The sequence below is a fragment of the Vibrio sp. AIC-3 genome (assembly GCF_013114515.1).
In the GTDB taxonomy this organism is placed as follows: domain Bacteria; phylum Pseudomonadota; class Gammaproteobacteria; order Enterobacterales; family Vibrionaceae; genus Vibrio; species Vibrio crassostreae_C.
Map to the genome: position 1 here is coordinate 57,672 of NZ_VTXG01000003.1, position 115,343 is coordinate 173,014.

Below are 115,343 nucleotides of genomic sequence, written 5' to 3' on the forward strand. Positions count from 1 at the left end.
GATGTAAAAAAAAGCCCCTTATTATTATGAGATACTTCAAAGTCCCAATATTTATATGGCCGTAGTCTATCATCACATATTTTAGGACGATGTGCTCTTTGAGCTATAATTGCACTACTATTTTCCCTATATCCCGCGATCATTTGCTCGACAAAGTCGTGAGGATAAAGTATGTCATCATCAACGGTTATTAAAATATCATCCGGAAATACCGATAACGAAGGAACTATTTTTTTGTATGATCGAATGTTTTTACAAAATCTAATTTCTAACCCTCTAGACATTTGTCTCTTTAATAGAATGGGGATTGTACTTAGAGTAAACTCATCCTCATCGAGCCATAACACGATTTTGTTTGGTTTATTCGTTTGATAACCTAATGACTCAATAACCAAATGTACATCATGAATTCTCTTATCGTAAGTTGTCAAACTTACAATCAAGTCACTTGAAGTATAATTTTTATCAGTTATCAATGAGTCAACATTAGACATTGCATTTTGCAAAAATCTACTTTCCAAAGATATCAATTTAGAACTATTTTCAAATCCTAAGGAAATACTTCTCCACTTATTTTTAATTTTTTGAACTATTTTAATCACAATAAATACCAAACAACTATATTTTAAATTTACTAAAAGATAGAGAAACCGATGAACTATCAATTTTATTTATGACCTGTTCCCACTTTTCTGATACGCCTTCTATACAAAAAGATTCAGTTGAGTACTTGGCATTTCTTCGTATGCGCTTTAAGGTCTTTGCATCTTTTTGAAAATGCTTTATAACTAGTGTACTAAGAACTTCTAGATTCTTTCCTGTATAACCGTTAAATCCGCTTCGAATATAATCTACTTGTCCTCCTTTATTCAAACTAACAGCAGGGACAAAACAAGCCATCGCCTCTGTAAGAGCTAAACAGAAAGTTTCACTTCCTGTCAAACCAGCTATAGCAAGATCAGATTTGGACAACACATTAATTAGTTCTTTTTTACCAAGTAAACCATGTAATTTAATGCCTGGTTTAGGGTTACCATTACTATCAAAAATAAATTTATCACATTCTCCGTAGTCAGAGTTTTCAATATCATATAGCTTCGATGATCCGAAAATATTAATTATTGCCTCTGGGTATACCTTTTTGACCTCATAAAATAAATCGATCACTTCGGGAAGCCCTTTATTAAGTGACGGAAAACTTAAAAAGGATAGTACCGGGCTTTTATTTTTTCCATGACTTTCTAAATAATCTATTTCTGGAAAATCAATCAAATCCATAGGATTAAATACCCAATCTAAGTACTTTATTGATTTTAAATCCAATCTATTTCGATTATATCTGACGAAAGAACGTAAAAAATGATATCTACTAACAAAAATTATTTGATCTATTTTTTTATCATTAACATTTTGAACTATAGGATTAATATCGATCCAATTGTGAGCCCAGTATAATATTTTCTTTGATGGTAATCTAATTTTTGTAGATTCGAAAATATCTATTGCATGGCCAACAACAATTGTGGCATCATAACACTCTATTTGTAGCTGAGAGATAAAATCATCATGTGATTGCGTATTAAAAAACTTTAATTCACCTTCCAAGGACAGCATCCCATGCTCCAAATTCCCATACACCGATACATCATGCCCAAGTTTAGCTAAACCGCTTGAGACATAAAGTAAAGAGGAAAGTGTCCCAGAACCTCCTTTATCCTTTAGCATTTTTATGCTCTTGATTACTGGGTCAGTACAGTAAAAAGCAATTTTCATCTGCCAAACACCTCTTTTCTGATAAATAACGCTTTAAAAGTTATAACCATTACAGCCTGACATAATAGCGCCAAAGAGAATGCCATTATCTCATGACTTTTGACAAACAGCACACAAATAGATAAGTATATTAAATTAGAAAACACGAGAAACACAAAATCTTTTTTAACCATTCCTAAAGCCATAAATAGTGTATGCAGAACCACAAATGAACTGGCAACTATTTGCGCACTAATATAAACCATACTACTGTATATAAATGAATCGTTTAGACTCAGAAAACTGTTTAAATCAAAGTAAATTATTATTAACCCCAAAAAAAGGCATGTTGGCACCAAAGTAATGCTAGCAAAAAGACTATACTTTATGGAAATGTGATATGCCTCCTTAACTTTACCAGATTCAATCATGGAAGTTAGTAGAGGCAGTACAACTTGACCTATTGGACTAGCTACCAGTCCAATTAAAGCACTACATTTTTTTAAAATATCATATAGTCCGACATAAGTTGTGCCTAAAAAAGTTGTAATTATGATTTTATCTAAATGCGTCACTGGCAAATCAGCTATTACTTTCATATTTACCCAAAGAGAGTACCTTGTAAACCCTATGACTTTAGTATTATTAATAGACATCGTACGTAAAGTAAATCCAGAAACTCTACACGCAATATAAAATTGAACGCAGTTTGTTATAATCCCTATTAATAAAAATATAAAGAGTACACCTTCAGGAGAGAAGGAAAAATAAACTGCAATTAAGACTCCAACAAACCTTAATATACTAAATACCGAAATTAGTTTTGCGTGTAATGAAAACTTGTCATTTAGGCGAAAAACCCCAATAGAAAAGCTAGTCTGGCTAAAAAATATGTATAAGGCTGACATATAGTACAGTTCATTATCAAAGCTGATTTTAAGAAAATCAGCCATATGACCAGCCGTGATTAAGAAAAAAACAGCTCCTATTCCGGCAGATACACTATCTACTACTATACATTTACTAAGAAGTGCATATTTTTTATCTATATATTTATCTTGATACCAGTAGTTAATTAGCGCTTGCCATGTTTGAATATTAAATACTACGTTTACAACTTGTACTAAAGCTAATAAAGCTATATATACGCCATAGCCATCTAGCCCGAGAGAATTTATTAATAGAGGAGCTGAAAAAAAAGTTAAAGCAGCCCCAAGAAAACTGCTTGCAAGTAAGGGAGTCGATTTTCTTAGTATTCGTTTTAGCATTATCAATAAAGCTTACTGTTATAACTGTCTAATTCTGCCTGTTCACCGTGTTGAAAATAGTATGTTTTATCGCTGAAATTTATTGGCCTCTTTCTTCCATAACCAAAAGGTAGTATATCGAAAGTCATATTAAGTTTTATTAATGAGCTCACCACTCTATATATGAATTTTCGCACTTTCGATTTAGATTTATTCTCCAAAAAAATAAACTCAGGCAATATACTGAGAAACGAAGAGCTTGCAATAGCAAACTTCATCTCTGGTGAGATTTCATTATCTCTTTTATTGATTCCGTTGAGTCGCTTTAAAAAATCCCAGATTTGGTCTTTGTGCATAATCATAAAGGATTGTTGCATCGGCTGTGGTGTGCCTCTTCCACAACCAAACATAATTCCCTTATCCATCTTTTCAATTGCCTTCTCTACTATGCCATGACCATAAATAAGCGCATCTTGCTCTATATATACCCAATAATCAACGTCACATAGCAGCGCATATTGCATACCCAGTATATGTGCTCTAGTAACACCGCAAAACTTACCAACATGATTTGTGGAATGTCCTGCATTAATATCGAGACTAATAAACTCAAGCCTTTTGTCTGTTGGGAGGTTGGGGGGAATGGGAGAATTTGAGTCTACGACAAGGATTTTTTCAGGTGAGGTAAACGATGTTACAGCATTATACCATTTTTGAAAAAAATCTTTCTCTCTTATTTGACCGTCCCCAAAACATGTTTCACGATGGTCGTCGGCCTTATCACACCACCACCCTGTTGTAACTACATAAGATGCTTTCAATTTTATGTCTCGACTTTTATATATCTAGGTTAATAAGTGATTTTGGTGAAAATTAGACTACCAGATTCCTCTTGTATCGACTATGAATGCGTCATTCAGCCTAATTTTTTTAAACTGCATATGATCTACCAACATTACATGAATATCTGTTCTAGTTAATGACTCATCAAATGATACCAGTTCAACATTTTCGACATTAATAGATGTTATATTGGGTTCTATTGCTAATACCTTACCTGCATGTTTTTTTGCTATGTTTTTTGTAATATCAAGCGCAGGGCTTTCACGCAAATCGTCAATATCGGGCTTGAATGCTAAACCATAACAAGCAATCGTTACATCTTTTACAGTCTTCGTCGGGTTTGCATTGAGGAAATCAGTGACTGCTACTTTAACTTTATCAATTACCCATTCTGTTTTTTTATCATTCACATCACGCGCCGTTTTGATTAGTTTCGCCAGTTCAGGTGTTTTTGATACGATAAACCAAGGGTCAACGGCGATGCAGTGCCCACCAACTCCAGGTCCAGGCTGTAAAATGTTGATACGAGGGTGGCGATTAGCTAGTGCAATCAACTCCCACACATCGATATCCAACTCATCACAAATCATCGACAGCTCGTTAGCAAAAGCGATCTGCACGTCACGACAACTGTTTTCGGTTAGCTTTGCCATTTCTGCTGTACGTGCATTAGTTATTACACAATCACCCATAACGAACGTTTTATATAGTTCAACACTGCGCTCTGAACAGCGCTTACTCATACCACCAATCACACGGTCATTTTGTACAAGCTCTGTCACCACATGGCCAGGTAAAACTCTTTCAGGACAATGTGCCACATTAACATCTGCACTTTCACCATGAGTTTGTGGGAATGTTAAGTCTGAACGAGCTTCACTCAACCACTCTGCCATTTGCTCGGTAGCACCGACAGGTGATGTAGATTCTAATATCACTAAGTCGCCTTTTTTAAGTACTGGCGCAATGGCTTTTGAAGCAGCTTCGATATAACGCAGGTCAGGCTTGGGAACATCGCCATCATTTTCGATAGGAAGAAATGGTGTCGGTACCGCAATTAAAAAAGCATCGGCAGCCTCTGGAGTCGTAACTGCTTTTAAGTAACCTTGTTGCACAGCGGCGCTTACTAACATATCTAGATCAGGTTCTACGATATGAATCTCACCACGGTTGATGGTATCTACTGCATCCTGATTAACATCCACACCGATTACTTTCTTTTTACGTGATGCAAACATCGCTGCAGTCGGCAGTCCGATGTAACCTAAGCCGACAACTGAAATTGTTTCAAAAGACATTATTATTCCCTAAAGTTTTATTTTGCTAATTCGTTCAAGATTCTTTGGCAAGCTTTACCGTCACCGTATGGGTTGTGGGCAAAACTCATCGCTTGATAAGCGCTTTCATCCGTCAATAACTGATTTAAATTCTCAACGATCATATCAACATCAGTTCCTACTAACTTAACCGTGCCTGCTTCAACCGCTTCTGGTCGCTCGGTCGTATCGCGCATGACCAAGACCGGTTTACCTAGTGAAGGCGCTTCTTCTTGAATGCCACCCGAGTCGGTTAAAATGATGTGCGCGCGACTCATTAAGTAGATAAATGGCAGGTATTGTTGAGGCTCAATAAGATGAATGTTATCAATGTCAGCAAGAATGCGGTTCACAGGTTCACGTACATTTGGATTAAGGTGCATTGGGTACAAGATTTGCGTGTCCGGGTGCGCTTTAGCCGTGATAGCAAGTGACTCACAAATACGCTCAAAACCACCACCAAAACTTTCACGGCGATGGCCCGTCACTAGGATCAGCTTTTTGTTTTCATCCAAAAATGGGAACTGACCAGAAAGCGTCGCGTTCAAATTTTTATCAGAATCAATCTTGTCTTTTACCATCAACAAAGCATCAATAACGGTATTACCCGTTACGGAAATATCTTTCGGATTAAAGTTCTCTTTGAGCAGATTTTCTTGTGACGTTGGCGTTGGTGCAAAGTGATATTTGGTTAACGTGCCAGTTAGACGACGGTTACCTTCTTCTGGCCACGGAGAGTAAATGTTGCCCGTACGAAGGCCTGCTTCTACATGACCGACTGCGATTTGCTCATAATAAGCCGCTAGACTTGCAGCAAATGTTGTTGCAGTATCGCCATGGACTAAAACCACATCAGGTTTGAATTCTTCTAGTACTGGTTTAAGCTCTAACAAAATACGCGCGGTCACTTCGTTCAACGTTTGACCGGCTTTCATTAAATTCAAATCGTAGTCTGGCGTGATTTCAAATAGCTCTAATACTTGGTCAAGCATTTCACGGTGCTGAGCGGTAACACAGCACTTTGCTTCAAAGCGCTCATCGGCCGCTAGCGCATGAACAAGAGGTGCCATTTTGATGGCTTCTGGACGCGTGCCAAAAACCGTGAGGATTTTTTTCTTAGTCATTTTATGAAATTTCCAACCGACAGGTGAAATGAAAAGAGATAATTTTCATAACTTTTAGTCTCAGCATTAAAATTACACTGAGACACTTTTTATTCATTTTGAGACAGTCTATTTTTGACAATCCCTTGTAAAACCTAGATTTTGCTGAATTTTTAAAAACCGCCCCAATAGGCCGCCAAAGCAGCTTTCAACCTTTAGGCTTACCGCATAACTTGCTAGCCAGTCGCATTTGGGTACGCTACCGCCCTTAGGTTTGGCTCCTAAAGGCAATAGTGACAATTTGTTCGCTTTATGCGTTTTTCATACGGTTTTAATTTGCTGCGTATTCTAGCAAAGTAAGTGCATATAAACCAGTTTGAAGTTGACTCCGGCATGACAAACAACTCACCACGCATTCAGCCACCGGGAGCATTGTACGTCTTGCAGGTACTGAGTGCCTATGTGGTAGCGGTTTTCTTGTGCTGCGTCGCAGTAGCGCTTTTCTATATCAATGAAAATATTGCCGTTTCTGTACAGCGAGACGAAGCTTGGGTTGTTGTTTACCGCCAATAACGCTTTAATCTCGGTGCGTGTTAGCCCTTGTGGGTAATGGGTAACAAGCAGTTTCAAGAACTCGCCAATACGCCCTTCCACTCGCGCTATCTCTTTTTCTAAAATGGTGACTTTTTCTTCCGTTGTCAGTTTTTTTAGGCTGATATCGTCCATTTGCCCTCTCCCTAATTCTACTTTTGTTTCTTGACGTTTTTTGTCTGTATTCGCGCTTGGTCTGCCCTAGCCTTTTGGTTTCCTAAGCTTTTCGCTTCCTAAATTATTGGTTTTCAATAGCTTTTAGCTGTGTGAACAAGCGCTTCATCTGTGAAAAATTGAATGGTCACTTTTTAGAATCCGTGCAGGGCGATTTGGATTGAACTAGGGCCTTGATACGTGCTTCGAACGGATTGGTGGTGCTTTTGGCTTGGTAATCCGCTAGGGCCTGAGAGACGGGCGTGGGTTGTTTGTGAACCATGGTCTTGGCTGCCGGTTGGGTTTTAGCTTCCTTGGTCGATGTAGAAGCTGAAGCCCTTGCTGGTTTAGCCGCTTTTGTTTGCTTAGCCGCTCTAGCCTGCTTAAAGACTGGCGATGAGTCTCGCTTCGCTTTGGCTTGGGCGCTTCTTCTTAGCCAGCCATTCACAAAGTGACCAATGTGCTCAAAGGGTTTGCGCTTATCGGGGTTGATGTACAGCCAGGCTTGCATGGCATGCAGTTCTTGCAGCACATCTAACTTTGGGTAGGTTCGCTCTAAGATTTTGTAGAACTCATGATAAATCGGCGCGCTGCCCTCTTTGGTGAGCAGGTGAATCACGACTTCATTCTGTTGGCTTATTGGAGTAGTGGTGGCTTGAGGTGTCGATACCTCATGTTGTTCAGAACCGCTTGGGGGATCAAGAACATCGGTGTCATCCAAGAGGCCGTTTTTCAAGATCAACTCTGTTTTATGTTCTTTATGAAAGATTATGTGTGCCGGATGATCACTCTCCGTGGTGGATCTTGAGTCACCCAGGGGAGTGTCTGAATGGTCGGTTTTCTGCGCATGTTCTGTCTTCTGGGGGTATTCCGACGAAGCTGACGGTAAACCTGTTTGTTCTACATTCGTGTTCTCTTGATTCGCTTGGGCTAGATCGGTCTGCTGAATGTGGCTGTCGCTAGGAAGGCGCAGCTGATATATGTTGCTGCGCTGGCGTCCTGAATCATCAAAGCGCTTTATCCGCTTCACAAAACCTTGTTTTTCGAGCTCGTTAACGTGTCGTTTCACGGTTCTTACCGACACTTCACAATATTGCGCTAAGTAATTTAAGGATGGGAAACACACGCCGCGCGCGTCTGCGTTATCGGCTAATTTCAATAGCACTAACTTGCTTATTGGCGAGCCAGTTTTTAATGGGATGAAAGAAAGAATTAGAGAAACACACATGGTTAACGCTCCTTGTTAATTAGTCATTCGTATAGAAATCCATTGATATACAGAGCATTAACAACACTTTTTGGCGCTTTAGGGGCGAAAGGCCCATGAGATAAGTTGTAAGAAAAGATGTTTGGTTAATCGCCTCGGATAGATATGCAACATCAATCTTATTAAGCAATGGCTTTTCGAAGCACCTCTCACTTTTTTGCGTTCCTCTGTTTTCGTGTTATTCCCGCCAACCCCAATCAAGAATGTTGAAGTACATTGCCCTCCCCATGCAGCAATAAGGTGCTTAATGAAGGCGATAGTTTCTCTTTTTATTTCAGCGTATCAACCCGGTATGGCGAGCATCGAGTGCCGTGCTAACTCCCTCACTCAATCACGTCAGCCGTTATTTTTTAGTGATAGTGATGGGTTTGGCCAAGTACTGAGCTATGAAGTTAACGGTTATAAAGAAAGCCATTTAGAAGGTTGTTATTTTAATGAGGATGAATGCGGTGACGCCCCCAGCTATGACGATATTTGCTGGATGATCAGCCGAGCGCGGCGTGAAGTGCCACTGGGTTATTACGTGATGTATTTACGTTATGTCAGCCACCACTCTGGTTATGCAAAAACCGTAGAAGAAAGTTTGCGACAACACATCGCATTGCACCCTGATTTAAAAGAATCGCTATCAACGTCTTTAATCGCCTATTTACAACAACACGAGGATTTATTTTGTCAAACACTCCACCAGCAACTGATCGAGTTCCAAATCAGCCGTTAGAAGCGTCTGTTTTACAAGAGCGGGCTGACACCAAAGAACGAATTGATTCGGAAGAGCAGGCTAGCAAGATGGAGCTTATCCCTTCGTTAGAGCCTTGTTTACCTTCAGCATCCTATTCATTCAGCCTGGTTTCGGTTTTACTCCGCTTACCTCATTGCCCGCCATATTCCTTTATTACTGTGCATTGCAGCGCCACGCCGCCACAGCAAGATGTAGGCGTAGCCGAGATTCGCCAATGGCATAAAAAGAGAGGCTGGCGCGATGTGGGGTATCACTTTGTTATTCGTCGCAATGGGGATGTCGAACTTGGCAGGCCACTGTCGCAAACCGGTGCGCATGTGAAAGGACACAACAAGGGCAATATTGGGGTTTGTTTGGTCGGTGGCTGTAATGCCGAGCTGCAACCAGAAGATAACTTCACGCTTGCGCAGCGTAAGGCGCTGTTTGGATTGATGGCTGCACTGCAAGAGCAGTTCTTGATTTCAGATGAGAATGTTAAGGGGCATAAAGATTGGGGCGTGAATAAGGCGTGTCCTGTTTTGAAGATAAAAGCTTAAGAGCAGATGCGGGATTCGAAAGGGGAGGCTGGGAGGGGTTGGTTAGGCATTAGCTAGCAACCCCCTCTAACTCCCCCTTTTATTAACACCATCACTCACAATAGTCCGGTGTTCAAGGGGGAGGACCAAAAGCTAAGTCTTCGAATAATTTGAAGAGCAGTTGCGGGATTCGAGTAAGCGAGATGCGAAGAGACTAAAAGCGGATTCCAGATACTTCGTTCCTCGCCTCTAAAGCAACAGAATGGCGGAATGACGGAGTCGTGAGATTATTAACTTAATAAAAGTAGTCGTCATTCCCTACAGTGAGGGACGAACGTGATAGGGAATCTAATTCAACGGATAAATGGCGGAGCAGAGGTCTCGCTAAGGTTGTCGAACCGTAAGGTTATACAGTCAAAGGCTATACATGCGGTCAAAGCCAATCAATAAACCAAGGAGCAGTATGACATTGTTCGGAAGAATATTCGGGAGCCAGTCTTCGATTAGCAAGGGGTTAGATGCACTCACCAACACAGGAGATGCGATGTTTTTTACTGATGAAGAAAAAGCGAAGCACAAGCTGGCACTGCTTAAAGCGTATGAACCTTTTAAGTTGGTACAGCGCTACATTGTGTTGTTGTTCACCATTCCTTATGTGGCACTGCATGTAATGGTGATTCTGGGCTGCATGCACGGCTACGATTGGAAGCCATTAGGGGAAATGACCAATGAAGCGTTTGGTTATCCGGTGTTAGCGGCAATTGGATTGTATTTAACGGGTGGCGTGGTGAAGAAGTAGAAAAGCAGATTCGAGTAGCGGGTAAACGAGATGCGGAGAGATTAAGAGCGAGGAGAAGAAGATGGTTGTTGTGCTTTTAGCTCCTCCCCTTTATCACGACTATTACTTGGCAGAAAATATCAATATAAGGGGAGGCTGGGAGGGGTTGATTAGGCATCGCTAGCAACCCCCTCTAACTCCCCCTTCTATTAACACCATCACTCACAATAGTCCGGTGTTCAAGGGGGAGAACCAAAAGCTAAGTCTTCGAATAATTTGAAGATTGGATAAAGAATAGATACGGGTGGCGGGTAGACGGGATTCGAAGAGCTAAAAGAGCAGATTCGAGCAGCGGGTAAACGAGTAACAAGAGATGAAGAACGGATTCGAGTGGCGCTTTTCGTATCTCGCCACTCGCATCTCGTTACTGCTCTTTAACTTTATTTCTTGTCGCTCGAATACGCATAGTTGTAATAACCGTAGCCGTAAGAGCTTGATGCTTTCTTCTCGATGGCGTTGAAGATAACGCCTTTCACTTCGATACCTGATTGTTCGAAACGGTTACGAGCCACTTCTATCTCTTTAATGGTGTTTTGACCGTAACGCGCCACCATTAATGTGGTGCCAGCGAAGGCGCCGACAATGCTTGGGTCGGTTACCGCCAGTACAGGTGGGGTATCGACAATCACCAAATCATACTCTTTTGATGCCCATTCCATTAGTTCTGCAAAGCGTGGGTGCATCAGCAGCTCTGATGGGTTCGGTGGCACTTGGCCGCGAGTAATAATATCTAGGTTCTCTACCGGTGTGGTTTTCACTGATTGAGCGAACTCTTGCTTGCCGCTCAGCACATCAGAAAGGCCGTTGTCCCATTTCACACCAAAGCTTTGTTGTAGGTAACCTTTACGCATATCGGCATCAATCAACAATACTTTCTGACCTGTTTTTGCGGCTACTGCGGCAAAGTTAGTCGAGATGAATGATTTACCAATGCCTGGCGCAGGGCCAGAGATCATCAAGATGTTATTTTTCGCTTCTAGCATTGCGAAGTGCAAGCTGGTACGAAGGCCACGCAGCGCTTCAATCGAAAGATCGGCAGGGTTCGATTCAGCAAGTAGTGCTTGAGTCCCCTTGGTCTGCTGTTTCTTCGATTTAAAGCGGTTGGTTAGTTCAATCTGTAAATCAGATTTTGGTACCGCTGCGTAAACAGGCAGGCCGATTTGTTCAATTTGGTCTGGGCTTTCCACACCACGGTGGAACGCTGCTTTTACTAACACAAACGCGACACTTAGCATGCCACCCAATAGCGTTGCTAACACAACAATCAGCGGCTTCTTAGGTTTAACGGCGCGAGCATAAGCTTGAGCGTCATCTAAGATACGAACGTTACCGACCGTACCGGCTTTAATAATGCTTAGCTCTTGAACCTTGTTTAGTAACTGGATGTAGATCTGTTGGTTTACTTCAACATCACGTGTCATACGCAGTACTTCACGTTGTGTTTTCGGCAGCTTTTGCACTTGCTTGTTTAAGCGCTCTTTCTCACCCATCAGCGTTTTACGCTTATCAAGCAGAGCTTTATATGCCGGGTGATCTTTAGTGAAACGTTGGCTGATTTCACTCTCTTTAAACGTCAGTTCATTCAATTGCGCTTCAAGCTCTACCATTACCTTCAGGGTTGATTGTGCTTCTAAGCCCAAGTCGATCGATTCGTTCTTTTGGCGGTAATTATTTAGTACGTCTTCATAACCAGTTAGCTCAGATTTAATGCCCGGAAGGTGGCTTTCTAAGAACTGTAGGCTCTTCTCTGCTTCTGCTGAATTGCGCTTCACGTTTTGTAAGAAGTAGATCTGGCTAATGTGATTGAGGATTTCAGAAATCTGTTGCTTGTTTTCACCTTCAAAGCTTAGCTTCAGAATACCGGTTTGCTTACCTTGCTCAGACAAAGACAAAGAAGCTTTCAACCATTCGATCGCTTCTAGTCGGCTACGTTGACTAATAGAGAATTCAAAATCGTTATGTGATTCAAAACCTGCCACAAACAAGCTGTAGTCGTCTGCTGTTGCTAGCTCACCCACTTTGCCTTTTAGGATAACGCGCTCATCGTCGCGAACTAATTGGTAAGTGCCCTGCTCGGCATCTAGGATCTGGATCGTGTGCCCGTAGTCGCTCGCATAGCTTGGCATGTTGAAACGGCTAACCGCAATGTGGTTGATGTCGCCAGTTAAGCGTGCAAAGCCTTTGCCGACGATTGGCGCATAGTTAGGTGAGGTCACAGTCGTTAAGTTAAACTTATCAACCGTTTCACCCAAAATCATACGAGATTTGATGATCTCGACTTCGGTTGTAGCTGAAGATTCTTGAGAGAACAATTCACCCATATCACCAACCATAGAAGAGATGCCACCAGAGCTTTTCTCTTCAATTTGGATCAGGGCATCCGCTTTGTATATCGGCGTCGAAAGCAAAGCAAACGCAATACCAAACACAGCAAAAACGAATGTGGTGAGCATGATTAGCCATTTAGCATCTAATAAGATGCCAAGCAGTTTTCCTAAATCTATCTCATCAGAGTTATCTGTATGCGATTGCTGAGAGGGTTGTGTTGTCATTTGTTTGCTACTTCCTAAAGTATTGCTATTTAAGAGACTATATACGCTCCGCGTACTTCTCTTTTATATTATTCCGTTGGTGGCTTTGCCATGCCTACATTTAGAGCATGACATTTAAAAAGCTGTCTATTTAAAACCTACTGCATCTAAAATCTATTGCATTTAAACCTACAGTTTTTTTGCCCAAGCTTGCGCCGCTTCGTCAATCAGCTTATAAGCGTGTTCAAACGCCTCACGACTTTGACGATAAGGGTCAGGAATGTCTTTCTGGCCAATCCACTGACCAAACAGCATCGTTTTTCCGCGAGCCTCCGGCGATATTTGAGTAAGCGCTTCTAAATGGCCCTTCTCCATCACCAAGATCAAGTCATACTGAGCACAAAGCTGTGGCGTAACTTGCTGAGACTGATGGTTTTCAACATCAACCCCATTTTCAGCGGCGATTAAAATGGCAGTGTCGTCTGCAGGCTTACCAATTAAACGGCTTTTCTCAGCAGCGATACCGGCAGAGGCCACTTCTTTGTTGGGCAGCAAGTTTTGTAAAACTCGCTCTCCAGTCGGGGAACGACAAATGTTGCCCACGCATACGACTAAAATTTTATTAAACATAATGGTCTCTAATTGTATTGGGCTTATAAGCTGGGTTTACTTTTAGATGTAAAAATCAGGTTACACGCACAATGCAACCTGATGATTAATTAGGGTTTATTACAAACCAGGGCTTATTACCAATTACGAACGCGCAACATACCTTCGGTTAGGTCGTTGAAGCCTGAAATGGTTGGTACAAGCTGACCGATTACACGGTTCCAGCGGCTGATTGGCGCTGCCGTTACGTAAACAATATCATAAGGCTTTAAATCAAACTCGGTGCCAATCACTAAAGCTGATGCATCTTCCATATTGAGTTGGTAGATGTCTGCCATGCGTTCTGATTTATCATCAGAAGTTCGGATCACAAACACACCCGTTGCATCTGCCGTCAGCTGGTTAATACCACCTACGTTGCTGAGTGCTTCGGTTAGGCTCATCCCAACGCGATCAATCTTAAGTAGTTGAGGATCGTTCACTTCACCCATCACGAACACTTTCTGGTTGTCATTACGCGGTACGTGAACAATATCACCGGCTTGAAGTAAGCGGTTTTGAGTTAAGTCACCACGTTGCATCAAACCATAAAGCGAGATGTTTTCTTCCACGCCATTACGGGTTAATGAAACATTGCGCCAATCTGCATCTTCAGACAAACCACCAGAGCGGTTCACTGCATCGAGTAAAGTTAATGGAATATTAGTAATCGGCTGTTGGCCAGGTTTTGAAACCTCACCCGTAATGTAGGTTTTCTTAGAACGGAAAGCCGCTACGTTTACATCAACTTGAGGGCTTTCGATGTATTTAGCCAAACGTTCCGCTATATCAGAACGAATTTCACGAACCGTTTTTCCTGCAACTTCTACTGTACCAATGTACGGGTAGAAGATGGTGCCGTCTGCATGGACCCAGTTACCCGCTTCGGTACTACTACGGTAAGAGCCCGCTGGAATGGTCAGTTCAGGGTGATCCCAGATCGTAATATTTAAGATATCGCCCACACCGACTTTGTATTCATACTTTGCGATGTCTACGTCGAGTTCAGGGTTGGCTTGTGACACCGACAATGTACCCGTTTGGTAAGTCGATACTGATTGAGCTGTCAGTGGGTAAAGGTTAACCACATCAGAGATATCAGATTCTTGCTGTTCCTCTGAAGGCTGAATCACATTCTTGTTGCCAGTAGAAAGGTGAGTTCCTGGAGTAGTACACCCTGCAAGCAATACAGGAAGGAGCGCTAAAAGGAGACGATTTTTATTAATCTTCATGTTAACCAAGTCATAGAAACGGAATGTGTCGTGATATCCCAAAGGACACCCAAAGAAGTTAGAACAAACAATTTTATCAGCTACGCAGTATTTAATAGAGTTAAGGAGGGCTATTACTGTGATATCGCTCCCACTTAATATCAAAGATAGGAACGCTACCGCCCTTTGATATTCCGCGACATCACACTGCGTAGTTAATCTGCCCCTATCAATATGGAATTTGAATAGGCGTATTTTGTCTAAGGCGTAGCAAAAAAGTGCGCTTGCATACGGTTAGTTTAATCCGTAAGCATTATCCACAAATTGTGGTTATTATCAACCTAGTTGAATGGTTTAGGAGCAGATACGGGATGCGAGTGAACGAGTGGCGAAGAGCTAAAGAGCAAGAGCAAGAACAAGAACAAGAACAAGAGCAAAAAAAGAGCCAACACATGAGGTGTTGGCTCTTTATTTTAGATGTTACGCTGAATTATTTTACTGCTTCTAAGTATTTTAGGTAAGCATTGCGTAAGCGCTGTCGGTTTTCATGGTAGTAGCTTACACCGATGCGGTTACGGTTGAAGTACTGCCTTTCAATATTGTGTTGTAAGCCAGTATCAACACCTAAACCTGTGCCTAAATTGTTGTGAGTTTCACCAACGCGAGTTTGAAGTGCATATACAAACTGGTCGATACCACGTAATTGAACGTAGTTAGGGCTCATATCTCGCCATAGTGTCAGCGGGATTGCGATAGAAAGTGTCACAAAATCTTCGGCTTCACTGCTTCCTACTGCTTTTGTGGTTTGGTATGACGCATCAACTCTTACGTCACCTAACCAATGACTGGTGGTCACGCGTACCCCTTCATCGCCTTTCCAGAATTGACCGGCTTGCACTTTACCTTGCCAGTTCCAGTCCGGTCTTGAGTAGGTGTAGTGGCCAATCATAGGGGTCGCATCTAAGATGGCTTTCCCTCTTGAGTCGTACTTATCTTGAGCAGAAAAGTTGGCGAATTCGGAACCCAGAATATGTCGGCCGCTATTGCTCGCATACTGTGTTTCATTCAAAAAGCCCAGGAAGTTTCCGTAAACTTGCCCAAATGAGAATTGAGTGGTGAGATTGTAAGGCAGCTGGAATGCTTGATGGAAAAGAACCCTATCCACTTCATTCTCAAACGCGTCGTCACCCCAAATTTCACCCTCTTCAAAGTCATCACTCTCTGCCAGTGGCATTACGTGTCGAACATCCAACGCAGCACCTTTCCACAAAGGTGTGTAAAGGTTAGTAGCCAGCGCTAAAGAGTAATCAAATACACCGTATTCTGTCGCCGTGTTGTGATACAAAGCAGGAGACACAATCACCTGTGTGCGGCCGAAACCAGAACGAGTAACCTCTTCACCAAAATTCGCTTTGGCGTAGCTCTTTTTAACATCAGAGGTACGAACAAGAAGTGTTTTGCAAGGCTCACCTGTTTTTACAAACTCACGGTAACATGGTGCGCTCGTGATCACTTCCATCATCGGCATATCGTTAACCAAGTTAAACAAACGAATGTTTTGCTGTTGGTAATTCTTAACGCCAAGGTCTTGAAGCATGCCCTCTCCCACGTAAGAAGAGATGATACCTAAAGCCACACCAACACCATCCACTTGGTTACGATTATAACGGCGGTTTTCTAACGCGACGTTTAAACCAATATCGTCCGCAGAGATTCTCACATTAAGAAAACCTTCATCGACCAAGGCTTTTTTAAGCTGAACCAGACCGGCGAATTTATGATGCGCCTGTTCTACTGCGATCTTATCTTCTAGGGTTAACTCATTAACTCGGCGAGACTCGGAAAAGCCCATTAAAGGGGTTGATGCTGCTACCGACCAAATATCTATATCGGCATTACCACTGGTGTAAAACTGGTATTGAAAAGATAACTGCGTATCCAGTGGTAAATAATGTTCTGGTGTAAACACCTTAAGGCCAGCATTAAATTGGTGAGAATCATGCTCTGCAATAAGCTGAACAAAGTCCAGAGGCTGATACTCTAAGCTAGCGAATGGCCCGTTTAAAACGCCATGGCTGACTTCTGACTTGCCGTAACCCGCACTAAACCTTGCTGGTACAAAATCAGGCTCAAAATCAGCAACAGCATAGAAGGTTTCGAAGTTGCTGGCAGCACCACCTAAATCTTGAACACCTACTGCCAGATCAAACCCAGTCCAATCTTTAACGAACGGGAGCTGGTACTTAAACGATGCAGACAGGTCACGAATGCCGTTCCCACAGTCTGGGTTATAGTTCGGTACATTAGGATAAAGATGGCAATCGTAGGTTTTGGTAACAATTCGCCCTGCCGCTTCAAATCCTTCAAACAGACCAACACTAAACAAAATATTGTCTAGCTCGCTGGTTTTTCCTTTGTACGGTACACCTTGACCATAGAGGTAAGAGATATCGCCCGTATCCATCACTTGAGCATTGGGCACGATGATCGCACCAGTGTAGCTTTGAGACGACATTAAGTTATCGACAGCGTAGGCATTAGGAGCAATAACTAATGCACTGACGGATGCAATGAGCGCTGCGTTTCTAGAGTGGCTGAGTATTTTCATTGGTATGCAATAGGTTATAACAGTATTCGCAAGTGGCTATGTTTAATAGCGACTATGTTTGATTGTAACTATGTTAATAGTAACAGCAGTAAAAAAGGCACCGATTGGTGCCTTTTATTATCAATCTTTAAATTAGCCGCCAGTACCACCGCCGTTACCGCCACCACCAGTACCACCAGTACCACCAGTACCACCAGTACCGCCAGTTGGTGGCTTAGTGCCTTCATCTGGGTCAGGCACAGGTTCAGATGGTTTTTCTGCTGAAGGTGGAATTGTCACAGGGGCACTTGGGTCAGCCACGACATCTTTAATAAAGTCAGGGTCTGTAGTTAGATCCAAGTAGATGTCATCGCCGCCCGGAGCTGTAGGGTAGTCAGGGTAGCTAGTGATAACTTCTTCTGTAATTGCGACCGCTGCGTCAGATATCTCAGTTACTGATGCGCCAGGACTTACTACAAGTACGTCGGATAGTACCGCTGCTGTTGCTGACACTAGGCTAGCTTCAGATGCAGGAAGGTCTGCAATAACTTCGTCGGTACGACGCAAGAAATCTGCCACACTGCTAATGCTACCATTGTTCAACAAGTCACCAAGGCCAAGAGCCGTTAGAACTTGAATACCCGTTGCTTCGCTATAAGGTGCGCCATCTAGCTCTTTCTCAATCAAAGTTGAGATTGGAGAAGATGTCACAAGATCATCGTAGTTCGCTAAGCCTTTAGGGAACTTGTAGCTTACCTTGCTCATGTCTTTGCCGTTAGACACATCAACCGCACCAGCCGTTGCATTGTAAGCAAACGAACAAGTTTCAGGGTAGTTAAGAACCGTAAGCTCTGTGACTTCAGAAACACCATGGAAGTTTGTTTCTTCTAGAGAACCCTTTGTGCCATCATCACAGCTGAATGTACCTTTCATACCCATTACTGCAGGGTCGAATGCCATAATATTACGGTACGCTTGCTCAGGCGGCACGCTGTTGTTGTTGTCACTGCCACAACCACCAAGGATTGCACCAACGACTGATAACGCTAAAATTTTATATTTCACAATTTATCCCTACAAATGATTAAAAGCTATGAGACAAGGCAACATTAAACGAGTCGATATCGACACCACCAATATCTTGATATAGCTGGTATTCAATACCAACCTTCATCGCTGATGTAATCGAGTATTCAGTACCAAAAGCAATCGTTGGAGTCACACCAGAATCGTCAGACTCAACACCTGGACCGTTTGCATTCCAGTCATAAATGGCGATGCCACCTTTTGCGTATAGCGCTAAGCTGTCCGTTACATTTCCAGAGGCTTTAAGAACCACATCAAAGCTGCTTGCTTCGTAGCTGCCACCTGCAATGTCTTTAAGATCATACTCGCCAAGGTAGTTATAACCACCTTCGATGGCCAGTGTATCTACGATATGATAACCAACAAACAGACCGTAAGATGTGTCTGAGTCATCAATAGCCGTGCGGCTCTCAACTAATGGTGCAAAGTTATCGGCCGTTACATTACCGACTTTAGCGCCCACGTATAAATTTTCAGCTCCAACAGCTGTTGCTGATAGCAACAACAAAGGAGAAACCCTAGCTAACCACTGCATTTTCATATAATTATATCTTCCATATTTCAAACTGAACTGAGGCTGATTTTCCTAGCAAATCTAAGCGATAGTCTAATCAGTTTTTGTATGAAAGCCTAAAAATCAGACACTCATACACGCCATTCCGTACCAAAGCTACTGACACAATTGAACAATATTGCATGCTGGAGCTAGAAGCTACAAACAGCTCAATACTGTACTTTTGAATTTCGCCAGATTTATCAATGTTGTTTAACAAGCACAAAGAACTTGAGAGTAGCTTGCTTAAACTATTACAAGCGAGCAGTTAGCATAATCTTTTCGTATGACACTACAAAAATGGTACTCACAAGGAATCAACACAAAAAGATTACTGCGTTGCTTTCAATATCCAACTAAGACCACCTAATCAATGATAGATAGCCTGAAAAGGAATTACTCTGATTAAACAACTAATTGAACAACATGATAGGTAATAACCGCTATCAAGTAAATGTATAATTAGTAAACGCACCACAACGATTCAAAAAAAACGTCAGAGTTGCGTCAGAGAGAGGTGAAAGATAAGAAAGAAGGCAAATTAAACGCGGTCGCCCGAACCTTTACCTAATACTGTTTGAATGATGTATTGGAAGTACAATTTAGTATTCAACGTGTTAATCATGCGTTGATCCCACTCGGCTAGTTTCTTAGGCGTAGACATATCAATGTCGTTAATCTGCGCCAAACCAGTAACACCAGGCCTAACAGCAAGGACACCTCTTGATTCTCTCTCATCGATGAGTTCCTGTTGGTTAAACAGACATGGTCTTGGACCAACTAAACTCATTTCACCTTTAAGTACGTTGTATAACTGAGGCAGTTCATCAAGCTTGGTTTTACGCAGGAATCCACCGAGCTTAGTCACTGAACTCGCTCCAACTAAATGGGTCGCAACAGATTTGGTTTCGACAGGCATGGTTCTGAATTTGACCAAGGTAAATGGTTTTTTGTTGCGCCCTACTCGGGTTTGAAAAAAGACAGGCGACCCCGTGTCAAAGTAACCAAGGATACAAATAATGAGAAATGCTGGCCAAAGGAACAGCAAACCAAAGAAAGCAAAAACAAAATCGAACAAACGAATCAAAATATGTGTCCTATCAAATTCGGATTGAAAACGTGGGGGCACTATAAGCACCACTAATCAATAAAGGATACCTGAAAAATTTATGGACAAGAAAGCCATAAACTACCTAAAACGCATCAATGCGACTTCAAGTAAGCTTCTACGGTTCTTTTGATCCCTTGTTCAAAACTTACAGGGGGGTTCCATCCCAATATCTCTTTCGTCAAACCTATATCCACTTGGAGGTTGCCGCATATTCTTTGCGCTATGTGCTGTCTATTTAAAACTGACGATCCAGCTTGTATCCAAGACATTGGGATTGGAATTAATCGCGGTGATTTCCCCATAGCATGAGCGATGGTTTGCATCAATTGAGTTGTCGATACATCATGATTATCAGAAGCTAAGAACGTATGTCCGGGAGCTGAGGGGTGTTGACAACACGTCAGTATCAAGCTGCAGAGATTCTCTAGATAAACCAAACTTCTTTGGTTTTTTATAGCACCAAACGGTAATGGAATACCTTTATCAATCATACGCATCATAGATAAGAAGTTGGCTTTAACTCCCGGTCCATAAACTAAAGGCGGCCTAATGATAACCACTTCTAAACCAGTCTCTTTTGACAGCTGATTCAACTCGACTTCGGCTTCATACTTACTCAAGCCGTAAGGGTCTTGAGGGATATTACTTAGGTCAGGCTGAAATGGTGAGCCCGGCTCAGTAAATTCGCCATTAACTTTAATAGAGCTGACGAATACAAACCTTTTAACCCCGGCTTCAACGGCTTGCTTTGCAAGGTTCAACGTCCCAAGAGTGTTTATCTCTCGGTACGCAGCTTGGGCATCTAGCTCACTCTCATTCATTTGATGCACTCGAGCAGCGCAATGAACCACACAATCGACACCTTCGAATGCACCAGACCAATCGGTAGAACCGTCAATGGAAGGGATAACCAAGCTATTAGTTAGTGGCTCTATTTGCTTACGCACAACCGAAGTGACATTCCAGTCACGCTCTCTAGCCAACTCAACAACTCGAGAACCGACAAAGCCAGTGCTACCAGTAACCAAAATTTTCATAATGCAGAAGCCTAAAATCGAACAAATAACAAACAGAATTAACAGTAAAACTACTGGGGGACACATAACAATCAATTACAGGTAGCTTACCGCACTCAACGACATTAAAATACAATCTAAAAACTATAACTATCAAACTTAAGAAGCTCAGTGGCTCGCTAAGGAACACCATGATCAGACCAATACATATATTGCTTAATGCCAAACGCAAGAACAAGCGTTTCATCAGTATTGGCTATGATATTTTCGCTATCGTGATTTCACTCTATTTAGCCATTGCCTTAAGGCTTGGAAATGCATTTTTTGCAGTCGAAATAGAGGAGCTAATAACTCTTTTTATTACTGTTTCAATCACAATTTATAGCTTCGTTAAATTAGGAATGTACCGAGCGGTCTTACGCTATATGATGCTACCAGCCGTTGGCAACATTTTCTTTGGGGTTATAATATCGACCCTAGCTTTAATAATGAGTGGCTTTTTTTTCCACTCATTCATACCTAGAAGTGTTCCGTTTATATATGCTGGTTTAGCAACCCTGACGTTAGGTGGCCCCAGAATACTAATCCGTTCGATCTATTATCACTGGTTTAAACGCCAAAAACCCAATGTATTTATTTATGGCGCAGGGGCTACAGGCCGCGACTTAACGTATGCTCTCATTCAGGGTGATGAGTACAATCCAGTAGTATTACTTGATGATGACCCGACAAAGTCAGGTCAAATATTATTTGGACTTAAAGTCCATCACCCAAGCGATTTCGAGCACCTTCAATCATTATATCAACCCGTAAAGCTGCTTTTAGCTATTAATGGGATTAATAAAGGTGAGCGCTTGAGGTTGGTTGAAAAGTTATCACACTGGCCAATCGCAGTGCAATCTGTACCATCAGTCGAAGATATTGCCGCAGGAAAAGCGACAGCAACTGACGTAAAAGATCTTGATGTTGCAGATTTACTTGGGAGAGCAGCAGTTGACCCGGACAAGCAACTTTTGGCACAAAATATTTTCAATAAGAGTGTTATGGTTACTGGCGCAGGGGGCTCTATTGGATCTGAGTTATGTCGTCAAATAATGTCACAAAAACCTAAAACACTCGTATTGTTTGAGCTAAATGAATACAACCTTTACAAAATCGATCAAGAGTTAAACTCAACAAAAATCAACTTAAAAAGCGAGACTCAAATCGTCGCGGCTCTTGGATCCGTCCAGAGACAGAATCGGTTAGAAAAGCTGATGACCGCTCACGGAGTTGAAACGGTTTATCACGCTGCTGCTTATAAACACGTCCCTTTAGTTGAAGATAATATTGTTGAAGGTGTTCGTAACAATGTGTTTGGAACACTTGCTTGCGCTGAAGCTGCAATCCAAACAGGTGTGAAGAACTTTACTCTCATTTCGACAGATAAAGCAGTAAGACCAACTAACGTGATGGGCGCAACCAAACGCATGGCTGAGTTGGTTCTTCAAGCATTGGCCGATAAGCAAAATACCACCACTTTCACAATGGTACGCTTTGGTAATGTTTTGGGCTCTTCTGGGTCTGTTGTTCCACTGTTTAAAAAGCAAATAAAATGTGGCGGCCCTGTAACCGTAACTCATCCAGATATCATTCGCTACTTTATGCTTATACCTGAGGCAGCTCAGCTGGTTATCCAAGCTGGTGCCATGGGTCACAACGGACAAGTATTTGTTCTTGATATGGGTGAACCCGTCAAGATTCTAGACCTTGCAAAACGCATGATTCATTTGATGGGTATGCAAGAGCATGTCGAGGGCGATTCTCAAGAAGGCGATATATCTATAAAGTTCACAGGATTACGTCCAGGAGAAAAACTTTATGAAGAGCTTTTGATTGGAGATAATGTGGAAGGAAGCGGCCATCAAAAAATCATGACGGCCAAAGAACAGATGCTAACTTGGAATGAGATGCAGCCTCTTTTGGAACAACTCGATGGGTGTTGTCATAACTTTGATGAAGAATGCATTATGACGATTCTATTAAATGCACCAACTGGTTATAAACCCAACTCTAACGACCAGCACTAATACTAATCTCTTCATAAACCTTGAGAGTTTTTTCAAAAACCATTTCTTGAGAAAACTCTTCTTCAACTTTTTTACGCCCTTGAACGCCAAAATCAAGCGTTTTTTCATCACTCTCCAGTAAGATGCGTAAACAGCTAGCGAGTGATATAACATCCCCAGGCTTCGCCAATAAACCATTAACGTTATGTGATACTATTTCGCGACAGCCGACAACATCTGTCGTGATTACCGCTCTTTGGCAAGAAGCTGCCTCGATCAAAATACGAGGTACCCCCTCACCATAAGTCGTAGGTAAACACACTATATCGTTTTCTTTTATTAGCTTAGGCATATCTTGCACGTTGCCTAACCAATTGATATCTCGGGAACTTGCCCAAGCCTTCACTTGGCTTAGAGGTATAGCAGAAGAAACATCGTTATCAATAATTCCTGCAATATTGAGCGTGAAACTCAACCCTTGCTTTTCTAGCTCATGCTTTGCTCGAACTAGACACTCCAACCCCTTTTCTTTTAAAAGCCTTGCACCAAACAAAACGTTTTTATTTAAGGGAGCTAATGAAGGGGAAAAACGAGCCAAATCAATTCCAGCCCCCTTGATCACGCGACCATTTTGATATTTTAAAATACCGAGCTCACCAAATAACTCAAAGTCTTCGTTATTCTCAAAAACAAAGCGAGAGCTTGAGGAGGATATAAAGCGATATAGATTAGCAATTATAAGTTTTAATAATTTGAACTTCATAGCATTAGAACTAAACACAGCCCCTAAGCCAGTAACACTGTAAACAATTGGTTTTTGGTAAAAAAATCTATTTAGTAAACCAGTATATATATTAGGCTTGATTGTTACACAATGTATTAAGTCAGGTTCAATACCATCTAGTATTTTTTTAAGCCTATAAGTACTAGTTATCTCTCGAAAAAAATTTACACTTTTTCTTTTGACAGATAATTGATGGCAAGTAAAGCCTTTAGAAACTAATTCGTTCTTGATAGCATCATTTGAAAAACTGCTAACAATATGTATATCAAAACCTAAGGAATTAAAATACTCTGCCCGCTCTAACCAATGAAGTCGGAAATACCAGTCAACATTTATTACATATAATATCTTCTTACTCATAACTCGCCATAAAAAAAACACTAGTTAAAGTTAACCAGGTAACATTTGAAGTAAAAATAGAGTTAAGGGAGAACCTTAGTTCTCCCTTAATGTCATACCTAATTCACTACCAACAAACTAACATATATTCGTAGATTAAATCTTTTTCTGGCTGTAGGTGAACCAGCTTAAATTGATAGTCTAAGTCCAATTCCTTTACGAATCTCTTACAATCAAAGATTTGCTCTGGCTGAAGCCAGAGGTGGTAGACAGATATCAGTAATACAGGTTTATTTTTCCTAATAGTAGCCTCAGCTCCTTTCAGGGCATTTAATTCAAAACCTTCCACATCAAACTTAATTAAGCCAACATCACCATTTTCGTATTCAGAGCTAACAAGTGCATCAATACTAACTGATTCGACCTTAATACTGCCTTCAGAGCCACCTTCAACAATACACGAACCGACACCATCATCACCAACCTTTCTCATTGAAAGTGTTTCTACTGTCTCGCCGACAGCAATATTACGAGGTTCAATAACATCCCCCAAATATTGCTCATTTCGTTCAAGGTTCCTTTTTAGACAATTATAGTTATCAAGCATTGGCTCAATTGCAACGACCTTTTCAAAACCAAAACCTGCAAACATAATAGCTGTATCACCTACCCATGCCCCACAGTCTAAAGCCAACTTACCTTTAAATGTCTCTGGAATTGAGTCAGGAAGATACTTAATACCTGACTTAAAATAATTCGTAGCCAACGTTATTGGTAATTCGGCTAGATCTAAATGAGCATAGTCAAGCTCTTGCTTATTCATAATAACTTCGAGGTTAGAAAGAATAAGCCTATCTTCATCGGTAAACAAAGTCGTTGAAAGAGGGAGCTTGAGCTCTAAGCCTTGATGTTCAAAGTAAGGTAATATTTCGTAAAGCCCAAACAGCTTTCTTTCATTAAGAAGGCTAAACTCATCGAGCCCCTCTCTAAATTCATCTCTGAGCATCGAAATTCGCTTCTCATTAGCTCGAATATAGTAGTGAAACTGATTTGTTGGTGCGACCATCAAAGTAACGCTAGGGTCAGACCTCTTACTATCGTAAAGATCTCGCTGTGAAATGAGATCAGAAACCCTGTCTATTTGTGTTGAAAGGTGGCCATATTCAAGTTCGTTGATACGCGATACCAACTTACCAGAATTCTTAGTGATAACGGAGTTTAATGATGAACTCAAGGTAGCAACAACCGGGTCAACAATAAGTTTATTACATATCAAACGTGCCTTCTCGACTAATTTACGTCGTATTGAAGCTGTCTTTTGTTTAACAGCAACTGTTTTTTCCGATATGAGGCTCTTATACAGAGGTAACACGTGATTATAATAATAGTCGTTGGTATCTGGAGAAAACGATGCGTTATCAACGTCAAAGCCGTCTAATTTAGCCTCATCGAAAACTGAATTCGCCTTGGCCAAATACTGCTTCAGACCTTGGTCCTTGAGTCGCGAAGCATGGAAGACCAAATCAAACATATGATGAAAATAGAAAGCCTGTACGAAAGTAGGAAAGCGACCACTTTCTACTAGGAACCTTTTAATTACGTCATAATTACCAAATGAAATTAGAGCCTTATCAGAACTCGCACTTGATGAACCTTCATTTAAAACACGATAGTTATATACTGGAACATCTAGAAGCGTTATTTCATCGACAATAGAATATGCAATAAACTTAAATGGCATATCCTGATAAGATGCACCTGGACTTTCATAAAATCTTATTAAATTCTCTTCTAAAAAGTCGCGCTTATATAATCCAGTCCAAATAGAAGATTCTAAAAGGAATAACTCTACAGATTCACTTGGTACTACTCGACCAATATTATTTTCATCAAAATTAGTTAAGTGCTTAAGAGATTGAGTGTTCAGAACTCTGTCATTTTGTATACGATTAAAGGTAGCTTTAACGATAGGATTAGGTACAAGTTGATAAGCTTCTACAAGGCGCTCGAACATGTCTAACTCGATCCAATCATCAGTCTCGACAATTGCAATAAAGTCTCCGGTAGCAATACTTAACCCAGAGTTAATTGCCGCTCCATAGCCAGCATTTTCTTTGTGAATAGCTATAACACGATTATCCGCACCAGCATAATCATCAATAATTTCATGGCAGGAATCTGGACTCCCATCATTCACAATAATAACTTCAAGATTTTGATGACTTTGAGCTAAGACACTGTCTAAACACTGTGGTAATGTATCTTCTCCTGCATAAACGGGAAGAATCACTGATATTTTGTATTCCATACTATTCATAACTCTTGAGAACTGCCTTTAATGTTGACTCTAGATCGTATCTATCATTGAATGCTTCAAAAACTCTTTGACTGTCTTTTGCCATAGAGGTCAGACTACTTTTATCTAGTAGAGATATAAATTCAGCACACTCATCTGCCGACTCTAATTGGTGATAGCTTTTTGAAGTTTGAATACCTTCCATACCTGCTTTAGTTGACACTAATGGAGCCCCAAAAGATAACGCCTCTAAACATTTAACTTTCATCCCAGACAACAACTCATCAGGGTTTACTATGAGATCACATGATGCATAAAATTCTTCCAAACTCTCGCAAAAGCCCAAGACCTTTACAAATTTTGGTAACTCTAGTTCATCTAAAGCACCACATATAGTGCCCGTCACATTCAATCTTATATTGTGCTCCCTTCTAGATAAGCTCTCTATCAGGTTCTTTATCGCAACAACATTCGGGTAATGTCCTGACGCCATAAAGCCAACAACAAGCTGAGAACCTCCTTGAGGCGTATAATCTAAGAAGTTCTTTGGTATCATAGGGGGTTGCACAATCACGTTTGAAGATGTTGTGTCTCGGAAGTACTCACCCTCAGCCTCTTGAATCGCTATAATGTAATCAGATCGAGAAAGCCCAATTGATTCTTCACTTTGTGAAGTCGAAAAATAGAATTTATCTTCAGCAACACCTATATTACTCATTCGGGAATTTCGGTTTGCGAATACATCATGCGTATCTAACATAATAACTGCATCTTTATTTACCGCAGTTGAAAGTTTAGAAAGGAAAACATAATTGATCATCGCAACATCAAATTGATTAGTAGCAGAGAGCGCGCCCACAAACTGCATTGCTCTGTCATCGACCCAATCATCAATACCGTTACCATCTGCGATTACTTGTTGGTTAACATCTCGCTTAAGTTGACCAAATTTACCACCTATAGCTTTTAAATTATAAGTATAATCCCATAAGTCATTATTTGAATCCCAAGGAGAATCATTATAAATCACAGTATGTATTGAATAGCCTAATTTCTTCAAGGCTCTTATTTTAGAGTCGCAATTTTTACCAACAGCGTCAGAGCCATAAAATGGCATGACTACTAATGCATTTTTTTTAGAGTGAGACTTAATTATTTTAGGTAGTACCGTTGTGTCTTCAGGCAGTTTCTCTACGATATTAAGTGCTTTTTTTAATAATCGCCTAAAGTAATATGAATTCACTAGTTTAACAAACAGCCCCCATACCCGTCTTCCGACTCTAGTGTGATAACATTTAACAAAGAACAGCTTAATTCGATTCAAAACAAGACCTTTTTATAATGGAATAGAGAGTAAGTTTGGGTATATATCATATTTAGTGTAATGTTTTAGTTCAATCTCGTGACCAGTTTCGACCATGTATACTTTTGACAAACCAAATTTAATCCCAGCTAATACATCGCTTTCTTTATCACCAATCATTATAGATTCGTTCAAATCAACATCATATTTAGTCGATGCCAATTCTAACATGCCAGTGTTAGGTTTTCTGCAACGACACCCAAAACTAAATTCAGCGACAGAACCTTCTTTATGGTGAGGACAATATAAGATATCCAAAACCTCTATTCCATGTTTAGATAATTCTTCCTGGTACCACTTTGTAAGAATTTCATAGTCATGAACGGTATAGTATCCTCTTGCAATACCAGCTTGGTTCGTCACAATAATGATTTGAAAACCATGCTCAATCAACCGCTTCATACCTGAAATACAGTTCTCAGTAAATTCAAAATCCTCTATTCTGTAGAGATAATTAATTTCTCGATTAATTACACCGTCGCGATCTAGAAAGGCAATTTTCATTTGAATTTCTCGCACGCTTTATGATAATCCTCAGGAATACCTATATCAATAAAATATGTTTTACTTGTATAAGCCTTAAATACTCCATTAAAACCTGGTAAAAAGTCCGTTTCAAATGAGAATTTATTTTTCGAGTAATTTTCGATAATATTTTTATCGAGAAGATAAATTCCACTATTGATAATTCCGTTCCCGCCAGGCCCTTTCTCAACCATTGCTAACACATTATTATCACGGTCTAGCTTGAGACTTCCATACCGACTTACGTCATTGACCTCTACACCAGAAATTAGCAATTGAACATTTTTAGAGCTATTAATAAACGCGTTATAATCAAGCTCGCAATACGTATCACCATTTAAAACTATAAACTGTTCACTTTTCACTTTACTGGTTGCAAGTTTTATAGCACCGCCAGTACCAAGCGGTTCATCTTCAACTATAAAATCTACATCACAACTAACTGGATTATCTTTCTGCACTTGATCAATGATGTAGTTAGCTTTGTAGGAGAGTGACAGAATGATTCTTCTTACACCTTGTTCCTCTAAGTACTTCATTAGTCGATAAAGAAATGGTTGCCCAGAGATATCCACCATTGGCTTAGGTAACTCGCCACTAATTGTTTTCAAGCGGGTTCCAAACCCTCCAGCTAAGATAACTACATCATGCATAAACTTACTCTTCCGTTTTAAATATAACTTCTTCAACAATCGCACAGATCATATGACCGATACATATATGACACTCTTGTATGTAAGGAGTCACGGTAGAAGGTACGTTAATAGAGTAGTCAACCATATCCTTTAACTTACCGCTTTCGCCACACAATGCAACGCTTGTCACACCTAAATCTTTAGTTAGATTCATAGCATTAATTATATTTTCAGAGTTTCCTGAGGTACTAATCCCAATAAAGATATCCCCGCTTCGGCTCTGTGCTTGTAATTGTCGAGCAAAAAGTTTATCGAATCCGTAATCATTACCAATTGCCGTCAGCATAGATGTATCCGTTGTTAAAGCTAAAGCAGGCAAACCAGGTCGATCAAAAAAGAATCTACTCACAAATTCAGCGGCGATATGTTGCGCATCAGCAGCACTACCACCATTACCTGCTATAATAACCTTATTACCGTTACGATATGCTTCGATAATTAAATCTGCAACTTTAGAAACTTGAGCTAATACTTCATTTGAAGAAATTAACTTTTGTTTAACTGAAATACTCTTGTTTAAATAGCTATGGATGTATTCTAGATTGTCCACGAATATGCTCCCTCTTCGACAAATTGGAATTTATATACTTGACCACCAAATTGCTCAAGCTTACGTTCTACTATATTTTTCTTTTCTGGCTGAACAAATATCATCATAAAGCCACCACCACCTGCTCCAGACACTTTCATTGACTTGGCACCGATATTGAATATTTCATTTTCAATATCTTGGATCATAGGGTTCGTTATTGAAGATGACGTTTTTTTCTTACTTTCCCATGCATCAAGAAAATCAGCAGCCATCGCATCAATATCTGATTTCAACAAATGCTCTTTAATTCTGTAAGCAGATTGCTTTACACTATGCATAGCTTCAAGCTTAGAGTCTTTGTCCTCCTCTAAAGACTTGATTTGGTCATCTATAATTTTAGCAGAGTCACGAGATGTTCCTGTAAAATAGAGTATTAAAGATGATTCAAGTTCATTCACAATATAGCGGCGAATTCTCAATGGGTTCACCACTACATGATTCTTAGCATAGAACTCCATGAAGTTAAAACCACCAAACGTTGCTGCATACTGGTCTTGTTTTCCACCAGAAAGGGAACAATCAACTCGTTCGATACTAAAGGCCAACTGAGCTAAGTCGTACTCACCTAAAGGCAATGAGTATAAATGAGTAAGCCCTTGAAGCATTGAAACAACGACGGTTGAAGATGAACCAAGACCACTGCCTGCAGGAGCATCTGAGTGAGTAATAATTCTCAATGGCTTTAACTCTCCACCGAAGTAGTCATTCATAACTCGAAGATATACAGCGCGGTGAAGCTTGAGTTTACCTTCTAACCCAAACTCATTTTGACTCAAGTCTATCTCTTCGCTAATCCCTAAATCAACAGCTTCAAAATAGACTTTATTGCCTTCAATTTCATCATCGGCATATGCATATGCGTACATATTAATGGTCGCATTGAGTACGCATCCGCCATATGTGTCACTGTAGGGCGACACATCAGTCCCCCCTCCGGCAATTCCAAGGCGTAAAGGCGCTTTGCTTCTAACTTTCATTAATATTTTTTCCTAACGATTTAAAGGAATACGACCAGAAGAGATTTCATCACGCCAATGCTGTAATAAATCTTTGAACATATCTGATGTAGCAATTTCCGGCTTCCAATCAATAAAATTTCTGATCTTAGTGTTGTCGAACATCTGATAATCGGCATCAATAGGACGTAAACGATCTGTATCTGTTACAACTTCTATATCATTGCGAGTACTAAAACCTAATAATATTTCAATAACTTCAGGAAGCTTAAATGCCTCTTCACCTGCAATATTGAATGCCTCACCACAAGGCACGTTGCCCTTTTCGCTCTCGAGAGCAAGAAGGTAATACGCTCTAACCGCATCTCTAGCATCTTGGAATGTCCTAACACTTGCAAGATTACCAAGCTTTAATTTGGGTTCTTGATAGCCTGCTTCGATAAGAGCAATTTGCTTTGCAACAGTACTTTCAAAGAATACATCACTTCGTCTCGGACCTGTATGAGTCCCCATACGCGTCACAAAGGTCTTAATGCCATATGCTTCGCCGTAAAACTGACCAAGGTAGTCTGTTCCAATTTTACTGATACTATATGGACTAGCGCCATGAAATTGTGATTCCTCATTCAAAGCTTCACCAACTTTTGCTCGACCATATACTTCACTAGATGAACAAACATGTACCACGGGATTGTAGCCGTCTGCTGCTTTTAACTTGCGAACACATTCAAGTAAGTTAGCCGTACCGATAATATTGGTCTGTAGAGTCTCAATAGGGATATCAAAAGAAGTCCTAGGAAAGGACTGCGCTGCTAAATGAAAAATAAAACTAGGACGCTTTGAATCGATTAGCTCATAAAGAGATGCAAAGTCATTTAAGTCAGCGTACTCAACAGAAACACGCTCTTTAGCATTGATCTTTTCTGTCAGTTGATAAATGTTATCCATTGGCTCCTGCCAACGCATCATTCCAACGACGTCGTAATCTGTTTCATTCAAAAGATAGTCGGCAAGCTGTGAGCCTACTTGTCCAGTAAAACCGGTAATCAGAACGTTTTTCATTTTTAATTGTACTCCTTGATAGATTCTTTATACGATTTTGCAGGTCTCTTTAAAATCGCATCTAAATATTTACTTTCAGTATTTATTCTCTTAGGTCTACCTTTCCAAAAGCTAACTGGAGCTTCCGTAAAAGAATAGGTCAAATTTGGATGTTTTTGGTCCGCTAATTCTTTCACTATATCCTGTCGACTTACAAGTTGATGACCGGAAAAATTTACAGTTCTGGTTTCTATGTCATTCCAGTTTACAATGATATTTTTTATACCCAATAACACGTCATCAAGCGAAATAACGTTGCGTTCAAATCCGTCAAAGACATCAAGGTTTTTTCCTAATTCTGCATGCTCAGCTACCATCAGAGAAAACTTATCATCTTTGGCTAAAACATATGAAAATCGAACAACAAAGAAATTCTCATTACCTTTAAAACTCTCTTCAACTTGAGATTTCATCTTCCCATATTGACCAAACGGTTTCGTTTCTGAGTCATCAAAACAAAGTTTATTAGCAGACCCAAACACAGCATCACTTGACGAAAATATGACTTTTACGCCTTTGACAATAAGCTTGTCGATGAGAAGAATCGTATTAGTTACATTAATATTATAAGCTTGATCGAAATTCTTTTCACACAAGTCAGGGGAGGATATAGCCGCAAGAAAAACAACGACATCATCTTTTTGGACTCTAGAAAGTAAATCATCAAATTTGTTGCTAGATAGGTCTAAAGACACATCACAGTTAGTTCTTCCGACGGTAAACTTATTAGAAAAATCTAATTTTTTGTATAAAGAATCTCCAACAAAACCTGAAGATCCAAATATATAAACATTATTTTCAAAATTCATAAAAACCTAACTAGAAAGTTAATAAATAAACCAAATATTATAACTCAATTTTCTCTCTTCGAAGGGGGTAATAATACCTTCCCTTTTAAATATTTATATAATCTAACATCAACCAAAGATGCATAAATATATGATATAAAAATTGATATCGAAACGAACATTAAAATTGCTGTATATGGGGATTCTTTCCCCTGATACATTATCCCTGTTATCAAAAGTGGAAAATGAAGTAGATACAACGGAAAACTAATATAGCCTAAAAACTGAAAAATATTACTACTCATCATTTTTTTTATTGGGGAACGCTCACCTAAGAAATCTACTCCCATTAATGGTATGAACGATAAAATAAAGAAGTAATCTGCTCTATTTGAATGTGCTGGTTGATAGTAAATACCTAGCATACAAACAAAAAATGAGACCCACATAAAAATTTCTATATGCTTGTATGATGTGAAATATTTCTTTGATGAGAAAAGTGTATAGCACGCAGATCCAAGGAGCATTGAAGATACAGCATAAATAAAGTTGTATAAACCGTAAAAACCACTACTTCCAAGACCTGTTTCTGAATTCCAGGCTAGAAGTGAAAACAGTAGTAATGCAACTATAAACCTTACTAATATACTCATTTTAACGAATATGAGTGGGATTAAAAGTGAGGCCCATAACTCTATACTAATACTCCATGCCGGACCATTAATTACATAAAAGTCGCTATCAAAAACACCATGAATTAAAGAGAAGTTTTTAATCCATAGCCAGACACTAAAGACATCTTCAGGGGGAAGATAACCTCCTGTTTTTGCATTGAAAGCGTAGATACAAAGCATAGCCGTTGTTGATATAAATACCAGTGGCCACAACCGCAAAATGCGAGTAATAAAATAACTAGAAAACTTTTCTTCTTTACCATGCGCATGAGTTAAAACAAAGCCTGATATCATAAAGAAAAATACTACACTTAAGTGCGATCCTTTAAAAGGTACATCGTTGGTCCAATTTGAAACTGCATTAAATGCATGATTTAGCAAAACAGTAAAAGCGAATAGCCCTCGAAATCCATCGATAGCAGAAAATCTTTGTATGTTCATTGTAATATATTCATTATAAGGTAGATTATATTGTACGAATAGAAAATGTTATGGCTTGATTAAAATTGTCATCGATTGCGAGAATATATTCTACATTATAATATATTCTCATCCAAACACGACTTTCTTCAATAACTAGGTGACTCACTTGAGAATCATCGAGGCTTGATCTAAATAATAATGATTTCATTCCCTCTAAAAAAAACTGTACATCTGCATATTCTTTCGATAGGTTAACATCACCTATTTTCAGATCAACTATGTATGGGTTTTCATATTTATTAAACTCCAATCCATAACTGGTTAGCTTCATCATCATGTTATATTTAATATACACAGAATCGCTGCTACCTTCAGCTATAACAACTCCATCCTCGATACATACCAACCTATCAGAAAGTAATCGCAATTGAGCTTCATCATGGGAAACTATTATCACAGTGGTATTAGATTTTATTTTTTCCTTAATACTGCTTTGAGCCTTTTCTGCAAATGTCACATCACCAACACCAAGAACCTCATCAATAAGTAACACCTCTGGAGTTGTATACATAGCAATAGAAAAGCCTAACCTTGCTAGCATACCCGATGAATAATTCTTAATCGGCTTTTCATAAAACTCTTTTAGCTCTGAATATTCTTTTATATCATCAATAAGATTCTTAATATGTGATAATCTATGTCCAAGCAACATTCCACTAATTATAGTATTTTGCCTTCCTGATAAATTAGGATCAAAGCCAGCTTGTAGTGCCATTAATGAAACGCTTTGTGTGTTAATATGAATATTACCACCATCAGGTTTAATAATTCCAGCCAAGATTCTTAGTAATGTTGACTTTCCCGCACCATTACGGCCAATGATGCCTAATGTCTCACCTTTAAATACATCAAATGTAATATCTTTTAAGGCTGTGTGTTGATCATAAGAAAAAAGACTAGTTCTTTCCTTATAGATAACACTAACGTTTTTTAATTCTATGGCTTTATCAATAGTCATTTTTGTACTACTCTCGGCAAGATATATTCTAGTTTTTTAAAAGCGAATAAACATACCGAAATAATAGTTAAAGACAATATGATTACATATAACAACAGGTCCAAATTAGGAACTGTTTTGTACATTAATACATCGCGATATGAACTTAACATAACCGCCATTGGGTTTACGAAAAAGATCTTTGACTCCATTGCAGGTATATCTCTATAGTTAAAGAAAATACCAGAACAGAACATCATTATTTGCAATCCTGTTTCAATCACAAAGGAAAAATCCCGAACAAATGGAACTATTAATGAGACGGCTAATGAGAACGCTACTATAAGTAATAATTGAATTAAAACTATAGGAATAAACCAAAGCAAGACTGAGTTGTATTCATAACCATAAATTAGTAAAAATACGAAAAGCAATAGAAACACTAGGATTTGTTTTATTGCATCTTGTAATATGAAAGTTAAAGGAAAGAATATCTTAGGTACATGTACCTGACTCATCAGGTACTTACCTTGTATAATGCTTCCCTGAGCGTGACTCACGCTACGCCCAAACCATATCCAAGGAATCAATCCAGTTAGCAAAAAAGGGACATAATCAGGCCCACCTTGCTTAAGCAAAAAAGAAAAAACTAAATAGTAAATAGCCATTTGCAATAGTGGCTCAATAATCCACCATGCATAACTAAGGTAATTGATCGAAGCTTCTGACTTTAAATTAAGCTTGGCTTTTATCCATACTAGCTCTAAAGTTCTAAAGGGCATGCGGCTCATAACGAGTTTCTCTTAAATAATGCTTTAAAAAACACATTCAATTTCATTTTTTTAGCAAAGATGGAAAAGTAATAAATATGAACTAATAACGGATAAATACCGAAAATACCATTAATTTCACGATTAAACCTCCTACTATTCTTTAGAATATAAGAAAGTCGAAATTCATCAAATTCTCTACCGATATCATCCACATCATGAGTTACAATTAATTTATCTTGATAGTAGCCATTTAAGCTCATTTTTTTGGACAGTCTATGAGTAAATGTCAGATCATCGAAATAAAGAAAGTAGTCAGTTGGTATTAACGATGAGTATTTGAAAATTCCGTCATTGTAGATTGTTAACCCAATAAAACTAGCGGCTTCAATTGAACCACTTATCTCACCAAAGTTTCGACGATTTATCAAAAATTTTAGACTTTTCTTTATTGAACTAGGTACAAAGTTCATCGGTCTATTCATATTTAGTCTAATTTTATTCTTATTGATAACTTGAGGAGCTAAATAAGCATAATTACTCCCAAGGTTCTTATAAGAACTTTTGATTTCATCTAAAAAATCTTCACCAAAAAAGGCATCATCATCTAAAAACGTAATGACAAACTTATCATATTTTTTTTCTAGGTGCTCAAGACCAGTAAAAAAGCCAAATGAAGCCCCTTTATTCTGATCAAGCTTAATTACACTAATTCTAGAATCCTTTTCTGAAAATTCGTCTAAAATATCCCGTGTTAACGATGATGAATTATTATCAACAACAACTATTTCGTCCAAAGAGGTGCGTAATAGTTGTTGGATCGAGTCTTGCAACTTTTGAGTCCGATTATAGGACACAATCACAACTGTAAATATCATATTCCGCTTTTTAGACAATAATTTTCGAAGCACTCAATCGCTTCCTTAATACATACATCCATATCAAGATAACGATAAGTCGCTAGCCGGCCAACAAAAGTTATATTCTTTTCTTTTTTCGAGCGTGCTTCATATAAATTCCAAACATCATCTCCCGATACGTGTCGAACTGGGTAATATGGAATGTCACCATCCTCACACTTTTTGCTGTACTCTTTATACATGACACTTTTTTCATGCTTTTCCCACGGAGTGAAGTATTTATGTTCCGTAATTCGAGTAAATGGGACATTTTCATCACAGTAAGACATTACAGCACAACCCTGGTAATCATCTTCACTATAAAATTTTTCGAACTTTAAAGTTCGATATTCTAGTCTACCAAATTCGTAGTTATAAAAGTGATCTATAGCTCCTGAGAAAAATACATGTTCATAGCCCTCTTCATCTATGAGTTTATCCACATCTTCTTTAACTAACTTAACATTTAACACCAACTCAATATTAGGATGATTTAGCATATTCTCAAAAATAGCAGTATAACCATCTCTTGGAATACCTTGGTATTGATGTGAAAAGTAGTTATCATTGTAATCAAACCGGACAGGCAAACGCTTCAATACAGATGCAGGAATATCTGTAGGATCCATCCCCCACTGTTTTTTTGGATAGCCGTAGAAAAAAGTTTTATATAAATCATCACCAACAAATTTTACAGCTTGCTCTTCAAATGACTTCGGTGCCTGGATACTCTGGTCACCTTTCGACTCAATTAATTGCTTAGCTTCTGTGGGAGAGAGAGCAGCTCCATAAAACTGATTTATCGTGTGAAGATTTACAGGTAGTGAGTATACCTTTCCGTTAGCAGTTGCCTTCACTCTTGTTATGTAAGGTTCAAAATCTCCCCACTTGTTAACAAAATCCCAAACCATTTTATTATCTGTATGAAAAATATGTGGCCCGTAGACGTGGACATTTATGTTAGTTTTTTCATCCCTCTTATCGAAGCAGTTACCGCCAATATGTGCTCTATCATCTACTACTTTTACCTTCACTCCCTTTTCGGCGAGCAACCTTGCGATTGTAAGTCCACTAAAACCTGAACCAATGATTAGTATTTTTTTCATTTTTTCTTCAACTTATGAAATTTAATTAGTTTTTCAATGCCACATGCGAGGCTAACACTAGCCTGCCAATCTAGCTCTTGCTTAGCCCTACTCACGTCTAACTTAACACTATTTTCAATATCAATAGATTGGTCACCCAGCTTTTTTTCTACACTGGTACTCATTTTTTGCTCAATCATATTGATAAGTTCAGTTAGTGAGGTCGGAACTCCCGAACCTATATTAAAAGCCTTTTGTTGTCCCTTATATTCAATCACCTTTATAAAAGCATCTGTAAGATCACCAATATAAACATAATCTCGCTTATTTTTTAGCGAACCAACTATCGTCAATGGTAATCCCTTCGATACCCTATTTAAGAATATAGGTATAACTCCTTGGTTCCCCTCTAAGTTTTGCTCTTCACCATAAGGGTTTGAGATCCTGAGGGATACCGCCTGCTTGTCATACTTTTGCGCAAGATAATTCAAATAAACTTCTGTAGTAGCCTTATTCACCCCATATGAAATGTTCGGGTTGTATCCATCGCTTTCGTGAAACACTTTATCCGACTGTCCGTAAACCGTTCCGCCTGATGATGCAAATATGATTTTTTCGCAGCCACTCTCATAAAGACTTCTAAATAAGCGAGTATTCGCCAACATGTTGTCTAACAGATCTTTATCTAAGTCCGTTTCTGACGCTGATGGAAACATTGTCGTCGCTAAATGTATAGCCGTCTTTACATTGTTTGAATCTATAATTCTGCTCAGTTGCCCTTTATCGATAGCGACTTCAAGGTAACTAAGCTCAAGCCACTTGAAATTCTTACTTAACTCAGGCAAAGAATCAGGTTTCCCTACAACATCTAAGGCAACTGTTGGTATATTGTTATCTAGTAATTTGCGAATCAACGCTTTACCAACAAATCCGGCGCCACCAGTAATTAACACTCCGTTATGTTGTGATTCCATTAGTCACCTTTAGCTAGATTAATGATGTATCTACCGTAGTCGTTTTTACTCATAGGAGTAGCATTCTTGATTGCTTCTTCCTTAGATAGCCATCCATTTCGTAAAGCAATTTCCTCAAGGCAAGCCACTTTCAATCCTTGAACATGTTCAATTGTTTGTACAAAAGAAGACGCTTCATGAAGGCTCTCATGTGTACCGGTATCTAGCCACGCAAAACCGCGACCTAGTAGCTCAACGTTCAATGAGCCATCGTTTAGGTACATCTCATTAAGGGTCGTTATTTCTAGCTCACCACGCTCAGATGGCTTCACTTGCTTTGCCATTTCAACCACACGGTTATCGTAAAAATATAAGCCTGTAACTGCATAATTTGATTTTGGCGTTGCTGGCTTTTCTTCAATAGATACCGCTTTCATGTTTTCATCAAACTCAACAACACCAAAACGCTCCGGATCTTTCACTTGATAACCGAAAACCGTTGCTCCAGATTCTCTTGATGCCGCATTTTGTAAGGTTTGTGAAAATGACTGACCGTAGAAAATATTATCTCCAAGGACTAAACACACACTGTCATCACCAATAAACTCTTCACCAATGATGAAAGCTTGAGCCAACCCGTCAGGGCTTGGTTGAATTGCATATTCAAGGTTAATACCAAAATCAGAGCCATCACCTAACAAACGCTTGAAACCCGCATTATCTTCCGGCGTAGTGATAATCAAAATATCTTTAATACCAGCGAGCATTAATGTAGAAATCGGGTAAAACACCATTGGCTTGTCATAAATCGGCAACAGTTGTTTCGACACGCCACGTGTAAGTGGATATAAACGTGTTCCTGAACCACCTGCTAATACAATACCTTTCATTATTTATCTCCTGCCATGACACCTAGACGCTCACGTTGATAACTACCATCTTGTACGTTTTGACACCACTTGGCATTGTCTAGGTACCATTGAACTGTCTTACGAAGACCTGTCTCAAACGTCTCCTCTGGCGTCCAACCCAATTCACGTTGCATCTTAGATGAGTCAATGGCATAGCGACGGTCATGACCAGGACGATCTTGAACATACGTTATTTGCTCTGCGTATTTGCTCCCTTTTGGTACTAGAGCGTCAAGGATTTCACAAATCGTGTTCACAACTTCAATGTTTTTCTTTTCGTTATGGCCACCAATATTGTAAGTCTCGCCGACTTTACCTTCGGTAACTACTTTGTAGAGCGCTCGAGCATGGTCTTCTACGAACAACCAGTCACGAATCTGGTCACCTTTACCGTAGATAGGAAGGTCTTTTCCTTCTAGAGCATTCAAGATGACAAGTGGGATCAATTTTTCAGGGAAGTGGTATGGGCCATAGTTGTTTGAGCAATTAGTGACGATAGTTGGCAGGCCGTAAGTACGCAACCATGCACGCACTAAATGGTCACTTGATGCTTTTGAGGCAGAGTAAGGGCTAGATGGCTCATAAGATGTCGTTTCCAAGAACATTGGTAGCTCAGCACCTTCTGGAACCTCATCTGGGTGAGGCAGGTCACCATAAACTTCATCAGTAGAGATATGATGAAAGCGAAAATCTGTTTTTACATGATCTTCAAGATTATTCCAGTATTCGCGCGTGGCTTCTAGTAGCGTGTATGTACCAACTATATTCGTCTCAATAAATGCTGCAGGCCCAGTGATAGAACGGTCAACATGCGATTCAGCGGCTAAGTGCATTACCGCATCCGGTTTGTGCTCAGCGAACACTCGGTCAAGATCTGAACGCTTGCAAATATCCACTTGCTCAAATGCGTAACGTTCGCTCGAGTCCACTTCGATAAGAGATTCTAAATTACCTGCGTAAGTCAGCTTATCAACGTTTATTACGCTGTCAGATGTATTATTTATAATGTGACGTATAACTGCTGAGCCGATAAAACCAGCGCCACCGGTGACTAATATCTTCACAAAAACTCCTAAAATAAAGCTTTAAAACCAAAAAACCTAACACGCACGAGTAATATCCGTTAGGCACGCTACCGCCCATTGGTCACAAAGCGAAACCACACTACGCATTCAAAGTTAAAAATGTAAATATCTCCATTATCTATGTATCAACGAATATAATCAAAAAAAAATCTAGTTGTGTGCGTGATGAAGCTAACGCTATGTACACCAAACCCAAAATCTCGCTATACTCCTGACCTATAGTTTTTCGCCCAATAACGAATAAGAGTTCAAGATATGCAAGAGTTAGTTCCATTTGTTCAAGAGAATATGATTTTAGCCATCGTATGGATCGGCTTGGTTGTTGCCATCATTGCGAACGTAATCAAGACATCAAACGCAGCATACAAAGAGATCACGGCTGCGCAAACCACACACATGATTAACCGTGAAAACGGTGTTGTGGTTGATATTCGTACTAAGGATGAGTTCAAGAAAGGCCATATTACTGACGCAGTTCACATTTTACCGTCAGATATCAAAGCAAATAACTTTGGTAGCCTTGAAAGTCACAAAGCAGACCCAATCATCGTAGTATGCAAGACGGGTCAAACCGCTCAAGAAAGCGCGAACTTGCTGGTTAAAGCAGGTTTCGAAAACGTAAGCGTGCTGAAAAGCGGCTTAGTGGCTTGGAGCGAAGCTAACCTTCCTTTGGTTAAAGGTAAGAAATAAGCTGACCGAGTAAAACGATATTACTTTAGGGCTTTGTTCGACTGATATGATGAACAGAGCCTAATTATAAATTTTTAAGGACAAGAAAATGGCTGAAGCAGCACAACAAGACGCACAACAGAACTTCGCAATCCAACGTATTTTCCTAAAAGACGTCTCTTTCGAAGCGCCAAACTCTCCAGATATGTTTCAAAAAGAGTGGAACCCAGATGTAAAACTGGACCTAGACACTCAAAGCCGTGAGCTTGGCGAAGGTGTTTACGAAGTTATCCTACGTCTAACTGTTACTGTTAAGAATGCAGAAGACACAGCGTTCCTTTGTGAAGTTCAACAAGGCGGTATTTTCTCTGCAAGCGAAATGGAAGCTGGCCAACTGGCACATTGCCTAGGTGCATTCTGCCCGAACATCCTGTTCCCATACGCGCGTGAAACAATTTCTAGCCTAGTGGTTAAAGGTACGTTCCCACAATTGAACCTAGCTCCAGTAAACTTTGATGCTTTGTTCATGAACTACCTACAAAACCAAGCTCAACAAGCTGAAGGCGAACAAGCTTAAGTCTCAATATAGTCTTAACGCTTAGCGATTAAATGACCAATAAATAACTAATAAACGAACGGCCAACAAACGGCTATTTCTATTAGAAGATTGCCTTTTATTCGATAGCTAGTTTTTGTGAAATAATTAGTTTTAAATGCACATCGCAGCTTCTGCGATGTGCATTTTTTATTTACACTGTACTTTGGTAGAGCGCTTTTTCTTCTTAGTAAAGGGTTTCTCCAAAACTCTTCGATTTCCCTCATTATTTTTAGGTGGAAGCATGACAGACACAACTCGCCCGACTAACACGGCAGACGCTTACGGTAAAGACAGCGCTTACGGCAAAGATATCGCCATGACAGTGATAGGCGCCGGTTCTTACGGAACCTCTTTAGCGATATCTCTAGCGCGTAACGGTGCCAATGTTGTTCTTTGGGGGCACGACCCTGTTCATATGGCTCGTCTTGAATCTGAGCGAGCTAATCATGAGTTCCTACCAAATATAGAATTCCCAGAAAGCCTGATCATTGAATCAGACTTAGAAAAAGCAGTGACTTCAAGCCGAGACCTTTTACTTGTAGTCCCGAGCCACGTATTCGGCGTTGTGCTTAATAGCGTTAAACCTTACTTAGCCTCAGACTCTCGCATCTGTTGGGCGACCAAAGGCTTAGAGCCAGAGACCGGCCGCCTGCTTAAAGATGTCGCGCATGATGTGCTGGGTGATGGTTACTCGTTAGCGGTTCTATCAGGACCGACCTTCGCCAAAGAGTTAGCGATGGGCATGCCAACGGCTATCTCTGTAGCTTCACCTGATGAAGTTTTCCTAGAAGAGCTCCAAGAAAAAATCCACTGCGGCAAAACATTCCGCGTGTATGCAAACTCAGATTTCATTGGTATGCAACTTGGCGGCGCAGTGAAGAATGTTATCGCAATTGGCGCAGGCATGTCGGATGGTATTGGCTTTGGTGCCAATGCACGTACCGCACTTATCACTCGCGGCTTAGCTGAAATGAGTCGCTTGGGCGCAGCACTTGGTGCCCAGCCAGAAACCTTCATGGGCATGGCTGGATTAGGCGACCTAGTACTAACCTGTACTGATAACCAATCACGCAACCGTCGCTTTGGTTTGGCACTTGGCGCAGGCAAAGATGTAGATACCGCACAAGAAGAAATTGGCCAAGTCGTTGAAGGTTATCGCAACACCAAAGAAGTTTGGTTATTATCAGAACGCATGGGCGTTGAGATGCCAATCGTTGAACAAATTTATCAAGTGCTGTATCAAGGGAAAGACGCACACTTAGCAGCACAAGATTTGCTTGCTCGAGACAAGAAGTCAGAGCGATAACATCGCTTATTAAGTCGTGGGATAAAATAGATAAGATGGATGGTAAAATGAAACACTGTGAACAACAAAAAGTTTGGCAATGCATTGTGAAGGAAGCTCGACAGCAGTCAGAGCAAGAACCTATGCTTGCGAGTTTTTACCATGCCACCATTATCAACCACGAAAGCTTAGGCGCTGCATTAAGTTATATCCTAGCCAATAAGCTAAAGACGGCTTCAATGCCCGCAATGGCGGTGCGTGAGGTGGTTGAACAAGCATTCAAGCAAGATCAATCGATTATTGATGCGGCTGCTTGTGATATCTGTGCGACGGTAAATCGAGATCCTGCGGTCGAGATGTACTCGATGCCTCTGCTTTATCTGAAAGGCTACCACGCTTTGCAAGGTTACCGAGTGGCTAACTGGCTATGGAAGCAAGGGCGTATTGCACTTGCTACTTACCTACAGAACCAAATTTCGGTTGCTTGCCAAGTGGATATTCACCCAGCCGCTCGTATCGGTAAAGCGATCATGCTCGACCACGCGACCGGTATCGTGATTGGTGAAACAGCCGTAGTTGAAAATGATGTATCTATCCTTCAAGACGTGACTTTAGGTGGTACGGGTAAAGAAGGTGGCGATCGTCACCCTAAAATCCGAGAAGGTGTAATGATCGGTGCCGGCGCTAAAATACTTGGCAATATTGAAGTGGGTGAAGGCGCGAAAATTGGTTCTTGCTCAGTGGTTCTTCAAGCCGTTCCGCCTCATACGACTGTCGCTGGTGTTCCTGCAAAAATTGTTGGAAAGCCGAAAACTGATAAGCCATCTTTAGACATGGATCAGGGGTTTAACGGTCGCTCTCAGAACTTCATCCATGGTGATGGGATTTAAGAGCAGATTCGGGATCCGACGAATAGCCGATAGCCGAGATGCGAAAAGACTCGCAGCAGATGCTGATTATTAATAAGAGCAAAATGACGATAATGATGAAACCCGTTCAATCAATGAGCACTGTTCTTTTGATATCTGCCAGCCTTGGTGTTGCTCTTTTGTCTTCATCATCATTTGCTGCATCTCAAGGTGAACTGAAAGGCGTATCAAGCGAAATCTCTCGTCAACAGAAAGCGCTCTCTTCCCAGCAAAAGAAACTCGATAGCCTACAGGCAAACCTCAAGAAGCAGGAGCTGTCCATCGCTTCACTTGAAAAAGCGATTCTAGACAGTAAAAAGCAGCTCAATACTGCTAATGCTAATATTGCTAATTTAGACACAAAGATTAAAGCGCTCACTGCACAGAAAAAAGTCCAGACAGACAAGTTAGAGCAGCTCATTCAGACTTACTACATGACGAGTCGAGCTAAGGCTTCTTCTCACATTCTCAACATCGGTGTAGAAGAAGATCGCATCAGTCATTATTACCAGCACCTTGCCAAAGCTCGCTCCGCAACCATTAAAACGATTGAACAGACGCAACTTGAATTAGAAGAAAGCCACAAACAGCGTCAACTTGAGCAAGAACAGATAGCAACACTGCTAAAACAGCAAACCACCAAGCGCGATACGTTAGCCAAAACTCAAACGCAGCGTAAGAAAACGGTTGGCAGCATCAAGAAAAACATCTCGGGTGACAAGAATTACCTAGCAGAGCTTCAGCGAAATGAAACACGCCTCAAAGCTGAAATAGCGAAAGCAGAAAAAGCGGCTCGAGAACGACGTAATGCAGTCCCGATGGATGGCCTAGCAAAACGTAAAGGTAAGCTGCCTTGGCCGATCAAAGATAAAGTTCTACATAACTACGGTTCACGTCAAACGGGGCAAATTAACTGGAAAGGCATGGTGATAAACGCCAAGTACGGTCAGCAGGTAAAATCGGTTTACTCTGGCACGGTGGTATTTGCCGAGTATCTGCGTGGCTATGGATTAGTGGTGCTACTTGACCACGGTAAAGGTGATATGACGCTCTACGGCTTTAACCAAGCACTTTTAAAGAAAGAAGGTGACAAGGTTAAAGCTGGCGAAGCGATTGCGCTTGCTGGTGACACTGGCGGCCAAACGCGCCCTTCACTGTACTTTGAGATTCGCAGAAACAGCCAAGCCCAAAACCCGAAGAGTTGGTTAGTTCGATAAAGAGCAGATACGGGATGCGAGTATCTTTCTTCGAATCCCGTATACCGCTTACTCGTCTCTTTCTATTTAGAGTTCAACGCCCTTACACCATCTTCTAATAATGTCAGCTGTTCAAAACCTTGCGCGGTCGCAATTGGTTTAACGGTCGCTATCATCTGCAGCATTCCTTGATGAACGACTTGCTCGGTAATTTGGGCTTTTGGAGACATCGCAGACTGATACGCCAACCAACCCGATGCGATCAAGTGAAGAGAAGTGACCATCGATTTCATTTCCGTATCCGTTGCTTTGAGCAGGTTCAACTCAACGAAGGCTCGCATGATATCGACAAGATTCGTTTGCAGCTTTTCTTGTACGGCCATGTAATCAAGGTGGAGTTTTTCATCACGTGACAATATTTCAGGGAGGTTTGCGTAGAAAAATCGGTACTTCCACATCAGTGTGAAGATAGAGTCTAAGTAGGTCTTTAGTAGCGTCAGGCTTTCTTGCTGGCCTTGAATCGGCGTGAACCTTTCAAGCAACTCTGTTGAATAGAGAGTAAAGATGTCACGGACAATTTCTTGCTTGTTGCGGAAGTGGTAGTAAAGGTTACCAGGGCTAATCTCGATATGCTCAGCAATATGATTGGTCGTAATACTACGCTCACCGTGCTCATTAAAAAGCTCTAGAGCAGCGTAAACAATCTTGTCACGTGTTTTCATTAGTTATTAGTATCCCTATCCGTTTAGAGGTTCAGTATATCGCCACTAAACGGATAGATCGAGCTGTTAACATCTGGTCTAATTAGCATTAGCTAAAATAGAGCCGAATCAATCACTGCCAAACAGATCTCGTGTGTAAACCTTGTCTGCTACGTCTGCGATCTCTTCTACCATTCGATTAGAAACAATCACATCGGACACCGCTTTGAACTCAGCAAGATCAGAATAGACTTTCGAGTTAAAGAAGTGCTCTTCTTTCAATACCGGTTCAAACACAACAACTTCGATACCTTTAGCTTTCAAGCGCTTCATGATCCCTTGAATTGAAGAAGCACGGAAGTTGTCCGAGCCTGCCTTCATGATCAAGCGATAGATGCCGACCACTTTAGGAGAACGCTTGATGATTGAATCCGCAATAAAATCTTTGCGGGTACGGTTAGCATCAACAATGGCACCGACAATGTTGTTTGGTACATCTTGGTAGTTCGCTAATAGCTGTTTGGTATCTTTGGGTAAGCAGTAGCCACCGTAGCCAAACGAAGGGTTGTTGTAGTGACTGCCAATTCGAGGGTCTAAGCCAACACCTTCGATGATCTGACGAGAATCCAAGCCATGCGCTTCCGCGTAAGAATCAAGCTCATTGAAATAAGAAACTCGCATCGCTAGGTAGGTATTTGAGAACAGTTTTACTGCTTCTGCTTCTGTTGAGTTAGTAAACAAAACATCGATGCTTTCTTTTTCTGCGCCTTCAACCAGCAGATTCGCAAACACTTTAGCGCGTTCCGAACACTCACCAACGATAATACGTGATGGGTGTAGGTTATCGTACAGGGCTTTGCCTTCGCGTAAAAACTCAGGTGAGAACATAACGTTTTCACAGTTCAGTTCTTGCTTAACACGCTCAGTATAACCAACAGGGACCGTTGATTTGATCACCATAACAGCATTTGGATTGATATCCATGACGTCTTTAATGACCGATTCTACAGAGCTGGTATCAAAGTAATTATTTTTTGGATCATAATCGGTTGGTGTAGCAATGATGACAAACTCAGCATCTTTGTAAGCCGCTTTATCTGTTGTCGCCCTGAAATTCAGCGCCTTATTTGATAGAAAGTGCTCAATCTCATTATCTACAATCGGTGACTGCTTATTATTCAGCATTGTCACTTTTTCATCGATGATATCTACCGCGACTACTTCATGATGTTGTGCTAACAGCATTGCGTTTGATAGACCCACATACCCAGTACCGGCTACTGCAATCTTCATGATAATACCTATAGTTTTGAGTAATTAACTCAACATAATTTATAACTTAGCTTGCCGTATCATACTCTGGTTGGGGAATTATTCCACTAGCCCGCTTTATCCATTCCTTGCTATACTCGTGACAGTTTTGTATTCAAAAGAGTTAGAAATTATGATTATCGTAACTGGTGGTGCTGGCATGATTGGCAGCAATATTGTTAAGGCGCTTAATGAAGCGGGCCACAACGATATTCTAGTCGTCGACAACTTAAAAGATGGTAAGAAATTTAAGAACCTTGTAGACCTAGACATCACGGATTACATGGATCGTGATGACTTCCTAACTCAAGTCATGGCCGGTGATGATTTTGGTCATATTGAAGCTGTTTTCCATGAAGGAGCATGCTCTGCTACCACTGAGTGGGATGGCAAATACATGATGCTCAACAACTATGAATACTCAAAAGAGCTACTTCATTACTGTGTTGAACGTGAAATTCCTTTCTTGTATGCCTCTTCAGCTGCAACTTACGGTGAAACCGACACTTTCATTGAAGAACGAGAGTACGAAGGTGCATTGAATGTCTACGGCTATTCAAAACAACAATTTGATAACTACGTTCGCCGCTTAACCGCGGATGCAGCAGCACACAACGAAAAGCTTTCGCAAATCGTAGGGTTTCGTTACTTCAATGTTTATGGTCCACGCGAGCAACACAAAGGCAGCATGGCCTCTGTCGCTTTCCACCTAAACAACCAAATGAATTCCGGTGAAAACCCGAAATTGTTCGCAGGTAGCGAAACCTTTAAGCGTGATTTTGTGTATGTAGGTGATGTTGCGGCTGTAAACTTGTGGTTCTTAGAAAATGGGGTATCTGGCCTCTTTAACCTAGGTACTGGCAATGCTGAGTCGTTTGAAGAAGTCGCCAAGGCAGTTATCAAGCACCATGGTAAAGGCGAAATCGAAACGATTCCTTTCCCTGAGCATTTAAAAGGTGCTTACCAAGAATTCACTCAAGCAGACCTAACGAAGCTTCGCGGTACAGGTTGCGATATCGAGTTTAAAGCAGTAGCCGATGGCGTTGCTGAGTACATGAAGATCGTAAACGCTTAACGGTATATTTCAGATTAGGACCAATAATACACCCTACTTTTAGCGTGTATTATTGGGAATGTCTAACGAATATAATCATTCCCAGAGTGACCGATATTAAGTTAACTCTCTGATTTAAATAATGTAGTGAATGAATGACCACACAACGCAATGATTTTGATCCAAAAGCTTACAATCCTGAGTTTGAATGGGGTTTTCTAGCACCTAAATACTGGGGAACTTGGATTGCTGTTTTGTTATCGTCTTTAGTCTGCTTCTTACCTAATAGCATTCGTTTAGCATTAGCTAAGTTTATGGCTAAGCAAGCTGTAAAAATTAAGAATAAGGCTAACCGCCGGGCTAGAGTGAACCTTGAGATGTGTTTCCCTGAGCAATCAATCGAAGAGCGCGAAGAAACTCTCTATCAGTCATACGTTACTTCCATCTCATTTTTGATGGGATTTGCTTCACTGACACTCAAGAGTAAAACTTGGCTAGAGAATAACACTGCGATAAACGGCCTGAGCAATCTAACCGATATTACAGACAGTGGCGAGAATGTGATCTTGCTAGTGCCACACACATGGGCTATCGATATCCCAGCGGTATTATTAGCTTCACGCAATTTACCTGTATCTGCGATGGCGAAAGCACAAAAAAACAAACTCAGTGACTGGCTAATGCACCGACAACGCGTGCAATACGGCGGTCGTGTTTATGATCGCAGTGGTGGTATCAAACCTTTCATCAAGTCGGTACGTGATGGGTACCTGGGTTACTACCTCCCTGATGAAGATCTTGGCCGTGAGCACAGTGTCTTCGTTGACTTTTTCGCGACTCAAAAAGCAACTATCTCAGGCCTTGGTCGCCTATCAAAACTGAGTAAAGCTAAAATTGTGCCCTTGTTTGCTCAATACGATAGCAGTACAGGCCAATACACCTTGGACTTCTACCCTGCTCTACCCTTCCCAACAGGAGGCGAAGAGGAGGACGCGCGTATGATGAACCAATGTATTGAAAATTACGTGAGCAAAAACCCAGAGCAATATATGTGGATCTTAAGGCTGCTTAAGACTCGCCCGGATAGCAATGTAAACCCTTATAAAAAGTAACCGCCATAAAATGTCTTCAACTCACTTTTCTCACACAAAAGCAGTACCTTTTTTTGCTGCTTGCTTTCCTGTTATATGCATTGCTTATGGCTCGGGATACAACTACTCAAGTATTCTCTTACTGCTCGCTTGTATTGCTAGCTTATTTATTAATAAGAATAAACCTCAATTAAGCTCTGAGGAAAAGCTGTTTATCTATACTCTCTGTTATTATTTCGCCACCTTTTTCGTATTAAAGCTTATCCATGGTGAGAAGTGGAGCTTTATAGACAAGCCGAGTAGAGCGCTGCTCACTATTCCTATTTTTATTGCACTACTGCGCTACCCACCATCATGGAGGAGCCTCGCTGTCGGGATAAATATAGCCTCAATTTGTTCAGCTGTAGTTGCCCTATACTTTTTACAAAATTATCCCGAACTAAGAGCATTTGATGGGCGTATTCCTAACCTTTGGTTTGAAGGTTACATGCAGATTCAGACGGGTGGCATGGTCACCACATTTGCTATGTCTAGTCTAGCTATAGCGTTATTGGAAATCAAAAAGAAGAACTATCTATTCTCCATCATGTCTTTGATTGCATTCGCCTTGGCATCTTGGGCCAGTTTGCAATCTGAAAGTCGAGGCTCTTGGTTACTCGTTCCCGTTGCTACGCTTGTAATTATCCACTACAAGTTCAACTTGTTCCGTATCAAAGTTATCCTATTAACTCTTGTTTCGATATCACTTGCAATTGCTACTCTTAGTACTAACGATACTGTTACCTCTCGAGTCAATGAAGCTATCAGTGATTACAGCCAGTACAACTCGAGTACCAATGCCTTTACCTCAGTGGGGATTCGACTCAACTTATGGAAAAGTGCATCAATCACTTTTTTAGAAAACCCTTTAGTGGGTGCTGGCATTGATGGAAGACTCGAAAAAAGAAAATCATTAGGTGATGCTGGTATTATAGATAAGCAAGTATCTCGAATGACTTATCATGAGCATAATCAATTTCTAGAGGCCGCCTCTGTTAGTGGACTTATAGGATTAAGCGCTTTGGGATCCATATTCTTAGTACCATTTTTTCTTTTCTTTAAGGTATTGGGCAGCTCATCATCTTGTCAGAACTCTAAGAACTTTAGCCTGCTTGGAATAGTCAGCATCATACTTATGATCGGTTACTGTCTTACACAAGCTTTCTTCAATCATAACTCTGGGACAATTTTTTATCTGGTTTGGACTAGCATCTTACTCTCAGCATCGATGAAAAAGGAAAGTAATATTTCATGAATAACAAGTTTATATTTATGATTAGCATCGCAATATTGATAAATCAGTAAAAAGCATCTACTAATGTACCAGTACGGGAGTAAGTAAACGGATATTACTCCCCTCTTCTTGTACAAGATATAAATTATGACTAATCTACTGAAATGGTTAATTCTCCATAAATCTAAGATAGATTAAGTCGGTGGTATATTCCTGCTATACGTTCCGCTAAAAACTTACCATCAAGAGGAACTATATAATGTTCTCTATGGTCCAGCATTTTGTCCATATTATCAGCTAAGTGACTTTCTCTTGATACTACCACATTATTTCCCCCAATTATTTCACTAATACCACCAGAACAATCCGTCGTAAGTATAGGCTTTTCAAGGGCTATTGCCTCTATTAATACCGTAGGCAAACCCTCGAAATCAGAGGTCAGCACTAAGCCTTTAGAATGCTTTAAATAAGGGTATGGGTTCGCTAAAAAACCTTTAAAAATAACACGTTCTTCAAGACCTAGGGCTTTAACTTGTTGCTGAGCTTTCTCTAACAGGCCACCATTTCCAAGTAAGACAAGCTTGACTGATGTGTTAGTCATTTTTGAGAATGCATCAATTAAACGGTCATGTCGCTTAGCTCGATTGAATCGTCCAATGTGAACAAGATAGTCACCTAAACTATCCACATCAACAGGTTCATCAGCTAAATCTTTAAGTTCTGCTAACTCTGTTGGGTTATAAATAACAGTATTTGAAAATTTAGACTCAAATGATGATTCATACTCACATTTTGAAGCTTCGGAAACAAAGATCAACGGATGATTTTTATACGTAGTATTGATTTTTCTTTGTATTTGTTTCTTTTTAATCCAACTCTTGCCTCTTAAAAACGCAGAAGAATATGAGCTATGTATCACATGATGAGTTTTTAAAGTACTTTCAGACATTATTTTGTCAGCAAGTAACATGTTACTCAGTACCAATGCATCTTTTGAGATTTTCTTAGTGACATATGCATCTATGGATTTTGCCACATTTTTCTTATATGAAAGACGTCTTAAACCCTTTTTAGATACGTTACAAAAATCACTAACGAAGTGTACTCTATACCCTGCAATATCGTGTTCAACAGCTTTTTCTATAGAGACAATATGACACTCATAGTCTTGATATTTTTCCATCGCCTTATAAAGGTTAAGAACAAACTTCTCTGCTCCACCTCCCCGCAAAGCTGATATCACAAAAACCATTTTTTTCATCAAAACATTGCCTCTAAGCGTTTATTTAAGTCTAAAAGACTTTCTTTCCATTTATTATAAATCTCAGCCTGAATCTCAGCTTCATCATCCGCTATCAAAGTCATTCTACGGCAAAAACCTTCAAATCCCATGCCAGCACTAGAGTACACCGATAGGACTACTGGTGAGCTTGTAGAACCAAACACCAACAACTCCAATGGGACTTTGCTTTTTATAAACTTTGAATCTGGAAACGCACTTTTATACTTATCTTCATTTTCTCTAGGGTGTACTTTAAAAGCATATGTACAGTTTTGATCTTCAAGGTACTCCGCCATCTTACGATAAATGTCTATATCCTTTCCTGACTCGTTCATGCCAGAGATAGAAATAGGTTGAGTTGCAATGATTACATCAGGGATCACTACGTTTGAATTATCCAACTTAAAAATTGAATACAAGAATGTGTTGACGTTATTAGGAACGATGAAGTCTATACGTTGTACTTTGCTTGCAATTTTACTAGGAGCCAATTCAGGGGTTAGTAAATGGATAAATTTACAGCGTCTATCATCTCCAATATAACGTCGACCTTTTTTATTACAAAAAAAACGGTCAGTGAAACTTAGCTCAGTGCCTGTATAATTCGACAACCCGTCTTCTATAACTTCATAAAAGGGGAAAGCTAAACGTATTAGTCTTGAAAGGCGGTTACGATCATTAAATAAAAACAAACGAGTATTTTCGGTTGTGAATGGCTCACTTAATATTTCACTTTCATATAGCTTATTATCGGTTCTCTTTTTGAAAAAATCATTTTGATAATTAGCAACAGCAAAGCATTTATGAATAATTCCCATACCACCACTATATATTTCTTCAAGAAGTTTTTTTCTCTCAATAAACTTCACAGTAATGGTACTGGGTAAGATAGACAAATCGAAGCTTTCAGGATCAAGTCCCTGTTGATCCGTAACAACTATGATTCTACTTTTCTGCTCTATCTCATTTAATGATTTCAATAAAGCAAATAGAAAGTGTCGTAATGTAGAACACAAATACAGGTTCATCATTATTTACTCAACAATCTATCAAAAAATTCCAAATGCTTCTTCACTGTCACTCGTGAGCTAAAGCTTTCATCTAGGCGCTTCTTAGCCGCTTCACTCATGGCTGTGCACTTGGCCTTGTCTTGTGCGAGCTTGTCCATAGCATCGCCCAACGCTTTAGCGTCACCAGTTGGGACAATATAACCCGTCTCGCCATCTACAACGAGTTCAGGGGCTCCACCAGTAGTCGTAACTACAGAAGTAGTGCCATTGGCCATTGCTTCAACAATAGTGCGTGGTAGCCCTTCTCCGCTAATCGATGGCTGAACTTGAAAGTCAGCCATACACATGATTGAAGGGATGTCAGTACGATGACCAATGTAGTGAATACGCTCACTCATAGGACTTGCTTTCATCTCATCAAAATGAGTCTCATAGCCGCTGCCCGCTAAGATCAAATGGAAGTTCGGTGCAGTAATGTATTTGGTCGCCTCAAGTAAAACAGAGATGCCCTTACTTGGCCTTACATGCGCTGCAGTAATCGCGACGACATCATCTTCATTCAAGCCAAATTCAGATCGCTCAGTTGGTGGTACTTTATACCAATCCAATTCATGCCCTTTGTATATGGTAACAACGTTATCTTTGTTCTTCCAAACGCGCTTCACCACATCTTGTCGAACCGCTTCTGAAACACAGACTATGCCATCTACTCGAGGGTGAAGCTGAGTTAGGTAAGCACTTGGGTCATGTCGATACAATCCACCAGTAGTGCCTCGATAAACGACTAATTTAACGTTGAAACCAATACACGCAAATGCTGCATTGGGGATTGTCTTAGAGTTAAAAGCATAGCAGATGTCGTAACTGTGCGTTTTTAACTCGTGACGGATCTTTTTAATGGTATCAAAACAAATTTTACGTTTCGGATAGCCATCTACTACTCGGATACCGTGCTCTTCTAGCTTCGATACGTGCTCAGATTCTCCCTGAGTCATTATCGTCACTTGATGCCCTTGACGAGCTAGTTCGATAAAAATCGCAGCTTCTGGACGCAAACTATTCCATGCATGTAAGTAAGATGCACAAACTAAAATCTTCATCTATCGGTCCCTATTTAGCTTGGTCTGTTGAACGGTCTTCTGAGCGATTTTCAAGAATCCACAAGCCGACATATTTATTGAAATTCACCTGAGCGTAAGTCATAGCCATAATGAAACCGACACTACCATCCATAAAGCCACGACGGATAATATAGACTAAGAAGAACGTCCATATCGCTCGTAGTAGAGCGAGGAATAGGCCATGTGATTTCTTGCCTTTACGATGGTACTTTTGCGAGCCGAGCCAGGCGTACTGCGCTGCTTTATCTAGGCCGTGGCCATAGTCACGATGGGTGTAATGAAGAAGAAATCCCTTCAATATCCCTGTAGAGCCTTGCTCCGGAACGACGGTCTCGTGAACCTCGTCTAACGTATATCGAGAGCCTTCTCTCTTAAACAGTCTTAATACTGCACGAGCACTGCGGCCATGTTTTAGAGTCGTGCCATAAAGAGTCACTCCCCAAGGAAGTTTATAAGCAGTATGTTTAATTTGATCTTGTTTTAATAATTCAACAAGAGCCTTGCTCATTTCAGGGTCTAAAGCCTCATCTGCATCGATTGATAACACCCAATCACATGTCGCTTTATCTAGCGCTCTTTGCTTTTGCTTACCAAAGCCCGGCCAATCGGTGATGGTCACGTTGTCTGTGTATTTTTGACATATCTCAACGGTTGTGTCCGTTGATCCGCTGTCTAACACAATTAGCTCATCGGCAATATCAACCACAGATTTTAGGCAAGTTTCAATTCGGTCTTCTTCATTCTTGGTAATAACAATGACAGACAGGGTATGTTTTCTCATTATTCAGCCCTAGAATTTCCAATAGTTTAATGATTTACGGATTTTAAAGTTACGAATCCAATTTTTTGGCTTGTTATCTTGCCAGCCGCTTTCTAGCACATCAGTAATAGCACTCAGAACTCTCGCTGAGGATTGCCCATCTAAATATGGTGTTATTGACGGGCCGTAATGAGCGATAGCGTTATCTCTTTCTTCATTAGGTAGCATTGCTTGCTTAATTGCTGACTCTAATTGCTCGGCTTTAGTAATGTTAATAAAGCTTGCTTGAGGGTCTCGATTATTTACCGTGACAACAGGCTTATTGAGCAACAAGAATTCCTGAAATATCGATGAGTTGTCACACACCATAACATCAGCACGATGCTGCATTTCAATCACTCGATCATTGTCGAAGAACAGAAGGTTGTCCCCTTCCAACGCCTGGTATTTTTCTCGTGTCTCTTGCTTCATTTTAGGATGCAATGTGACTAACCATTGCCACTGGCTCAGTTTGCTTAGGCGCTTAAGCTCTTCATAAACCAATTCAGCACACGATAAGCTTGGCGAAAAGGTAGAAGCGAATAGAATTTGCGGTCTTTCAAAATGCTTGTCACTGGTTTGATAATTAAACAAGCTATCGAGCTTCAGCCACCCGGTCTCTTTAACTTGAAAATAGCCGCGCTGCTTAGCTAGCGGCTCAAGCGAGCTTGTTCTTTCATGGCCTTCGGTGCAATACAAATCAAATAGACCACGTTCAGGGTATAAGTTCCCACGTTTGCTCTCGTTCAAACCATGAAATACTTGTACCTTCAACCCTGGAATAAACGCTGGAACACGATCGCCGGGCACTAGAACGGCAGAAGGATTAAAGGCAATAGCTTCTGTCAAAGAGACGCTCTGCTCTTGATCCAGTAAAAGATGTTCAGAAGCGTCTTCACCAACAAGCAACCACTTAACCTCATGGCCGAGTTGCTTCGCGTAATCATAGAATGGGCGAAGAATAGCAAATGAATAATTTTGCTCGACGTAGAGCAAGAAACGATAGGTTTGATAGGTTTGCATAAGCGATGAGATAAAATTCACCATGTCCGTTTGAAAGCGCAACTAAGCATTTAATTATAACGCTCTTTACTTTCGAGATTGAAGAAAATACTCTTCTGAATATTGATTTTGCCTTCTGGTGTCACTGTTCTTATGCTTATACGACTTATCTATACTCTCATATTGTCATTAGCTTCTCCGCTACTGCTGTATGGGCTTTATAAGAGCAAACCTGGAAAGCCAAGTTTTGGTCAGCGTTGGAAAGAACATTTCGGGATCACACCGCAAACTCAAGGTAAGAATCCTATCTGGATTCACGCAGTATCGGTTGGTGAATCGATTGCCGCCGTACCGATCATAAAGCAACTGAAGCGACGCAATCCAAACCAAGCCATTATCGTTACCACCACAACCAGCACGGGTGCAGAGCAGATAGAAAAACTCGGTGATTTGGTCGAACATCGCTACATGCCGATTGATTTTTCTTGGTGTGTACGAGGCTTCCTTAAATCAGTAAAACCAAAGCAAATGTTGATTATGGAAACAGAGCTTTGGCCAAACACGTTACATTGCGTCGCGAAAGCTGGGATTCCTATTTCAGTACTCAACGCTCGCCTATCTGAGCGCTCGTGCCAGCGCTATGCTAAATTCCAATCCGTCTTTAACCTTCTAGCGAAAAACCTTTCTCAAGTACTCTGCCAATACCCAAGTGATGCTGAGCGTTTTATACGATTAGGGTTAGATAAAGCATCGGTGCATGTGACTGGGTCGATCAAGTTTGATATTGAAGTTTCAGCTGAACAAGTATCAAAAGGCAAAGCGTTACGTGAACAAATTGGCTTTGAACGCTGTGTGTGGATAGCAGCCAGCACTCATCAAGGCGAAGATGAAATTATCTTAGACGCTCATAAACAGCTCCTTAAAGACAATCCAAATACCTTGCTGATGATTGTGCCTCGTCACCCTGAACGATTCAGCCAAGTGACGGAACTGGCTAAACAGCAAGAATTCAACACCATCACTCGAACAAGTCAACAACCTATCGCCTCTGATGTTGAAGTGTATATTGCTGATACGATGGGAGAAATGTTGACCTTACTCGGTGGTGCTGATGTGTGTTTTATGGGAGGAAGCCTTGTAGGCGATAAGGTAGGTGGCCACAATCTTCTAGAACCAGCAGCTCTACAGCTACCCTTACTGAATGGCCCTAGCTACTTTAATTTTAGCGAGATCACCGACAAGCTACTGGAAGCCAATGCCGTGGTTATTTGTCAAGATAGCCAAGATATCGCAGGCCAACTCCAACAACTGTTCAAACAATCAGAACTGCGTAAAACTAAAGGCTTAGCGGCTTATCAAGTAGTTGAACAGAACCGAGGGGCGTTGAATAAAACCTTGGCATACATTCTTAGCTAATGGCCTTCTTAGCTAGTCACCACTCTTAACTAACAGCAACTAACCTTGGTAGCCTTGCAATAACGGTTCCCAATCCTGCTCTTGCCATTGAATCTGGCGCTTGTTCACTTCTTTTAAGAACGAGCGCTTTAAGCGATTCAAGTTGTCTTCTTTCCAGTCATCACCCGCTTGATGACCACACTTATCAAAGTCAATAATCCACACGTTTTGTGAAGTATCAAGCAAGATATTATGAATGTTGAGATCGGTATGATTAACCCCAGCATCGTGCATCTTGCGTACCTCTTGCCCAATTCGACGATAAACATCCGCATCTATCGGGCCATTGACCAAGACATCAACCAAATCTTTGGCATTGGGAATTCGTTCAGACATTAAGTCCGCTCGATAAAGTAGTCCGCTTTTAATGGCTCTAGCAGCAATGGGCTTCGGTACATTCACACCTGCGTTTGCCAATGCCTTGAGAACATTAAGCTCCATCGCACAGCGCGTGCTTTCCCAATCAGAGAAGCGATATTGGTCTTCGACTAGCTTCCCAAACAATCCGCCACGGCGATAATGGCGCAATGCGGCCTGTATTCCATCAAGCTGAATGAACCATGTGGTACCGCGTCCTTGAGCACTGCCTGAAATGGCGTCTTGTTGCTGCCAATATTCAGCCTCAAAAATCTGAGCGATATCGTCCTCTGGTACCTGAGCCAAAAGTTCAGGGTCGTACCAAATTGTTTGGTTCTTGGTGCTAATCGTTTCCATCTATGAGGCCTTTGGGTCGCTTTTCGTCATTGCTATTTTACAACTAATGCGAGTATCTGCATAATTCTGATGTTATTCACTTTTTTCGGGCACTTTATGTCACTGTTCTCAACTGCACCTCAATCTCTTTGCATACTTCGCCTCTCCGCGATTGGCGATGTTTGTCATGCTATTTCTGTGGTTCAAGCCATCCAGAAGCAGTGGCCTGAAACGAAAATCACTTGGATAACGGGCAAAATAGAAGCCATGCTGATCGGCGATCTACCCGGTATTGAGGTGATTGTTTTCGATAAGAAACAAGGCTTCAAAGGAATGCGTGAATTATGGCGTCAGCTATCTGATCGTAAATTTGATGCACTTCTGCATATGCAAGCCGCACTCAGAGCCAGCGTGCTATCTTGGGGGATAAAGGCGAAGTGCAAAGTGGGATTTGGCAAAAACCGTACTCGTGAAATGCAGTCACTCTTTACCAACCACCATCTACCTATTTCAGATAAGTTTCATGTGTTGGATAACTTTGCCGAATTTGCTCGCTACATTGGTGCCCCCTTCGATAAGCCTCAATGGGATATCCCTTTAACACCTGAAGATGAACAACTCGCAATTAGCACCATGGCAGACAAGCCGACCTTGGTTATCTCCCCAGCTGCAAGCAAAGATTCACGCAATTGGTTAACTGAGCGATATGCAGCTATTGCTGATTATGCTGTCGAACAAGGCATGCAAGTGGTGTTATGTGGTTCTCCGGCACCAAGAGAAGTTAACCTTGGTAGCGACATCGAAAAATTATGCCAGTCGCCAGTAACCAACTTGATTGGCAAAACGAACTTGAAGCAACTGACTGCCGTACTGAAACATGCAACGGTTGTATTGGCACCTGATACTGGCCCAGCCCACTTGGCAACTACGCAGTCAACGCCTGTAATCGGCTTGTACGCGCACAGCGATCCTCGTAGAACAGGACCTTACAACGATCTCGATATCGTAGTGAGTGTTTATCAACAGCACGTAGAAGCACAACAAGGTAAACCAGTCGCAGACCTTCCATGGGGAACCCGTGCTAAAGGCGATGACCTGATGAAAGACATCACACTCGATATGGTAAAGCAGCAACTCGATAAGGCCTTAAACTCTAGTAAAGCACCGAATTCGAACACTACATTAAGCAAGGACAGCTAAAATGAGCACACACGTTATTTATCCAGGAACTTTTGATCCGGTGACCAATGGCCACCTTGATATCATTGTTCGTGCCGCTAGCATGTTTGACCATATCACTGTTGGAGTAGCAGCGAGCCCAAGTAAAAAAACCATGTTTGAGTTAGATGAACGTGTAGAGTTGTTACGTGATGCGGTGTCTCACTTACCTAACGTATCTGTAGAGGGATTCTCAGGGTTACTAGTCGACTTTGCTAAACAGCAGCAAGCAAACGTATTAGTACGTGGTCTAAGAACAACCATGGACTTTGAGTACGAGTTTGGTCTCACTAGCATGTATCGTAAGCTCCTACCTGGCCTTGAAAGCGTATTTCTGACCCCTTCAGAAGAGTATGCTTTCCTCTCTTCAACCATTGTTCGTGAAGTCGCTATACATGGAGGAGACATAAGTCAGTTTGTGCCACAGAAAGTTGCAGATGAGATCAAACTGAAAACAGTGAAATAACCCTGCATTCAAAAACAAAAATAGCGCTCATTGAGCGCTATTTTTTATGACTGAAATTTGGGTTTTACAGTGAGTAGTAAGCCTTATACCAATCCGCAAATGCTTTGGCGCCTTCTTGGATTTTAACTTGAGGCTTATAGCCTACTGCTTCAAACAGATCTTCAGTATCGGCGTAAGTCGCGTACACATCACCAGGTTGTATTGGCATGAAGTTCTTCTTCGCTTCGATGCCTAAAGCCGTTTCCAATGCTTCAACGTAATCCATCAATTTAACTGGGCTACCATGACCTATGTTGAACACACGGTATGGTGCAGAGCTGGTCGCCGGTGATCCTTGCTCTACCGTCCAATCTGGCTGTTTTGCTGGAATTCGATCTTGTACACGAATAATGCCTTCAACGATATCATCGATATAAGTGAAGTCACGCATCATGTCGCCGTTGTTATAAATGTCGATTTCTTTGCCCGCTACGATTAGATTCGCAAACTTGAACATCGCCATATCAGGGCGACTCCAAGGGCCGTAAACCGTAAAGAAGCGAAGACCTGTCGTTGGTACGTCGTATAAATGAGAATAGGTATGCGCCATCAACTCATTCGACTTCTTAGTCGCGGCGTACAGTGAAATCGGGTGATCAACACTGTCTGCTGTATGGAATGGCATTTTTTGATTCAAGCCATAAACGGAACTCGATGAAGCATAAACGAGGTGTTCAACCTTATTATGGCGACAACCTTCAAGAATAGCTAAGTGACCGACAAGGTTGCTATCGGCATACGCCATTGGGTTATCAATTGAGTAACGAACGCCAGCTTGCGCTGCTAAATGAATCACACGGTCAAATTTTTGCTCAGCAAACAGCTTCGCCATGCCCTCTCTATCAGCAAGATCCAGCTCAATAAAGGTCAGGTTTTCATGTTCGATACGTTTAAGGCGGTCATGCTTTAAAGAGACTTCGTAGTAGTCATTCAAGTTATCAATACCGACAACCTCATGGCCTGCTGCGCATAGTCGCTCTGACACTGCAGAGCCAATAAAACCAGCAACGCCAGTTACTAAATATTTCATTCTACTATTCTCAATTCATATAATTAGTACAATTGTAGTCACTCGCTAGCCTATCGACTAGCAATAAAAAGTGAACACGAGTTCAGATTTTCTATACTTGGCACTCTTCGCAATAAAACGTATTGCGCTGTCCGATTTTTAGCTCTTGAATCAATGCTTCGCAGCTTGGACACTTTTCACCTGCTTTACCATACACTTGCAGCTCTTGTGCGAAGTAGCCTGGTTTACCATCAGCCTGAGAAAAATCTTTCAGCGTAGTACCACCTTGCTTGATAGCCGTTGCGAGTACTTGTTTAATCTCATCGGTTAACAAGATCCATTCGGCTTTGGTCACTTTGTTTGCCGATCGTAACGGGTGGATTTTTGCAGAGAACAAGGCTTCGTTAGCGTAGATATTCCCGACACCCACCACCACTTTGTTGTCCATGATGAACTGCTTGACGGCCACTTTACGCTTTTCTGCTTTCTCAGCAATGTAGTCAGCGTTGAAGTCATCGGTTAGTGGTTCAGGGCCAGAACCGAGCAACACAGGGTGTGTTTCGTCGGGAGCAGACCACAGCCAAGCGCCAAAACGACGTGGATCGTTGTAGCGTAGTACTTTTCCATTAGTGAGCTTAAGATCCACGTGATCGTGCTTTGCTGCTGGGAAGTCAGCATCTAATACGCGTAGTGAGCCAGACATACCAAGGTGAACAATGGCAGTGCCAGTATCCGTTTCAATCAATAGGTACTTTGCACGGCGCGAGATAGAGCGAATCACCTGCCCTTCTAATGCTTTTAACTCTTGTGGGATATCCCAACGCAGCTTAGGCGTGCGAAAAGTAAGGGTTTTAATGGTCTCGCCAACTAAATGAGGCGAGATCCCCATACGGCTTACTTCGACTTCGGGTAATTCAGGCATAGTTAGTCGTCCGATTTAGAGGAGTGGTTAGCGTTAAAGCTTGGAAACAGGTAGCTCTCTTCAATAGACACCGCCAACCACTGATCATTCCAGTTTTTTAACAACCAGAACTCAGGCAATTGATAATAGGTAATACGCTGGGGCTCTTCTTGGTCTTGATACCATACTTCGATGGTGTGTGGTGTATTTAACCGAGGCGTAAGGTCTGTGTAGGTCTGTGAGTCGACTTCCGTGCCCACAAGCTCTTTCCAACGTTGTGACAGCTCTTGTGCATTGGTGGCTTGAGGAAAGTCAGTATCTTCGAACTGGTAAACCCATTGATTATCTTGTTGAATGACAGACCACTTAGCAAAGTGTAACGCTTGAAGCTTTGCTGTTGGGTTCAGGAGATAAGGATAAGGGCTATCAACCTGCGGTTCAGGCTCGATAAGGTACGCTTTGATCAATGTTGGAAGGTTTAACACGCCAATAAAAGCGATCACACTGAACATGAGTATGTTGTTCCACCGGCGTCCACGATATCTCATCTGATTCTGCTCATCTAACCTATTGAACATTCAGTATATCGTGAAAGTGGCAATACTTTCTATGTTGTACAGATTTCTATCTATCAGAGGCTATATCAAGCAAGAATAATTGAGTTCCTCAAATTTTAGATATAAAAAAACCCAGCGATTAAACTGGGTTTTTCAATTCTTTCTTCTACTGAAGAAGAGCAAAAAAAGCATCAATTACTTGATTTTAGCTTCTTTGTACATAACGTGCTGGCGAACTACTGGATCAAACTTTTTGATCTCAAATTTGCCTGGCATGTTACGCTTGTTCTTATCAGTTGTGTAGAAGTGACCAGTACCTGCAGAAGATACTAGACGAATTTTCTCACGAATGCCTTTAGCCATTGCTTAATTCCTCTTAAACGTTTTCGCCACGTGCACGGATATCAACAAGAACAGCATCGATGCCTTTCTTATCAATGATACGCATGCCTTTAGCAGTTAGACGTAGTTTAACAAAACGTTTTTCGCTCTCTACCCAGAAACGATGAGTTTGTAGGTTCGGCAGAAAACGGCGCTTAGTAGCATTGCGTGCGTGTGAACGGTTGTTACCCGTTACTGGACGCTTACCAGTTACTTGGCATACTCGGGACATGAATGTCTTCTCCAATCGTTTCAGCTCGATATCAACCTTGGTGGCCGAACCTCTCTATCAATTAAAATAGAAGGTAAAAACCGTTATGGAAAATCCATACAAGGCTATCAAAGGTCGCGCATTATACTAACTTGACACGCATTGCTCAAGACCCGAACAGATCCTTTTTACGGATTTCGTGATCTTTTTTTGTGCAGCGCAGCTTGCTTGAGTAATCAGAGCTGATTTTAGGTCTAAAAATGTGGCCGGAATAATAGCAGATTTAACGCAACTAACAACCTAAAATGTGATTCAAATCCATCCACGCTCTGCAAAAGAGACAACTTCGCCATCTCCAACGACAAAATGGTCGAGAACTCGGATGTCCACCAGCGCTAATGCGTCGGTCAATCGGCGTGTAATCCTCCTATCCGCTTGGCTGGGCTCCGCGACACCCGAAGGATGGTTATGAGCCAAGATTAATGCCGCCGCATTGTGATGAAGTGCCCGTTTAACCACTTCCCGTGGGTAAACCGATGCGGCATCGATGGTTCCTTCAAACATAACTTCGTCTTTGATTACCCTATTTTGGTTATCGAGGAACAATATATAGAAGGCTTCTCGCTGGCGATCACGCAACATGCTCGAAAGATAAAGCTTAGTATGACTAGGGCTAGTGAGTGCATCTCCGCGAGATAACGTCTCTGCTAGATAGCGCTGTGTCATCTCTAACACAGCCTGTAATTGAGCATACTTGGCCTGCCCCATCCCTTTATGGGCACAAAATTCTTCCTGCGTTGCTGAAAAAAGGTGACGGAGCGAGCCAAAGTCTTTGATCAACTTATCAGCGAGTTCCAACACGTTCATTCCTTGTGTCCCTGTTCGCAGAAATATCGCGAGCAGTTCCGCATCACTCAAAGAATCAGGCCCTCGACTCAATAACTTTTCTCTCGGCATCGATTCGGCAGGCATTTTATCTATTGGCATATAAAAGCTAATCACTAGTAATGAACACGACCCACCACCTTAATGAGATCGTAACCGGAGATCCTTCGATAGAGATAAAAGGAAACGAGTCACTAGCAAAACCGTGTAATTGATAAGTTTGATAACACCAACTTGATGAGCGTCAAATCTGTTCTAATTCTGCTTCTAGGCACTAATCCTTTGTTCTGATATCGTAAGTCCCAGAGAAATTAAGGAACAGAATCATGCAAACATTGGTTAATCAACTGGATAACGCTGACCTACAAGGCCTAGCTGGGAAAAAAATCCTACTTGGCATTAGTGGTGGTATCGCTGCGTATAAATGTGCCGAACTGACTCGACGCTTAATTGAGCGTGGAGCACAAGTACAAGTCGTGATGACAAATGCAGCCAAGGAGTTCATCACTCCTCTCACCATGCAAGCCGTCTCTGGAAGGCCAGTGTCTGATAGTTTGCTTGATCCTGCTGCTGAGGCTTCCATGGGGCACATCGAGCTCGCAAAGTGGGCTGACTTGGTATTACTAGCACCAGCAACCGCAGACCTGATTGCTCGCATGACAGCTGGCATGGGTAACGACCTACTGACGACTTTGGTTTTAGCAACCGATGCGCCAGTTGCGGTATCTCCAGCAATGAACCAGCAAATGTACAGCCACCCTGCCACTCAAGAGAACATCGCAACTCTAAAGCGTCGTGGTTGTGAAATTTGGGGGCCAGCAGCTGGCGAGCAAGCGTGTGGTGATGTCGGTATGGGGCGTATGCTAGAGCCAATGCAGATCGTACATCGTTGTGAAGACTTCTTCCAACCTAAGCCGCTTACTGGCCGTTCTGTGCTTATTACTGCAGGGCCGACTCGTGAAGCCATCGACCCTGTGCGTTACATTACTAACCACAGCTCAGGCAAGATGGGTTATGCACTGGCTGAAGCGGCCGCTAAACAAGGCGCAACAGTGACTCTAATCAGTGGCCCTGTTTCATTAGCGACGCCAAACAAGGTTAATCGTATCGATGTCGACAGCGCTCAACAGATGTTTGATGCGGTTACTGCTAACGCTTCTCAACACGATATTTTCATCAGCTGCGCCGCGGTTGCCGATTACCGCCCTGAGACCATCGCAGACCAAAAGCTTAAAAAGGTCGACGGTAAAGACGACATGACCATTCAAATGGTTAAGAATCCAGATATCGTCGCTTCTGTCGCTTCAATGACGGAAGGACGCCCATTTACTGTCGGCTTCGCAGCGGAAACTCAAGATGTTGAGAAGTACGCACGCGGTAAACTGGAAAGAAAGAACCTCGATATGATCTGCGCCAACGACGTCTCAGTCGAAGGGCAAGGCTTCAATAGCAATAGCAATGAGCTGCACCTTTATTGGAAAGGCGGCGATAAATCTCTGCCACTGGAAAGCAAAGACACACTTGGTTTCCAGATCCTCGCTCAGATCCAACAGCTTATTGATGCATAAACGCACAAATTTGCTCTGACAATCTGCTGACACCTCTCGATTCTGTTGACCTAGGGCTTACAAAACTAGGAAACAGAATTGAATGGTGTTTATAATCCTTCTTCACTCAATCCTCATCTTTAGGAAAGGAAGTAAATAGATGGCTGGTACTCGAAAATCAAACCGTCGTGAAGAAATCCTACAAGCTCTCGCACAAATGTTGGAATCGACCGAAGGTGCTTCTCGTATCACAACGGTAAAGTTGGCCAAGCAAGTTGGTGTTTCTGAAGCTGCGTTATACCGCCACTTCCCAAGCAAAGCCCGCATGTTTGAAGGCCTGATCGAGTTCATTGAAGAAGCGTTGATGTCTCGAATCAACCGTATTCTGGATGAAGAGAAAGACACGCTAGAGCGCATACGCCTAGTACTACAACTTATCTTAGTTTTCTCAGAACGTAACCCAGGCCTGACTCGAATTTTATCTGGTCATGCTCTAATGTTTGAAAATGAACGCCTGCGTGATCGCATCAACCAACTTTTCGAACGCATTGAGACGCAACTTCGCCAGATCCTGCGTGAAAGAAAGCTTCGTGAAGGGAAATCATTCCCGGTTGATGAGAAAATCTTAGCCGCTCAACTGCTCGGTCAAGTTGAAGGCAGCTTGAATCGATTTGTTCGCTCAGACTTCAAATATCAACCAACAGAAAACTTTGATGCTTATTGGGCACTGCTAAGCGCTCAGATTAAGTAGCAATCAAATTAAGTGGCAATCAAATCTTAAGTGATGGTTATGACGACGAAAACTTCTTCAGCAAACGGCACAGCACAACACGTGATTACTAAGCCGCCTTTTACTCTAGCTCTACTTCACCCTAAATATTGGGGTGTATGGTTTGGTTTTGGGTTATTGGCGCTTATTGTTAACGTTCTCCCTTATCGCCTCTTACTGCTGTTAGGCCGATCGTTAGGCTCTTTGGGTGCTCGCTATGGTAAAAAACGCGTCGCGGTAGCAACACGTAACTTGGAGCTCGCCTTCCCAGACAAGCCAGCAGATGAAGTCGCGGCAATGGTCAGTGAGAACTTTAAGAACACAGGTATGGCACTCATCGAAACCGGCATTACCTGGTTCTGGCCAACGTGGCGTTTCAAGCGAATCCTAGTAGATAAAGACACCCAAACACTGCGTACACATAAAGCCAACGGTAAAGGTGTTCTTCTATGCTGTGTGCATGCCTTAAATCTAGAGATCACTGCGCGAGCAATGGCTGTATTAGGTATTTCTGGTTTAGGTGTTTATCGCCCGCACAACAATCCGGCTTATGAATTCATTCAATACCGTGGTCGTACTCAAAACGGCAACCGCCTGATTCACCGTAAAGACGTGAAGCGTATGATTCGAATCCTGCGTCAGGGTGAGATCCTTTTCTACCTACCGGATCATGATTACGGTCGTAACAAGTCTGTGTTTGTGCCTTTCTTCGCTGTAGAAGATGCATGTACTACAACAGGCACTAGTATTCTGGCTTATACGAGCCGATGCGCACTTGTTCCGGGTTCTGGTTTTAGAAATGCCGATGGCAAGTATGAGATCATGGCCGATGAATCGATCGAAGATGACTATCCACAGAAAGATGAGAAAGCGGCTGCCGCCTACATGAACCGCTACCTTGAGAAGATTATCTTAAGAGCACCAGAACAGTGGATGTGGCTGCACAAGCGCTTTAAGACCATGGAAGACCCAGAAGTGGAGCGCGGCATTCGTTATAAATAATGAATACTGAATACTGAACCAAAAGAAAAGGGGCTGATGAATCATCAGCCCCTTGTGCATTCTATAGTCTAATTACGAGTAGTATTAGATGCCGTATTGAGCACGGTACGCTTTTACTGACTCTAGATGTGCTGCGTCTGTGCCTTTCTCTTCAAGGAAAGTCACCAAGTCAGTCAGGCTAACGATTGAGATAATCGCACAACCGAAGTCACGCTCAACTTCTTGAATCGCAGACAGTTCGCCTTTGCCCTTCTCTTGACGGTCGATAGCAACAAGCACGCCCGCTAAATCAGCGCCATTTGCTTGGATGATTTCCATCGACTCACGAATCGCAGTACCTGCAGTGATCACGTCGTCCACTAACATGATGCGACCTTCAAGCGCGCTACCGACAAGGTTGCCACCTTCACCGTGGTTTTTCGCTTCTTTACGGTTGAAGCAGTAAGGCGTGTCTACATCGTGGTGATCCGCTAGTGCAACCGCTGTCGTCGTTGCAATTGGGATACCTTTGTATGCAGGACCAAATAGTACATCAAACTCAATGCCAGAATCAGCCAATGCTGCTGCGTAGAAGCGACCTAAGCGCGCTAGGTCACGACCTGTATTAAACAATCCAGCATTGAAGAAGTAAGGGCTCTTGCGGCCAGACTTTAAAGTAAACTCACCAAACTTAAGTACTTCTTTCTCTAGTGCAAATTCAATAAATTCACGTTGATATGCTTTCATGCTCATCCTCTATGTTTACTCAATAAAACTTAACTTACGCCCTGTACCACCCTTTCAGGTTTTACAGACAAAAAAATAGCCCCCAAATTGGGAGCTATTAAAAATGACTAGTCGGCCAACGCAGCTTTCTGCGCTTCGACGATATCGGCAATGCCCTTATTAGCCAGGGCTAAAAGCTGCATCAGCTCTTCGTGGCTGAACGGTTCGCCTTCTGCGGTACCTTGAATCTCAATCATCTTACCGTCTTCCGTCATTACAACGTTCATGTCGGTATCGGCTGCTGAGTCTTCAACGTACTCAAGGTCACACAGTGCTTGTGCACCAACGATGCCCACTGAAACTGCCGCTACGTGGCCTTTCATTGGGTTCTTTTTCAGTTTGCCGCTTGCTAGTAGGCTGTTGATAGCATCAGCCATTGCAACGCTTGCACCTGAGATAGAAGCAGTACGAGTACCGCCGTCTGCTTGGATAACATCACAATCGACAGTGATCATAATTTCACCCATTACTTTCAGGTCAACAACAGCACGTAGGCTACGAGCGATCAGACGTTGGATTTCCATCGTACGACCACCTTGCTTGCCGCTCGCCGCTTCACGACGGTTACGAGTGTGCGTTGCACGTGGCAGCATGCCGTATTCAGCCGTTACCCAACCCTTTCCTTGGCCTTTTAACCAACGCGGTACGTTTTCTTCTACCGTCGCATTACATAGAACTTTAGTGTTGCCGAACTCAACTAATACAGAACCTTCAGCATAAGCTGTGTAGTTACGAGTAATTTTAATTGGACGAATTTGATCTACAGCGCGGTCATTTGGACGCATTGGTATCTACCTTATTAACAGTCTGAAGTGATTTACTATCGAAAGAGTGCATCACCTAAGAAAGGGGTGAGACAGTTTTGATTGGGGCAAGATTATATAGCAGTTTATCGTGCAAATCTATTTACCGTTCAAAGCTATTTACCACGAAAGGCTATTTACAGTGAAAAGCGACAGGCTTCGAGAGCACACCATATCGTGATACTATGCGTGCGCGTTATTTTCAGAATGATAAAAGACAGGAAAATTCGATGATTTATAGTATGACCGCGTACGCACGCAAAGAAGTAAAAGGCGATTGGGGCAGCGCAGTATGGGAAATCCGTAGTGTAAACCAACGCTACCTAGAAACTTACTTCCGTATGCCTGAACAGTTCCGTGGTTTAGAGCCAATCTTGCGTGAGCGTTTCCGTAAGCGTCTTGCACGCGGTAAGGTTGAATGTAACCTACGCTTTGAAGCAAACCCTGCTGCAAAGGGCGAACTAAGCATTAACGAAGGTTTGGCTCAGCAAGTAATCAATGCTGCGAACCAAGTAATGACGATGACAGGTGAAGACAGCCGTTTGAACCCATTCCAAGTCATGAATTGGCCTGGTGTGATGGAAACGCCAGAGCAAGACATGGATGCCATCAACAAAGACCTACTTGAAGCATTCAACGATGCTATCGCAGAGTTCATTGATGCTCGTGCTCGTGAAGGTGAGAACATGAAGGCGCTAATCGTACAGCGCTTAGATGCAATCACTGAAGAAGTAGTGAAAGTTCGTGCACGCATGCCTGAGATCCTAGAGTGGCAACGTGAGCGTCTTCTTACCAAATTTGAAGATGCGAAAATCGAACTTGAAGGTTCTCGTGTTGAGCAAGAGCTTATCCTGCTAGCGCAGAAGTCAGACGTAGCAGAAGAGCTAGACCGTCTAGATTCTCATGTGAAAGAAGCGAATGCAGTACTGAAGAAAGGCGGCGCTTGTGGCCGTAAGCTAGACTTCATGATGCAAGAGTTCAACCGTGAGTCAAACACGCTAGCGTCTAAGTCTATCAGCACAGACATCACAGCATCAGGCGTAGAGCTTAAGGTTCTTATCGAACAGATGCGTGAGCAAATTCAGAATATTGAATAACAGTTTGTCAGTAACACGCTGAATAGCCATTAACTGAATCAGTGTTGATTAACTAACAGTGTTGATTAGATCAAGATAAGCTCCTAGTTTTAGGGGCTTTTTTTGTGGATACAATAATGCCAATCACCGTAAGTAAATGAGCAAAAATCGGAGATCAGAGAGTTGAACCGGAAAAGTAACTTAGAACGAAGTATAGATTGTGGATTGCGATAAGGGGGTAACGAAGTAGTGGGTATAACGAAATAATGGGATAACGAGAGTAAAAAGGTATTAAGGGTATTTCAGAGGGAAATAAAAATTTCTAAACAGGAGATAAGAAGTTAAAGCAGAAGAGGTATAGAAAGTGAAGATTAAGCTGGGAAAGTGACGCAAGTTGCTGTTGCAACCTGCGCCGACTTAAAATCTTATAGAGCTACAACGTTTGCAGCTTGAAGACCTTTTTGGCCTTGCTCTACTTCGAAAGACACTTGTTGGCCTTCTTTAAGAGTCTTGAAACCTTCAGAAGCGATTGCACGGAAGTGTACGAATACGTCAGCGCCGCCGTTGTCTTGAGTTAGGAAACCGAAACCTTTCTCTTCGTTAAACCATTTTACTACGCCGTTTGTTTTGTTAGACATGATGTGTCCCTTATATAAAAATAAAAAATTAATCGCCAAAAGTGCGATGCGCTGAAAGCTTGAATTATTTAATGTATCTATGAAGCCAAGGGAAACACTGAGAATAACAATGAAGCAATACTAAGGGTTTTACTTTACAACTGATGTTTCATTTAATAACTCTGAAAACAGAGCGAGGCCATTCTTGGTGATCTGGGTCGGGTTGTAAAGCTTTATTTGAAAATAATTGATGTTTTTTTGTTCGGTTGGCTTGAATTCAAGCCCAGCTAGGTCGCCGGGCTTGATTTGTAAGACTTTGATCTCAAAAAATTTACTCGTCCGGCTGCTTAGTTCTGAGATCGACATATGGCCAGTAATGGTGACCGACTCGAATCAACAGAGTTGCTGCTGCTAAGATAAATGCCGCTAAAGATAACCAAACGATCAATACCGCATCGAGTTCTTTCATGCCCAAAGTGATGTAACGAGCAATCGCCATCATCGCGATATAGATTGGGTATCGCACTGGGATCTTACCGTTCATCACAAACTGCTGAACCATCGCCAACACTTCTAAATAGATAAACATCAGCAGAATGTCGGTCAATTGCACTCGGCGTTCAGCGAAGACATGCATGAACTCTTCGACCATCGCAAACAAGGTCGCGAGCGTGATCGCCACCAGCAATACCGCTTCCATAATGTGGAATACTTTTAAAAACGGCTTACTAAAAGATTTAGGTAAGTGAGAAGGCATAGTCACTCTTCAAAAAATAATTAATCCAGTCTCTACAATAGCATGCATCAATATAAGTCGCGTACTGTCAAAGCACCGACTTTAGGCTAACGCCATCAACTCATCGGTAACCAACATTAAGAAGCAACGGTAAAAAGCAACAAATACAAAAATGGCCCCGCATTCACTGCAGAGCCATCTGTTTGTCTTTTACTTAGCGACTTCTTAGTGACTAATTAGCCTTAAAGCAGAATCAGGTAAGTTAAGAACACCACACACAGTCCGTAGATAAGCGGGTGTACTTCTTTGCGCTTACCTGCCACAACCATTGTGAATGCGTAGCTGATGAAGCCCATCGCCATACCGTTCGCTGGAGAGAAGCTTAGCACTGTGAACATGATGGTAAAGAAGGCTGCAATGCGTGACTCTTTCTTTTCCCAGTTGATCTGACCAAGACGACCTACCATGTAGATGCCGACTACTACCATCGCCGGTGCAACCATTGCAGCCGAGAAGATAGAGAAGATTGGGTATAGGAATAGCGAGATTAGGAACAGACCAGCCACCATGACTGCTGCCAAACCCGTTTTTGCACCTTGAGAAGAAGCGATGCCAGACTCAGAGAAAGCAGTGATCGATGTGGTACCAAGAATTGAACCAATCACAGTACCGCCCGCATCTGCTACTAGAGCCGATTTCGCGTTTGGCACCTTGCCGTCTTTATCGATGATACCCGCATCACGGCCAACGCCGACAATGGTGCTCAAGCCATCAAAGAAATCGACAATCAAGAAGATAAGTACGATGAACAGTAGGTCGAACATTTTCTCTGGCGTGAAAGCAGAGAAATCAAAGATAGCGCCGAAGCTGCCTGCCATGCTTGGTGGCATAGCAATGAACTGCTCTGGGATTGGTGCGTTTGAAGTGCCCATGAAGACGTCAGCAAGAATCGTCAACACGATAGCAGAAACGAATGAGATGAACGTTGCTAGCTTGATGTCACGAACCATACAACCCAGTGCAATGAAGATGCTCACGTAAGCGATGATCACTTTTGGATCAGAAATGTCGCCTAAGCCTACCAATACGAATGGGTTAGAAACGATGATGCCCGCATTCTTAAGACCTAAGAAAGCAATGAACAGTCCGAGAGACACGGTAATCGCCAACTTCAAATCTTCAGGAATCGATTCAATCATCGATTTACGAATATTGGTCAATGAGAACGCAAGGTACAAAATACCAGATAGGAAGATACCGAACAGCGCTTCATTCCAAAGCACGGCAACAGATCCACTTAACAGCAGACCTTTGAAAAAGCCGTTCATACTCATGCCCGGCGCTAGCATTACAGGGTAGTTGCCCCAAATGCCCATAATTAGGGTTGCGATTGCCGCAGACAGAGCCGTTGCAGTAAACACGGCACCTTTGTCCATGCCTGGAATATCACCCAAAATTGCTGGGTTAACCGCCAGAATGTAACTCATCGCCAAGAAAGTAATGAAACCCGCATACAGCTCAGTGCCAATCGTGGTTTTTCTTTCAGTGATTTTAAACATCGAATCAAGCGAGCCAGAGGTGTTCTGGGCTTTCAGGGTGGAATCGGTACTCACAACAAAACCTTTGCAATAAATTAAGAATTTGGTGATTCAAATGCTGTGAGAATAGAGAGGTCTCTACACTAAAAACTGTAGTCACCAAGGTAGGCTCGGTAGTAGAAACATCTAGACCTTTTTACTAGACATATACAGCATTTAATCGTTTGCGCGGATTGTAAGGATTGAGATTAAAACTTCAACAAATTTTGTCCAGATCACATAAAAAAGTACCGATGACGAGTCATTACATTTATACAAAGATCTTTGAGAAGATCATTTGCTGATAAATAACGATCAAGCCAGTTGTTCTCAATCATCTAAATATGCTACTCTTCGCCTCCATTTTTCTGACCTAATTTTCACCAGTTGCTTCTATTAGTTTTACTCGTTATCTCTTTATAGACGTAACCAACGGCACAATTAGTAGATGCGCCATCGGAACAAAAATTAGAGTCAGTGCTATCTTTTAAAGTGTAGGTTTATTGCCTTCACTCAATCCAACCAACAGTGGAAATATACAGATGGGCAAAGGTACTCTTTACATCGTATCTGCACCTAGTGGCGCAGGTAAGTCGAGCTTGATCTCAGCAATGCTAGAAACCAATCCAACCTACGCAATGAAGGTATCTGTTTCACACACCACTCGCGGTATGCGCCCTGGTGAAGAAAATGGTGTTCACTACCACTTCGTAGAGAAGCATCATTTTGAAGACCTTATTACTAAAGGTGAATTCCTAGAGTACGCTGAAGTGTTCGGCAACTACTACGGTACTTCACGCGTTTGGATTGAAGAAAACCTAAACCGCGGTATCGATGTATTCCTAGATATCGACTGGCAAGGTGCTCGTCAGATCCGTGAACAAATGCCTCAAGCGAAGAGTGTATTCATTCTTCCACCATCAAATGGTGAACTAGAGCGTCGTTTGAATGTTCGCGGTCAAGACAGCGACGAAGTTATTGCGAAACGCATGAGCGAAGCAAAATCAGAGATTTCTCACTATGCAGAATATGATTATGTGATCGTGAATGACGACTTTGATGCAGCCCTAATGGACTTCAGAGCTATCATTCGTGCGGAACGCTTAAAAGAAGATAAGCAAGCAGCGAAATACAGCGGCATGCTTACTGCTTTATTAGCGGAATAATCTAGATCCCCTAGATTTTCTATTGAGATAAGTATACGGTGATCTAGAAAGTATCTAGTTAAACTTGTATACTTTCTCGTCATCAAAAATTTATTAGTTAATTACTATTTGGAGTCCTCATGGCACGCGTAACTGTTCAAGACGCTGTTGAAAAAGTTGGCAACCGTTTCGACCTAGTTCTTATTGCGGCTCGCCGCGCACGTCAAATGCAAACTGGCGGTAAAGATTCACTAGTGCCTGAAGAAAACGATAAGCCAACGGTTATCGCTCTTCGCGAAATCGAAGAAGGTCTTATCACTAAAGACGTACTAGATGCTCGTGAACGTCAAGAGCAACAAGAGCAAGAAGCGGCTGAACTTGCAGCAGTAAGCAGCATCGCTCACACTCGTTAGCTCATATTCGCAAAAAGCGTCATTCGAACTAATTAACCTTCCGGGCCTTTAATTTGTATCTATTCGATAGCCTCAAAGACGTTGCCCAAGAATACCTAACAGAGCCTCAAATTGAGGCTCTGCGTCAATCTTATGTGGTAGCGAGAGACGCCCATGAAGGGCAAACCCGCTCAAGCGGTGAACCATACATTATCCACCCTGTAGCTGTTTCAAGAATCCTGGCAGAAATGCGTCTGGATATCGAAACCCTGCAAGCTGCTCTGCTTCATGATGTCATCGAAGACTGTGATGTCACTAAAGAAGATCTAGAGGAAAAATTTGGCAATACCGTTGCTGAATTGGTTGATGGTGTATCTAAGCTGGATAAGCTTAAATTTCGTGATCGCAAAGAAGCGCAAGCAGAGAACTTCCGCAAGATGGTTCTCGCCATGGTGCAAGACATCCGCGTTATCTTGATCAAATTAGCTGACCGTACTCACAACATGCGCACGCTTGGGGCACTTCGTCCTGACAAAAAGCGTCGTATTGCTCGTGAAACCCTAGAGATTTATTCTCCACTAGCTCACCGTCTTGGTATTCATAACATCAAGACCGAACTAGAAGAGCTGGGCTTTGAAGCCCTCTATCCTAACCGTTATCGCGTACTTAAAAACGTCGTGAAAGCTGCGCGTGGTAACCGTAAGGAAATGATCCAACGTATCCATAGTGAAATTGAAGGCCGCCTTGAAGAGGTCCGTTTGCCTGCTCGCGTACTTGGTCGTGAAAAAAACCTGTTCTCCATCTACAACAAGATGAAAACTAAAGAGCAGCGCTTCCACACCATTATGGACATCTACGCTTTCCGCGTGGTGGTTGATACCCCAGATACTTGTTATCGCGTACTTGGTCAGGCTCACAGCCTGTACAAGCCTCGCCCTGGCCGCATGAAAGATTACATTGCGGTACCAAAAGCCAACGGCTACCAATCTCTGCACACGTCAATGATCGGCCCTCACGGGGTGCCAGTTGAGGTTCAGATCCGTACTGAAGATATGGATCAAATGGCAGACAAAGGTGTCGCAGCGCACTGGTCTTACAAAGGCAACGGCTCACGCAGCAGTAATGGCACAACCGCACAGGTTAAAGCACAACGTTGGATGCAGAGCTTACTTGAGCTGCAACAAAGCGCGGGTAACTCATTCGAATTCATTGAAAACGTTAAGTCTGATCTGTTCCCAGATGAGATCTTCGTGTTCACGCCGAAGGGTCGCATTGTCGAACTTCCGGCAGGCGCAACAGCGGTCGATTTTGCTTACGCGGTACATACCGATGTCGGCAACATGTGTGTAGGTGCTCGTGTAGACATGAACCCTTACCCACTCAGCAAATCACTGAAGAACGGTCAAACCATTGAGATCATCAGTGCTCCGGGCGCACGTCCGAATGCAGCATGGCTCAACTACGTGGTGACATCACGTGCGCGTACTAAGATCCGTCAGGTTCTGAAGACTATGCGCCGCGAAGAGTCGATTACCTTAGGTCGTCGTCTACTGAACCACGCACTTGGCGAACACTCGATTGGTGATATCGGCCAAGAGAACGTTGAACATGTATTGTCTGATCTTCGTCTCGACAGTATTGAAGACTTGCTAGCGTCAATTGGTCTTGGTGAGCTGATGAGTATCGTGATTGCTCGTCGCCTACTAGGTGATGCTGACGAACTGACTGAAGTAGAAAACAACAGCGACACGCCTAGGAAGAAACTTCCAATTCGTGGTGCTGAAGGTCTACTACTGACGTTCGCTAACTGTTGTCACCCAATTCCAGATGATCACATCATTGCCCATGTATCGCCAGGTCGTGGCCTTGTGGTTCACCGCGAAACGTGTCCAAACGTTCGTGGTTACCAGAAAGAACCAGACAAATACATGGCGGTTGAATGGTCTGACGATTACGACCAAGAGTTCACCGCTGAACTTCAGGTTGATCTGCAGAACCACCAAGGTGCACTGGCTGAGTTAACTAACGTTATCTCAAAAACAGGCTCTAACATTCACGGTATTTCAACCGAAGAACGTGATGGACGCCTGTACACAGTGACTATCTTGCTGACGACCAAAGATCGTATTCACCTTGCAAGTATTATGAAAAAGCTACGTGTGATGCCACACGCACTGAAAGTAAGACGTCGTAAGAACTGATCAAAGTAAAGATGAGGGATTCGAGATGGCGAGATGCGAAGAGCAAAAAACTTCGTGACTCACCATCTTGGCTCCACATCTTTTTTAATCTTTTCGTATCTCGTTTACTCGTACCCCGTATCTGCTCTTCATTCCTTCGTGTCTCGTTTACCCGCATCCCGCATCTGCTCCTAATCTGCTCTTTCGCTTTATCCTGTACAAAAATCCAGTAAAATGCTTGAATAGATTATCTCTCTTACGTTTATGAGCCTTGTTATGTCACAGCTTTTATCTGCTATCCCTCTCAACTCTTTATCTGGAGTCGGCGCTAAAGTCGCAGAGAAACTAGAGAAGGTTGGGCTTAACAATGTACAAGACCTGCTATTTCACCTGCCTTTGCGCTATGAAGATCGAACGCGTATCTATCCAATCGTAAAACTGCATGCTGGTTTATGGGCAGCAGTGCAAGGCAAGGTAATGCACATCGATACCATTTTCGGTAAACGTAAGATGCTCGCAGTAAAGATCAGTGATGGTAATGGCACTATTACACTGCGTTTTTTCAACTTCACTGCAGGCATGAAGAATAACTTTGCCGAAGGCAAACAAGTGCATGCTTATGGTGAGATCAAGCGCGGTAATATGGGGCTTGAGATCGTCCACCCTGACTACAAATTCTTTGCGCCGAGGCAACAGCCAGACGTTGAAGCCAATCTGACTCCGGTGTACCCAACCACCGAAGGGCTAAGACAAGTCACGCTGCGTAATCTTACCGATCAAGCCTTAGAGCTAATCGACAAGGCCGCAGTTAACGAGCTTCTCCCATCAGGTTTATACGACCACCAAATTACCCTCGCACAAGCACTGCATACCATTCACAGGCCGCCCCCGGGCATTGACCTAGAGCTGTTTGATGAAGGCAAGCACCCTGCGCAACTGCGCCTAATTATGGAAGAGTTACTGGCTCAAAACCTGTCTATGTTGTCTGTTCGTAGCAAAGGGCAGCAAGACAAGGCAATGCCTTTTCCTCCAGTAAACACCCTTAAAGATAAGCTACTGGCTCAGCTGCCGTTTTCACCAACCAATGCCCAAGCACGAGTGACCAAAGAGATCGAAGCTGACTTGGAAAAGCCGCATCCTATGATGCGTTTAGTGCAAGGTGATGTGGGCTCTGGTAAAACCTTAGTCGCTGCACTGGCGGCGGTTCGCGCATTGGAACACGGTCAACAAGTAGCACTTATGGCACCCACTGAACTACTCGCAGAACAACACGCGATTAACTTTGCCAACTGGTTTGAGGCAATGGGTATTCAAGTTGGATGGCTAGCAGGTAAGCTCAAAGGCAAAGCTCGTGAAACTGAACTAACACGTATTGCCAGTGGCGAAGCGCAAATGGTGGTCGGTACTCATGCCCTGTTCCAAGAGCATGTCGAGTTCAAAAACCTTGGTTTAGTGATCATTGATGAGCAACACCGATTTGGTGTCCACCAGCGATTAGAGCTACGTGAGAAAGGCGCAAAGCAAGGCTACTACCCCCATCAGTTGGTCATGACCGCTACCCCAATCCCACGAACGTTAGCAATGACGGCCTATGCCGACCTCGAAACTTCGATTATTGATGAACTGCCACCGGGACGAACCCCAATTCAAACCGTGGCAATTCCTGATACCAAGCGCGATGACATTGTTGAACGTGTGAAAAATGCGTGTCTCAATGAAGGCAAACAAGCCTACTGGGTATGTACGCTGATTGATGAATCGGAAGTACTGGAAGCTCAAGCTGCAGCTGATACAGCAGAAGAGCTACAACGCAAACTGCCTGACGTAAAAATTGGTTTAGTCCATGGCCGTATGAAACCCGCCGAGAAACAAGCGGTGATGCGAGAGTTCAAAGAGAACAAGCTGCATCTATTGGTTGCGACAACCGTGATTGAAGTGGGTGTGGATGTTCCGAATTCGAGCTTAATGATCATCGAGAACCCAGAACGTCTTGGCCTAGCGCAACTGCACCAACTGCGTGGCCGTGTCGGCCGAGGTTCGGTCGCAAGTCATTGTGTATTGTTGTATCACTCTCCGCTGTCTAAAACCGCTCAGAAACGCCTAGGTGTGCTACGTGAAAGTAACGATGGCTTTGTGATTGCACAGCGCGACTTAGAAATCCGTGGCCCCGGTGAATTGCTCGGTACCAAACAAACTGGCTTGGCTGATTTCAAGATCGCCGATCTAATTCGTGACCAACGTTTGATACCTGAAGTGCAGCGTATTGCGCGTCATATTCACGATAGCTACCCAGACAATGCTAAGGCGATCATCAACCGTTGGTTGGGTGAACGCGATGTTTACTCTAAGGCGTAGTTAACACTAAGGCATAGTTAACACTGAGACCGTATTCAAACGTAAAAAAGGCTTCCTCAAGGAAGCCTTTTTAGTGTGCGTTACTTTCATCATCAAAGTCCATGGTTAGCAATTCGTCATCCTCGGAGAGGGAAGAATGACCGAGTCGGGGATCTCTTAACCGTTCCCCGAACCGAACTTATCGTCATCAAACGGACCGATGATAACTAGGGCTTAACCGGGAAACTGATCTGCGCTTTTAAGCCACCTTCACTGCGGTTATTGACCACAACAGCACCTTGATGCTGGCTAACGATACGTTTCACAATTGCTAAGCCCAAGCCCGTTCCTTCGCTACCACGAGCCGTGTCACCACGCGTGAAAGGTTCAAACAGCTTTCCGATCTGGTCTTGTGGAATACCCGGCCCGTTATCTTCTACCGTCACCCAAGCAAGCTTGTTATCCGCCGTCATACCAGTTGATACCTTGACCCAACCATTACCGTAACGCAGCGCATTCACCACCAAGTTGCTCACAGCACGCTTCATCGCGATCGGATTACCTAGCGCTGGCTTCATCGATTCTGGAATATCGGTTTCAATCTGAACCTCGTAGCCACCCTCAGAGCTCGATACCTCACGAGCAATATCATCGACAAACACTGCTTGGAATGAATCTCGGTCGACAGGCTTTAGGTAATCCATGAACTGGCTGATGATTTCATTACACTCTTCGGTATCACTGATAATCCCCTCAGCTAAGTAGGCATCCTCTGGTGACATCATCTCAGTCGCTAAGCGAATACGCGTTAACGGAGTACGTAAATCATGGCTGATACCCGCCATCAACAAGGCGCGGTCTTCTTCTAGCTCTTGGATGCCTTTCGACATCTGGTTAAAGGCTCGAGTTACCGAGCGAATCTCTTGTGCGCCTTGAACTGGCAATGGCGGTGGAATATCACCTCGCCCGACACCTTGCGCCGCTTTCTCTAGCGCTATCAACGGACGGTTTTGCAATCGGATAAACAGCCAACCACCTGCGACAATCAACAGCGCCATGATCAGACTGTTACGAAACAGTGGTGCAAAATCCTCTTCTTGCAGCTCTGATAACGGAATACGAATTAAAGAGTTGGGTAACTGCGCAATGTCCATCCAAAGCACATAGCTCTCTTTACCCAAGATCAGCCGCACTTCAGTTTCAGAACCCAGCTCCTTGGTCATCTCCTCACTCATCAGGTCGATTGCGACCGCATGGTAATACTCACCCGCCGCTTCGCTGCCCTTGGCGTGAACGGTTACCCCGAGCTGTTCAAGCACACGCTGACGCAATGGCGCATCGATCTCGATATCACTGCCTTGGTCCAATACCAGGTTTAGCTCGTGAGCCAAAATCTTATTAAACTGCTGCAAACTTGGCATCAACGCATAGTTAAACACCGCGTAATAAGAAAAAATTTGGCTAGCGACCAATAGCGTTAAGAAAAGCACTATCGACTGAGTAAAGGAGCTACGTATACGCATGGGGTACCCGAATAAAGAAAGTGTTATATGACTATAACTCTAAACCATTGTGCTGAATAGAAAACGGGCCATCGCATATTAATGAGATGACCCGTAAGATTCACAGAATCGATAAAGCTACTGTAGAGCTTATTAAGCTGAATTACACAGCTTTGCCATCTGGAACGAATACATAACCCAAGCCCCACACCGTTTGGATGTAGCGAGGTTTGCTTGGATCTTCTTCAACTAGACGACGCAGACGTGAAATCTGAACATCGATAGAACGTTCCATTGCTGAATACTCACGGCCACGAGCCATGTTCATCAGCTTATCGCGAGACATTGGCTCACGAGCATTCGTTACCAAGGACTTAAGAACCGCAAATTCACCCGAAGTAAGCGGCATTGGCTCTTCACCGCGGAACATTTCGCGAGTACCTAGGTTCAAACGGAATTCACCAAATTCAACCACAGACTCTTCTGTACTTGGTGCGCCCGGCGCTTCAATGACTTGGCGACGCAGTACCGCTTTAATACGAGCAAGCAGTTCACGTGGGTTAAATGGTTTTGGCAGGTAATCATCAGCACCCACTTCCAAGCCCACAATGCGATCCACTTCATCACCCTTTGCTGTAAGCATCAGGATTGGTAGCGAGTTGTTTGCGTTTCGTAAACGACGACAGATCGATAGACCATCTTCGCCCGGCAACATTAAATCCAATACCATCAAGTGAAAATTTTCACGGGTTAACAGGCGGTCCATCTGCTCACTGTTTGCCACGCTACGCACTTGAAAGCCCTGCTCTGACAGATAGCGTTCTAACAGTGCACGTAAACGAGCATCGTCATCGACCACTAAAATTTTGTAGTTTTCTTGCATGTAATGGTTCCACCTATTAAAGCTTAAACCTAAGGTTAAGCATTCTTGGTAAATTGTATATTGGTATAAGACATTAAAAATGTAACATTATTGGAGAAAAAGTCGCCTAAATAATTGTTAACGTATGTTGCCTTTCTATATATTCTATCTTAGATCATCATTTCATTAAGTCAGATTTATGAAAACCAAACTTATCACCCGAGAAGGTTATAACAAACTCAAAGCAGAACATGACCACTTATGGCACGAGAAGCGTCCAGAGATCACCAAAATAGTCACTTGGGCTGCAAGCCTAGGAGATCGTTCAGAAAACGCAGATTACACCTTCAATAAGCGTTTGCTTCGTCAGATTGATCGCCGAGTGCGTTTCTTAAGAAAGTTCCTACCTGATGTCACGATCGTGGATTACTCACCTCAACAAGAAGGTAAGGTCTTTTTCGGTGCTTGGGTCGAAATTGAGAATGATGATGGGGAAATTAAGAAGTTTCGAATTGTCGGCCCAGAAGAGATCTACGGCGATGCTAAAGGCTATATATCTATCGACTCACCAATGGCTAGAGCTCTGCTCAAGAAAGAAGTGGATGATGAGTTTACGGTAAAAACACCAGAAGGCGACAAAGAGTGGTTCATTAACTCAATTTGCTACGCAGACAACGAATAACCAAACCTAATAAACACCTAGCGATGAGCTGAGTGTTCAAGCAAACCCAAACTCCAGATAAAAGAAAACCCCGCAAGGCTTTCGCCTAGCGGGGTTAAGTCTCTATCGCAGCAATCCGGCTACTGTTTATCTCTTCGAGATAAGGTGCTCCCTGCATCTTTCCTTGATAGTGGCTAAATCCTTTAACCAATTTCCTTTTTGTTCATCGCCATCCTAGCGGTGTCCATTCTAGCCTGTCATCCTGACTGGCGAATCTCATCCAGAGATTATCACTTCCTTGCTGACCACTCATCCTAAGTAATCAAATCTTCATCCTGAAGATACCTAGTCCATTAGGCTTTTTCCTGTTCCTGCCAACTCCCTGTCGACAAGTTAAATATTACGGCAAATGGCCGTGTTTCCTAGATAGTCTTAAAAAACATTTCAGGTGAGAAATACGCCCACAAACACACAATCAAATAAAATCAGCAACTTAGTGTAACATCAAGACGATTTCATCGGTCTAAAGCGACTTAGTCTCACATCACTTGTAAGAGATCTCGCACAAAGCGGGTATCAGAAACGGAAATTCGACTTCTGACAGGATAATTACACAGCCAAAGCTAGAAAAAGCGTACGCTCACCCCCATGTATTTGTCATGATATTAAATAAGAGATTCATCGGATGAGCCAAGCTATCTGTCGACTGATCGCTGAAGAACTGAATGTCCGTTCTGAGCAAGTCACTGCCGCAGTAAACCTAATTGACGACGGTAACACCGTTCCCTTTATTGCCCGCTACCGTAAAGAAGTTACGGGTGGCTTAGACGATACCCAACTACGTAACCTTGATAGCCGCCTTTCTTATCTTCGTGAGCTAGACGATCGTCGCCAAACGATTCTTAAGTCGATTCAAGACCAAGGAAAACTCACGCCAGAACTCGAGCGTGATATCACTCAAGCAGACAGCAAGACTCGCCTAGAAGATTTATACCTACCATACAAACCAAAGCGCCGTACCAAAGGTCAGATCGCGATTGAAGCGGGCTTAGAGCCACTTGCCGATACGTTATGGAATGAACCACAGCACGATCCGGAAACGGAAGCCGCTAACTTCATCAGCAACGATAAAGGCATTGCCGATACCAAAGCTGCACTCGATGGCGCTCGTGCGATCATCATGGAGCGCATTGCGGAAGATGCGAACTTGCTTGAAAAGATTCGCCAACACCTAAACCGCAACGCAGAGCTAGTCGCTCGTGTAGTGACAGGTAAAGAGCAAGAAGGCGAGAAGTTCAAAGACTACTTCGAGCACAACGAAACACTCAGCAAAGTGCCGTCTCACCGTGCACTTGCCATGCTGCGTGGCCGCAATGAAGGCTTCCTAACACTGGCGATGAATGCCGATCCTGAGCAAGAAGAAGGTGTACGTGGTTCATACTGTGAGAACATTATCTCTGATCACTACGGCATTACTCTGAGCAGTGCTCCTGCGGACGCGTGGCGTAAGCAAGTGATCAGCTGGGCATGGCGCATTAAGGTTTCTATGCACATGGAAACTGAATTGATGGGCGCAATGAAAGAGCGTGCAGAGATCGAAGCGATTGAAGTATTCGCAACCAACCTAAAAGACCTACTCATGGCAGCGCCGGCTGGACCTCGTGCAACCTTGGGCTTGGATCCGGGTTTACGTACCGGTTCGAAAATCGCGGTGGTAGATTCAACCGGTAAAGTTCTGGCGACAGAAACCATTTACCCTCACCCGCCTCAAAAACAATACGACAAATCTGCGCACGTTGTTGAGCAAATGGTTCGTAAATACAATGTTGATTTAATTGCGATTGGTAACGGTACGGCTTCACGCGAAACCGACAGCTTTGTGGCTGACGTAATTAAACGCGGCAACCTAAAAGCGCAAAAGATCATTGTTAGCGAAGCGGGCGCATCGGTGTATTCCGCGTCTGAACTAGCTGCAAAAGAGTTCCCGAACATGGATGTATCAATTCGTGGTGCGGTGTCTATTGCTCGTCGTCTGCAAGATCCACTGGCAGAACTGGTGAAGATTGACCCTAAATCGATCGGTGTGGGCCAATACCAACACGATGTGAGCCAAACCATGCTTGCTAAGCGCCTAGATGCGATTGTCGAAGACTGTGTAAACGCAGTTGGTGTTGATGTGAATACCGCATCTGCCGCGCTACTGACTCGTGTTGCTGGCCTGTCTAGCACCATCGCTCAGAACATCGTGGACTTCCGTGATGAAAATGGTCGTTTTGAAGCACGTACTACACTGAAAAAAGTCGCACGCTTGGGGCCAAAAGCCTTTGAACAGTGTGCCGGCTTCCTACGTATTATGGATGGCAAAAACCCACTGGATGCATCATCGGTTCACCCAGAAGCTTACCCAGTAGTGAAAAGCATCGCTGAGAAAAACCACAAAGACATCAAATCTCTGGTGGGTAACACAGACTTCTTACGCGGTTTACACGCCATCGATTACACCAATGAGAACTTCGGTGTACCAACGGTAAGCGACATCATTAAAGAGCTCGATAAACCGGGACGCGACCCTCGCCCTGAGTTCAAGACTGCAACCTTCGCAGATGGCGTAAACAGCGTTTCAGACCTAGAACCAGGCATGATTCTAGAAGGTGTGGTATCGAACGTGGCTAACTTTGGTGCCTTCGTTGATGTTGGTGTTCACCAAGATGGCTTAGTTCATATTTCAGCGCTGACCGATCGCTTTGTCTCTGACCCACGTGAAGTGGTTAAAGCGGGCGACATCGTGAAAGTGAAGGTGATGGAAGTGGATGTTCAGCGTAAACGTATTGCACTGAGCATGCGTATGAAGGACGAGCCTGGACAAGACAACCGTGCTCAACGTTCAAGTGCACCTCGTACACAAAACCGCTCGAATCAAAACTCGCAAGGTGGCCAACGCCGTCGTGAAGAGCCGCAACAAAACGCTGCAATGGGTGGAGCATTCGCTGCCGCTTTTGCTAAAGCGAAAAAGTAATCCGTTAGCTCACCTAAAAAACGGATTAGCTTAAAAACAGAAAACCTGCATCCCTTAGGGTATGCAGGTTTTTTTATTATGTGTTCAAAAAAGACATCGAAGCTTGGTTGACTCGTAAACTTTTGATTTATAAGACCACCAGCATCTCTGATGGAGCATGAGGCGCAACAGCATGACCATAATGATACTTTATGACCTTACGTCGTTTCTCCATCTGTCCTTCCTGAATCGCCGCATCTAAAACATGCTTTGGCAGGCGGAAACGCATGGTATAACCTTTGCCTTGATCAGCACTGTATGTTTTCAGTGCCAATAAGCTGAACAGCCGATCAAAAGGGTCTTGTGGCTCTTCTTGGCTAACCGAATTGGCCTCTGACTCGTTCTCCATTTCATAACCTGGATGGTCTGAAGGATCCCAAGCCGACTGCTGCCTTCGTTTATCGTCTGATTTTACCTTACGCTCTGCATTGGTTCTCGCCAATGCTACTGCGGGAGCAATAGGTTCTCGGACTCTATTATCACGCGCAACTTGCTCTGTTTGCACATTAACGGACGGGGCGATTAGTGGCACACTCACTGCAGTTGCAGGTGACACAATCATCGCGAACTCTCCTCAAGAATCGCCCATCAATATTGCTATAACGCTGTTGTACTGTGAGTCAGCACAACAGGCATAGCCCAACTTAGCGCAATCAGCTCAGGAGAGAGTTAGGTCTGAGTATCAAGCAACACGTTGGTGTTATACCAATCGTAGTAAATAACTGATCATCCTAGCTTGTTAAAATGCTCGATAACGGCGTTAAATTTTTTGATTGTAGAATAACTACTTATCGAAACTACTTGTCAAAAAAAAGCTGCCTTGTTCTCAAGCCTTTTACCTACGCTATTTTTGAACACTTACTGTGATTGGTATTAGCTTATATATCGACCAAGCCGGATATATATTTAGCAATTATTTTTGTGCGAAGCTGACAAGCTCACTGCAAAAGGCATCCGCTTCGGTCATAAATGGTGCATGCGAAGACTGGGTAAATATGTATTGCTCGGTATGAGGCAAGGCTGTGCCTAAGTCTTTCGCAACCTTGATTGGCACCAATCCATCTAATCGACCATACAAGCGTAGCATTGGTACTGAAATCTCAGGCAGTTGTTCACGCAGATCGACATCCGACAGCATCTTTAATCCTGCCAATAATGAGTCAGGGTTCGGCAACGGGCGAGACAGCACCGCTTGCTTGAGTTGTTTTACATCTTGCCTTGCTGAAGGGCTGCCCATGGCTTGCAATGCCATAAAGCGTTCGATGGTGGTTTGGAAATCTTCAACCAGTTGCTCGGTGAATGCGCTTAATACGTTGGGCTGAATGCCTCGCCATAACACGGGCTCTTTTGCAGCGGCGAATTTGGGAGAACTGGCGACAGTCACCAGCTTGCTCACGTAATCTGAGTGATGGAGAGCCATGTGCGTTGCGACCAAGCCTCCAAGTGACCAACCCACCCAAATCGCTTGCTTTGGTGCTTCGGCCAAAAGCTGCTGAGCAATCTCTTCAAGATCTTGAGCGTGGCAGTGCGCGCTGTGTCCATACCCTGGTAAATCGACAACATGCACTCGAAAATCAGCTTGTAATTCATTAACGGTTTGTTGCCATACCGCACCGTTCATTCCCCAGCCGTGAACCAGTACTAAATCAGGCCCTTGCCCAGAAACATGCCAATATAACGCGTCACTCATTCTCAATATTCCCTACTTTTTCCATCAGCGATAATCCGCGCTTTTCAGTATGGTGAGCAAAAGGAACACCATAACCCAAAAGCATCACGAGCTATGTTATCCGATTGGCTACAAAAACACACACCACGTCTGGTCACACCTCAATGCCACCTGTGCAAACTTGATAAACTGCCCAGTGATACACATCCTCGATGGTGCAATTCTTGTATCAAACTCTTTCAGCCAGTACCACGCTGCCAACGATGTGGTTTAAAAACACTGCTCACAGTAGAGCAGTGCGGACAGTGCTTATCTCAACCTCCACCTTGGCATCGCCTCTACTGTGTCGGCGATTACACCTTCCCTACAGCAGGTTACATTCAGCAAATGAAGTACGCTGATAAGTTTTGGTTTGCACGTGATCTATCTAAGCTATTGGCATCACGTATCGAATATCCTGCTCCGCTGATCACCAGCGTGCCGCTGCATTGGCGTCGATATACTCATCGCGGCTTTAATCAAAGTAAGCTGCTAGCCGACTACACGGCTCAAGAGCTTGGCGTTGAAAGTGATGTGCTCTTTCGTCGAATTCGCTCAACGGCTTCCCAGCAGGGGCTGACTAAATCCGCACGATTACACAATCTAAAGAGCGCTTTTGCGCTGCGAAAACAAGACGTTCAAGGAACTATCCCCTCTCACGTCGCGATAATTGATGATGTTGTAACCACCGGCAGTACTGTGTATCAATTATGCCAATTACTACTTGAAGTGGACGTTAAAAGGATTGATATTTACTGCATCTGCCGCACTCCTGAGCCCTCTGGATAAAAGCTGTGAATCACTACTTGTACAGCAATCCAACAAAAAAGGGCTGAATTACAAATCTGACAGGAGTAGAATGGCGCTAATAACCTACAAATCTACTCAGGTATTCGTCGTGTCAAATATTACTATTACAGAAACAGCTCAAACTCATTTTGCCAATCTGCTGTCACAGCAGCCTGAAGGTACAAACATTCGTGTGTTCGTGGTAAACCCGGGTACACAAAACGCAGAGTGTGGTGTTTCTTACTGCCCAACAGATGCTATCGAAGCGTCTGACACAGAGCTTAAATTCGAAGCTTTCTCTGCATACGTAGATGAGCTAAGCCTACCGTTCCTAGATGAAGCTGAAATTGACTTCGTTACTGACAAAATGGGCTCTCAGCTAACGCTTAAAGCACCAAACGCTAAGATGCGTAAAGTCGCAGACGATGCACCACTTCTAGAACGTGTTGAATACGCAATTCAAACACAAGTTAACCCACAACTTGCTGGTCACGGCGGTCACGTTAGCTTGGTAGAAATCACTGAAGACGGCGCAGCTATTGTAGCATTCGGTGGTGGTTGTAACGGTTGTTCTATGGTTGATGTAACGCTAAAAGAAGGCATCGAGAAAGAACTTCTTCAACAGTTTGAAGGTGAACTGACTGCTGTTCGTGATGCAACTGAGCACGATCGTGGTGAGCACTCTTACTACTAATCACTGATTTAGTGTTAGTTGTTATTTGAAAGGTTGATGCGCAAGCATCAACCTTTTTTGTTATGTGGATAAGCAAGTTAGGACTATCGCGTTCTCTCTATACTCTTTTGCTATACAACCATATTTTCACCTAGTTACCATCTTGAGTAAGGTATTCAAGTGATCGTAATCGATTCCTGCTTCAATAATTTTCGGATATGAAAACTCGGATCTAGGAACTCAAGGTCATTTCCCCTATATTAGAATGACTTTATAAGAAAGAATTCCAATGAGCTAAGGAGCGAGCGCAATGACGAAAAGGACCAAGCCAGAGATTTTGGCTAAACAAACTGTCGCTCAATCAAGACTATTCTCTATCGAGTCTCTCGACTTACGCTTTTCAAACGGCGAAGAGCGCACTTACGAACGCATGAAGCCCAGCGGGCGCAACGCAGTGATGATGGTTCCTATTACTGAGCAAGGCGATATTCTATTAGTACGTGAATATGCAGCGGGAACTGAACGCTACGAACTTGGCTTTCCAAAAGGGCTGATTGATCCAGGTGAGCAGCCAAACGAAGCCGCCGTTCGCGAACTCAAAGAAGAGATAGGCTTCGGTGCCAACAAGCTTACTCCGCTGAAGGAAGTGATCCTTGCACCCTCTTACTTCTCTAGCAAAATGACGCTGTTTATTGCAGAAGACCTCTACCCAGAAAAGCTAGAAGGTGATGAGCCAGAGCCTCTCGATATTGTGCGCTGGCCACTTGCTCAAGCCGAAGAACTGTTAACACATCTCGATTTCTGTGAGGCTCGGAGTATTACAGCCCTGCTTTTAAGCCTTCGTGTATTAAACAATAACTAGAACATTCAGGCTCGCTCTAAGAGTAAGAGAACATTTATGCCAATAACAAAAGATTTGTCTCACCTCCTACCCTCTGTCATTGAGATTGCTCGCTCTGCTGGTCAACTCATCTTAGAGATCTACGAGAAAAAGGATTACGAAGAGTTCATTAAGAGTGATGACACTCCAGTAACCAGTGCCGATCTTGCAGCACATAAGCTGATATTAAAAAAACTCAGTGAATTGACGCCTGATATTCCCGTATTATCCGAAGAAGACGCCGACATCAGCCTAGAGCAACGCTCTCAATGGGATCGCTACTGGTTAGTTGACCCACTGGACGGCACCCAGGAGTTCATCGCACGAAGTGGTGATTTCGCGACAATTATCGCCCTAATCGAGCATAACAAGCCAGTGATGGGCGTGGTATACGCACCCGTTTCAGGTGTGAGCTATTACGCTTACAGTGGCAAAGGCGCTTGGAAGATCCCAGACCTTAATGACAGCGTGAAAATCAAAACGCATCGTCACGAGCTGCCAAACCAGTCAATCGCCATGGCGATCAGCCGTCGCCAGGACATCAATCGCATCACTAGCCGTATGAGCTCAGCATGGAATTATGATTTGGTTCCTCTAGGCTCAGCAGCGCTTAAGGCCTGTTTAGTCGCAGAAGGCGCTGTGGATTGTTATCTGCGCCTTGGACCAACCGGAGAGTGGGATACCGCCGCAACGCAGTGCATTGTTGAAGAAGCTGGCGGACGTATTTTAAGTACTCAACTAGAACCGCTTTCGTACAATGAAAGAGAAACGCTAGAAAACCCGAACTTCATTGTACTCGGTGATGCAGATTTACCGTGGGTAGAAATTTTGCAAGGCAAAGACTAGGCGAGTTTGCTCCCTTTAACTGTCAGATATCCTCTAGATTCTCAGAACAAACAAAACGGGCACCTCAGTGAGGTGCCCGTTTTTTATATCTCGTAGTTTAGTGACCCTTAGCCGTTTAGCTAAAAACGACCTTGATAAGTAAACTGGTACTTACCTTGGCTATCAGGATTACCCAACCATTTAAGCTGATTTTGCATCGTTGGCGGGAATTCAACACCCGGTTTAAACCACGCTGCAGATGTGTAGCGCTGGTTAGATGTTAGACTCGCTGAGAACTCACTGTCTACTTGAGTGCTCTTCTGAACGCCTTTGGCTGCAATTGTACTGTCTTCACAGGTTATGTCCGCAATCACAGGACCAAGGTCTAACGAACCAACAGGTGAATCGACTGCAGCACCAGACCAAGCCACAGTACCTTCACCAGACTGACACCAAGGTTGAGCATGAACCGCATGCTTGATCGTCAACTCAACCTTTCCACCAATTGAAACCGGGACTGGAATGGCTAGGGCGTATTTCATCACGTTCATAGCAGGCATTGAGGCCACTAAGTTCTCTGCATACGCGCCACTCATGCTGTACCCGACACGCCCTTTACCTGACAAGTTCATGTCGCTGTTACGACCAAAACGAACCGCCAGTTCTGCTTTGGCTTGGAAGAGTTTAGAGAACTGAAAGTCCCACTGTACTGAACCGTAATTAACACGCTGCCAGGCGATATTATTGGCGCTGCCCTGCCAAACCGTTCCTTCAACACCTTCAATATTCAAGCCACGCACAGCCGGTGCATGTTTGAGTACAAAAGAGGCCGGTAGATGCAGCAACAGACTAACCGAGAAAAAGACAATAAAGATGCCGCCAAAAAGTAAACCTAACTTCAAAGATAAACCGCGTTTCACATTAACCTCGTTTAAACTGTAGTCGGTTGACCTCAATAACCCCTGGGTTATCGGAGCGATCAATGTCCATAAACTCAACTTCGACACCCTGCTTCTCTTTCAAGTATGTCAGCCAATCTAAGAACTGATTAAAAGGCACAGGTTTCACCCAGACTTGCAGCATCTCGCCACGCGGCTGAACTCGAATTAATTCAATCTTGAAACGACGCATAGAAGCTGGCACAGATTGGTTTAAAGGTTGGCTAGCAACAATCCCACCACTTCCTCGCAGCTCCACCACTTCGTTGGCTTTATTGGTTACCCAAGTCAGCAGTTGCTTCTCACTTTGAATACGGGTCTGCGCAAGTTCAGCTCGCTGACTGAGTGGCTGGATTAGCCCCCAATAAACGACACCGACCACCAATAAAATTGAGCAACCAATCACTAATCGTTGCTCTCTTTGACTTATTGAAGTCCACCACGCTTGGAGTGGCTCAATCATATTTCTCATCACTGATCTCCTTACGCAGTTTATTGACGGGGTTTAAGGGTAAAGCTACCAAATACGGCATCACCATTACGATTCAATGGCCCTTGCTCAACGGTAAACTTCTCTTCAAGTTTCACTCGCGCAGTCTCGAAATATTGGAAGTCAGTACTTTTCGCTTCCAATCTCACCTCTGAGCGGTTGCCGTCGTAGCGAATACTATTCACTTCGATGGCTTTCACTTGTCCTAAAGTTTCTGGCAGTAACGCTAGCCATCCAAGTAAGGAATCACCATCACCCGAGCCACCATACTTCTTAGCTTCGTCGTTCATCTGGCGCTTAAGGTAGCTGACCGTCGGAATACGTTGCTTGCCCGGAAGTACGCTTCTAAAAATACGTTCACTCTCCGTTCGGTACGCTTCGGCTTGTGCTTCGTACTGCTGAACCTTTAAGGCTTGCTGAGTGACGATCACCGCCACCAGCAAACAAGCAGCAATCGCTACTTTCTGCCATACACGCCAATATTTACTGAATGAAGATTTGGTTTTAAAGGTGCCAGTCAGTAAATTTACTCCGCTGATGATCGCTTGTTGGCTCAGCAAAGACATCACCAATTCCGCAGGCTTTGCTTGCCAATTCGCGCCGCTTTGCTGTTGAACGTCATCACTTGGCAGTGCGGTGTAGCTAAAAATCGTTGGTGATTGCTCTTCGTCATCTAAGGCAACCCAATCGCTTTGTAAGAACATCGCTAGCCACGCCTCATTGATCGACACTGCTTGATAGTTGCTTTGACGCAATAACCAATGTTGGTCGATCTGCAGCGCACTGATGCCCTGATCTTCTAAAGGCAACGCTAAGGTATCAGGCAATACTTTACGAAAGATAATGTTCGCTTCGCGGAAAGTATCCAGCGCCTGCTTAAGCCAATCACGTTCCACACCACACACTGTCGCGTGCGTTGCGTCTTTCTCTAAAATAGTCAGGTGTAAGTCTTCGATATCTTGTGCGACTTCGTCTTCTAATAAAAACGGCAGCATAGAATCGAACTGGCGAGCAGCACCTTTCGGGATCTCAACACGCTTAATTAAGCATTCATTTCCCGGCAATAAAGCGATACAGCTGCGCTTTTCAGCGTAAGGCGTTAACTCATCCAGCTGCTCCCAGCTAGACAGTTCGCCACTTGCTATCACTTCTTGTTGGCTTGTCGACCAAACTAACCACTGCACAGGGCTTTGTGGTTCGCTACTCAGTCGAACGGTCAGAAACTCGCTCACTGATTCCTCCAAAACGACGGCGTACTACCGTCACTGTTTCTCGATTACTACTATAGAAAAGCGTCCGTATACGTACACGTGACTGCTCAACTAATACCTCTGCATCTAGCTCAAAATAGGCGCTATCTACAGTTAAATATGCTTTCGCTTTTTTGCTGACTTCGGCACTCACACCCACAATAGCAGACTCAGCCATAAACGCATCCACCGTATCCCAACCATCGAATGGGCGTTTGTCTATCAGCTGTTTGGCATCCGATTCACTTAAGCCGGGGGCAAACATCGCTTCCAATAACGGCGCCTGCTTTTCCGTAAGAGTATTCACATTCAAACGGAAATCGTCGCTCGGCAGAGCACAAACAAAGGGGCGAACCTTATTCATCACCTCACCAGTGACTTGATAAACCGAGCGTAGCTCGGACTCATCGGCCATTAAGCCATTCGCTGCCAAATAAGATGGCTTCATCGCCTCATAAGTACTGTCTTCGACACCTGCTGAAGAGGTGGTTCGGGTATCACTATCAACAAATTCCCAGCTTGAATGTGCGATAACCTCGGCCTGATAAGGCTCAATATCTTGGTTTTCCAACAAGGTTTGCCAAACCGTAATTAAATAAGGTGTTTGGTTACTTGAAGTCGTCGCCACACCAGCCAACGCATTGAGATTAAAACATGCCTGAGCATCAACAATACGGCCTTTAACTTGACCATAATCCAACGGGTATACCTGTTCTTCTAACGCCCATGGTTGACTCAAGTTGACGGTATCACTGTCTTTGTAGCTTTGCCTAATGCCGTCTTGCACCAGCGCTTCGACACCAATGCTGTACCAGTAAGCCTGTTGGTAATTCAGTTGATTGCCCACGCGCTTAAATTGAGTAAACAGGCGTTCCGACATACTGCCTGCGATGGTTGCCATTATCGCCAGTAGCATCAGGATAATGATCAGCGCAACACCTCGCTGCTTGCGCCCCATGGCAGACCTTGTCAGTGCAAACTTATTAGTTCGATGAGTCATTATTCCCCTCATTACTACTTGAAGAGTCACTGTTTGAAGAATCATCGGCCTGATCTAGCGTGCCACCAGGGGTGAGATAAATACGCTCTATCTCACCATAATCTTTCAAGGTTAGCTTTAACCTTACCGCTTTCGGTAGCGATTTGTCGGCTTGCCACTCTTTCCCCCAGCGGCTTCCGTCATAAAACTCGAATTCTAAGCTTTCAACATCATCAAGCAAAGGCGTAATCACACCTTCTTGTCCTGCAGGAGTATCGGGGTAGCGCCACCACACACGCTCAAGCGTTTCTTCTTTAATGCGGTAACCCACTTTGGTGACTTCTCCGCGAGGAAACTGCTGCTGTGGGTTATGCCAGCCAAGGCGAGTAAACATGATGCCAACGCTGTCGGAATCCAGTAAATACTCTTTAATTAAGATCAGCTTAGATGATGCTTCTTCACCGTTGGTACGAAATTGTCGCACCGCCATCTGGCGAAAATCATTATCTAAAATGACTAAGCTACGTTGCAGTTGATTTAAACGAGCACTGCGCTCGATTGAAAGCTCGTTGCTGCGCTGAACCTGATTTACTACCTGATAAGCCGCCATGCTTAACGTGGCAAAGATAGCGATCGAGACCAAAACCTCAATTAAGGTAAAGCCTCTCCCTTTCGAAGATAGTCCTTGTTGACGAGGCACACGCTTATTGGCGGACATGCTCTTACTTAGCGACTTGCTCTGAGCTAACGACACGCTTTTACTTGACCACATAGCTGCGCACCGTGACCACTGGAGAAGCTTGTTTACTGGTTGCCACACTCACATCAAACGCCTTTAATAAATCATCGCTAGTATCGATTGGCGTGACCTTCCAAAACCACTCTCTCTCGGCCAACTCTTGTGTGCCCTGCGCTTTTTTTAGCTTCTCAGGATGCAGCATCACCAAAGCCATTTGATTATCAACGACCATCGCCGCGAAGGTTTTTTCTTCTAGATAACTGAGGGTATTGATGTGCTGAGTAACAGCACGAATCACGCTGATCGCCGCGGTCGCAAAGATAGCGAGCGCAACTAATACCTCAAGCAGCGTCATTCCTCGAGAACCAAGGGGCATACCACGAAAACGATAAGGAGAACGGTTATTCCTCTTCATCTTCTTCTCCCGGTTCTAGCAGTCGAATCACACCATTGTCCAATACTCGAATACGCCAACCATCTTGTATGGTGTCTCCGGTATTTGGATAAAACGACAATACAAATGGCGTCATTTCAGCACTCGACAAGATGTAGATCTGTGGTGGTTTCGGCTTCTTTTCCTCTTCAAGATCAGCAAACATATCTTCATCAAACAAGCTTCCTGGGTTGAACAACCGATCATCGTCTTCCCATGCGCCACCACCTAGAGTCAGTGACAAGGCGAGTTCTTCCGGTAGTTCAGTTAAAGAGGGGATTTTTTCAAAATCGACTTCTTGCCAGCCTTCAGACTTAAGCGCCATCAGTACATAGGTCGATTTCTTTTCATCAACTCGAACGCCAAAATCTAAGCCGCTCAAAATAGCCTCTTCATTGAGTAATTGAACTCGCTGATAAAAGCTTTGAGCGTATTTTTTAGCAACATCTTTGCTATTGGTAGGAATGGTCGCGATCACCGCAACCGCCGTTACTGACAGTAGTACCAACACCAAGAGAATCTCAATCAAGGTGAAACCTGGCTGTGTTTGCTTAGTTTTCACCTTTAGACTCCATCTGTTTACGTCCTACCATCAATAACGTATCAAGCATCAATAACGAATCAAACAATAAGCTGAAGCTTATTGGAAATCCTGCATGTTCCAGTTGCCGATATCCGCCGCAATACCTTCACCACCTTCTTGGCCATCAGCACCAAGAGTGAAAATATCAATAGTGCCGTTATCACCAGGGCTTAGGTATTGGTACTCGTTACCCCATGGGTCGTTTGGCAGACGCTTGATGTAGCCACCGTCGCGGTAGTTACGAGGCTCTGGGCTGCTTGGCTTAGAAACCAATGCATCAAGACCTTGATCCGTTGTTGGGTAAACGCTGTTATCCAGTTTGTACATATCTAGCGCGTTCTCTAGCGCCACAATATCAGTGATGGCTTTTTGTTGGTCAGCCTTCTCTTTGTTACCCAATAGGTTAGGTACAACAAAGCTCGCCAATACGCCAAGGATAACCACAACAACCATCACTTCTAATAGGGTAAAGCCTGATTGTTTCTTCATTCTGTTTTTCATTATTTTCTCCAAATTACAGACAGCGAGTTGAAGGTAATAATGTCCTTCTTCTCGTTAATCCAAAAACTAACGTCTTATGAGCAGTTGATTAACCACTCATCAAATTATTCATTTCAAGCATCGGCATCAGAGTCGCCATCACAATGAACAGCACTAAGCCTGCCATCAAAGCGATAAGTGCTGGCGTAAAGATACCTAACGCGATATTCACGGTCGATTCAAAGCTTTGATCCTGGTTATCTGCCGCTCTTGTTAGCATTTGCTCTAACTGACCACTCTGCTCACCACTGGCGATCATATGCAGCATCATTGGAGGGAAGAGTTTGGTTTGATCGAGCGCTTTACGCAGGCTTGCCCCTTCTCTAACACTGTCTGACGCCTGCAGTACTTGTTGCTTCACATGGTGATTCGACATTACATCAACCGCAACCTTCATCCCCTCAAGGATAGGAATCGCACTCGAGGTACAGATAGAGAGTGTTCGTGCAAAACGAGAGGTATTAATTCCTTTCGCGATCTTGCCGATCAGTGGAATGCTTAATAGCTTGCGATCCCAACTCATGCGAACACCCGGCTTTTTCAGAGCGGTCTTAATCAACACAATCACACCGATGATCGACAACAGTAATTGGATGCCCCAATTCTGGATAAATTCACTCGATGCCAATAAAAATTGTGTCGATTGAGGAAGTTCTTGGCCCATTTGGATAATCGGTTCAACGATCTTAGGTACCACGGTTGCCAGCAGGAACGAAACAATCGTCACCGCAAACACCACCAGCACCACAGGGTAGATCATCGCTTGCAGCAACTTAGAGCGCATCTTCTGACGGTTTTCTGCGTAATCAGCCAGTCGCTCCAATACCGCATCTAAGTGACCCGATTTCTCACCAGCCGCGACCATGGCTCTAAACAGTTCATCAAAGATATGTGGGTAATCAGCCAAGCTATCGGCTAGCGAATAACCTTCCGTTACCTTCGAACGAACCGCCAGTAACATGGTTCGAATACGTGGCTTTTCAGATTGCTCCGCCACGGCTTTCAAGCACTCTTCTAGCGGCATGCCTGATTGCACCAAGGTGGAAATTTGGCGAGTAATCAAAGCAAGGTCTGGCGTGCTGATACCACGCTTAAAGCTGGTCGAAGGCTGTGCACCTTTCGTCGTTTTAGCTTTAGCTTCGGTCATCTCAACCGGCATCAAGCCTTGTTCTTTGATTCTTTGGCGAGCCTGACGAGCGTTATCCGCTTCAATCGAGCCTTTTTTACTTTTGCCTTTGGCATCCAGTGCTTTGTATTCAAATGCCGCCATACTAGACTTCCTTGGTCACTCGCATCACTTCTTCTAGGGACGTTACCCCTTTCAGAACTTTGCTCAAGCCATCATCTCGAATACTTGGTGTTGTGCCACGAATTGCTTTCTCAATCGCCTGTTCACCAGCCTCACTGTGAATCAGCTCTTGTACCGAATCGTCAATCATCAATAGCTCATGAATACCAGTACGGCCTCGATAGCCTTTGTGACTGCAGCTTTCACACCCTTTGGCATGGTAAAGCGTTAGGCTGTCTTTCTTCTTCAACCCAAACAGTTTTTTCTGTTCTTTATCCGCTTCGTAAGGTTCTTTACAGTCGTTACACAGGGTGCGAACCAAGCGCTGAGCCAAAACACCCAGCAGCGAAGAAGAGATCAAGAAGGGTTCGATGCCCATATCACGCAGACGCGTAATTGCACCGATTGCCGTATTGGTGTGAAGGGTCGACATCACTAAGTGACCGGTCAAAGAGGCTTGAACAGCGATCTCTGCGGTCTCTAAGTCACGTATCTCACCAATCATTACCACATCGGGATCTTGACGAAGAATCGCACGTAAACCACGCGCAAAGGTCATATCAACCTTAGGGTTCACTTGTGTTTGACCAATGCCATCGATATCGAATTCGATCGGGTCTTCAACGGTTAAAATGTTTCGTTCATTGCTGTTGAGTTCTTGCAGGCCTGCGTACAGGGTCGTCGATTTACCTGAACCTGTCGGGCCGGTCACCAAGATAATGCCGTGTGGGCGCTGAATCAGCTTACGGAAGTTTTCATGGTTTTCTGCTGTCATACCTAAACTGTGCAAGTCTAGACGAGTGGCGTTTTTGTCCAACAGACGCATTACCACACGCTCACCGTGCGAAGAAGGCATGGTTGAAACACGAACATCAACCGCTCGGCCACCAATACGCAAAGAAATACGACCATCTTGTGGCACGCGTTTTTCCGCAATATCCAATTTAGCCATAACCTTTACACGTGACACGAGCAGCGGAGCCAGTTTACGGCTCGGCGCCAACACATCACGTAACACACCATCAATACGGAAACGGATCGACAGTGATTTCTCAAAGGTTTCGATGTGTATATCCGAAGCACCCTCTTTGATCGCCTCACCCAGCATCGCATTGATTAACTTGATGATTGGTGCATCATCTTCTGATTCAAGTAAGTCTTCGTCTTGAGGCAGTTCTTCCGCTAGTGAGAAGAAATCATCACTATCAGCACCAATGTCTTCCATGAGCTGACGAGCTTCCGACGAGTCACGCTGATAAGCATCGGTCAGTTTTTTATCAAACTCATCGAGAGTAATCGCTTGTGGCGTGAAACCATTTTTCACAACACGACTCACTTCAATGATCGCCGCCGATTTCAGTGGCTCAACATAATAAAGTATCGGTGCGCGCTCTGGATGTTGATACTCCAACACCATCTTATAGCGATTCGCAAAGCTAAACGGCAAGCGCTGATAAGTACGTGCCGCCCCTACCAATTCAGCCATTATTCTGTTTCCATCTGATCAATGAAGGCTTGAAGTTCAGCCGGGTAATTCATGCTTTCGCCAAATTTAGGCAATACCGGGATGTTATCGTCTGCCATTAATTTCAGTCCTTGCTCAGCCTTGTACAACTGCTCAGCACGGATGAAGTTGTATTTACGCTGCGTGATACCATCGGCTGTCATACCATCACGAATAATGGTTGGTTTGATGAAGACCATTAGGTTCTTTTTCTCAACCTGAGTACTGGTTGATTTGAACAGGTGTCCTAGAACAGGGATATCGCCCAAGAACGGCACCTTAGATTCACTTTCCAGCGCTCGCTCATCAATCAAGCCACCCAGCACCAACATTTGTCCGTCTTGAACAATCACAGACGTGTTCAGTTGACGCTTAGCAAAACGAACATCAACTGCACCATTGGCGCCCAATACGTTAGAGACTTCTTGTTCTATTTGCAGCTGAACCGAGTCACCTTCGTTGATTTGTGGCACCACTTTAAGCTTGATACCCACTTCTTTACGTTCAACCGTTTGGAATGGGTTGTCGTTGCTTGAACCTGCGGTAGAACCGGTTAGAACAGGCACTTCCTCACCCACAATGAATGAAGCCTCGCCATTGTCCATAACCGTGATACTTGGAGAAGATAGGATGTTTGAGTTTGAGTCGGTCGCAACCGCGCTGATCAACGCTGTCCAATCACCCATAACAACACTCATTGCGGCGCCATTAACGCCAGAAAGAGCAGATGCTAATGTTGAATAGTCACCTTCTTCAGTGGTGGTTTCGTTTCGTAGGAATTTTCCGTCAGAGTCATAAACAGCGGTGGTTGTAGTAGAATCTTTAGCTTCTTCTAGACCCACCATCACACCACCAATCGATGCACCAGTATTGCTGTACTGAATCATAGCGCCCGTTTCTAGGTTGCCCCATTGCACACCAAGGTTAACGCCATCGCCTTCTGCCATTTCAACGATCAAGGCTTCAATCAATACCTGAGCACGACGAATATCCAGCTGTGCGATCACGTCTTGCAGAGCGTTCATGATGTCAGGCTGCGCGGTAATAACTAGAGAGTTAGTATCACTGTGTGCAGAGATCATCACTTGGTTACGCTGCGATGAGCTGCCTTTGGTTGATGACTGCTTCTCTGATTGTAGGTTGTCCGACACGCCTTTCAGCACATCGACCAAATCTTCGGCTTTTGCGTATTTAAGATAGATAACTTGGTTGTTACCCTTGGTTGCCATTTCAACATCAAGCTGCTCGATAAGCTTTCTTAGACGACTACGTACCTTTGGGTCACCGGAAATAAGGATTGCGTTGGTGCGCTCATCGGCAACCAATTTAGGCTGTAGGAATGCAGGTGTGTTTTTAGCATCGGTGGTTTTACTCAAAGCATCAACAATACGAACCATTTCTGCCGCCGATGCATTCTTTAGCTCAACGACTTCAATCTCTTTATCACCCGCTTGGTCAACACGCTTGATGATTTCTGCTAAACGGTTCACTACCGCCGCACGACCGGTAATCAAGATGATATTGGCAGGATCGTAGTGCACAACGTTACCCGCACCGGCATTATCGTTCAATTGACGAAGCAAAGGAGAAAGTTCACGAACCGAGACATTACGAACCGTCACAACACGCGTGACTACACTGTCGCCTGTGATCGAATCACGATCACCAACAACGGGAATTGCTGAGGTTTTAGAATCTTTGGCTTTGATGATCTTAAGAACACCCGAGTCCATTTCAACGACTGCGTAGCCATACACCTCTAGTACGTTTAAGAAGAAGCTGTAATATTGCTCTTCATTCAATACGTCGTAGCTGCGTACATCGATTTTTCCGCGCACCGATGGATCAACGATGATGGTCTTCTCTAGGTTACGACCAACAATATTAATAAACTCTTGAATGTCAGTGCCTTTAAAGCTGGCACTAAAATCACTCGCGATGGCTGCGGGTGTGCAGATCAAGCTTCCTGCCAATAACCATGCACTTTTCTTAAACCAATGCTTCACGTACTTCTCCTACACTTTCGTCCTTCGTTAGACGCAAAGTTTTAAAATTCAATAAACACTTCATGTTGTTGACCATCTCTCTCGACCACCAGATTTAGCTCTGTTAGTTCTGAGATGGAACGGAATATGTTGCCCATAGCAGCAGGGTCTGTCAGGTCTTGTCCATTTAACTGAGTGGCAATATCTCCGTTTTGGAGCCCAACAGAGTTAAAAAGTTCTGAATCTTTGCCCGGGCTCACACGATAACCGATCACTTTATCGTCACGCTTCACCTGAGACAGTCGAACATATTGGAAGATTTGTTGCGGATCTTTCATTATCTTCGCTTTAATTTCATCAAGCTTCTCTTCTGCTGAAGCCGGATTATTACCACGAACCGAAGAAGAGCTACGAGGTGGCGCAGGCGCTGATACAGCCAAACGCTTGTACTCAATACCTTCAAGCATCAAGGTTTCGTCTCGTCCTGAGTTATCAATGATAACGCGGTCGATTAATACCGCTTTTAACTTGGCTCGAGTGCCTTCAATCTCTTCATTAATTCCGTAGGTCGCTTGCGTGCCGCGATTGGCGATCACCGCTAAGCTCAGTTTTGGATTCGAGCTCGCGACTGCACCCACTAAAACGAGGTTTAATCGCGTCTTAGGCGCATCTTGGATAACTTGCTGTTCAACCACAGCGGGCGTGCTTGGGTTGTAAGCACCAAACATGTTGCTCTGCTGCAAAGAAGAGATATCAAGGGTCGATTGAGGTGCTGAAGACGATGAAGCCGTTGCTGTCCAAGGCGCGATAGTTTGCTCAGCAGGTTCGATAAACCATGCAAGCTGCCCTAAGATCCATGCGGAAGCTGCAATCAATACACAACAGGTCGCTAAGCTTAGTCTCTGCTGAAGTACAAATCCATTCTCTAATAAGCGGCTCAACATAGGAGAATTCCCTACGCGATTTTTGAGCTCTAAAAAGTTCACTTTCCTAGTCCCTTTTCATGACGACAAACGCTGCAAATCATTAAACTTTCAGCTTTTTTATTCATTCGTTCGATACCAAGCTTATTTAAGCAATAAGATCCTGAACTATATCATAGCAAATCGATAAATCGGCATAACATGGCTATTTTGTATTATGACTTGAAAAAAATGCCAACCGCCTCCACTTTAAGCTTCTACTTAATGTGATAAGCATCATCAAAAACATGTTGCGCACTGTTCGTTACAGTTAAACCGCATTCATTTCTCACTTAATAAGGCACAGCCCTATATGAAAACTGCTAATGAAGCTGTCAGACTCGATAAATGGTTGTGGGCAGCTCGTTTTTACAAAACCCGGTCTATTGCTCGCAACATGGTCGATGGTGGCAAAGTCCACTATAATGGTCAGCGCAGCAAGCCAAGTAAAATTGTCGAACTTGGGGCTGTGATTACACTGCGCCAAGGTAATGAAGAAAAGACGGTAACGATCGAGAAAATCTCAGCCCATCGTGGTGGAGCCCCGATCGCTCAAACCCTCTATGAAGAAACCACCGAAAGCTTGGCAAAAAGAGAAGAGTTTGCACAACAGCGCAAGCTAAATGCTCATAGCCCAGCACCAGAACGTCGCCCAGATAAAAAGCAACGTCGTGACATCATCAAGTTCAAGACTCAATAAGCTAGAAGGAATAGCCAAATGGCAGACCCAATGTCTACAAGTAATGTTTTAAATCGCTACCTATTTGAAGACCTATCAGTACGTGGTGAATTGGTACAGATGGACGAAGCGTACCAACAGATTATTTCTAGCAAGGAATACCCAGCGCCAGTTCAAAAGCTACTGGGTGAGCTATTGGTTTCAACGACGCTATTAACAGCGACCCTAAAGTTTGAAGGCTCTATTACCATGCAATTGCAAGGTGATGGCCCAGTATCTCTAGTTGTTATCAATGGCGATCACGACCAAAAGATCCGCGGTGTCGCTCGCTTTGAAGGCGAGATTGCTGATGATGCAGGCCTACACGACCTAATGGGTAAAGGCCACCTAGTGATCACCATCGATCCTAAGAAAGGTGAACGTTACCAAGGTATCGTTGGTCTTGAAGGTGACACGCTTGCCCAAGTACTTGAAGGCTACTTCGCTAACTCTGAACAGCTTAAGACTCGTCTATGGCTGCGCACTGGCGAGCATGAAGGCAAAGCACACGCTGCAGGTATGTTGCTACAAGTGATGCCAGACGGCACTGGTTCGCCAGATGACTTCGAGCACCTAGAGCAACTAACAGACACCGTTAAAAACGAAGAGCTATTTTCTCTAGAAGCGAACGAATTGCTTTACCGCCTGTACAACCAAGAAAAAGTACAACTGTTCACACCACAACCAGTTCAGTTCTTCTGTGGGTGCTCTCGCGAAAGAAGTGGCGCTGCTATCATTACCGTTGCTCAAGAAGAGATCTACGACATCCTAAGCACCGAAGGAAGCGTTGGTCTTCACTGCGATTACTGTGGCACAAACTACTCGTTCGACAAGAACGATGTTGATGCTCTGTACGCAGAAGCAGCAGATAAAGGCAGCAATACGGTTCATTAATTTACGGCGTACCAAAAACACGTAATTTACCCCAAAAAGGTCAGCGCTAAGCTGGCCTTTTTTGTGATCAAAATAGCGCAAACTCCGTAACATCTCGTAATAAAATCACCGCTTAATTTTAATCAATTAATAATGTTCTCGCCCCTAGCGCAAAGGTTTGCGTACAGGATAGACTAGTTAGGCCAATATGTGACGAGACACTTAAAACCTCATGGTTAATATGGATATTTTTTGAGCTGTATCCCTGTTTCCCCCGAGTCTCGTTGCTAGCATGGTGAGCAGATAACAATAAAAAATTAATACAAAATCCCTACAAAATATCCTACAAGGAGCACCTATGACCGTTATGGAACATACTAAGGCTGCACAAATTGATCTAACTAAGCACGGACTGACTGGCGTTACTGAAGTTCTTCGTAATCCTAGCTACGAGCAGTTATTCGTTGAAGAAACACTGCCAGGTTTGGAAGGCTACGAAAAAGGCGTAGTAACGGAACTAGGCTCGGTTGCAGTTGACACTGGTATCTTTACTGGCCGCTCACCAAAAGATAAGTACATTGTTAAAGATGACACGACCCGCGATACCATGTGGTGGTCAGATCAAGGCAAAAATGACAACAAACCGATTACAACTGAAGTATGGAATGAGCTGAAAGAGCTTGTGACAACTCAACTATCTGGCAAGCGCCTGTTTGTCATCGACGGTTATTGTGGTGCTAACCCTGATACGCGCTTAAGCGTGCGTATTATCACTGAAGTAGCGTGGCAAGCGCACTTCGTTAAGAACATGTTCATTCGTCCAACTGACGAAGAGCTAGCAACGTTCGAACCTGATTTCGTGGTAATGAACGGTGCTAAAACAACTAACCCTAACTGGGAAAAGCAGGGTCTAAACTCTGAAAACTTCGTTGCTTTCAACCTAACAGAGCGCGTTCAAATCATCGGTGGTACTTGGTACGGCGGTGAGATGAAGAAAGGCATGTTCGCAATGATGAACTACCTGCTTCCTCTGCAAGGCATTGCTTCAATGCACTGTAGTGCAAACGTCGGCGAGAAAGGCGATGTAGCCATCTTCTTCGGTCTATCTGGTACAGGTAAAACTACGCTTTCAACCGATCCTAAGCGTGAGCTAATCGGTGATGATGAGCACGGTTGGGATGACGATGGTATCTTCAACTTCGAAGGTGGTTGTTACGCGAAGACGATTCGTCTATCTAAAGAAGCAGAACCTGAAATCTACAATGCAATCCGTCGTGATGCACTACTAGAAAACGTAACAGTTCGTGGTGATGGTTCTATCGATTTTGATGACGGTTCAAAAACTGAGAACACTCGTGTTTCTTACCCGATTCACCACATCGATAACATCGTTAAACCAGTATCAAAAGCCGGTCACGCTCAAAAGGTTATCTTCCTGACTGCTGATGCATTCGGTGTACTGCCACCCGTTTCTAAACTGACTCCAGAGCAAACGAAGTACCACTTCCTATCTGGCTTCACTGCAAAACTAGCGGGCACTGAGCGTGGTATTACTGAGCCAACGCCAACGTTCTCTGCTGCATTTGGTGCGGCATTCTTAACTCTCCACCCAACTCAGTACGCTGAAGTGCTTGTGAAGCGTATGGAAGCAGCTGGCGCTGAAGCTTACCTAGTGAACACAGGTTGGAACGGTACTGGTAAACGTATCTCTATCCAAGATACGCGAGGCATCATCGACGCTATCCTAGATGGCTCAATCGACAACGCTGAAACTAAGGTTATCCCTATGTTTAACCTAGAAGTGCCACTAGCGCTGCACGATGTTGACCCAGCGATCCTTGACCCACGCGATACGTACACTGACCCTCTACAATGGGAAAGCAAAGCGAAAGATCTAGCCGAGCGCTTCATCAACAACTTTGATAAGTACACAGACAACGCTGAAGGTAAGTCACTGGTTGCAGCTGGTCCTCAACTGGACTAATCCAACCATCTGCTCGGGCTTAGCCAAAAGCAAACGCCCAATTTAAAATGATATTTTTGTAGCAAGCCCCTCTTTTGAGGGGCTTTTTTGTTGATGCTTGACCCTTTTTGTTCCACTCTGTTTTAAGACTATTGAAATTTAAGGCTTTCAGGGAATGAAAAAGGTATTCATGGTGTTCGGCATTGTGTTGGCTATCGCCGTTGCAACTATCGCAGCGCTGCTATTAAGCCTGCAGACCCAATACCGTGCGGATGTTGCCAACTTTTTTATCAAACATACGATTGAACAACCTGTATTCATTGAAGATGTTGAGTATCAGGCGCCTTATCACATCACCTTAATGGGCATTACCCAAAGCCAACCAGAAAAGCAAACACCTCTGTATATCGACAAGATCGATCTTTGGTTCAGCCCCAGCTCGATGACAGAGGCCAAACTGGTCTTTGAATCTGTTTTGATCAGCGGCCTACAATTAGAGGCAGACGATCTAAAAACACTGACTTCTTTATTTACCCAACCAAACATCAAGCTCCACCAGCTGGCCATCAACAATCTCGACTTTTCGACGCCAGAGTTTAATGCGCGAGGCATCGACCTACAGATCTCCGCCCCAACGTGGAACAACGATAACTCGCTGCTACCTTATGGAAAAACCCAACTCTCTGCCTCACAACTGTATTGGCAAGGTGAGGCATTCGATAATCTGTTGATTGACCTAGACTTAAAACCTAGCGACAGCACCCTTTATGGTGCTTCGTTTGACTGGCGTGGCGCCAAGATTTCTGGGCAAGCTGAACAATATCAACAAGATTGGTCGTTGGTGAATGTGACCGTCGATGGCTTACGACTCAATCAGAAACAGACCCAAAACCTACTAAGCAAAGAGTGGGATGTTGCAGGTATTCAGATCAATCACATCAATAGCTTAGATATTCTGCGTAGCGACGTAGAGTGGCAAGATGGCCACCTCGCTGCCTTTGATGCCTCATTAGAAAATATCCAACTGCCTTTTGAAATCTGGAAACAACAGAAAGCCATTTTTTCTCTACAGGCAGAAGGAGTGACCATTGATGATGACATGTTCATCGAGCCAAGCCTAAAGCTCAACCTAGAAGCAAACCGGATTCTGATTGAGGATTTCTATACTCAATTCCTGCAGGGCACTGTTCAGCTCAATGGCGAAGTCGCCCCTAGCAGCATTCAATTGGCGCAGCTCGACCTGCAAGGCATCAAGTGGATTACCGAAAACCAAGATAGCCCTCTACCGGCCGCTCACCTATTGCCTTGGCTCACACAGCTCCAGAACGTCGAGATTAGCCGACTTAATATAGAACGCAGTCAACTCATCCAACTCGCACAACAACCTTACTGGCAGGTCTCTGGATTACATGTCGAGGGGCATCAAGTTCAACTGCTGCAAGATAGAAAACTGGGCTTATGGCAAGGGAAGCTGATGGCGAGCGCCAATGATGCCAGCTACCAAAATATTCTCAGCGCACAGCCTGTGGTTGAGATGAATAGCGAACAAGGAAAATGGACGCTGACTCGTCTGTTTGCACCACTCAGGAATGGCTACATTGAAGCCAATGCAACGCTCGATTTTAACCAAATCAGCAAGCCATGGAGCTTAGATATTTCTGCCGATGGGTTACCCATTGCGCCTATGCTGCAGCGACTTGAATTACCACTCGATGCAACCGGCTATGGCGAGTTTGAACTTCAAGCCGCAGGTTTATATGGCGACTCACTGATGCTCGGTTACTCAACCACAGGGCAACTCACTGGCAGCGTTCGCCAGGGTGTGATGACCTTTAATGACAAGCTTTCTGAAACATCGACTGATAACGTATTCGAGATCCCAGAGCTCAATGCCAATTTTGACCGTGGACGCTTCACTCTCGAACCGATGCACATTATTGGTGCATCGGCAGCAGAGCAAGGCGAACAAAGGATTCAAACGCTCAATGGTGAGGTTTCTGGAGAGCTCGACTTGCTTAAAGCCGAGCAACACACCCTATCGATTACCCTATCGGACACATGCCATCAAATCTCAGGCAAGCTCACCCAAGCGGAGTATTCGGAGATTAACGACTGCCAACAAAAAAGCGCCACTCCTCAGGAGTAGCGCTTTCAATCAATAATTCTATCTATCATCAAGCGAGCGTGAAGTTATTCACTCGCCTTGCTATCCGTCGATAGTATTTTCTTATAATCAGGGATCAGCATATAGGTACCGGTAAACTCTACCGCTTCCACATCGCCGCTGTGAATGGTCACGTGAATGATGATACGTGCCTTTCTGCCTGACGCGAGGCGGTCTAAATCACCACTGATACCGTCTAACGAAGTAGAGGCAACAGGATTTTGCTCAACCGGATGACGATAACGAATATTACTGTCTGCCAATACGATATCACCGGTCAGGCCACGCTCTTTCATCAGTAACCACGTCATACCCCAACCCGTTAAAGTCGCAAGCGTAAAGGCGGAGCCTGCAAACATGGTGTTATGCGGGTTCAAATTAGGATTCAGTTGAGCACTACACTCAAATTGGTAACCTGTATATTGGTTAATCTTGATGCCCATCTTGTCACTGATCGGGATCTGATGTTCCCAGCGCTGCTGCAGCTCATTACACCATTCAGGTTTGCGCAGTACATCCGCCATTGGGTCAAGGTGCTTAACCATTTGTTGGTGACGCACTGGGCCACGTTGGTCGTTAATCTCACCGCGACGTTCAAATTCATTCTTCTCATAGAATGAGATCGCATCTTCACGTGCATTACACACCAAGCGCTTAGCGCCCTCTTGACGCGCTAATGACTCTAGCGCAACCAAGATCAGTGAGCCCATGCCTTTGCTTCGGCGAGAGTTCTTCACCGCCATGTAGCGGATCTGACCTTCTAGATCTGGGGTGATATACAGACGACCAATCGCCATCGGGCGACCACGGCCATCAACAATCATACGATGGTGACTCATTGGGTCATATTCATCGCGCTCTGAACCTACCGGCATTCGCCAAGGTTCACGGAGCATCTGCCAACGAAAATGGTAATACTTGTTTAGCTGATTTTCGGTGGTCGGTGTTATGAGTTTAAACATGCTTATTCCTTTAAGCCTAAACCTGCAGCCAAAATGTTACTGGGCCATCATTAACCAAAGACACTTTCATGTCGGCTGCGAAGCGGCCACGTTCCGTTGGCAACACTGATTCACATTGGTCAGAGAAATAGTTGTAAAGACGCTCTGCATCTTCTGGGTGAGCACCACGAGAAAACCCTGCTCGTGTCCCTTTCTTGGTATCGGCTGGCAGAGTGAATTGAGACACCACTAATACCTTACCTTCTACCTGTTTCACGTTGAGGTTCATTTTATCGTCTTCATCTCCAAAGACACGATAAGTAGTTACTCGTTCCATCAAACGCTTGGCTTTGGCTTCGTCATCACCTTTTTCTACGCCTAACAAAACCAATAAGCCTTGCTCAATCTCACCAACTACTTCGCCATCAACACGGACGGCAGCTTCACTTACTCTCTGGATCAGTGCTATCACTGTTGTTTCCTTGCTCTGTGATTTTGTCTTTATCCGACGAGTGTACCATTTCTTTCGAGTCACTCCACTGTTCCTGCTCACCCAATGCGGCCGTCACCTCAGCCCCCACCAGCACGATCAACCAGCACAAATACACCCAAACAAACAGAATAGGAATTGCCGCTAATGCGCCATAAATCAACTGGTAAGAAGGGAATTGCGTAATGTAGGCTGCAAAGCCTTTCTTACTGAGTTCGAACAACAGAGCCGCAACCAGAGAGCCCGCTGCTGCATGAGAAAAGTGTATCTTTTTGTTGGGAACCAGCAGGTACAGACCGAAGAACGCAAAGAAAGAGAGAATCAAAGGAAGTTTGCGAATCACGGTATTAAAGGCACCAGACACCACCTCATTTTGCAATAAGCTCAATGATGTCACGTAAGACGTTGCAGCAATACTCGCACCGACCAAGATAGGTCCAAGCGTGAGCACCATCCAGTACATAGAAAAAGACAGCACCGCACGTCGCTTTTCCGTTACTCGCCAGATGTAGTTTAGGTTCTTATCAATATTCGAGATCAGCATCAGCGCTGCAATGAATAAGAACACACTACCTACCGCCGTCATCTTGCCGGTATTGGCAACGAACTCTAACAAAGCACCGTGCACCGCATCTCCTGATGCTGGAACAAAGTTGGTAATGACGAAATTTTGAATCACCACGCCAACATCAGCAAAGACTGAGAATGACGACAAGATAGAGAGCAAAACCGTCAACATCGGCACAATTGAGAGCAAGGTAATGTACGCCAAGTACCCCGCATTCACGTTGACTCTATCATGCGTCATGCGCGCCAAAAGATAGCGAGAAAACTGAATACTGAGTGTGGCGACCTTTTTTATCTTCAACTTGTAACTCCCTGGTAACTCGTTCATAGTCCTAATTATTATTCCGTTATATTAATCACAGTAAGTAAATGTTCAAAAATAGCGTAGGAAAAAGGCTTGAGAACAAGGAAGCCCTTCTCGGCAAAGAATAGTTTCGATAAGTAGTCATTCTACAATCAAAAATTCTAACGCCGTTATCGAGCATTTTAACAAGCTAGATTGAGCAGTTATTTACTACGATTGATATTATTTAACTATAGGAAACTAGGATGCCTTATTTAATAGTTATAGTCCTCTCTATTTTTACTCTTACTGGATGCCAATCCGCTTATTACTCCGCAATGGAGCAAGTGGGTTACCACAAACGTGACATTATGGTCGACAGAGTAGAAGACGCGAAAGAGTCTCAGCAGGATGCTCAGGAAGAATTTACCAGCGCACTTGAAGCCTTGAGTAGCCTGACTAACTTCAGTGGTGGCGACCTTGAAGACATGTACAACAAGATTAATGATAAATACCAAGACAGCGAGAAAGCCGCACAAAATGTCAGTGACCGCATTGCTGCGATTGAAGATGTGTCCGATGCGCTATTTGAAGAGTGGCAGGGTGAGTTAGATCTCTACACCAGTGATTCACTGCGTCGTTCAAGTGAGAAAAAGCTGCGTGAAACCAAATCGTCTTACCAAACCATGCTATCAGCAATGAAAAGAGCTGAGAAGAAAATGGATCCGGTACTGAACACTCTTCGCGACAACACGCTTTATCTCAAGCACAACCTCAATGCGAGCGCTGTCGGCTCGCTGCAAGGTGAGTTTATGAGCTTAGAAAAAGACATCGCCTACGCAATAGAACAGATGAATGCTGCGATCGCCGAATCGGATAAGTTCCTTGCTCAACTAAACCAGAAATAACGCCCGTAGGCACAAATAAAGATAAGCCCGTATGAACCCAATCATTATTACTGGCGGCCCTGGCGCCGGAAAAACCACATTGATCAATGCTTTGGGTGATGCGGGTTACCCCACCTTCGCTGAGTCCTCTCGCCAGTTAATCGAACAGCAGAGTCAACTTGAGAACGGTATCTTACCTTGGTTAGACCTTCCAGGCTTTGCTCGCCTATGTTTAACCGTCATGAGCGAACACAAAGACCAAGCCAGTCAGCATCCTGTTGCCTTTCTCGATCGCGCCATTCCAGATATCTGTGGCTACTTGGCTCAGGCGAAACTAGAGATAAACACAACCTACCGAGAAGCGAGCCAAGGTTATCACCCCCAAGTGTTGTTCTGTCGCCCTGAGGCTTCAATTTATGTACAAGATGATGTGAGACCTTATCCGTTTGAGGAGGCGTTAGAGATTCACCACGCGTTAGAAAGAGTCTACCAAGAACTTGGTTATGAGGTGGTTGAAGTGCCGTTTATGCCAGTCGAAGAACGGCTTCAATTCGTTGAGCGTTACTTAGGTATCAAAAGCTAGATCCCCAACTCGGTCGTTCCTCCCTCTTAAGGATGACGAAATCTCGTTTAACCGTATCTAAACAAACTAAAAAACAAAAGCCCCGAGCAGCTAGGCTACTCGGGGCTTTCTTACTTATTCTAAAACGTATTGCTTGTTAGCTAGAAGCTAGTCAGCTGGCAATTAAGCCTTAGCTGGACGTGCTGCACGCTTACGTTCGTTTTCAGTAAGAAGCTTCTTACGGATACGAATGCTTACTGGCGTTACTTCTACTAGTTCGTCTTCGTCGATGAACTCAAGAGCTTGCTCTAGAGTGTGACGGATAGGTGGCGAAAGAACCTGTGCTTCATCAGTACCTGATGCACGAACGTTCGTTAGCTGCTTACCTTTCAGACAGTTTACTGTTAGGTCGTTTGAACGGTTATGAATACCGATGATTTGACCTTCGTATACTTCATCCGCGTGCTCAGCAAATAGACGACCACGTTCTTGTAGGTTGAATAGTGCGTAAGTCAGAGCTTTACCAGTAGCGTTCGAGATTAGAACACCGTTGTTACGTTGACCAATTACGCCGCCTTTGTGAGGACCGTAGTGATCAAATGAGTGGTAAAGAAGACCAGAACCAGACGTTAGCGTTAGGAACTCAGTTTGGAAACCGATAAGACCACGAGAAGGCATCATGAAGTCCATGCGAACACGGCCTTTGCCATCTGGAGACATATCAGTTAGCTCACCTTTACGTAGACCGATGTTTTCCATGATGCCACCTTGGTGCTCTTCAAGCACGTCGATAGTCACAGTTTCAAACGGTTCAGTTAGGTTGCCATCTTCGTCTTTCTTGATGATAACTTCTGGACGAGATACAGCTAGCTCGAAACCTTCACGACGCATGTTTTCGATCAGGATAGATAGGTGAAGTTCACCACGACCTGAAACACGGAAACGATCTGGGTTATCAGTTTCTTCAACACGTAGTGCAACGTTGTGTACTAGTTCTTTCTCTAGACGCTCAAGGATGTTACGTGAAGTAACGAACTTACCTTCTTTACCCGCGAACGGAGAAGTGTTTACTTGGAACGTCATTGTTACTGTTGGTTCATCAACAGAAAGCGGAGTCATTGCTTCAACATTGTTTACGTCACAGATAGTGTCTGAAATTTTCAGCTCACCAAGACCAGTGATTGCAATGATGTCGCCAGCGTTAGCTTGCTCAACTTCGTGACGGTCAAGACCTAGGTAACCAAGAACTGTACCTACTTTACCGTTACGTTTTTTGCCTTCTGCATTTACGATAGTTACTTGTTGGTTTGGCTTAACAGAACCACGAGTAACACGAGCAACACCGATAACACCTACGTAAGAGCTGTAATCAAGTTGCGAAATTTGCATTTGTAGTGGACCGTCAAGGTCAACTGCAGGCGCGTCTACTGTATCAACAACAGCTTGGAACAATGGTTCCATGTTCTCGCCAGTTTCGCCTTCAGTCATTGTTGCCCAACCGTTTAGAGCTGAAGCGTAAACAACTGTGAAGTCTAGTTGCTCATCAGTAGCACCTAGGTTGTCGAAAAGGTCGAATACTTGATCCATAACCCAATCAGGACGAGCGCCTGGGCGGTCAATCTTGTTGATTACAACGATTGGCTTAAGACCGTGTGCGAATGCTTTTTGCGTTACGAAACGAGTTTGAGGCATTGGGCCATCAACTGCGTCAACGATAAGCAGAACAGAGTCAACCATAGACATGATACGCTCAACTTCACCACCGAAGTCCGCGTGTCCCGGAGTATCTACGATGTTGATGCGGTAATCATTCCAGTTGATTGCTGTGTTCTTAGCAAGAATGGTAATGCCACGCTCTTTTTCGATGTCATTCGAATCCATGACACGCTCTTCAGCTTCACCACGAGACTCAAGAGTGCCTGACTGTTGTAGCAGTTTATCAACCAAAGTCGTTTTACCGTGGTCAACGTGCGCGATGATCGCGATATTTCTTAACTTATCAATCTGTGGAGTAGACATGGATTCTCGATTCACTCATAAAAGTAGCCGTCACTTATCTCAAAAGTTTGGATAATAACCGCTAGCTTGATTTAAAAAACGGTCAATAATATACCAGATTCTAGACAAAAACCCAGAAATATGTGATCTGAACCAAGGCTTTTTTCTTTATTAGCGATTCATATCCGCTTAACTTTGATTCAGTACAGTGTTGAGCAGCCAAATTCGTAGGACTCTAAAAAAGTATCACCTACGAGTGGCGAGCCAAATCTCCCGCAAAATAACAAAAGTGGATTGACAACTTAGGCAATTCATTGCTGAATGGTGCTCGCTTATGTCTCATATTGGTGCACAGACAAACAGTTGCACCAATAAGGTGCAGCTAGAGATCATTTTGGTGCAAAAACCAGATTAAGAAAAATCGCAAAACAAGTAAATCATTGAAATTAATGGAATAATTTTTTTGGCACGTTTTTGGCAGTAGATAAATCAGCATCGATTAATGCACTTAATAGACATTAATCAATGCTAGTTTCAACCGAATCGAGCTAATACCGAATTAATAACACTGGAGGTTATCCAAGATGTCAGTAGAAAATGTACTATCCCTGATCCAAGAGAACGAAGTTAAATTTATCGACTTACGTTTTACTGATACAAAAGGTAAAGAGCAGCATATCTCTATTCCTTCTCACCAAGTTGATGCAGACTTCTTCGAAGAAGGCAAAATGTTTGACGGCTCTTCAGTAGCTGGTTGGAAAGGCATTAACGAATCTGACATGGTAATGATGCCAGACGCAGCATCTGCTGTACTGGACCCATTCACAGAAGACGCAACACTAAACATCCGTTGTGACATCCTTGAGCCTGCAACAATGCAAGGCTACGACCGTGACCCACGCTCTATCGCTAAACGTTCTGAAGAGTACCTACGTTCTACAGGTATCGCAGACACAGTTCTAGTTGGTCCAGAGCCAGAATTCTTCCTATTTGACGACGTTAAGTTCTCAAACGACATGTCTGGTTCTTTCTTCAAGATCGATGACGTAGAAGCAGCTTGGAACACAGGTTCTGACTTCGAAGGCGGTAACAAAGGTCACCGTCCTGGCGTTAAAGGCGGTTACTTCCCAGTAGCTCCAGTAGATTCATCTCAAGACATCCGTTCAGCAATGTGTCTAGTAATGGAAGAGATGGGCCTAGTTGTTGAAGCTCACCACCATGAAGTAGCAACTGCGGGTCAAAACGAAATCGCTACTCGCTTCAACACGCTAACAGCGAAAGCTGATGAAACTCAAATCTACAAGTACGTTGTACACAACGTTGCTCACGCATTTGGTAAAACAGCGACATTCATGCCTAAGCCACTAGTTGGTGACAACGGTTCTGGTATGCACGTTCACCAATCTCTAGCAAAAGACGGCGTTAACCTGTTTGCTGGTGATAAGTACGGCGGCCTATCTGAAATGGCTCTTTACTACATCGGTGGTGTAATCAAGCACGCTCGTGCAATCAACGCGTTTGCTAACCCATCAACTAACTCGTACAAGCGTCTTGTACCTGGTTTCGAAGCACCTGTAATGCTTGCTTACTCAGCACGTAACCGTTCTGCTTCTATCCGTATCCCAGTAGTACCAAGCCCTAAAGCACGTCGTATCGAGCTACGTTTTGGTGACCCAGCAGCTAACCCATACCTATGCTACTCAGCAATGCTTATGGCTGGCCTTGACGGCATCAAGAACAAGATTCACCCAGGCGAAGCTATGGATAAAGATCTATACGACCTTCCTGCAGAAGAAGCAGCTGAAATCCCAACAGTTGCAGAATCTCTACAAGAAGCTCTAGCAGCGCTTAGCGAAGACCGTGAGTTCCTAACAGCTGGCGGCGTATTCTCTGACGATTTCATCGATTCTTACATCACTCTGAAATCTGACGACGTACAACGCGTGAACATGGCTACACACCCACTTGAGTTTGAACTGTACTACTCAGTTTAATCTCCTGTAGAGATAAGCCATTTCTTACTGCAACCTTGTAAGAATCGCTGACTAAATATTAGGCTCGCCTCGCAGGCGGGCCTTTTTTATATTCTCCCGACGCTCCCCTCCTCGTAACATACCTTAGACAAAAGCCCTCAGAGGCTGTCGCGCTAAATACAATAAAACCAACGCCAAACGTGAAATCACCTAGCGGTGAAAAGAGGCTAAAGATATGAAAAACATACTGTTCATAATCGGGTTAACAGTCGCGCTCTCGTGCTCTGCTCAAACGGTGTATACCTGGATAGATGAAGATGGCGTGCTCCACTTTAGTGATAACCCTAGCGCTCAAGATGCCGAGGCTCTTCGCCTGCCAGATGTGCAAGCTTCAGCACCCGCCCCTAAATTTGAGGCCTCAACTCCGGTTGACGCTGCTGCTTCCTCTACAACTAAAACGGCAACGCCAGCCAAAACTCAGGCAGAAACCGAAACCACAAAGCGCGAGGTTCCTACTCAATTAGCCCTCACCATGCTGACTCCAGTTCATGATCAAACCATTCGCAACAACCGCGGCTTAATCCCGATTCAGATAGAGCTCAACCGAAAACTTGGTATTGGGGAGCAATTACAATTGATGCTTGATGGCCGTCGATATGGCGCCCCACAGACCCAGCCTATTTGGGAATTAAAAGGTATCGATCGAGGTACTCACACCATTGCAATTCAAGCACATAGAAGCGGCAAGCTTATTGCATCTACTAGTCCAGTCACCGTGTATTTACATCGAGCGACGCTCAAGTAGGCCAATGTGTTAAAAGAGGCC

Annotated in this window: 109 protein-coding genes and 1 riboswitch (1 of these 110 only partly in view); of the genes, 37 read left to right on the forward strand and 72 right to left on the reverse strand. The window is 43.3% G+C overall.

The window, feature by feature from the left end:
* The 8 genes from F0229_RS03485 to F0229_RS03520 all read right to left on the reverse strand — a co-directional run.
* Positions 1-602: the 5' portion of a glycosyl transferase gene (locus F0229_RS03485; RefSeq protein WP_171732241.1), read on the reverse strand. The gene continues 307 nt to the left of window position 1, outside the view; 602 of the gene's 909 nt are visible here — the first part of the coding sequence; the start codon lies at positions 600-602; its stop codon lies off the left edge, out of view.
* Positions 603-618: 16 nt separating this feature from the next.
* Entirely contained in the window at positions 619-1,773 is a 1,155-nt protein-coding gene (locus F0229_RS03490; RefSeq protein WP_171732242.1) for a glycosyltransferase family 4 protein, read from the reverse strand.
* A complete protein-coding gene (locus tag F0229_RS03495) occupies positions 1,770-3,020 on the reverse strand; it encodes a lipopolysaccharide biosynthesis protein (protein WP_171732243.1) in 1,251 nt (416 codons plus the stop codon). The genes F0229_RS03490 and F0229_RS03495 overlap by 4 nt, the downstream gene beginning before the upstream one ends.
* A gap of 2 nt (positions 3,021-3,022) precedes the next feature.
* Complete coding sequence (locus F0229_RS03500) at positions 3,023-3,820, reverse strand: hypothetical protein (RefSeq protein ID WP_171732244.1); 798 nt, start codon at positions 3,818-3,820, stop codon at positions 3,023-3,025.
* Positions 3,821-3,877: 57 nt separating this feature from the next.
* On the reverse strand, positions 3,878-5,140 hold the full coding sequence (gene wecC / locus F0229_RS03505) for a UDP-N-acetyl-D-mannosamine dehydrogenase (protein WP_171732245.1): 1,263 nt from the start codon (positions 5,138-5,140) through the stop codon (positions 3,878-3,880).
* Between the two features lie 17 nt (positions 5,141-5,157).
* On the reverse strand, positions 5,158-6,282 hold the full coding sequence (wecB, locus tag F0229_RS03510; protein WP_171732246.1) for a non-hydrolyzing UDP-N-acetylglucosamine 2-epimerase: 1,125 nt from the start codon (positions 6,280-6,282) through the stop codon (positions 5,158-5,160).
* A gap of 384 nt (positions 6,283-6,666) precedes the next feature.
* The gene (locus tag F0229_RS03515; protein ID WP_102398552.1) at positions 6,667-6,987 is read right to left on the reverse strand and encodes a hypothetical protein; all 321 of its coding nucleotides are present in this window, start codon (positions 6,985-6,987) and stop codon (positions 6,667-6,669) included.
* A gap of 166 nt (positions 6,988-7,153) precedes the next feature.
* A complete protein-coding gene (locus tag F0229_RS03520) occupies positions 7,154-8,233 on the reverse strand; it encodes a helix-turn-helix domain-containing protein (protein WP_171732247.1) in 1,080 nt (359 codons plus the stop codon).
* 286 nt (positions 8,234-8,519) lie between these two features.
* On the opposite strand from F0229_RS03520, the gene F0229_RS03525 reads away from it, so the two are divergent.
* The 3 genes from F0229_RS03525 to F0229_RS03535 all read left to right on the forward strand — a co-directional run bounded on the left by F0229_RS03525 (position 8,520) and on the right by F0229_RS03535 (position 10,328).
* On the forward strand, positions 8,520-8,993 hold the full coding sequence (locus tag F0229_RS03525; protein ID WP_171732248.1) for a hypothetical protein: 474 nt from the start codon (positions 8,520-8,522) through the stop codon (positions 8,991-8,993).
* Entirely contained in the window at positions 8,945-9,550 is a 606-nt protein-coding gene (locus tag F0229_RS03530; RefSeq protein ID WP_171732249.1) for an N-acetylmuramoyl-L-alanine amidase, read from the forward strand. The genes F0229_RS03525 and F0229_RS03530 overlap by 49 nt, the downstream gene beginning before the upstream one ends.
* Before the next feature lie 442 nt (positions 9,551-9,992).
* Positions 9,993-10,328 carry a hypothetical protein gene (locus F0229_RS03535; RefSeq protein ID WP_004733275.1) on the forward strand — a complete coding sequence of 112 codons (336 nt, stop codon included), beginning with the start codon at positions 9,993-9,995 and terminating at the stop codon, positions 10,326-10,328.
* 419 nt (positions 10,329-10,747) lie between these two features.
* On the opposite strand, the gene F0229_RS03540 is transcribed toward F0229_RS03535, so the two are convergent.
* From F0229_RS03540 to F0229_RS03575, 8 genes are all read right to left on the reverse strand, one after another.
* Positions 10,748-12,919 carry a polysaccharide biosynthesis tyrosine autokinase gene (locus F0229_RS03540; protein WP_171732250.1) on the reverse strand — a complete coding sequence of 724 codons (2,172 nt, stop codon included), beginning with the start codon at positions 12,917-12,919 and terminating at the stop codon, positions 10,748-10,750.
* 168 nt (positions 12,920-13,087) lie between these two features.
* Entirely contained in the window at positions 13,088-13,528 is a 441-nt protein-coding gene (locus tag F0229_RS03545; protein WP_017069276.1) for a low molecular weight protein-tyrosine-phosphatase, read from the reverse strand.
* Between the two features lie 116 nt (positions 13,529-13,644).
* Positions 13,645-14,778 carry a polysaccharide export protein gene (locus tag F0229_RS03550; RefSeq protein ID WP_136989470.1) on the reverse strand — a complete coding sequence of 378 codons (1,134 nt, stop codon included), beginning with the start codon at positions 14,776-14,778 and terminating at the stop codon, positions 13,645-13,647.
* A 469-nt stretch (positions 14,779-15,247) separates the two neighbouring features.
* Positions 15,248-17,365, reverse strand: coding sequence for a YjbH domain-containing protein (locus F0229_RS03555; RefSeq protein WP_171732251.1), 2,118 nt, complete (start codon positions 17,363-17,365; stop codon positions 15,248-15,250).
* Between the two features lie 132 nt (positions 17,366-17,497).
* On the reverse strand, positions 17,498-18,409 hold the full coding sequence (locus F0229_RS03560) for a serine/threonine protein kinase (protein WP_171732252.1): 912 nt from the start codon (positions 18,407-18,409) through the stop codon (positions 17,498-17,500).
* 19 nt (positions 18,410-18,428) lie between these two features.
* Positions 18,429-18,971, reverse strand: a complete 543-nt coding sequence (locus F0229_RS03565; protein ID WP_171732253.1) for an outer membrane beta-barrel protein — start codon at positions 18,969-18,971, stop codon at positions 18,429-18,431.
* Positions 18,972-19,524: 553 nt separating this feature from the next.
* The gene (locus tag F0229_RS03570) at positions 19,525-20,073 is read right to left on the reverse strand and encodes a sugar transferase (protein WP_171732321.1); all 549 of its coding nucleotides are present in this window, start codon (positions 20,071-20,073) and stop codon (positions 19,525-19,527) included.
* Between the two features lie 113 nt (positions 20,074-20,186).
* A complete protein-coding gene (locus F0229_RS03575; protein WP_171732254.1) occupies positions 20,187-21,131 on the reverse strand; it encodes an SDR family oxidoreductase in 945 nt (314 codons plus the stop codon).
* Positions 21,132-21,301: 170 nt separating this feature from the next.
* Here F0229_RS03575 and F0229_RS03580 point away from each other — a divergent pair, with 170 nt between their 5' ends.
* The gene (locus F0229_RS03580) at positions 21,302-23,179 is read left to right on the forward strand and encodes a nucleoside-diphosphate sugar epimerase/dehydratase (protein ID WP_171732255.1); all 1,878 of its coding nucleotides are present in this window, start codon (positions 21,302-21,304) and stop codon (positions 23,177-23,179) included.
* On the opposite strand, the gene F0229_RS03585 is transcribed toward F0229_RS03580, so the two are convergent.
* The 17 genes from F0229_RS03585 to rfbB all read right to left on the reverse strand — a co-directional run bounded on the left by F0229_RS03585 (position 23,163) and on the right by rfbB (position 40,373).
* Positions 23,163-24,302, reverse strand: a complete 1,140-nt coding sequence (locus F0229_RS03585; RefSeq protein ID WP_171732256.1) for a glycosyltransferase family 4 protein — start codon at positions 24,300-24,302, stop codon at positions 23,163-23,165. The genes F0229_RS03580 and F0229_RS03585 overlap by 17 nt on opposite strands.
* A 106-nt stretch (positions 24,303-24,408) precedes the next feature.
* On the reverse strand, positions 24,409-26,589 hold the full coding sequence (locus tag F0229_RS03590) for an FkbM family methyltransferase (protein WP_171732257.1): 2,181 nt from the start codon (positions 26,587-26,589) through the stop codon (positions 24,409-24,411).
* Between the two features lies 1 nt (position 26,590).
* Positions 26,591-27,901 (reverse strand): glycosyltransferase, encoded by a 1,311-nt coding sequence (locus tag F0229_RS03595; RefSeq protein WP_171732258.1) that lies wholly within the window; start codon positions 27,899-27,901, stop codon positions 26,591-26,593.
* 12 nt (positions 27,902-27,913) lie between these two features.
* The gene (locus tag F0229_RS03600) at positions 27,914-28,444 is read right to left on the reverse strand and encodes a D-glycero-beta-D-manno-heptose 1,7-bisphosphate 7-phosphatase (RefSeq protein ID WP_171732259.1); all 531 of its coding nucleotides are present in this window, start codon (positions 28,442-28,444) and stop codon (positions 27,914-27,916) included.
* Positions 28,441-29,118 (reverse strand): nucleotidyltransferase family protein, encoded by a 678-nt coding sequence (locus tag F0229_RS03605; protein WP_171732260.1) that lies wholly within the window; start codon positions 29,116-29,118, stop codon positions 28,441-28,443. The genes F0229_RS03600 and F0229_RS03605 overlap by 4 nt, the downstream gene beginning before the upstream one ends.
* 4 nt (positions 29,119-29,122) lie before the next feature.
* The gene (locus tag F0229_RS03610; RefSeq protein ID WP_102306737.1) at positions 29,123-29,710 is read right to left on the reverse strand and encodes an SIS domain-containing protein; all 588 of its coding nucleotides are present in this window, start codon (positions 29,708-29,710) and stop codon (positions 29,123-29,125) included.
* Entirely contained in the window at positions 29,698-30,729 is a 1,032-nt protein-coding gene (locus F0229_RS03615; RefSeq protein ID WP_171732261.1) for a dehydrogenase, read from the reverse strand. Before F0229_RS03615 ends, F0229_RS03610 begins: the two co-directional genes overlap by 13 nt.
* Before the next feature lie 12 nt (positions 30,730-30,741).
* Positions 30,742-31,770, reverse strand: coding sequence for a GDP-mannose 4,6-dehydratase (locus F0229_RS03620; protein ID WP_171732262.1), 1,029 nt, complete (start codon positions 31,768-31,770; stop codon positions 30,742-30,744).
* A gap of 2 nt (positions 31,771-31,772) precedes the next feature.
* A complete protein-coding gene (locus F0229_RS03625; protein WP_171732263.1) occupies positions 31,773-32,618 on the reverse strand; it encodes a sugar nucleotide-binding protein in 846 nt (281 codons plus the stop codon).
* 44 nt (positions 32,619-32,662) lie between these two features.
* Positions 32,663-33,712 carry an acyltransferase gene (locus F0229_RS03630; RefSeq protein ID WP_171732264.1) on the reverse strand — a complete coding sequence of 350 codons (1,050 nt, stop codon included), beginning with the start codon at positions 33,710-33,712 and terminating at the stop codon, positions 32,663-32,665.
* Positions 33,713-33,737: 25 nt separating this feature from the next.
* A complete protein-coding gene (locus F0229_RS03635) occupies positions 33,738-34,712 on the reverse strand; it encodes an ABC transporter ATP-binding protein (RefSeq protein WP_171732265.1) in 975 nt (324 codons plus the stop codon).
* Positions 34,709-35,482 (reverse strand): ABC transporter permease, encoded by a 774-nt coding sequence (locus F0229_RS03640; protein WP_171732266.1) that lies wholly within the window; start codon positions 35,480-35,482, stop codon positions 34,709-34,711. Before F0229_RS03640 ends, F0229_RS03635 begins: the two co-directional genes overlap by 4 nt.
* Positions 35,479-36,339, reverse strand: a complete 861-nt coding sequence (locus tag F0229_RS03645) for a glycosyltransferase (RefSeq protein WP_171732267.1) — start codon at positions 36,337-36,339, stop codon at positions 35,479-35,481. Before F0229_RS03645 ends, F0229_RS03640 begins: the two co-directional genes overlap by 4 nt.
* Complete coding sequence (glf, locus tag F0229_RS03650) at positions 36,336-37,466, reverse strand: UDP-galactopyranose mutase (protein WP_171732268.1); 1,131 nt, start codon at positions 37,464-37,466, stop codon at positions 36,336-36,338. The genes F0229_RS03645 and glf overlap by 4 nt, the downstream gene beginning before the upstream one ends.
* Positions 37,463-38,419 carry an NAD-dependent epimerase/dehydratase family protein gene (locus F0229_RS03655; RefSeq protein WP_171732269.1) on the reverse strand — a complete coding sequence of 319 codons (957 nt, stop codon included), beginning with the start codon at positions 38,417-38,419 and terminating at the stop codon, positions 37,463-37,465. The genes glf and F0229_RS03655 overlap by 4 nt, the downstream gene beginning before the upstream one ends.
* On the reverse strand, positions 38,419-39,288 hold the full coding sequence (rfbA, locus tag F0229_RS03660) for a glucose-1-phosphate thymidylyltransferase RfbA (RefSeq protein WP_102311749.1): 870 nt from the start codon (positions 39,286-39,288) through the stop codon (positions 38,419-38,421). Before rfbA ends, F0229_RS03655 begins: the two co-directional genes overlap by 1 nt.
* Positions 39,288-40,373 carry a dTDP-glucose 4,6-dehydratase gene (rfbB, locus tag F0229_RS03665; RefSeq protein WP_171732270.1) on the reverse strand — a complete coding sequence of 362 codons (1,086 nt, stop codon included), beginning with the start codon at positions 40,371-40,373 and terminating at the stop codon, positions 39,288-39,290. Before rfbB ends, rfbA begins: the two co-directional genes overlap by 1 nt.
* A gap of 276 nt (positions 40,374-40,649) precedes the next feature.
* Here rfbB and F0229_RS03670 point away from each other — a divergent pair, with 276 nt between their 5' ends.
* From F0229_RS03670 to F0229_RS03690, 5 genes are all read left to right on the forward strand, one after another.
* Positions 40,650-41,084: a rhodanese-like domain-containing protein gene (locus tag F0229_RS03670; protein WP_010433842.1), complete on the forward strand. Its 435-nt coding sequence runs from the start codon at positions 40,650-40,652 to the stop codon at positions 41,082-41,084.
* A gap of 88 nt (positions 41,085-41,172) precedes the next feature.
* On the forward strand, positions 41,173-41,640 hold the full coding sequence (gene secB / locus F0229_RS03675; RefSeq protein WP_009847959.1) for a protein-export chaperone SecB: 468 nt from the start codon (positions 41,173-41,175) through the stop codon (positions 41,638-41,640).
* 262 nt (positions 41,641-41,902) lie between these two features.
* Positions 41,903-42,967 carry an NAD(P)H-dependent glycerol-3-phosphate dehydrogenase gene (gene gpsA, locus F0229_RS03680; RefSeq protein WP_171732271.1) on the forward strand — a complete coding sequence of 355 codons (1,065 nt, stop codon included), beginning with the start codon at positions 41,903-41,905 and terminating at the stop codon, positions 42,965-42,967.
* Between the two features lie 47 nt (positions 42,968-43,014).
* Complete coding sequence (gene cysE / locus F0229_RS03685; RefSeq protein WP_009847961.1) at positions 43,015-43,836, forward strand: serine O-acetyltransferase; 822 nt, start codon at positions 43,015-43,017, stop codon at positions 43,834-43,836.
* An 83-nt stretch (positions 43,837-43,919) separates the two neighbouring features.
* Positions 43,920-45,071 carry a murein hydrolase activator EnvC gene (locus tag F0229_RS03690; protein ID WP_301338062.1) on the forward strand — a complete coding sequence of 384 codons (1,152 nt, stop codon included), beginning with the start codon at positions 43,920-43,922 and terminating at the stop codon, positions 45,069-45,071.
* A 62-nt stretch (positions 45,072-45,133) separates the two neighbouring features.
* On the opposite strand, the gene F0229_RS03695 is transcribed toward F0229_RS03690, so the two are convergent.
* Together F0229_RS03695 and F0229_RS03700 are read right to left on the reverse strand one after the other, a co-directional pair.
* On the reverse strand, positions 45,134-45,772 hold the full coding sequence (locus tag F0229_RS03695; protein WP_017063104.1) for a TetR/AcrR family transcriptional regulator: 639 nt from the start codon (positions 45,770-45,772) through the stop codon (positions 45,134-45,136).
* A 108-nt stretch (positions 45,773-45,880) separates the two neighbouring features.
* Positions 45,881-47,044, reverse strand: a complete 1,164-nt coding sequence (locus F0229_RS03700) for a nucleotide sugar dehydrogenase (RefSeq protein WP_171732273.1) — start codon at positions 47,042-47,044, stop codon at positions 45,881-45,883.
* A gap of 151 nt (positions 47,045-47,195) precedes the next feature.
* Between F0229_RS03700 and rfaD the strand changes: the two genes are divergently transcribed.
* From rfaD to F0229_RS03715, 3 genes are all read left to right on the forward strand, one after another.
* Positions 47,196-48,137 (forward strand): ADP-glyceromanno-heptose 6-epimerase, encoded by a 942-nt coding sequence (rfaD, locus tag F0229_RS03705; protein ID WP_017063102.1) that lies wholly within the window; start codon positions 47,196-47,198, stop codon positions 48,135-48,137.
* A 134-nt stretch (positions 48,138-48,271) separates the two neighbouring features.
* Positions 48,272-49,228, forward strand: coding sequence for a lauroyl-Kdo(2)-lipid IV(A) myristoyltransferase (lpxM, locus tag F0229_RS03710; RefSeq protein WP_171732274.1), 957 nt, complete (start codon positions 48,272-48,274; stop codon positions 49,226-49,228).
* Between the two features lie 10 nt (positions 49,229-49,238).
* A complete protein-coding gene (locus F0229_RS03715) occupies positions 49,239-50,501 on the forward strand; it encodes an O-antigen ligase (RefSeq protein ID WP_171732275.1) in 1,263 nt (420 codons plus the stop codon).
* A gap of 163 nt (positions 50,502-50,664) precedes the next feature.
* Here F0229_RS03715 and F0229_RS03720 read toward each other — a convergent pair whose 3' ends face one another.
* From F0229_RS03720 to F0229_RS03740, 5 genes are read right to left on the reverse strand one after another with little or no spacing between them, the layout of a single operon-like run.
* Complete coding sequence (locus F0229_RS03720; RefSeq protein WP_253820969.1) at positions 50,665-51,741, reverse strand: glycosyltransferase; 1,077 nt, start codon at positions 51,739-51,741, stop codon at positions 50,665-50,667.
* The gene (locus tag F0229_RS03725) at positions 51,741-52,793 is read right to left on the reverse strand and encodes a glycosyltransferase family 52 (protein ID WP_240698154.1); all 1,053 of its coding nucleotides are present in this window, start codon (positions 52,791-52,793) and stop codon (positions 51,741-51,743) included. The genes F0229_RS03720 and F0229_RS03725 overlap by 1 nt, the downstream gene beginning before the upstream one ends.
* Positions 52,793-53,872 (reverse strand): glycosyltransferase family 4 protein, encoded by a 1,080-nt coding sequence (locus F0229_RS03730; RefSeq protein ID WP_171732277.1) that lies wholly within the window; start codon positions 53,870-53,872, stop codon positions 52,793-52,795. The genes F0229_RS03725 and F0229_RS03730 overlap by 1 nt, the downstream gene beginning before the upstream one ends.
* Positions 53,873-53,882: 10 nt before the next feature.
* A complete protein-coding gene (locus F0229_RS03735) occupies positions 53,883-54,674 on the reverse strand; it encodes a glycosyltransferase family 2 protein (protein ID WP_171732278.1) in 792 nt (263 codons plus the stop codon).
* A gap of 9 nt (positions 54,675-54,683) precedes the next feature.
* Complete coding sequence (locus F0229_RS03740) at positions 54,684-55,715, reverse strand: UDP-N-acetylglucosamine 2-epimerase (protein ID WP_171732279.1); 1,032 nt, start codon at positions 55,713-55,715, stop codon at positions 54,684-54,686.
* 132 nt (positions 55,716-55,847) lie between these two features.
* Between F0229_RS03740 and waaA the strand changes: the two genes are divergently transcribed.
* Complete coding sequence (gene waaA / locus F0229_RS03745; protein ID WP_171732280.1) at positions 55,848-57,110, forward strand: lipid IV(A) 3-deoxy-D-manno-octulosonic acid transferase; 1,263 nt, start codon at positions 55,848-55,850, stop codon at positions 57,108-57,110.
* A 39-nt stretch (positions 57,111-57,149) separates the two neighbouring features.
* Here waaA and F0229_RS03750 read toward each other — a convergent pair whose 3' ends face one another.
* A complete protein-coding gene (locus F0229_RS03750) occupies positions 57,150-57,863 on the reverse strand; it encodes a 3-deoxy-D-manno-octulosonic acid kinase (RefSeq protein WP_171732281.1) in 714 nt (237 codons plus the stop codon).
* 96 nt (positions 57,864-57,959) lie between these two features.
* Between F0229_RS03750 and F0229_RS03755 the strand changes: the two genes are divergently transcribed.
* Entirely contained in the window at positions 57,960-59,042 is a 1,083-nt protein-coding gene (locus F0229_RS03755; RefSeq protein ID WP_017063093.1) for a glycosyltransferase family 9 protein, read from the forward strand.
* 1 nt (position 59,043) lies between these two features.
* Positions 59,044-59,526, forward strand: a complete 483-nt coding sequence (gene coaD / locus F0229_RS03760) for a pantetheine-phosphate adenylyltransferase (RefSeq protein WP_171732282.1) — start codon at positions 59,044-59,046, stop codon at positions 59,524-59,526.
* A gap of 64 nt (positions 59,527-59,590) precedes the next feature.
* On the opposite strand, the gene F0229_RS03765 is transcribed toward coaD, so the two are convergent.
* From F0229_RS03765 to radC, 6 genes are all read right to left on the reverse strand, one after another.
* Positions 59,591-60,595 carry an NAD-dependent epimerase gene (locus F0229_RS03765; protein ID WP_171732283.1) on the reverse strand — a complete coding sequence of 335 codons (1,005 nt, stop codon included), beginning with the start codon at positions 60,593-60,595 and terminating at the stop codon, positions 59,591-59,593.
* Positions 60,596-60,686: 91 nt separating this feature from the next.
* Positions 60,687-61,496, reverse strand: a complete 810-nt coding sequence (gene mutM, locus F0229_RS03770; protein ID WP_171732284.1) for a bifunctional DNA-formamidopyrimidine glycosylase/DNA-(apurinic or apyrimidinic site) lyase — start codon at positions 61,494-61,496, stop codon at positions 60,687-60,689.
* A gap of 2 nt (positions 61,497-61,498) precedes the next feature.
* Entirely contained in the window at positions 61,499-62,023 is a 525-nt protein-coding gene (locus tag F0229_RS03775; RefSeq protein WP_032546317.1) for a hypothetical protein, read from the reverse strand.
* Between the two features lie 204 nt (positions 62,024-62,227).
* Entirely contained in the window at positions 62,228-62,395 is a 168-nt protein-coding gene (rpmG, locus tag F0229_RS03780) for a 50S ribosomal protein L33 (protein ID WP_002535344.1), read from the reverse strand.
* A 13-nt stretch (positions 62,396-62,408) separates the two neighbouring features.
* Entirely contained in the window at positions 62,409-62,645 is a 237-nt protein-coding gene (gene rpmB / locus F0229_RS03785; protein WP_004728407.1) for a 50S ribosomal protein L28, read from the reverse strand.
* Between the two features lie 291 nt (positions 62,646-62,936).
* Positions 62,937-63,611, reverse strand: a complete 675-nt coding sequence (radC, locus tag F0229_RS03790; protein ID WP_171732285.1) for a DNA repair protein RadC — start codon at positions 63,609-63,611, stop codon at positions 62,937-62,939.
* A gap of 224 nt (positions 63,612-63,835) precedes the next feature.
* Here radC and coaBC point away from each other — a divergent pair, with 224 nt between their 5' ends.
* From coaBC to lpxL, 3 genes are all read left to right on the forward strand, one after another.
* Entirely contained in the window at positions 63,836-65,077 is a 1,242-nt protein-coding gene (gene coaBC / locus F0229_RS03795) for a bifunctional phosphopantothenoylcysteine decarboxylase/phosphopantothenate--cysteine ligase CoaBC (protein WP_171732286.1), read from the forward strand.
* Positions 65,078-65,216: 139 nt separating this feature from the next.
* Positions 65,217-65,807 carry a nucleoid occlusion factor SlmA gene (gene slmA, locus F0229_RS03800; RefSeq protein ID WP_004741428.1) on the forward strand — a complete coding sequence of 197 codons (591 nt, stop codon included), beginning with the start codon at positions 65,217-65,219 and terminating at the stop codon, positions 65,805-65,807.
* A gap of 39 nt (positions 65,808-65,846) precedes the next feature.
* The gene (gene lpxL / locus F0229_RS03805) at positions 65,847-66,827 is read left to right on the forward strand and encodes an LpxL/LpxP family Kdo(2)-lipid IV(A) lauroyl/palmitoleoyl acyltransferase (protein ID WP_017063085.1); all 981 of its coding nucleotides are present in this window, start codon (positions 65,847-65,849) and stop codon (positions 66,825-66,827) included.
* An 84-nt stretch (positions 66,828-66,911) separates the two neighbouring features.
* Here lpxL and pyrE read toward each other — a convergent pair whose 3' ends face one another.
* Both pyrE and rph read right to left on the reverse strand, forming a co-directional pair.
* Positions 66,912-67,553, reverse strand: a complete 642-nt coding sequence (pyrE, locus tag F0229_RS03810; protein WP_017059267.1) for an orotate phosphoribosyltransferase — start codon at positions 67,551-67,553, stop codon at positions 66,912-66,914.
* Between the two features lie 107 nt (positions 67,554-67,660).
* Positions 67,661-68,377 (reverse strand): ribonuclease PH, encoded by a 717-nt coding sequence (gene rph / locus F0229_RS03815; RefSeq protein WP_009847983.1) that lies wholly within the window; start codon positions 68,375-68,377, stop codon positions 67,661-67,663.
* Between the two features lie 248 nt (positions 68,378-68,625).
* On the opposite strand from rph, the gene F0229_RS03820 reads away from it, so the two are divergent.
* Positions 68,626-69,492 (forward strand): YicC/YloC family endoribonuclease, encoded by an 867-nt coding sequence (locus tag F0229_RS03820; RefSeq protein WP_017059268.1) that lies wholly within the window; start codon positions 68,626-68,628, stop codon positions 69,490-69,492.
* A 404-nt stretch (positions 69,493-69,896) separates the two neighbouring features.
* Here F0229_RS03820 and F0229_RS03825 read toward each other — a convergent pair whose 3' ends face one another.
* The 3 genes from F0229_RS03825 to F0229_RS03835 form a co-directional block, all read right to left on the reverse strand.
* Positions 69,897-70,109 carry a cold-shock protein gene (locus F0229_RS03825; protein WP_004735656.1) on the reverse strand — a complete coding sequence of 71 codons (213 nt, stop codon included), beginning with the start codon at positions 70,107-70,109 and terminating at the stop codon, positions 69,897-69,899.
* A 310-nt stretch (positions 70,110-70,419) separates the two neighbouring features.
* Positions 70,420-70,845, reverse strand: a complete 426-nt coding sequence (locus tag F0229_RS03830; RefSeq protein WP_017062464.1) for a phosphate-starvation-inducible protein PsiE — start codon at positions 70,843-70,845, stop codon at positions 70,420-70,422.
* A 221-nt stretch (positions 70,846-71,066) separates the two neighbouring features.
* On the reverse strand, positions 71,067-72,437 hold the full coding sequence (locus F0229_RS03835; protein ID WP_017062465.1) for an NCS2 family permease: 1,371 nt from the start codon (positions 72,435-72,437) through the stop codon (positions 71,067-71,069).
* Positions 72,438-72,495: 58 nt separating this feature from the next.
* A riboswitch (purine riboswitch) is annotated at positions 72,496-72,595 on the reverse strand.
* A 348-nt stretch (positions 72,596-72,943) separates the two neighbouring features.
* Between F0229_RS03835 and gmk the strand changes: the two genes are divergently transcribed.
* From gmk to recG, 4 genes are all read left to right on the forward strand, one after another.
* Complete coding sequence (gene gmk / locus F0229_RS03840; RefSeq protein WP_017062466.1) at positions 72,944-73,567, forward strand: guanylate kinase; 624 nt, start codon at positions 72,944-72,946, stop codon at positions 73,565-73,567.
* Positions 73,568-73,686: 119 nt separating this feature from the next.
* Positions 73,687-73,959 carry a DNA-directed RNA polymerase subunit omega gene (rpoZ, locus tag F0229_RS03845; protein WP_009848003.1) on the forward strand — a complete coding sequence of 91 codons (273 nt, stop codon included), beginning with the start codon at positions 73,687-73,689 and terminating at the stop codon, positions 73,957-73,959.
* A 53-nt stretch (positions 73,960-74,012) separates the two neighbouring features.
* Positions 74,013-76,139 carry a bifunctional GTP diphosphokinase/guanosine-3',5'-bis pyrophosphate 3'-pyrophosphohydrolase gene (gene spoT / locus F0229_RS03850; RefSeq protein ID WP_171732287.1) on the forward strand — a complete coding sequence of 709 codons (2,127 nt, stop codon included), beginning with the start codon at positions 74,013-74,015 and terminating at the stop codon, positions 76,137-76,139.
* A gap of 255 nt (positions 76,140-76,394) precedes the next feature.
* The gene (gene recG / locus F0229_RS03855; RefSeq protein WP_171732288.1) at positions 76,395-78,473 is read left to right on the forward strand and encodes an ATP-dependent DNA helicase RecG; all 2,079 of its coding nucleotides are present in this window, start codon (positions 76,395-76,397) and stop codon (positions 78,471-78,473) included.
* 206 nt (positions 78,474-78,679) lie between these two features.
* Here the strand turns inward: recG and envZ are convergent, their stop codons facing one another.
* Both envZ and ompR read right to left on the reverse strand, forming a co-directional pair.
* Positions 78,680-79,975: a two-component system sensor histidine kinase EnvZ gene (gene envZ, locus F0229_RS03860; protein WP_102398527.1), complete on the reverse strand. Its 1,296-nt coding sequence runs from the start codon at positions 79,973-79,975 to the stop codon at positions 78,680-78,682.
* A gap of 142 nt (positions 79,976-80,117) precedes the next feature.
* Complete coding sequence (gene ompR, locus F0229_RS03865) at positions 80,118-80,837, reverse strand: two-component system response regulator OmpR (RefSeq protein ID WP_008218409.1); 720 nt, start codon at positions 80,835-80,837, stop codon at positions 80,118-80,120.
* Between the two features lie 178 nt (positions 80,838-81,015).
* Between ompR and greB the strand changes: the two genes are divergently transcribed.
* Both greB and F0229_RS03875 read left to right on the forward strand, forming a co-directional pair.
* Positions 81,016-81,498 carry a transcription elongation factor GreB gene (gene greB / locus F0229_RS03870; protein WP_017063080.1) on the forward strand — a complete coding sequence of 161 codons (483 nt, stop codon included), beginning with the start codon at positions 81,016-81,018 and terminating at the stop codon, positions 81,496-81,498.
* A gap of 664 nt (positions 81,499-82,162) precedes the next feature.
* Entirely contained in the window at positions 82,163-84,493 is a 2,331-nt protein-coding gene (locus tag F0229_RS03875; protein ID WP_171732289.1) for a Tex family protein, read from the forward strand.
* A 127-nt stretch (positions 84,494-84,620) separates the two neighbouring features.
* Here the strand turns inward: F0229_RS03875 and F0229_RS03880 are convergent, their stop codons facing one another.
* Both F0229_RS03880 and bioH read right to left on the reverse strand, forming a co-directional pair.
* A complete protein-coding gene (locus F0229_RS03880) occupies positions 84,621-85,094 on the reverse strand; it encodes a hypothetical protein (protein WP_017066129.1) in 474 nt (157 codons plus the stop codon).
* 351 nt (positions 85,095-85,445) lie between these two features.
* A complete protein-coding gene (bioH, locus tag F0229_RS03885; RefSeq protein WP_171732290.1) occupies positions 85,446-86,222 on the reverse strand; it encodes a pimeloyl-ACP methyl ester esterase BioH in 777 nt (258 codons plus the stop codon).
* Positions 86,223-86,315: 93 nt separating this feature from the next.
* Here bioH and F0229_RS03890 point away from each other — a divergent pair, with 93 nt between their 5' ends.
* The 4 genes from F0229_RS03890 (at position 86,316) to cysQ (ending at position 89,428) form a co-directional block, all read left to right on the forward strand.
* Positions 86,316-87,029 carry a ComF family protein gene (locus tag F0229_RS03890; RefSeq protein WP_171732291.1) on the forward strand — a complete coding sequence of 238 codons (714 nt, stop codon included), beginning with the start codon at positions 86,316-86,318 and terminating at the stop codon, positions 87,027-87,029.
* A gap of 109 nt (positions 87,030-87,138) precedes the next feature.
* Positions 87,139-87,723 carry a Fe-S biogenesis protein NfuA gene (gene nfuA / locus F0229_RS03895; protein ID WP_004741449.1) on the forward strand — a complete coding sequence of 195 codons (585 nt, stop codon included), beginning with the start codon at positions 87,139-87,141 and terminating at the stop codon, positions 87,721-87,723.
* A 289-nt stretch (positions 87,724-88,012) separates the two neighbouring features.
* Positions 88,013-88,564 carry an ADP compounds hydrolase NudE gene (gene nudE, locus F0229_RS03900; RefSeq protein WP_017062476.1) on the forward strand — a complete coding sequence of 184 codons (552 nt, stop codon included), beginning with the start codon at positions 88,013-88,015 and terminating at the stop codon, positions 88,562-88,564.
* A 36-nt stretch (positions 88,565-88,600) separates the two neighbouring features.
* On the forward strand, positions 88,601-89,428 hold the full coding sequence (gene cysQ / locus F0229_RS03905) for a 3'(2'),5'-bisphosphate nucleotidase CysQ (RefSeq protein ID WP_017062477.1): 828 nt from the start codon (positions 88,601-88,603) through the stop codon (positions 89,426-89,428).
* Between the two features lie 119 nt (positions 89,429-89,547).
* Here the strand turns inward: cysQ and F0229_RS03910 are convergent, their stop codons facing one another.
* From F0229_RS03910 to gspC, 12 genes are all read right to left on the reverse strand, one after another.
* Positions 89,548-90,327 carry a type II secretion system protein N gene (locus F0229_RS03910; protein WP_171732292.1) on the reverse strand — a complete coding sequence of 260 codons (780 nt, stop codon included), beginning with the start codon at positions 90,325-90,327 and terminating at the stop codon, positions 89,548-89,550.
* Between the two features lies 1 nt (position 90,328).
* Entirely contained in the window at positions 90,329-90,817 is a 489-nt protein-coding gene (locus F0229_RS03915; protein WP_171732293.1) for a type II secretion system protein M, read from the reverse strand.
* Positions 90,818-90,837: 20 nt separating this feature from the next.
* Positions 90,838-92,067, reverse strand: coding sequence for a type II secretion system protein GspL (gene gspL / locus F0229_RS03920; protein ID WP_171732294.1), 1,230 nt, complete (start codon positions 92,065-92,067; stop codon positions 90,838-90,840).
* The gene (gene gspK, locus F0229_RS03925) at positions 92,036-93,085 is read right to left on the reverse strand and encodes a type II secretion system minor pseudopilin GspK (RefSeq protein WP_171732295.1); all 1,050 of its coding nucleotides are present in this window, start codon (positions 93,083-93,085) and stop codon (positions 92,036-92,038) included. Before gspK ends, gspL begins: the two co-directional genes overlap by 32 nt.
* The gene (gene gspJ / locus F0229_RS03930; protein WP_171732296.1) at positions 93,069-93,836 is read right to left on the reverse strand and encodes a type II secretion system minor pseudopilin GspJ; all 768 of its coding nucleotides are present in this window, start codon (positions 93,834-93,836) and stop codon (positions 93,069-93,071) included. Before gspJ ends, gspK begins: the two co-directional genes overlap by 17 nt.
* Complete coding sequence (gene gspI / locus F0229_RS03935) at positions 93,823-94,218, reverse strand: type II secretion system minor pseudopilin GspI (RefSeq protein ID WP_017062483.1); 396 nt, start codon at positions 94,216-94,218, stop codon at positions 93,823-93,825. The genes gspJ and gspI overlap by 14 nt, the downstream gene beginning before the upstream one ends.
* Positions 94,205-94,798, reverse strand: coding sequence for a type II secretion system minor pseudopilin GspH (gspH, locus tag F0229_RS03940; RefSeq protein ID WP_017062484.1), 594 nt, complete (start codon positions 94,796-94,798; stop codon positions 94,205-94,207). Before gspH ends, gspI begins: the two co-directional genes overlap by 14 nt.
* Before the next feature lie 78 nt (positions 94,799-94,876).
* Positions 94,877-95,320 carry a type II secretion system major pseudopilin GspG gene (gene gspG / locus F0229_RS03945; RefSeq protein WP_017062485.1) on the reverse strand — a complete coding sequence of 148 codons (444 nt, stop codon included), beginning with the start codon at positions 95,318-95,320 and terminating at the stop codon, positions 94,877-94,879.
* An 88-nt stretch (positions 95,321-95,408) separates the two neighbouring features.
* Positions 95,409-96,629, reverse strand: coding sequence for a type II secretion system inner membrane protein GspF (gene gspF, locus F0229_RS03950; RefSeq protein ID WP_171732297.1), 1,221 nt, complete (start codon positions 96,627-96,629; stop codon positions 95,409-95,411).
* A 1-nt stretch (position 96,630) separates the two neighbouring features.
* On the reverse strand, positions 96,631-98,133 hold the full coding sequence (gene gspE / locus F0229_RS03955; RefSeq protein ID WP_102394588.1) for a type II secretion system ATPase GspE: 1,503 nt from the start codon (positions 98,131-98,133) through the stop codon (positions 96,631-96,633).
* On the reverse strand, positions 98,133-100,157 hold the full coding sequence (gene gspD / locus F0229_RS03960) for a type II secretion system secretin GspD (protein ID WP_171732298.1): 2,025 nt from the start codon (positions 100,155-100,157) through the stop codon (positions 98,133-98,135). The genes gspE and gspD overlap by 1 nt, the downstream gene beginning before the upstream one ends.
* A 41-nt stretch (positions 100,158-100,198) precedes the next feature.
* Entirely contained in the window at positions 100,199-101,080 is an 882-nt protein-coding gene (gene gspC / locus F0229_RS03965; protein WP_171732299.1) for a type II secretion system protein GspC, read from the reverse strand.
* A gap of 331 nt (positions 101,081-101,411) precedes the next feature.
* Between gspC and hslR the strand changes: the two genes are divergently transcribed.
* The 4 genes from hslR to F0229_RS03985 all read left to right on the forward strand — a co-directional run bounded on the left by hslR (position 101,412) and on the right by F0229_RS03985 (position 106,798).
* Positions 101,412-101,798, forward strand: a complete 387-nt coding sequence (hslR, locus tag F0229_RS03970) for a ribosome-associated heat shock protein Hsp15 (protein WP_017062490.1) — start codon at positions 101,412-101,414, stop codon at positions 101,796-101,798.
* 30 nt (positions 101,799-101,828) lie between these two features.
* Entirely contained in the window at positions 101,829-102,710 is an 882-nt protein-coding gene (gene hslO / locus F0229_RS03975; protein ID WP_367613535.1) for an Hsp33 family molecular chaperone HslO, read from the forward strand.
* Positions 102,711-103,047: 337 nt separating this feature from the next.
* A complete protein-coding gene (pckA, locus tag F0229_RS03980) occupies positions 103,048-104,673 on the forward strand; it encodes a phosphoenolpyruvate carboxykinase (ATP) (RefSeq protein ID WP_017062492.1) in 1,626 nt (541 codons plus the stop codon).
* A gap of 154 nt (positions 104,674-104,827) precedes the next feature.
* Positions 104,828-106,798 (forward strand): AsmA family protein, encoded by a 1,971-nt coding sequence (locus F0229_RS03985; protein WP_171732301.1) that lies wholly within the window; start codon positions 104,828-104,830, stop codon positions 106,796-106,798.
* A 44-nt stretch (positions 106,799-106,842) separates the two neighbouring features.
* Here F0229_RS03985 and F0229_RS03990 read toward each other — a convergent pair whose 3' ends face one another.
* Genes F0229_RS03990 through F0229_RS04000 form a run of 3 tightly spaced genes read right to left on the reverse strand, consistent with a single transcriptional unit; the run spans position 106,843 to position 109,142 of the window.
* Positions 106,843-107,778, reverse strand: a complete 936-nt coding sequence (locus F0229_RS03990) for a bifunctional GNAT family N-acetyltransferase/hotdog fold thioesterase (RefSeq protein ID WP_048661291.1) — start codon at positions 107,776-107,778, stop codon at positions 106,843-106,845.
* Positions 107,779-107,794: 16 nt separating this feature from the next.
* Positions 107,795-108,229: a D-aminoacyl-tRNA deacylase gene (dtd, locus tag F0229_RS03995; RefSeq protein WP_004735590.1), complete on the reverse strand. Its 435-nt coding sequence runs from the start codon at positions 108,227-108,229 to the stop codon at positions 107,795-107,797.
* Entirely contained in the window at positions 108,201-109,142 is a 942-nt protein-coding gene (locus F0229_RS04000; protein ID WP_080967389.1) for a virulence factor BrkB family protein, read from the reverse strand. The genes dtd and F0229_RS04000 overlap by 29 nt, the downstream gene beginning before the upstream one ends.
* A 221-nt stretch (positions 109,143-109,363) precedes the next feature.
* Between F0229_RS04000 and F0229_RS04005 the strand changes: the two genes are divergently transcribed.
* Positions 109,364-110,005, forward strand: coding sequence for a DUF2959 domain-containing protein (locus F0229_RS04005; protein WP_017107901.1), 642 nt, complete (start codon positions 109,364-109,366; stop codon positions 110,003-110,005).
* Between the two features lie 31 nt (positions 110,006-110,036).
* Positions 110,037-110,567, forward strand: a complete 531-nt coding sequence (locus F0229_RS04010) for an AAA family ATPase (protein WP_171732302.1) — start codon at positions 110,037-110,039, stop codon at positions 110,565-110,567.
* A gap of 162 nt (positions 110,568-110,729) precedes the next feature.
* On the opposite strand, the gene typA is transcribed toward F0229_RS04010, so the two are convergent.
* Entirely contained in the window at positions 110,730-112,565 is a 1,836-nt protein-coding gene (typA, locus tag F0229_RS04015) for a translational GTPase TypA (protein ID WP_017059220.1), read from the reverse strand.
* A 563-nt stretch (positions 112,566-113,128) separates the two neighbouring features.
* Between typA and glnA the strand changes: the two genes are divergently transcribed.
* Complete coding sequence (glnA, locus tag F0229_RS04020) at positions 113,129-114,538, forward strand: glutamate--ammonia ligase (protein ID WP_017059221.1); 1,410 nt, start codon at positions 113,129-113,131, stop codon at positions 114,536-114,538.
* Between the two features lie 214 nt (positions 114,539-114,752).
* A complete protein-coding gene (locus tag F0229_RS04025) occupies positions 114,753-115,322 on the forward strand; it encodes a DUF4124 domain-containing protein (protein ID WP_171732303.1) in 570 nt (189 codons plus the stop codon).
* Positions 115,323-115,343 lie beyond the last annotated feature (21 nt).

What these genes read in the sequence shown, in the direction of transcription:
- F0229_RS03490 (WP_171732242.1), bottom strand. Translation starts at nt 1,773, where the DNA reads ATGAAAATTGCTTTTTACTGTACTGACCCAGTAATCAAGAGCATAAAA.
- F0229_RS03495 (WP_171732243.1), bottom strand. Translation starts at nt 3,020, where the DNA reads ATGCTAAAACGAATACTAAGAAAATCGACTCCCTTACTTGCAAGCAGT.
- wecC (WP_171732245.1), bottom strand. Translation starts at nt 5,140, where the DNA reads ATGTCTTTTGAAACAATTTCAGTTGTCGGCTTAGGTTACATCGGACTG.
- wecB (WP_171732246.1), bottom strand. Translation starts at nt 6,282, where the DNA reads ATGACTAAGAAAAAAATCCTCACGGTTTTTGGCACGCGTCCAGAAGCC.
- F0229_RS03515 (WP_102398552.1), bottom strand. Translation starts at nt 6,987, where the DNA reads ATGGACGATATCAGCCTAAAAAAACTGACAACGGAAGAAAAAGTCACC.
- F0229_RS03520 (WP_171732247.1), bottom strand. Translation starts at nt 8,233, where the DNA reads ATGTGTGTTTCTCTAATTCTTTCTTTCATCCCATTAAAAACTGGCTCG.
- F0229_RS03525 (WP_171732248.1), top strand. Translation starts at nt 8,520, where the DNA reads ATGAAGGCGATAGTTTCTCTTTTTATTTCAGCGTATCAACCCGGTATG.
- F0229_RS03535 (WP_004733275.1), top strand. Translation starts at nt 9,993, where the DNA reads ATGACATTGTTCGGAAGAATATTCGGGAGCCAGTCTTCGATTAGCAAG.
- F0229_RS03540 (WP_171732250.1), bottom strand. Translation starts at nt 12,919, where the DNA reads ATGACAACACAACCCTCTCAGCAATCGCATACAGATAACTCTGATGAG.
- F0229_RS03545 (WP_017069276.1), bottom strand. Translation starts at nt 13,528, where the DNA reads ATGTTTAATAAAATTTTAGTCGTATGCGTGGGCAACATTTGTCGTTCC.
- F0229_RS03550 (WP_136989470.1), bottom strand. Translation starts at nt 14,778, where the DNA reads ATGAAGATTAATAAAAATCGTCTCCTTTTAGCGCTCCTTCCTGTATTG.
- F0229_RS03555 (WP_171732251.1), bottom strand. Translation starts at nt 17,365, where the DNA reads ATGAAAATACTCAGCCACTCTAGAAACGCAGCGCTCATTGCATCCGTC.
- F0229_RS03565 (WP_171732253.1), bottom strand. Translation starts at nt 18,971, where the DNA reads ATGAAAATGCAGTGGTTAGCTAGGGTTTCTCCTTTGTTGTTGCTATCA.
- F0229_RS03575 (WP_171732254.1), bottom strand. Translation starts at nt 21,131, where the DNA reads ATGAAAATTTTGGTTACTGGTAGCACTGGCTTTGTCGGTTCTCGAGTT.
- F0229_RS03580 (WP_171732255.1), top strand. Translation starts at nt 21,302, where the DNA reads ATGATCAGACCAATACATATATTGCTTAATGCCAAACGCAAGAACAAG.
- F0229_RS03585 (WP_171732256.1), bottom strand. Translation starts at nt 24,302, where the DNA reads ATGAGTAAGAAGATATTATATGTAATAAATGTTGACTGGTATTTCCGA.
- F0229_RS03590 (WP_171732257.1), bottom strand. Translation starts at nt 26,589, where the DNA reads ATGGAATACAAAATATCAGTGATTCTTCCCGTTTATGCAGGAGAAGAT.
- F0229_RS03600 (WP_171732259.1), bottom strand. Translation starts at nt 28,444, where the DNA reads ATGAAAATTGCCTTTCTAGATCGCGACGGTGTAATTAATCGAGAAATT.
- F0229_RS03605 (WP_171732260.1), bottom strand. Translation starts at nt 29,118, where the DNA reads ATGCATGATGTAGTTATCTTAGCTGGAGGGTTTGGAACCCGCTTGAAA.
- F0229_RS03615 (WP_171732261.1), bottom strand. Translation starts at nt 30,729, where the DNA reads ATGAAAGTTAGAAGCAAAGCGCCTTTACGCCTTGGAATTGCCGGAGGG.
- F0229_RS03620 (WP_171732262.1), bottom strand. Translation starts at nt 31,770, where the DNA reads ATGAAAAACGTTCTGATTACCGGTTTTACTGGACAAGTAGGCTCACAG.
- F0229_RS03625 (WP_171732263.1), bottom strand. Translation starts at nt 32,618, where the DNA reads ATGAATTTTGAAAATAATGTTTATATATTTGGATCTTCAGGTTTTGTT.
- F0229_RS03630 (WP_171732264.1), bottom strand. Translation starts at nt 33,712, where the DNA reads ATGAACATACAAAGATTTTCTGCTATCGATGGATTTCGAGGGCTATTC.
- F0229_RS03635 (WP_171732265.1), bottom strand. Translation starts at nt 34,712, where the DNA reads ATGACTATTGATAAAGCCATAGAATTAAAAAACGTTAGTGTTATCTAT.
- F0229_RS03640 (WP_171732266.1), bottom strand. Translation starts at nt 35,482, where the DNA reads ATGAGCCGCATGCCCTTTAGAACTTTAGAGCTAGTATGGATAAAAGCC.
- F0229_RS03645 (WP_171732267.1), bottom strand. Translation starts at nt 36,339, where the DNA reads ATGATATTTACAGTTGTGATTGTGTCCTATAATCGGACTCAAAAGTTG.
- glf (WP_171732268.1), bottom strand. Translation starts at nt 37,466, where the DNA reads ATGAAAAAAATACTAATCATTGGTTCAGGTTTTAGTGGACTTACAATC.
- F0229_RS03655 (WP_171732269.1), bottom strand. Translation starts at nt 38,419, where the DNA reads ATGGAATCACAACATAACGGAGTGTTAATTACTGGTGGCGCCGGATTT.
- rfbA (WP_102311749.1), bottom strand. Translation starts at nt 39,288, where the DNA reads ATGAAAGGTATTGTATTAGCAGGTGGTTCAGGAACACGTTTATATCCA.
- F0229_RS03670 (WP_010433842.1), top strand. Translation starts at nt 40,650, where the DNA reads ATGCAAGAGTTAGTTCCATTTGTTCAAGAGAATATGATTTTAGCCATC.
- secB (WP_009847959.1), top strand. Translation starts at nt 41,173, where the DNA reads ATGGCTGAAGCAGCACAACAAGACGCACAACAGAACTTCGCAATCCAA.
- gpsA (WP_171732271.1), top strand. Translation starts at nt 41,903, where the DNA reads ATGACAGACACAACTCGCCCGACTAACACGGCAGACGCTTACGGTAAA.
- cysE (WP_009847961.1), top strand. Translation starts at nt 43,015, where the DNA reads ATGAAACACTGTGAACAACAAAAAGTTTGGCAATGCATTGTGAAGGAA.
- F0229_RS03690 (WP_301338062.1), top strand. Translation starts at nt 43,920, where the DNA reads ATGACGATAATGATGAAACCCGTTCAATCAATGAGCACTGTTCTTTTG.
- F0229_RS03695 (WP_017063104.1), bottom strand. Translation starts at nt 45,772, where the DNA reads ATGAAAACACGTGACAAGATTGTTTACGCTGCTCTAGAGCTTTTTAAT.
- F0229_RS03700 (WP_171732273.1), bottom strand. Translation starts at nt 47,044, where the DNA reads ATGAAGATTGCAGTAGCCGGTACTGGGTATGTGGGTCTATCAAACGCA.
- rfaD (WP_017063102.1), top strand. Translation starts at nt 47,196, where the DNA reads ATGATTATCGTAACTGGTGGTGCTGGCATGATTGGCAGCAATATTGTT.
- lpxM (WP_171732274.1), top strand. Translation starts at nt 48,272, where the DNA reads ATGACCACACAACGCAATGATTTTGATCCAAAAGCTTACAATCCTGAG.
- F0229_RS03715 (WP_171732275.1), top strand. Translation starts at nt 49,239, where the DNA reads ATGTCTTCAACTCACTTTTCTCACACAAAAGCAGTACCTTTTTTTGCT.
- F0229_RS03720 (WP_253820969.1), bottom strand. Translation starts at nt 51,741, where the DNA reads ATGAAAAAAATGGTTTTTGTGATATCAGCTTTGCGGGGAGGTGGAGCA.
- F0229_RS03725 (WP_240698154.1), bottom strand. Translation starts at nt 52,793, where the DNA reads ATGATGAACCTGTATTTGTGTTCTACATTACGACACTTTCTATTTGCT.
- F0229_RS03730 (WP_171732277.1), bottom strand. Translation starts at nt 53,872, where the DNA reads ATGAAGATTTTAGTTTGTGCATCTTACTTACATGCATGGAATAGTTTG.
- F0229_RS03735 (WP_171732278.1), bottom strand. Translation starts at nt 54,674, where the DNA reads ATGAGAAAACATACCCTGTCTGTCATTGTTATTACCAAGAATGAAGAA.
- F0229_RS03740 (WP_171732279.1), bottom strand. Translation starts at nt 55,715, where the DNA reads ATGCAAACCTATCAAACCTATCGTTTCTTGCTCTACGTCGAGCAAAAT.
- waaA (WP_171732280.1), top strand. Translation starts at nt 55,848, where the DNA reads ATGCTTATACGACTTATCTATACTCTCATATTGTCATTAGCTTCTCCG.
- F0229_RS03750 (WP_171732281.1), bottom strand. Translation starts at nt 57,863, where the DNA reads ATGGAAACGATTAGCACCAAGAACCAAACAATTTGGTACGACCCTGAA.
- F0229_RS03755 (WP_017063093.1), top strand. Translation starts at nt 57,960, where the DNA reads ATGTCACTGTTCTCAACTGCACCTCAATCTCTTTGCATACTTCGCCTC.
- coaD (WP_171732282.1), top strand. Translation starts at nt 59,044, where the DNA reads ATGAGCACACACGTTATTTATCCAGGAACTTTTGATCCGGTGACCAAT.
- F0229_RS03765 (WP_171732283.1), bottom strand. Translation starts at nt 60,595, where the DNA reads ATGAAATATTTAGTAACTGGCGTTGCTGGTTTTATTGGCTCTGCAGTG.
- mutM (WP_171732284.1), bottom strand. Translation starts at nt 61,496, where the DNA reads ATGCCTGAATTACCCGAAGTCGAAGTAAGCCGTATGGGGATCTCGCCT.
- F0229_RS03775 (WP_032546317.1), bottom strand. Translation starts at nt 62,023, where the DNA reads ATGAGATATCGTGGACGCCGGTGGAACAACATACTCATGTTCAGTGTG.
- rpmG (WP_002535344.1), bottom strand. Translation starts at nt 62,395, where the DNA reads ATGGCTAAAGGCATTCGTGAGAAAATTCGTCTAGTATCTTCTGCAGGT.
- rpmB (WP_004728407.1), bottom strand. Translation starts at nt 62,645, where the DNA reads ATGTCCCGAGTATGCCAAGTAACTGGTAAGCGTCCAGTAACGGGTAAC.
- radC (WP_171732285.1), bottom strand. Translation starts at nt 63,611, where the DNA reads ATGCCAATAGATAAAATGCCTGCCGAATCGATGCCGAGAGAAAAGTTA.
- coaBC (WP_171732286.1), top strand. Translation starts at nt 63,836, where the DNA reads ATGCAAACATTGGTTAATCAACTGGATAACGCTGACCTACAAGGCCTA.
- slmA (WP_004741428.1), top strand. Translation starts at nt 65,217, where the DNA reads ATGGCTGGTACTCGAAAATCAAACCGTCGTGAAGAAATCCTACAAGCT.
- lpxL (WP_017063085.1), top strand. Translation starts at nt 65,847, where the DNA reads ATGACGACGAAAACTTCTTCAGCAAACGGCACAGCACAACACGTGATT.
- pyrE (WP_017059267.1), bottom strand. Translation starts at nt 67,553, where the DNA reads ATGAAAGCATATCAACGTGAATTTATTGAATTTGCACTAGAGAAAGAA.
- rph (WP_009847983.1), bottom strand. Translation starts at nt 68,377, where the DNA reads ATGCGTCCAAATGACCGCGCTGTAGATCAAATTCGTCCAATTAAAATT.
- F0229_RS03820 (WP_017059268.1), top strand. Translation starts at nt 68,626, where the DNA reads ATGATTTATAGTATGACCGCGTACGCACGCAAAGAAGTAAAAGGCGAT.
- F0229_RS03825 (WP_004735656.1), bottom strand. Translation starts at nt 70,109, where the DNA reads ATGTCTAACAAAACAAACGGCGTAGTAAAATGGTTTAACGAAGAGAAA.
- F0229_RS03830 (WP_017062464.1), bottom strand. Translation starts at nt 70,845, where the DNA reads ATGCCTTCTCACTTACCTAAATCTTTTAGTAAGCCGTTTTTAAAAGTA.
- gmk (WP_017062466.1), top strand. Translation starts at nt 72,944, where the DNA reads ATGGGCAAAGGTACTCTTTACATCGTATCTGCACCTAGTGGCGCAGGT.
- rpoZ (WP_009848003.1), top strand. Translation starts at nt 73,687, where the DNA reads ATGGCACGCGTAACTGTTCAAGACGCTGTTGAAAAAGTTGGCAACCGT.
- recG (WP_171732288.1), top strand. Translation starts at nt 76,395, where the DNA reads ATGTCACAGCTTTTATCTGCTATCCCTCTCAACTCTTTATCTGGAGTC.
- envZ (WP_102398527.1), bottom strand. Translation starts at nt 79,975, where the DNA reads ATGCGTATACGTAGCTCCTTTACTCAGTCGATAGTGCTTTTCTTAACG.
- ompR (WP_008218409.1), bottom strand. Translation starts at nt 80,837, where the DNA reads ATGCAAGAAAACTACAAAATTTTAGTGGTCGATGACGATGCTCGTTTA.
- greB (WP_017063080.1), top strand. Translation starts at nt 81,016, where the DNA reads ATGAAAACCAAACTTATCACCCGAGAAGGTTATAACAAACTCAAAGCA.
- F0229_RS03875 (WP_171732289.1), top strand. Translation starts at nt 82,163, where the DNA reads ATGAGCCAAGCTATCTGTCGACTGATCGCTGAAGAACTGAATGTCCGT.
- F0229_RS03880 (WP_017066129.1), bottom strand. Translation starts at nt 85,094, where the DNA reads ATGATTGTGTCACCTGCAACTGCAGTGAGTGTGCCACTAATCGCCCCG.
- bioH (WP_171732290.1), bottom strand. Translation starts at nt 86,222, where the DNA reads ATGAGTGACGCGTTATATTGGCATGTTTCTGGGCAAGGGCCTGATTTA.
- F0229_RS03890 (WP_171732291.1), top strand. Translation starts at nt 86,316, where the DNA reads ATGTTATCCGATTGGCTACAAAAACACACACCACGTCTGGTCACACCT.
- nudE (WP_017062476.1), top strand. Translation starts at nt 88,013, where the DNA reads ATGACGAAAAGGACCAAGCCAGAGATTTTGGCTAAACAAACTGTCGCT.
- cysQ (WP_017062477.1), top strand. Translation starts at nt 88,601, where the DNA reads ATGCCAATAACAAAAGATTTGTCTCACCTCCTACCCTCTGTCATTGAG.
- F0229_RS03915 (WP_171732293.1), bottom strand. Translation starts at nt 90,817, where the DNA reads ATGAGAAATATGATTGAGCCACTCCAAGCGTGGTGGACTTCAATAAGT.
- gspK (WP_171732295.1), bottom strand. Translation starts at nt 93,085, where the DNA reads ATGACTCATCGAACTAATAAGTTTGCACTGACAAGGTCTGCCATGGGG.
- gspJ (WP_171732296.1), bottom strand. Translation starts at nt 93,836, where the DNA reads ATGTGGTCAAGTAAAAGCGTGTCGTTAGCTCAGAGCAAGTCGCTAAGT.
- gspI (WP_017062483.1), bottom strand. Translation starts at nt 94,218, where the DNA reads ATGAAGAGGAATAACCGTTCTCCTTATCGTTTTCGTGGTATGCCCCTT.
- gspG (WP_017062485.1), bottom strand. Translation starts at nt 95,320, where the DNA reads ATGAAAAACAGAATGAAGAAACAATCAGGCTTTACCCTATTAGAAGTG.
- gspF (WP_171732297.1), bottom strand. Translation starts at nt 96,629, where the DNA reads ATGGCGGCATTTGAATACAAAGCACTGGATGCCAAAGGCAAAAGTAAA.
- gspE (WP_102394588.1), bottom strand. Translation starts at nt 98,133, where the DNA reads ATGGCTGAATTGGTAGGGGCGGCACGTACTTATCAGCGCTTGCCGTTT.
- gspC (WP_171732299.1), bottom strand. Translation starts at nt 101,080, where the DNA reads ATGTTGAGCCGCTTATTAGAGAATGGATTTGTACTTCAGCAGAGACTA.
- hslR (WP_017062490.1), top strand. Translation starts at nt 101,412, where the DNA reads ATGAAAACTGCTAATGAAGCTGTCAGACTCGATAAATGGTTGTGGGCA.
- hslO (WP_367613535.1), top strand. Translation starts at nt 101,829, where the DNA reads ATGTCTACAAGTAATGTTTTAAATCGCTACCTATTTGAAGACCTATCA.
- pckA (WP_017062492.1), top strand. Translation starts at nt 103,048, where the DNA reads ATGACCGTTATGGAACATACTAAGGCTGCACAAATTGATCTAACTAAG.
- F0229_RS03985 (WP_171732301.1), top strand. Translation starts at nt 104,828, where the DNA reads ATGAAAAAGGTATTCATGGTGTTCGGCATTGTGTTGGCTATCGCCGTT.
- F0229_RS03990 (WP_048661291.1), bottom strand. Translation starts at nt 107,778, where the DNA reads ATGTTTAAACTCATAACACCGACCACCGAAAATCAGCTAAACAAGTAT.
- F0229_RS04000 (WP_080967389.1), bottom strand. Translation starts at nt 109,142, where the DNA reads ATGAACGAGTTACCAGGGAGTTACAAGTTGAAGATAAAAAAGGTCGCC.
- F0229_RS04005 (WP_017107901.1), top strand. Translation starts at nt 109,364, where the DNA reads ATGCCTTATTTAATAGTTATAGTCCTCTCTATTTTTACTCTTACTGGA.
- F0229_RS04010 (WP_171732302.1), top strand. Translation starts at nt 110,037, where the DNA reads ATGAACCCAATCATTATTACTGGCGGCCCTGGCGCCGGAAAAACCACA.
- typA (WP_017059220.1), bottom strand. Translation starts at nt 112,565, where the DNA reads ATGTCTACTCCACAGATTGATAAGTTAAGAAATATCGCGATCATCGCG.
- glnA (WP_017059221.1), top strand. Translation starts at nt 113,129, where the DNA reads ATGTCAGTAGAAAATGTACTATCCCTGATCCAAGAGAACGAAGTTAAA.
- F0229_RS04025 (WP_171732303.1), top strand. Translation starts at nt 114,753, where the DNA reads ATGAAAAACATACTGTTCATAATCGGGTTAACAGTCGCGCTCTCGTGC.